We start from the raw sequence: 115,343 nt of genomic DNA, 5'->3' as shown, positions 1-115,343 counted from the left end.
GTGGAGAATCCCCCCGACGGTCGTGCTGATCGCCAACCCCTGAATGGGGTCCACCGTCCAACGGTGGATAAAAAGGATGTAGACGATGGTCGCCACCGACAGCATGGCGGGCGCCAGGGAGGGGATGAAGAAATAGCCCAGGGCGTTCAAGGCCGCCGAGGACAAGGCCGCCAAACAGACGAACAACAGGAACGGGAACAACTGGCGGGTGAGCCGGACGGTCAATTCGTATTTGGAGGGGTCCGCCGCCTTAAACCCTCCCGCCGCCAGGGACACGATCAAGGGCGATCCCAAAATCCCCAAGGCCACGATGCCCAGGAGCAGAACCGTCAGGAAGGTGAAGAGGGTGTAAAAGAAATTGTTGGCTTCGGCCCGCTCCTTCCGCGCCAGGTGGTCGGAAAAAACGGGAACGAAGGCCGTGGCGAGGGGCCCTTCCCCCAGAATGCGGCGGAACAGGTTCGACAAGCGGAAAGCGGCGTAAAAGGCGTCGGTCAAATGGCCGCCGCCGAAGGCGTTGGCCACCAGGGCGTCCCGGGCGTAGCCCAAAATTCGGGACATCAAGGTCGCGATGGAAACGGCGCCCGCGTGGCGAACCATTTTTTCGGACGAGGGGCGCGCGGCGTTGGACGGCGGGGTCATGGTCAAACAATCTCCTCGAAGGGGGGGCCCGGGTTGACGGTCAAAATCAAATTATCTAAAATCTCGCCCTATGGCAAAGCTAAAAACTGGACGTCACACTTCATCGTTGAAGGAAGTCCGCAAGGCCGTTAAACGCCGTTGGGCCAACGTGGCCGCCAAAACAACGGCGCGCGAACTGGCCAAGCAATTGACCGGCGCCATCGCCGCCAAGGACTCCGCCAAGGTGAAGGAACTCCTCCCCAAAACGATGTCCGCCTGGAAAAAGCTCGGCAACGCCCACACCGTTCATCCGACGAACGCGGCGCGCAAAATCGCCAAGCTCTCCCGGGCGGCCCACAAAGCCCTCAGCGCCGCTTAAGCGGCGCGTTTTCTTCCGTCAAGGCGATCGTTAAGCGCGTTAATTCGGCGTCGGCACTTGTGCGCCCGGATTTAATCGCCACGTCGGCCTGAAGAAGGCGCTCCAAGGCGTTTCGGACGTCGCCCCAACTCCACCGCGCCTGGGCGGCTTCCAAATCGGCCTGAACGTCCCGAAGCCGAATCCACAGCTTTTCAAATACTTCCAACCGGGGCCGCTTTTCCGCGAAGAGCGCCTTGGCCAGGGCCAAGCGCTGCACGGCCTTGATGAACTGCGGCAGGAGCGCCTCGTCCGCTTCCCCCTGCCCCCGCTTTTCCTCCAGCACGCCCAGGGCCCGGGTCCGGTCCCGGCTCCAGAGAACCCGCTCCCATTCCATAAAGTGAAACCCGGCGCGTCCGCCGGTCGACACCGCGGCCACGTCCTCCGCCGTGAGGTCGGCCCGGTCCTTGGCGTAGAGCGCCAGTTTGCCGACTTCCTGGGCCAAATCCGGCAGGGAGGGCCCCACGGTTTCCAACAGGGCCCGGGCCGCGGGCAACCCCATCTTTTTTCCCTGGGCCGCGGCGCGCTCCACGATCCACCCCGGCAGTTGATTTTCAAAGGGCGGCCAAAACACCGCCACGGCCCCGGCGCTCCGCACGGCTTGAACCAACACGGTGCGGTTGTCGGCCTTGTCGTCCCACAGAAGGACCAGGCAATTGGAGTCGGGAAGGCCGGCGATGCCGTCGGCCAGGCGGTTGGTTTCGGCGGTGGAAAGTTCCTGGGCGCGGCGAACGACGATCAAGCGGCGGCCGCCGAAAAAGGGCAGGGTCCCCGCGGCCGCCAAAATCGCGCCGGCGGAGGCGTCGGCCCCGTCGAACCCGTCGGTGTTCATCCCGCCGGGGTCGTCGCCGATGAACTTGGCTTTCAGCCGTTGAAAGGTTTCTTCCTTGGTGAGCGCGTCGGGGCCCGCCAGCATGTAGACGCGGTGGAAGGTCCCTTTGGACCATCCCGCGACCAGCGCCTGCGGGTCGTCGGCGGCGGGCATGGGCTCAGTAGGGGGCCGGCGGGGCCACCCGGGGACGCGACGGCGTCGCGGCGTCCTTGGCGGGCAGCGTTTCGGTGGGCACTTTCCGCGCGCTGGCGCCGGTGACCGAACCGAATCCTTCGATGGTCCGTTTCACGATGTCCCGGGCGAACAGGTCCCACAGGGCTTCGCGGGCTTCTTCCTCGGTGCGGCCGCCGGGGGCGGTTTCCACGAAGTAGCGGTATTCCTGCTCGACCCGGGGTTCTTCCCAAAGCGTGACGGCGTTTTTCCGGTCGATGAACCGGACGTTCATGATGACCCACAGCCGGTATTCCTCCGGCTGGTTGTTGGCGTCGTAGGTGGTCACTTGGCGGATGTAATTGACGATTTCCCCCTCGATCACCCCGTCGGCCTGGGATTCCTGGTTCACGAAGGGCAGGCGCCCGTCCCGGATGAATTCCTCCTCCACCCGCAGGCGCAGCTTGTCCTCCAAACCGAAGAATTGCGTCCGGTTCTGGAACGGCCGCACGCCGATTTTTTGAATGCTGGGCGGCAGCGTGACCGCCAGGGGCGTGTTGTACCCGCCCACTTCCGAGCAACCGGCCAAGAGCCCGGCGAAAAGAATGCCCCCCAACCCCCATGCCCAACGACGTCGGTTCATTCGGACCTCCCGTTTGCGGGCCGGGTGACGAAACTCACCATGCGCCCGGGGACGTGAATTTCCTTCAAGATCTGTTGATCGCGCAACGCTTCCTGGATTCGCGGAAGAGCCCGGGCCGTTTCCAGCACGAGGGTCGGCGCGGCGTTCGGCGCCACCCGTACCCGGTCCCGCACCTTGCCGTTGATTTGAACCGGAATCTCCACGCTGTCGTCCACCAGGAGCGCCGGGTCGGCCGTCGGCCATTTTTCCCGGAACGCCAGGTCCCGGTGGCCCAGCCGTTCCCACATTTCCTCCGCCAGGTGCGGGGCGAAGGGCGACAGCAAAAGCACCACGGCTTCCACGTCGGCCCGATCGGCGCCGGTGGACAGGACGTTGGTGTATTCCATCAAGGAGGCGATGGCCGTGTTGAACTTGAACCCGTCCACACGCTCGGTCACGGCCTGAATGGTTTTGTGACGGAGGCGCACGTGGGGATCGCCCGCCGCGGCCGGCGCCTCCAGCAGGCGCCACACCCGCTGCAAAAACCGGGTCACGCCCTCCACCCCGCGCATGTCCCAGGGTTTTGGCATTTCAAAATCGCCCATGAACATTTCGTACAGCCGCATGGCGTCCGCCCCGTATTTGCCGATGATGTCGTCGGGGCTCACCACGTTCTTTTTCGACTTGGACATTTTCTCGACCTGCTCGGCCAGGACTTCGCCGGTGCTCTTGAGTTTCGGCGGCCGGGAGGCGAAATCGATTTCATCGTAGGCGTGGTAAGCCCCCAGCTTGTCCCGGTAGCTGTAGGACAACACCATGCCCTGGTGGCGCAATTTATGGAAAGGCTCCTTGGAGGAGACCAACCCCAGATCGAACAACACTTTGTGCCAAAACCGGCTGTAGAGCAGATGGAGCACGGCGTGCTCCGCCCCGCCCACATACAAGTCCACGCCGGATTTCCCGGCCCAATAGGCCTCCGCCGCGGGGGCCCAGGCCCGGTCGGCGTTCCGGGCGTCCAAATAGCGCAGGTAATACCAGCAGGACCCCGCCCATTGGGGCATGGTGTTGGTTTCCCGACGGGCGGGGGCGCCGCAGACGGGGCAGGTGGTTTTGACCCAGGACTCCACCGCCGCCAAAGGGGATTCCCCCGTGCCCGTGGGCTCGTAGCGCTCCACCGCCGGCAACAACACCGGCAAATCTTTTTCGGGGATCGGAACGGGCCCCGCGCAGGCGCCCTGGCAGTGCACGATGGGAATGGGCTCGCCCCAATAGCGCTGGCGGGAAAACACCCAATCCCGCAGACGGTAGTTGACGGCCTTTTTCCCCTGGCCGCGTTTTTCCAGATCCGCCGTGATTTTTTTCTTGAAGGCGGCGGTCTCCAACCCGTCGTAGGACCCGCTGTTGACCGCGACGCCCTCGTCCTCGAAAGCCCGGGAAGAGTCCGGCGCGCCGCCGGAACGCGGGGCCACCACGGGCTTGATGGCGATCCCGAATTTCTTGGCGAATTCGAAATCCCGGGAATCGTGGGCCGGCACCGCCATGATGGCGCCCGTGCCGTAACTCACCAGGACGTAATCCGAAATCCAGACGGGAATTTTTTCGCCGTTGACCGGGTTGACGACGGATCCGCCGGTGAACACCCCGGTTTTATCCTTGGCCAAGTCCGTTCGTTCCAAGTCCGATTTGTTCCGGGCCAGCTTTTGGTAGGCCTCCACGTCGCCCCGGCGTTCCGCCGTCGCAAAAGCCGGCACCAGGGGGTGTTCGGGCGACAGCACCAAATAGGTCGCGCCGAAGAGCGTGTCGGGCCGCGTCGTGAAAACCGTGACGGATTTCCCCGCCGCGCCGTCCGCGCCCTGGAAAACCACCTCGGCCCCTTCGGAGCGGCCGATCCAGTTGCGTTGCATGGCCAACGTGGATTCGGGCCAGTCCAGGCCCTCCAAATCCTCCAGCAGGCGGTCCGCGTAGGCCGTGATCTTCAACAACCACTGGCGCATGTCCCGCCGTTCCACGGGGGTTCCACAACGCTCGCAGGCGCCCTGGTGGACTTCCTCGTTGGCCAGGCCCGTGCGGCAACTGGGGCAGAAATTAATCGGGCTGACGCCCTCGAAGGCCAGGCCTTTTTTGTAGAGCTGGAGGAAAATCCATTGGGTCCATTTGTAATAGGCCGGGTCGGTGGTGTCCACTTCCCGGGACCAGTCGTAGGAGAACCCCAGGGATTTGATCTGCCGCCGGAAATTGTTGATGTTGTTTTGGGTGACGACCCGGGGGGCCTGGCCGGTTTGAATGGCGTGGTTTTCCGCCGGCAGGCCGAAGGCGTCCCAGCCCATGGGGTGCAGGACGTTGAAGCCCTGCATGCGTTTCATTCGGGACAGAATGTCCGTGGCGGTGTAGCCTTCGGGATGCCCCACGTGCAGGCCCGCGCCCGAGGGGTACGGGAACATGTCCAGAATGTAGAGTTTGGGCTTCCGGGGGTCGGGGTCCGATTTGAAAACGCCGGCGTCCTCCCAGCGTTTTTGCCACTTGGGCTCGATGGAAGCGGGGTTGAAAGGTTCGGTCATGGTTTTTTGTAAAGGTGCAGCAAATATTCGATGTTGCCGTCCCGGCCCTTGAGCGGCGAGACCATGGATTTTTCAAACCGAAATCCCCAGCCGTCCGCCTGGGATTGAACGCGGGCCAACACCGCCTCCCGCACCGCGTCGTCCCGCACGATGCCCCCCGGAACGTCCTTGGGGCCCACCTCGAATTGCGGTTTCAACAGCACCACGAACTCTCCGCCCGGGGGCGTCGCCCCGGCCACCGTCGGCAGGACCTTGTCCAGGGAGATGAAAGACACGTCCACCACCGTGAGCAACCCGGGCCACAGCGCCGGGCCGGCGCTCGCCGCCACCCGTTCGGCGGTCAAGTCCCGGGCGTGGGTTTTTTCCAGATTCTCCACGCGCGGGTCGTTTCGCAATTTCCAGTGAAGCTGGCCGTGGCCCACGTCCACCGCCAGAACCCCGACCGCGCCCCGTTGCAACAGGCAGTCGGTGAACCCGCCCGTGGAGGCGCCCACGTCCAGGCAAAACCGCCCCGGGACCGCCACGCCGAATTCGTCCAGGGCCGCGGCCAATTTCTCCCCGCCCCGGGAAACGTAGGGCAGGTCGGCCACCAGCTCGATTTCCTGGTCGAGCCGAACTTTTTCGCCGGGCTTCACGTTCTTCAACCCCGGGGCCCGCACCTTGCCGGCCAGAATCAAGGCCTGGGCCTTGGCGCCGGTTTCGGCCAATCCCCGCTGAACCAGCAGGTGATCCAGTCGGACTTTTTCGATCAGATCAGGAGACCGTCTGGCTCTGCCGGCGAAATTCCAACACGCGGGCCGCGATCTTTTCGGCGGACAAGCCCGCCTTCTCGCGAATTTTGGATTGGGCCCCGTGCTCCACAAAGGCGTCGGGCAACGCGATGGTTCGGATCGCGATGTTTTCCCCCTCCAGCGCCTCCCGGACGGCGTCGCCGAAGCCGCCCACCAGCGTGTTCTCTTCCAAGGTCACCAGAAGGGGCGTTCGCCGCGCCACGCCCAGCAAAAATTCCCGGTCCAAGGGCTTGGCGAACCGCGCGTTCACCACCCGGACGGAGACGCCCTCGGCGGCCAGCTTTTCGGCCGCTTCCATGGCCGCCACGATGGGGTGGCCGATGGCCAAGAGCGTCACGTCCTCGCCTTCCCGAAGGACTTCGCCCTTGCCCAGGGGAATCAAGTGATAAGCGGTGTCCAGGGCCACGCCCTGCCCCGCGCCCCGGGGATAGCGGATCACCGACGGGCCCGGCAGGTTGAGCGCCGTTTTCAGCATGTGCTGCAATTCGTTCTCGTCCTTGGGCGCCATGACCGTCATGTTCGGGAACATGCGGGAGTACGACAGGTCGTACGCCCCGTGATGCGTCGGACCGTCTTCGCCCACCAGGCCCGCCCGGTCCAGGCAGAACACGACGGGCAGTTTTTGGAGCGCCACGTCGTGGAACATCTGGTCGAACCCGCGCTGCAGGAAGGTCGAGTAAATGGCCACCACGGGTTTCAACCCCCCGCAGGCCATGCCGGCCGCGAAGGTCACGGCGTGCTGCTCGCCCAGGCCCACGTCGTAAAAGCGGGAAGGGAGTTCTTTTCGGAAAAGGTCCAAGCCGGTGCCCTCGGGCATGGCCGCGGTGATGGCCACGATTTTGGAGTCTTCCTTGGCCAGTTTCACCAGGGCCTGGCCGAACACCGTCGTGTAGCTCGGGGGCCCGGCGGGGGCCTTGACCATTTCGCCGGTCTCGGGGTTGAAGCGGGTGACGCCGTGGTATTTGATCGGGTCGGCTTCGGCCGGCTCGTAGCCCCGGCCCTTTTTCGTCACCACGTGCAGGACGTGGGGGCCCTTGAGTTGCTTGATGGCCTGAAGGACTTCAATGAGTTGCGGCAGGTCGTGCCCGTCGATGGGCCCCAGGTAGCCGAACCCCATTTCCTCGAACAACACCCCGGGGAAGAGCATCACCTTGGCCCGCCGCGCCAGGCGCAACAGGTAGGCGCCGTAGAAACTCATGCGGGTGAGCAATTTTTCGATTTGCTTTTCCGCCCGGCGCACCATGCCCAGGGTGGCCAGTTTGGCCAGGAAGGCGCCCAGGGCGCCCACCCGGTGGGAGATGAACATTTGGTTGTCGTTCAAAACGACCAGGAGGTCCGTGCCCAGGTGGCCGGCGTTTTGCAGGGCCTCAAAAGCCATGCCGCCGGTCAGGGACCCGTCGTTGGCCACGGCGATCACGTGGTGGTCCTGCTTCAGCACGTCCCGGGCGGCGGCGAAACCCAGAGCCGCCGAAATGGAGGTCGAGGCGTGGCCCGCGCCGAACACGTCGTGCTCGGATTCGTTTCGGGAAAGAAATCCGGAAATCCCGCCGAACTGCCGCAGGGTGTGGAAGCGGTCCCGCCGCCCCGTGAGCAATTTGTGGGGGTACGCCTGGTGCCCCGTGTCCCAAATGATCTTGTCCTTGGGGGATTCGAACACGTAGTGCAGGGCGATGGCGAGCTCCACCGTGCCCAGCCCGGCGCCCAGGTGGCCGCCGACCTGGGAGGTCACGTCCAGAATTTTTTGCCGGATGTCCTTGGCCAGGATGGGAAGCAAATCCTTCCGGATGTTCCGCAGGTCCTGGGGTTTGTCGATCATGTCCAAAATATTCATGTCAGTTCTCTCGTGTGATGATGTAATCGGCCAGGGCCACCAACAGATCGGCCCGGCGGCCGAAGGGTTTCAAAAGGCGTTTGGCTTCGTCCACGGCCCGTCGGGCCCGGCGGCGGGATTCGTCCAGGCCGTAAACCGCGGGGTACGTCAGTTTCTGGTTCTCGGCGTCCGAGCCGCTTTTGCCCAGGAGCGCCTTGTTGCCCACGATGTCCAGCACGTCGTCGGCGATTTGGAAGGCCAAACCGATTTGATCGCCGTAGCGCTCCAGGGCCCGTTGGGCCGCGGGCGACGCGCCGGCGAGGAGCGCCCCCACCGACAGGCTCGCGGTGATGAGCGCGCCGGTTTTGTGCCGGTGGATGTAGTCCAACACCTTGGCGCGGTTGCCGTTCAAGGCCACGCCGCGCCCTTCCGATTCCAAATCCACCGCCTGGCCCCCCACCATTCCCTGGGACCCCACGGCCCGGGCGACCGTGCCAATGGCGGCCACCACGCGCTCGGCGCGGACGCCCGCCACCCGGGCGTTTTTGGCCATCAATTCAAAACCGTAGGTCAGCAAACCGTCCCCGGCCAAAATGGCCACGCCCTCGCCGAACACGCGGTGGTTGGTGGGCCGGCCGCGCCTCAAATCGTCGTCGTCCATGGCGGGCAGATCGTCGTGGACCAGGGAGTAGGTGTGGATCACTTCCAGGGCGCAGGCGGTGGGCAGCACCCGGGCGGGTTTCCCCCCCGTGATTTCCGCCGCGGCCAGGCACAACACCGGGCGCAGCCGTTTTCCCCCGGCGAACACCGAATACCGCATGGCCTTGTGCACCACGGGCGGCAGGGCCTCTTCCTTGGTCATGAGACGGTCCAGGGCCTTGTCCACCATTGCGGCCTTGGCCGCCAACGCTTTTTTCAATTCCTCGGGGGTCACGCCGTTCCGCCTTTCCGTTGCCACACTTTCGAAATCCGTTCGATCGACCGGGCCCGGCCCGACGCGTCGTCCACGTCCACGACCACGGCGCAAAACAGCGCGTCGCCCTCGGCCACTTCCAGTCGAACCCGCACGCCGGTCAAAAATCGTTTGAGCGCCCCCGCCCGGTCGCCGCCGATGATCCCGTCCCGGGGCCCGGCCATGCCGACGTCGCCGATGTAGGCCGTCCCGCCGGGGAGCACCCGCTCGTCGGCCGTTTGAACGTGGGTGTGGGTGCCGAGCACGGCGGAAGCCCGCCCGTCCAAATGCCAACCCATGGCCTGCTTTTCGCTGGTCGCCTCGGCGTGCATGTCCACGATCACCACCGGCGCGGGCCGTTCCTTGAGAAGCCGATCCGCCGCCTGGAACGGACAGTCGATCGAGGCCATGTTGTGCCGCCCCATCAACTGAAGCACCGCCACGGATCGCCCGCCGACCGTATAAAGACCCAGGCCCTTTCCGGCCAAGGGCGCCGGGTAATTGGCGGGGCGCAAAATTCGGGGATCGGCCAGCAGGGGCTCGGTTTCGGAGCGGTCCCAGGTGTGGTTCCCCAGGGTCAGGACGTCCAAGCCCGCGTCGAAAAGTTCCTTGGCCGTGGAGGCCGTCAAACCGCGCCCGCCGGCCGCGTTTTCAGCGTTCCCGATGGCGAAATCAATCCCGCCTTCGCGCCGAAGGGACGGCACGAATCCGCGCACCGCGTCCCGGCCCGGCCGGCCGAAAATGTCCCCCACAAAAAGAATCTTCACGGACGTCTCCCCGACGATAAATCAAAGGGGAAATATACCAAATTGAGGGGGGGTCCGGGGACGCAAAAGGCGCCGGGCCAAGGTGGAATTTCGGTTAAAAGACGCGACGAAACCGGGAAAAGCGGCGGAGTCCGCCCGGCGATCGGACGACTAGCGCGGCCGCTTGCCGTCGCGGAGGAGCTTGTATTCCACCGCGTCGCGCAGGGCCTGCCAGGAGGCTTCGATGATGTTGTCGGAGACCCCCACCGTGCCCCATTCCTCGGCGTGGTCGCGGCTGTTCACGAACACGCGGACTTTGGAGGCGGTGCCCACCGCGCCGTCGATGACGCGGACCTTGAAGTCCACGAGGCTCATCGTGCGGAGGTTGGGGTAAAATTTTTCCAGGGCGCGGCGGAGCGCCCGGTCCAGGGCGTCGATGGGGCCGTGGCCTTCCGCCACGGTGTGGACGCGCTCGTCCTTGACGGCGATTTTCAGGGAGGCTTCGGCCACCAACCCGCCGGTGTCCTTGTCCTCCTCCACGATCACCCGGAACCCTTTTTGATCAAAGAAGGGTTTGAAGGGACGAACCAACCGCGTCACCAACAAATAAAAAGACGCCTCGGCCCCTTCGAATTGATAGCCCTCTTTTTCCAGGGCCTTGACCTGCTGGATGATCTTGTCGATGGCTCCGGGGTGTTTTTCCAGATCGAGGTTGAATTCCCGGGCTTTCAAAATCATGTTGGACCGCCCGGCCAGTTCCGAGATCAGCACCCGCCGTTGGTTGCCCACGGTGCCCGGGTCCATGTGCTCGTAGGTCGAGGCGTGCCGCGCCATGGCGGACACGTGCACCCCGCCCTTGTGGGCGAAGGCCGAATTTCCGACGTAGGGTTGGTGGTCGTTGGGCACCTGGTTCGCCAGCTCGTCCACGTAGCGGGACACCTCGGTCAGGGACCGCAGTTGGTCCTTGGACACGCAGGGGAGGCCCAGCTTGGTCATGACGCCGGGAATCACGGAGATCAAATTCGCGTTGCCGCACCGCTCGCCCAGTCCGTTGGCGGTGCCTTGAACGAGGCGAACGCCCTGGCGCACGGCTTCCAGGGAGTTGGCGACGGCCGCGTCCGAATCGTTGTGGCAATGGATGCCCAATTCCACCGTCGGGAAACGGCGGCGGACCACCTGGACGATTTCGCCGATGTCGTGGGGGAGCGAGCCCCCGTTGGTGTCGCACAGGGTCAGGTTCGACGCGCCGCCTTTCCAAGCGGCGGTCAAACTCGACAGGGCGTACTCGGGGTTGGCGCGGAAACCGTCGAAGAAATGCTCGGCGTCGTAGACCACTTCCTTGCCCTTGGATTTGAGGAATTTGACGGACTCGCCGATCATCTTCAGGTTTTCGTCCAGGGTCGCCCGCAGGGCGTGGATCACGTGGAGGTCCCAGGACTTGCCGAAAATGCAGGCGACCGGGGTTTTGACCCGGACGATGGCGGCCAGATTGGGATCTTGGTGGGCGGCGGCGTCCCGGCGGCGGGTGCTGCCGAAGGCCGCCAGGCGGGCGTTCTTCAGGCGCAGGGAACGCGCGCGCTTGAAAAATTCCTCGTCCTTGGGGTTGGAGCCGGGCCACCCGCCTTCGATGTAGTCGACCCCCAGGCGGTCCAGCACCTGGGCGATCTTCAGCTTATCGTCGACGGTGAGCGAGACCCCTTCCCCCTGGGTGCCGTCCCGGAGGGTGGTGTCGTAGAGCCGCACCCGGGCGGCGTCGGACGCGCGGTTTTTTTTCACGCCTTCGCTTTGACCCGGGGTTTTTCCAGGCCGAAGGCCTTGTGCACGAGGCGGACGGCTTTCGGGCCGTCGCCTTCCCGCACCACGCAGGCGATTTTGATTTCGGAGGTGGAGATCATGTCGATGTTGATCCCGGCCTCGGCCAGGGATTTAAAGAGTTTCGCCGCCACGCCGGGGTGGCCTTTCATGCCGACGCCCACGATGGAGACTTTCGCCACCTTGTCGTCGCAGACCACTTCCTCGACCTTGAGGTCGGTGGACACGCGGTCCAAGACGGCCATGGCCTTCTTCACGTCCACCCGGCCGATGGTGAAGGAAATGTCGTTGCGTCCCTCGGTCGGGGCCGACTGGATGATCATGTCGACGTTGACGCCCTCGTCGGCCAGGGGGCCGAAGATTTTCGCCGCCACGCCGGGCCGGTCGGCCACGCCGCTCAAAGTGATTTTGGCCTGCTTGGGGTCGAAGGCGACCCCGCTGACAACGATCTGTTCCATACGCGGCACCTCCGCCGTGATCATAGTTCCTGCGTCTTCCGAAAACGTCGAACGGACGTGGATGTCCACGCCGTATTTCTTCCCCACTTCGATGGACCGGGCCTGCATCACCTGGGCGCCGGCCCCGGCCAGCTCCAGCATTTCGTCGTAGGAAATGCGGTCGATCTTCTGGGCTTCGGGCTCCACGCGCGGGTCCGTCGTGTAGACGCCTTTGACGTCGGTGTAGATTTCGCACACGTCGGCTTTGAGAGCCGCCGCCAGGGCCACGGCGGTCAAATCCGACCCCCCGCGGCCCAGGGTCGCGATGTCCTCGTTGGGGTTCAAGCCTTGGAACCCGGCCACGATGACGACCTTCCCTTTTTTCAATTGCTCAAAAATTTTCTTCGGCCGAATGGCCGTGATGCGCGCCCGGGTGTGGTCCTGGTCGGCGAAAATGCCGGCCTGGGGGCCGGTCAGGGAGACCGCCGCCACCCCGCGCTCGTTGATGGCCATGGACAGGAGCGCGATGGAGACCTGCTCCCCCGTCGACAACAGCATGTCCATTTCGCGCCCGCTCGGGCTGTCGGTGATTTTTTCGGCCATGGCGATCAGATCGTCCGTCATGTCGCCCGGCGCCGACACGACCACGACCACCCGGTGGCCCTGCTTGCGCTTGGCGGCCACGCGGCCGGCCACGTTTTTAATGCGGTCGGCGTCCGCCACGGAACTGCCGCCGAATTTCATAACGACGATGGAACTCATTTCGTTCTCTTTCGTGAGACGCCGAAAACGCGGGCGCCGGCTGTGTCGATCTTCAAAATTTCGCTGCGGGCCGCGGACCCCTTCCGTTGAAAGGCCGCGATCATCGCCCGGGACACCCGAGGGGCCGCGTCGGGGGCGCAGAGCGCCAGGACGCTCGGGCCCGCGCCGGACAAGGCCGCGCCGTGGGCGCCCACCCGCCGGGCGGCCGCGATCACCGCGGACAACCCGGGCACCAATTTTTCGCGGTACGGCTGGTGCAGCCGGTCCGCCATGGCTTCGCCCAGCAATTCCCACCGGCCGGATCGCACCGCGCCCAACAGCAGCGCCACGTGGGCGGCGTTGAACACCGCGTCGGCCCGGGGCACCCGGGCGGGGAGAGCCCGCCGGGCTTTCGCCGTCGGCACTTGGAAGGACGGCACGGCCACGACGGCCCGAAGGTTCTTAAAAAGCGAAGCGTCTTTCCAGGCCACCCAGCGAACGGCGTCCTTGGCCCGGACGGCCATGGTCAATCCCCCGGCCAGGGCCGGGGCCACGTTGTCGGGGTGGCCTTCCATGTCGGTGGCCAGGTCGATCAGCGCCGAAAGGTCCAAGGGCCGGCCCAGGGATTCGTTGGCCGCCACCAGTCCGCCCACGATCGCGGCCGAGGAGGAGCCCAGGCCGCCGGCCACGGGCAAGCGAACGCCCAGCTCGACGTCGACGGACGGAAGTTTTTTTCCGGCTTTCCGGTACAGGGCCCGAAGGGCCCGGACCACCAAATTGGTCGAGTCGACGGGGATGGCCTCGGCCCCGGGGCCCGTCGCCCGCACGCGCACCGCCGGGCCGTCGCCGCCGAAAGTCACGCGCACGGATTCGTGGATGGACAGGGCCAACCCCAGGACGTCGAACCCCGGGCCCAGATTGGCCGAGGTTCCGGGAACCCGGACCTGAACGGAAAAGAGCGAAGGCATTATTTTAGCACATCGCCGACGGCGGACGCGGGGACCGCCGCGGGGTCAGGCGCCGATGATTTCCGGCACGTCGGCCGGCCGATCGAGCTTCGGCGCCACGATGCCCGCCTTCACGTGGGCGTCGTGCTCCCGCACCAGCTTGTGGACGTCCTGGGTGATGCGCATGGAGCAGAACTTCGGCCCGCACATGGAGCAGAAGCGCGCGTCTTTGAACCCTTCCTCGGGGAGCGTCGAATCGTGCTTGGCCTGGGCCGCTTCGGGGTCGAGGGAAAGACGGAATTGGTCCTTCCAGCGGAATTCGAAACGGGCCTTGGACAGTTCGTCGTCCCGGTCCCGGGCGCCGGGGCGGCCCCGGGCGATGTCCGAGGCGTGGGCGGCGATTTTGTAGGCGATGCACCCCTGGCGCACGTCCTCGGCGTTCGGCAAGGACAGGTGTTCCGCCGGCGTGACGTAGCAGAGGAGCGACGCGCCGGACCAGCCCATGATCGCGGCGCCGATGGCCGAGGTGATGTGGTCGTAGGCCGGGGCGATGTCGGTGACCAGGGGCCCCAGGGTGTAAAAGGGCGCTTCGTGGCACCACTTCTGCTGAAGCTCCGCGTTCATTTTGATCAAATGCATGGGCACGTGACCGGGGCCTTCGATCATGACCTGGACGTCGTGCTTCCAGGACTGGAGGGTAAGCTCGCCCAACACTTTCAACTCCGCGAACTGGGCTTCGTCGTTGGCGTCGTGCAGACTGCCCGGCCGCAGGCCGTCGCCCAGGGAGAAGGACACGTCGTACTGCTTGAAAATTTCGCACAGCTCGCCGAAGTGGGTGTAGAGGAAGTTCTCGGCGTTGTGGGTGATCATCCACTGGGCCATGAGCGAGCCGCCCCGGGACACGATCCCCGTCAGGCGGTTCCGCGTCAAGCCCACGTGGTCTTTCAGGAGGCCGGCGTGGATGGTCATGTAGTCGACGCCCTGCTTCGCCTGCTTTTCCACTTCGTCCAGAAACAGTTTCGCCGTCAAGTCCTCCGGTTTTCCCACCCGCGCCAGGGCGCCGTAAATGGGCACCGTGCCGACGGGCACCGTGCTGTGGCGCACGATGGCTTCCCGGGTGGCGTCCAGGTCCTTCCCCGTGGACAAATCCATGATCGTGTCGGCGTGGTATTTCACCGCCATGTCGACTTTGTTCAGCTCGCATTGGATGTCCGAGGTCGTGGCGGAATTGCCGATGTTGGCGTTGATCTTGCAGTTGAAATTCGTGCCGACGATCATCGGGTCCAACCGGTGGGCCAAATGGTTGACGTTCGCCGGGATGATGGCGCGGCCCCGGGCCACTTCCTGGCGGACGTATTCGGCCTCGACGCGTTCCTTCTCGGCGATGCGCTTCATCTCCGGGGTCACTTCCCCCGCCTTCGCCCGGTGCATCTGCGTCACGTTTTTTGTATTCGAACTCATGGGTCGGCTCCTATCCCGCGACGGCGGATTGCCGCGCGGCCTTCGCCTTCAGAAATTGATCTTTGATCCTCCGGGCGGCGCCTTCGATGTCCTCCGCGCCGCACACGCCCCGAACCACCGCCACCCGATCCGCCCCCGCGGCCGCCGCGGCCGCGACGTTGCTTTCGTCGAGTCCGCCGATGGCCACAAAGGGGATCCGCAGGAGCGCGCGGTATTCCTTCACCAAATCGAGGCCCACGGGCACGTAATCCGGCTTGGTGGGCGTGGGGAAGACCGGGCCGCAGCTCACGTAGTCCGCCCCGTCGCCCGCCGCCTGGAGGGCCTGGGCGGTGGAATGGGTGGAACAGCCGATGAGCTTTTTGTGCCCCACCATCTGGCGCACAACCCGGACCGGCAAATCCTCCTGCCCGATGTGAACCCCGTCGACGTCCGCCGCCAGGGCCACGTCGACCCGGTCGTTCAGAATAAAAAGAGCGCCGGTATGGTCGCACACCGACTGGAGCGTTTTGGCCACCCGAAGCAATTCCCGGGCCGAGAGGCTCTTGTCCCGCAGTTGAATCGCGTCCGCGCCGCCCGCGCAGGCCTTGGACACCATGTCGAAATAGGACATCCCGGGGCGCGGGGCGGTCGTCAGGCAGTACAACTGGACGTCGCTTAAGTCAAAAAGACGTTTTCGTTTCACGGCCCCTCCCGCGCGTCGCCGCGCTCTTTTCCCAGCGATACAACTCGAATCGAAGACGTTTGAAGGACGCCGCCGCGGCGGGCGCCAGGACTTTGCCGTATTCCTCCAACACCCGGAGGGCTTCCTCGGCCCGCCGAAAATTGGAGGCCACCAACCCTTCGTCGGTGCGGCGCCGGGGCTCGGCCATCCGTCGGCCGGGGTCGGCGCCCGTGTCGCGGCTGGCCACCAGCGCCGGGTAATGGCGGCGGGTGATCCGGTCCAACCCGTGGCGGGCCCGGCGAAGTCCCTGAAACATCGGACGGTCGTCCCACCGAAAGCGCGCCGTGTCTTCCAACACCCGAAGGCCTTCCCGCGCCCGATTTAAATTGGCGTCCAACAGCCGGAGCACGCCGCCCGAAATTTTAGGCCCGGCCATACCGCCGGGCGATGGTCGCGATGATTCCCGAGGTGGAGCGCCCTTTAAGCAAGGGCACGCGCACCACTTTCTTGACGAACTCCCGCCCGACGATTTGATCGGCGGACCAATCCCCGCCTTTGACCAGCACGTCGGGTTTCAGTCGGCGGATTAAATTGTGGGGCGTGTCTTCGCCGAACCAGGTCACGTAATCGACGTCTTTGAGGGCCCCCAGCAGCGCGGCCCGGTCTTTGAGAGGCAGGATCGGCCGTTTCGGCCCTTTGAGCCGCCGAACCGAACGGTCGTCGTTCAAGCCCACGACCAGCAGATCGCCCGCGCGCTTGGCGAGGTTCAGCACTTTCAAGTGGCCCGCGTGAAAGAGATCGAAACAGCCGTTGGTGAACACGACGCGGCGCCCGCGTCGACGGGCCGACAGGCGGCGGAGGAGCGCCGCGGGGGAAAGAATATTATTTGTAGCCACGCGCCTTGGCGGTCGAAGGGAAGAGTTCGTCTTCCACGATGGCGCAGAGGGTGTGGAGGAGGGCGAGGTGGCCTTCCTGGATGCGGGCGGTGCGTTGGGAGGGGACGTCCAGGCACACGTCGGCCAGGGCTTTGAGTTTCCCCCCGCCCTTGCCCGTCCAGGCGATGACCGTGGCGCCGACCTTCTTGGCCTCCTTGGCCCCCGCCAACACGTTGGCGGAATTGCCGGAGGTGGAAATGGCCACCACGACGTCGCCCCGCTTCACCAGGCCTTCCATCTGCCGGGAGAAGATGTCGTCGTAGGAATAGTCGTTGGCGATGGCGGTCACGGCGGAAGGGTTCGTGGTGAGGGCCACCGCGGGCAGGCCGCGGCGGTCTTTTTCAAAACGGCCGGAAAGTTCCGCCGTCAAATGCTGGGCGTCGGCGGCGGACCCGCCGTTGCCGAAGGCCAACAGCTTGTGCCCGCCGCGCAGGGATTTGACGATGGCCCGGGCGGCCTTCTCGATGGCCGGCGCCTCGTTGGCCAATTCCCGCAGGGTGCGGCTGGAATCCCAGAGGTTTTCGATGATCTTTTGTTGCATCGCGTTTTGGGCCATGGGCCGGACCTTAAGCCGCCGTGGTGACGGCCAAATGCTTTTCGATGAAATCCGTCTGGACGTCCCCTTTGAGGAACGCCTCGTGGGCCATGACGTCCCGGTGGAAGGGGATCGTCGTCTTCACCCCTTCGACGATGAATTCGTCGAGCGCCCGCCGCATGCGGCGGATGGTGTGTTCCCGCCCGCCCCCCGCGCCGTAGCGCGTGGCGCAGATGAGCTTCGCCATCAGGCTGTCGTAGTAGGTGGGGATGGTGTAGCCCGTGTACATGTGGGTGTCCACCCGCACGCCGGGCCCCCCGGGCAAAATGAGGTTGGTGATCTTGCCGGGGGAGGGCATGAAATTCCGGGCCGGGTCCTCGGCGTTGATGCGGCATTCCATGGCGTGGTGGCGGATCTGGATGTCTTCCGACTCGAAGGGCAGTTTTTCGCCCGCGGCGGCGCGAATCTGTTCTTTGATCAGGTCGATGCCCGTCACCATCTCGGTGACCGGGTGCTCCACCTGGATCCGGGTGTTCATTTCGATGAAGAAAAAGTCGTCGGATTCCTCGTCGTAGAGGAACTCCACGGTCCCCACCGTCGAATACTTCACGGCCTTGGCGGCCAGGCGCGCGGCCTTGCCCATTTTTTTCCGCAGGCTGTCGCTCACCATGGGCGAGGGCGATTCCTCGATCAGTTTCTGGTGGCGCCGCTGCACCGAACAGTCCCGTTCGGGGAAACTCACCACGTTGCCGTGCTTGTCGCCCAGGATTTGAACTTCGATGTGCCGGGGGGCTTTCAGGTAGCGTTCCAAATAGACGTCCCCGTTGCCGAAGGCGGTTTTCGCCTCGTGGGTGGCGGCCAGGATGGCGTCCCGGAGAAAGCTGGCGTCTTGAACCACGCGCATGCCTTTGCCGCCGCCGCCGGCCTTGGCCTTGACCAGGATCGGGAAACCGATTTTTTTGGCGATCTTGAAAAGTTCCTTGTCGTCGGGGCCGATGCAGCCCTTGGTGCCGGGGATGATGGGCACGCCGTAATCGCCCATGATTTTACGGGCTTCGGCTTTGTCGCCCATGCGGCGGATGGCGTCCTTGGAGGGGCCGATGAAGGTGATGTTGCAGCTCTCGCAGACTTCGGCGAAATGGGTGTTTTCCGAGAGGAAGCCGTAGCCCGGGTGGATGGCGTCGGCGCCGGTGACGTCGGCCGCCGAGATGATCGCCGGGATGTTCAGGTAGCTTTCGGCCGCCGTGGCGGGCCCGATGCAGACCGATTCGTCCGCGTAACGCACGTGGAGCGAGCTTCGGTCGATGTCCGAATGGACGGCGACGGTGCGGATGCCGAGTTCCCGGCAGGCCCGGACGACGCGGACGGCGATTTCGCCCCGGTTGGCGATCAGGATTTTCTTGAACATTATTGGCCCTCGGGCGTGACTTCGACTTCAAACAACGGCTGGCCGTATTCCACCGGTTTGCCGTTTTCCACCAAAATCTTGACGATCCGTCCGTGCACGTCCGCCAGCACGTCCTTGGGGATGTTCATGGCTTCCACCACCCCCATTTTCTGTCCGGCGGAAATCTCGCTGCCTTCCAGCACCAGGGGCGGCCGGTCTTTGGCGGCCCGTTGAAAGGTGCCGACCATGGGGGATTTGACGACGTGAAGCTTGGGGCCCGCGGGCGCCGCCGGGGCGGCGGGCGCCGGCGCGGGGGCCGCGACGACGGGGGCGACGCCGCGCTTAAAAGCGACGCGGCGGTCGCCTTTTTCCCACACCACTTCGGCCAAACCGGCCTCGGCGGCGAAATCCAACAATTCGTGAAGCTGTTCTTCGGTGGAGTTGGGGGCGGCGGCCTTGGTCATACGCGCCCCACGTATTCGCTGGTGCGGGTGTCGACGCGGATGGCCTCGCCCTCTTTAATGAACAGCGGCACCATGATCTCGATGTTGTTCTCGAGCGTGGCCGGTTTGACCATGTTCGACACGGAGTCGCCCTTGATGCCGGGGACCGTGCTCACCACCTTCAATTCGATGCTGGCCGGAAGTTCGACGCCCAAAAATTCCTCTTCCAGGTAAAGGGCCTGCACGTCCATGTTTTCCACCAGGAACTTGGCGGAATCCCCGATTTTTTCCTTGGACACGGAAATCTGTTCGAAGGTTTCGGGGTGCATGAAGGTGAGGTTGTCCCCCTCGGCGTAGAGATACTGCATGGGGCGCCGGGACAAGGAGAGCTCCTGAAAACGTTCGCCGGATTTGAAGGTGCGCTCGACGCTGGCGCCGGTCCGCACGTTGCGGATTTTGACCCGCAGCATGGCCCCGCCCTTCCCGGGCTTGTGGTGCTGGAACCAAACGATTTGATAGACCTGGCCGTCGTATTCAAAGACGGTGCCGTTGCCCATTTCCGATGTATCGATCATGTCTTGCTCCGTTGAAAGGGATGAACTTAAGTGTGGGTTAACGTTTCCCGACCGTCCGCCGTCACGCGAAGGGTGTCCTCGATCCGAACCCCGAAGCGACCGGCCAGGTAAATGCCCGGTTCCACGGTGAGAATCATGTTCGGTTTTAGGAGGTCGGGACTTTTGGGGCGAACCCAGGGCGGTTCGTGAATGTCCACGCCCACCCCGTGCCCCGTGCTGTGGATGAAGGTACGCCCGTATCCCGCCCGGGCGATGACGCTCCGCGCGGCGGCGTCCACCTGGCCGCCCGTTGCGCCGGGCCGGATGGTGCCGATTCCGGCCTTTTGGGCGGCGTCCACAATGCCATAAACCCGTTTATAAGACGGTGTGATTTTACCGTAATAAAAAGAGCGGGTCAAGTCGGACCGGTAAGCCCCCACCCGGCACCCCACGTCGAACAAAACCGGGCTGTTTCGGACCAATCGGGATTCCCCCGGAATGTGGTGGGGGAGGGCGGTGTTGGAACCCACGGCCGCGATCAAGTCGAAACCGATCCCCGTGGCGCCCCGGCGGTAAAAATAGTTCTCGATGGCCACGGCCATCTGTTTTTCGGTCATCCCGGCTTTGACGCGTTTTTTGACGTGTTCCACGGCCTCGGCCGTGATTTGACCGGCCCGCCGCAGGCGCTCCAATTCGGCGTCGTCTTTGATGACGCGCAACTCTTCCAGGGGGTTGGGGGCCGCCGTGAGCCCTTTTTTTTGCAACAGGTCCCCCAGGCGGAAATTCAGTTGTTCGCCGTCAAACCCCACCCGGCGAAGGCCGTGCTTGGCGCGCAGGGCTTCCAGCGCCAGGGTCAAACGCTTGCCGACGATCAGGACGCACCCGGGGGCGTTTTCCCGCACCTGGCCCGCCAACAGGGCCGAGGAGAAGAGCCAGGTTTTTTTGGCCCCCACCAATCCGTAAAACCCCTCGGAATGGAACCCCGTCAGGTAATAGAGGTCCGAAATGCCGGAGAAAAAATAGGCGTCCAGCTTCCGCGCGGCCAGCACGTCGGCCAAACGGGCTCGCCGGGCGGAAAAAACCGACGGGGGAATCGAATCGGACGGAAGTCTCACAAACCCACCTCGCGAAGAACCCGGTCCACCTGGGCGGCCGGAACCCGATCCACCGCCCGCGCCCGGCCCTCGCGCGTCGGCACGACGAACCGAAATTGGCCGTCGATGTTCTTTTTGTCCCGGGCCATGGCCGCCATCAAACTTTTCCGGGCCGTTTTACGCCGGGCCCGAACGGGGAGCCCCCAGTGGGACAACGACGATTCGATCTCCGCCACGCCCGCCGCGTCCAACAGCCGCAACGACAGGGCCAGGCGGGCCGCGGCGGCCATGCCGACCGAAATAGCTTCCCCGTGGGTGTAGGTCCGGTAGCCGGTGGCCGTCTCCAGGGCGTGGCCGAAGGTGTGGCCCAAATTGAGCAATTCCCGCTCCCCGTTGGTTTCCCGCTCGTCCCGGGCCACGACGCCGGCTTTGGCGGCCACGGCCTTGACCACGGCGCTTTCCAAGAGGCCCGCGTCGTTCCGCAACCGTTTCAAATCCATGGTGACCGAATCCAACCCCACGTCCCAGCGCCGGTCGATCCAGCCGTATTTGAGCATCTCGGCCACGCCGGTGCGCCATTGGCGGTCGGGCAGGCTTTTGAGCGTGGCCAGGTCGGCCCACACGAGCCGGGGCTGCCAGAAGGCCCCCACCAAATTTTTTCCTTCGGGCAGGTCCACGCCGGTTTTGCCGCCGATGGAGGAATCCACCATGGCCAAAAGGGTCGTCGGGCAGTGGACGAGCGGCACGCCGCGCAAAAACGTCGCCGCCGCGAATCCCGCCACGTCCCCCACCACCCCGCCGCCCAGGGCGATCACCGGGCACCGGCGGTCGAGACCCGCCCGCAGGGCCTCCCGATAGAGGCGGGCGACCACCGCCAGGGTTTTGTGCCGTTCGCCGTCGGGCATCAAAGCCAAGCGGGCCGCGTAGCCGGCGGCTTTGAGCCCGTTCAACAAGGGTTTCGCGTACCGCCGGGCGACGGGGGCCGCGCTCACGACCAGGGCCCGACGCCCTTTGATCAGGGGGCCCAGGGACCGGCCCAAACTTTCCAAGGGCGACCCCACGACGATCTCGTAGGGGCGGCCGTTGTTCAAGGGAACCGCGACGGTTCTCACAACCCCGCCGCCCGCCGGACTTTTTCGGCCACCTGTTCCACCGTCAAGCCGTCGGTGGCCACCGCCGCGTGGCAACGGGCGTAGGCCGTTTTTCGTTCCGACAAGAGGGATTCGATCCGTTGAAGGGGTTCGGCGCCTTGAAGGAGGGGCCGGGTGCCCGCGTCGGAGCGAAGGCGCTCCAGGACCGTGGCGGGCGCGGCCGTGAGACAGACGACTTTTCCGTTTTTTTCCAGTTCGTCCATATTGGACGCGCGGAGCGGCACGCCGCCGCCCGTGGCGATCACCGCGTGGTCCAACACGGCCAGGAGGTGGATCGTGCGGGTTTCCAGTTCCCGGAAGGAGGCTTCCGTTCCCTTGGAGAAAATTTCCGCGATGGAGAGGCCGGTTTGCTTCTCGATCATGTCGTCGGTGTCGAAAAAGGCGTAGCCGAGGCGCTCCGACAGGAGCCGCCCCACCGACGATTTGCCGGTCGTCATGAAACCGGTGAGGACAATGTTCACGTCGCGCGGGGGGCCTTCAGTAGTCCCGAAGGTGGGCCGTGTAGCGGTCCCGGTTGTCCCGCATTTCCCGGATCGAGTCCGACCCGAACTTTTCCGAGGCGGCTTCGGCCAGGGCGATGGCCACGACGGTTTCGCCGACCACCGCCGCGCTGGCCACGGGACAGACGTCGGAGCGGACGATTTCGGCGGTCATTTCCTCTTTGGTTTGAAGGTTCACGGATTTGAGGGGACGGCGCAGGGACGCCAGGGGTTTGACGGCCGCCCGGACGACGATGGGCTCGCCGTTGGACATGCCGCCTTCGATGCCGCCGGCGTTGTTGGACTTTCGGTAAAAGCCCTGGCCGGCTTTGTAAAAAAGCTCGTCGTGGACGTCGGAACCCTTGGCCCGGGCCAGGCCGAAGCCGTGGCCGATCTCCACGCCCTTGTGGGCCTGAATGGAGAGGATCGCCTGGGCCAGCTTCCCGTCCAATTTCCGGTCCCAATGGGTGTGGCTGCCGAGCCCCACGGGGCACCCGGTGACGACCACGGTGTAGACGCCGCCCAGGGTGTCGCCGTTGGTTTTGGCTTCCTTGATCGCCTCCACCATTTTTTCCTCGGCCTGTTTGTCCGGGCAGCGCACCTGGGATTTTTCCGCCAAGGCGAAAGACTCTTCGATGGACAAACCGTCGGTTTTGGCGACGACGCCGCCGATTTCAACCACCCAGGAATAAATCTTGACGCCGAGCTCTTCCAACAGGCGCTTGCACACGGACCCCACGGCCGTGCGGGCCGCGGTTTCCCGGGCCGAGGCGCGCTCCAGGATGTCCCGGGTGTCCTGGCGGTCGTATTTGAGCACGCCCACCAAATCGGCGTGGCCGGGCCGGGGGCGGGTGAGACGGAATTTTTCCGCCTTGTCCGCCTCGTCGACGGACATGATCTTTTCCCAGTTTTCCCAATCGCGGTTTTCGATCCGGAAGGCGATGGGCGAGCCCAGGGTTTCCCCCCAGCGCACGCCGGAGAGGATCTTGACCGTGTCTTTTTCGATGTATTGGAGGCGTTCGCCGCGGCCGAAGCTGTACTGGCGGCGGTGAAGTTCTTGATTCAAATAGTCTTCGGTGATTTTCAGTCCGGCGGGGACGCCTTCCAAAACGGCGGTCAGGCAAGGCCCGTGGGACTCTCCGGCGGTCAGGTAACGGATCACGCTGTCTCCCTCTCCTTCAAGGCTTTTTCCGCGGCGTCGCGCATCGCCCGCCGCAATTCAAGAAATGAATAGTCTACCTTTTTTTTCAGATATCCCTCGAACCAGAACTCGAAGGCCCGGGCGCCCTGGTTCACCAACATGCCCAGCCCGCCGTGGACCGTGCCCCCGCCCCGGCGAACGGCTTCCATGAACGCCGTCGGCTTTCGATAAGTGAGGTCGTAGCCGACGACCGGCCGTTTCAACGGCGCGGACCCGATCAGGGGATCGCCCCCGGCGGACGTGGCGTTGATGAGGAGGTCCGCGTTGGAAACGGCCCGGGCGGCCTCGCCGGGAGGCGGGGCGTGGATCGACAATCGTCGAAGACCGACGGCGCCGTGGGCGGCCATGTCGTTCAACATGGAGGAAACGCGGGCCTCGGTCCGATTGAAAATGTCGATGCGGGCCGGCGCGGATTCCGGGTGAAGGGACAGGGCCCCCAGAACGGCGCGGGCCGCGCCGCCCGCGCCCCAGAGAACAACATTTTTTCCGCCGGTGGAAACGCCCAGGGCGCGCAAATCCTCGTAAAATCCCTCGACGTCGGTGTTGGCCACGAGCCAGCCGTCCCCGGACCGTCGAACGGTGTTCACCGCCCCCACAAAATCCCACGCCGCGCCGGAGGTTCCCTCCGCGAGAGAACGGGCGCGTTCCTTGTGGGGCACCGTCACGTTGAACCCCGACAACAGGGATCCCGCTTGGCGGACAAAATCCGTCCATTCGTCGGGGGACACATCGATCGTTCGGTAAACCGCGGGGATTCCAAATCGGGCCATGGCCGCCGTGTGCATGGCGGGCGACAGGGTGTAGGGGATGTTATGCCCGACGACGCCGTACCGGCCGACGTCCGGGCCGACGCCCTCAAATATTTTTTTCAGATCCGCCAATGGAGAGTCCCGTCACCCGAAACGTGGGGGAGCCGATGGCCCCCTGCCACGTCAAATCCTCGGCCACCGCGTCGATTTTGGCCATCAAATCCAGCAAATTGCCCGCCAGGGTCACGCCCTTGACCGCCCGGCGGACGCGCCCCTTTTCCCAAAGCACGCCGGCCGCCCCGACGGAAAACTCCCCGCTCACGGGGTCGGCCGTGTGCATGCCGATCAAGTCGCGGACGAGGAAAGCCCGGGGCGTCTCCGCCAACAATTGCCGGGCGGACCCCCGCCCGGGGGCCAAATAGAAATTCGTGGTTCCGGGGCCCGGCGGCGAAGCGAAGCCGGACCGCCCGGCGTTGCCGGTGCTCGCCGTCCCCGCCCGGGCCGCCGATTCGGTGTCGTGCAGAAACCCGCGCAGGACGCCGGCTTCGATCACGGGCGTGGTTTGGGTCGGAACCCCCTCGGCGTCGGTGGGGCCCGTGGCCAATCCGCCGGCCAGCCGTCCGTCGTCCCGAATGGTAACGCGGGTCGACCCCACGGTTTTTCCCGATTTCGTGGCCAAAAACGACCGGCCTTTTTGAACCGCGTCGCCGACCACCGCCTGGGACAAAAGCTCCCAGAGGTCCACCCCCACCCGGGGCTCGAAAATCACGGGCCATTGCCCGGTCGACAGGGGCTCGGCCCCGAAGGAGTCCAAAAGCCGCTGCCGGACGTCCGCGACGATTCCCGCCACGTCCAGCCGGTCCCACCGGGTTTTTTCGCAGGACCCCCAGGCCACCTGGGTGTCTTTCCCGGATTCCCCAAGCAACTCCAAGCCGAAGGACACCGAACCGAAAGGTTCCGCCACCCCGACGCCGCGCGTGGAAACCACGGCCCATTGCCCGCGGCTTTCGGAGAACGCAAGGCTCAGGGCGCGGCGCAACCGTCGATCGGATTTCAAAAGGGTTTTTTCCAGCCGGGACAACCGACGCTCGAGAACGGGCACGGACGCTTTGAACAGCGAACGGTCCAGGGGCTCTCCGCGAAAAGCGGATGTGGGGGCGGGGCCGGGCAACCGGCGCGAGGGGTCCCGGGGCGACAGATCGGCCGCGGCGCGCGCCCGTTCCCAAAGGCGGGCGATGCCGTCGGGGGAAACGTCGGTGCCGGAAGCGAAACCCCGGCGGCCCTCCCGCAGGACGCGCAGGGCGGCGCCGGCGGACCGGGCCACCCGGCAATCCTTGGGTTTCCCGTCGGCCCATCCGACGTCCCGGTCGTCCTGAGTCTCCAAAAAGAGCTCCGCGTCCCAGCCCGCGGGAAGGCGAAGGCGTTTGAGAAGGCTCCCGGCGTCGGCGAGTAAGGAATTAGGGGCGATGGGGCGTTCCCTTGGGATCGATCGGAGGGGCGTCCGCGTCCTCTTTGGCTTTGGACGCTTGGCGGAGCAGAAACCCCGCGTGGGGATCCTGGGGGTGCCGAAGAAGGATCCCGCGACACAATCGTTCCGCGTCGACATAACGTCGGGTATAGAAGGCCCGGTAGGCCTCGTCCATTTCCCCGTAGGAGGCGGCCTCCGGACTGTTCGTCTGAACCTTCAAATTGGCCAGGCCGGAATAGATGAACACGATCGACGCCACGAACAGGGGCATGCCCCAACGGCGCCGGTAATGAAGGACGTAGGAATCGTTGAACAAAACGCCCCGGGCCAACTCGTTGACTTTGAGGATGAACGCCGGCCGGTAAAGGTAGGAAAGACTCACCGCCAACATGACCAACCCCGCGAGCAGTTTAACGACGGCTTCCATGCGAAGGATCTCCCTTGAACGTGAACGATTCGACGATTTTGCCCCGCCCACCCCTCGGTGGCCGGGTGAAATTCGGGCCCGGGCGGATTCGAACCGCCGACCCCCTGCTTAGAAGGCAGGTGCTCTATCCACCTGAGCTACGGGCCCCAAATTGAATTCTAACCAATAAACCCAAGAGCGAGACCAGGGACGCTCTAAACTATTATACTATTGATAATTCGCCCAGCAAGGCTTCCCCGTTTCCGCCGACGATTTCAGCGCCCTTCCGGCAAAGCTTCGTCACCGCCAGGGGCGTCACATTTAAACCGTCCGCCACAACGTTTTTCCGCTCGCCAAGCATAGTCGCCGCCAGATAACTAATGACCGAACGGGCGTGGCTCCCTCGCGCCGTCGTCTTTCCCGGCGCCGTCACCTCTTCAAAAGGAACGTCTTCGTGCGCCGCCACCGCTTTCATCAAATCCTTAAGACTTCCCCGCCTCTTCAACGGCCGTTCGATGGGCCCCGCCGCTCTTTCAATTCTTTGAATAAACGCCCCGTCGCCCAATATTCGAGTGTTGTAGTCTTCCTTCCCCCCCTCCCCGGTCGCGAGAGACAACCCCACGCCGCCCCGGCTCCGCACCAGGCCCCCGCCCGAAAACGACCCCGCCTTTCCCCCCCGACGCTCCTCCAAAAAGGCCATGTACCTTCGGCGCGCCTCGCCGGGATTCCCTCCGAATTCCTTCAACACGCCGTCCACATCCTGCCAGGCCGCTTTTTCTTTTCCCAGAACCGCCCGATGCCCGCTCCACGCATACTTTTCAAGCCCTTTTAAAGATTCCACCATCTTCGCCCTCAGCGGATTGAGGTGCACGTAGGCCACCAGCTCCTTAAAATACACGTCCTCGTCGCACACGATCGATTTATATCGGTTTTGAAACAATTTCCCCGTTCGCCGGTGCCGCCGATTGAACGTCCCCGCGTAGGAGGTCTGCAGTCGGCTCATAAACACCGACAGCGGCGCTTTCCCCGTCTTCACCACCAAATGAAAATGGTTGGGCATCAACGCCCAACCATAGCACCGTATTCCGTCTTCAACGGTGAACCGTTCCAGGCAATCCCTGAAGTTCACATAGTCTTGTGCGTCCCGGAATATCTCCCGCCGCTCCATTCCGCGGTTAATGACGTGATGAAAGCATCCTTCAAAATCCAATCGCGCTTGACGCGGCATGTTCCGATCTTCTCAATCGGGGCCTCATTTGTCAATAGTATAATTGTTTAGAGCGTCCCCAAATCCCCACTTCTTTCCTATCTCTTACTGACGGACAAAAAGTAACCCACTGTTAAAACAAATGCAACTGCATACGTGATCAGGAAATTTCTGAACCTGGCACACTTGCGCTGCAACTCCTCATCGGCAATTGCCTTATACTCACTTTTGAGCAAGAATCTTAAAAACACGATATTGTTCATCGGCGTATTCTTCTTTACAAGATGCGGCTCCCCCAAGGAGCGCCACAGGTCGGGATGGCCCGCCTTGATGGATTTGAAAATTCCCTGTTGGTATAGAAGCCCTCCAACAACAGCAACGAAAAGAATCCCAGCTAAAACAGAAAGCACAATATTGGGATTAGTCATGTGTGATCACCACTTCCATATTTCTCTTGTGTAGCCTATCGTGACGGACCCACCGGCACCCATTCCCCATCCCGCACTTCCTGCAACGCTCTTACCGCCGTTACTGATAACGCCGGATGCCGATCCTCCAACCGCAGATCCACCAGATATTGAGAACGTGAGCCCAAGCGGCAGACTGTCCGATGTTTACTGATGGCCCAACGGAAATTCCGACTCCGATTCCCACCCCACCCATCCAAAACACCGGTACCCGTAACAGAGAGACTCCCATTAACCCTAATACACCGTTTCCAGCATTAAAATTAACGTCGACGCTTCCGTAATCACGAATACGTGCGGCAACTCGTGCCGCTGTCCTCTCTGCCGCAGAAATGTAATCACCCAACCCGGCTTCAGCAAGCGTTAACACCTCGCCCTTTCGACGAGCATCCTCCTCTGTTTCTCCACCGAAACTCAACTCGATTGAGAATTGCGGTGACCGTGCCGGAGCTGGTTGGGTGACAGTCGGGAAAGGCATCCCTGTGATAGAAATATCTCCAGTGTCTTTTCTATTCCAAGCAGCGCCGCCCCCGAATTGGGCCACCGGATAACCCGGCGCCGGGACATCGACGTTGGCTCCCGCCCTGGAATAGAAATACCCTCCTCCCAGGGCAGCGATTTCATAACCGATCCATGGGCTGCCACCCAACGACACCACCGCCCCCACGGCCACACAAACCGTCCCCATTGTGTAGTTAAACCACTTGGTGCGCACAACCTTGTGCGCCGGTTTCTCCATCTTTTCACGCCACCAGTGCCACTTGTGCCCAGTTGGATCAACCAAATTAACCGGATTGTCCCTGACATAGGTATACCGGTTCAGGGTCTGCGGGTCAAAGGCGTCCTGCACGATGGAGTCCGGCGTCAGGAACCGGCCCAGGCCCGGGTCGTAATACCGCGCCTTCATGTAAATCAACCCGTCCCCGTCCATCCGGTGGCCCGTGAACCCCACGTCCGTCACCGACCCGCTGCTTTCATACACGTTCCCGTAGGGCGTATACCGCGTCCTCTGCACCACCGACCCCGCCCCGTTCGTCCTCAGGCTCGTCGACCCCAGGTGGTCCCCGTGGCTGTACGTCACCACGCCCCCCGTCCGTTCCCCGATCCGCTGGCCCCCCGCGAACAGGTGCACCGTCCCCGTCGAGCCCGTTTTCTCATACACGTCCCCGATGTAGATCGTGCTCGTCGCGCTCCCCCCGGAGAGCGTCACCGTCTTCTTCACCCGCGTCCCCTCGTAATCATACCAATAGTCCGTCGCCGTCCCCTCCACCGTCACCACCCGCACCGGCCGGTTCTCGCTGTCGTATTTGATCCACCGCTGATGAATTCGATGATTTTCGGATTGAAAAGGTGGAAATTCAGCGGGTGGGGGAAAACGTTGCCGCGCTTAAGGGGCGGTTTGTGATTGCCTAGCGGAAATATCCCCGGGTTTTTGTGGACGAAAAGAAATTCGGCCAGCGTTCCGGTTACGCATGGCCCGTCAAAAACCCAGGTTGATCAGCGGCGTCGTTTTCAATATGGCTCGGTTTTTCACGTGATTGATCAGACCGACCTGGAGGCCCTTCAAGGTTCCGCACCAGTTGACCAGGCCGATCTGAATGCCAATCATCGGCCCATTGGACCGGTTAATAATCCCCACTTGGAGGCCCTTTGTCGAGTCCCTTGAAATGTTCAGCCCCCCCATCTGGGCGCCTTTAAGGGTTTTTACTGAATTAAATAGAAAGCCCAGTTGGATTCCAGAGAAATCCATTAATTTGGATTCCGGATTTTTTTGAACCCCGACCATCTTCCTTTCTGGTTCCTGAATTCCCACATTGACTAAGCCGGCTTGCAGGCCGCTAACACTCCCCCCCCCAAGATTCCAAAGTCCGCCTTGCAAAAAAGAACCTTTTCCACTCATCGCATTGTAAAACCCAAGCTGAGCACCAACCGACCTAACATTTGGTTTGCCGCCACCAGCCCCATTAGCAAGACCCAACTGGACCCCATACAAGGTGCCAGCGCCGTTGAACAGGCCCAATTGCCCGCCCCCTAAGGTATAAGCCATAGATCCAAAAGGGGCACATATCTGTAAACCTATGACCTTCTCGGTCACCACCCAAAACGATCCAATATCCACACCATAGACCCAACGCCTTCTAGGAAAAGAATAAAGGCTTTCAAAATCGGCGTGGCCGTATGAAAACCGTATTGGCGTCCATCCCGGATTTCCCAAAAACGGGACTTCCTTTTTTGCCTCTGTCGAGGTCTCAGCGAAAGCCAACGAGGAAAACACAAAAAACACTCCTAAAACACCATGGAGCTTCTTCGTCAATCTCATTAGCGTTCCTCCGATTGCCAGGCCGAGTAGGATATTTTAGGCCATAACTGACCACCGTAATATCCATAAATAGCGCTGGTGAAATACCCGAAACCCCGAGTCGTTGCCGATCCCATCCCCCATTTTAAGGAGATTAGGGACGCTCTAAACTATTATACTATTGATAATTCGCCCAGCAAGGCTTCCCCGTTTCCGCCGACGATTTCAGCGCCCTTCCGGCACAGCTTCGTCACCGCCAGGGGCGTCACGTTTAAACTGGCAGGTTATTCGACTTTCACGTTTTCTTCGCCGGACACTTCCGCCAGCTTCTTATGGAGGATTTTCTCCATGCGCCCAACCTCGGCATTGACCTCGGGGATGTCGCTCCGTTCAAAATTCAAAAGGGTGATGCTGAGGTCCCCGTAATAGTCCCGGGGCGCGTAGGTTTCTTGGAAAGATAATTTGATTCGAACGTGCCTCGTCTTTTCGGCGGCAGGGATGTCCTTGGCGTACTCCGTCACAATGTTGTGATCCTCGTAAAGGACGTTTTCATCGCCGGTCCTTTGATACCCCTCCCCCAGGATCGCACCCTTGACGACCGGCATCTGGTCTCGGGGAATCCATTCAGTGGTCAACCCCCTTTTCACCTTGGGCAGCTTCCAGACGACGACTTTCGGCACCTCTTTGCCTTTCTTCTGGTAAGCTTCCAAGATCGAACCACGGCCATAGATTTCCTTCTTCCCCCGCTTCACATTCTCTTTTCCGGAAACTTCGACGAGCTTTTCATAGAGCAACAACTCCATTCGGTTTATCTCAGTATCGATTTCCGGTGTGCTCTTGTATTCCGCTCCATGGACTAAAAGGCCGAAATTCCTGTAGTAAGAGTTGGGGGCGTCTGCCCTGAAATTAAGATATATCCTGGTTTCAAATTCCCCTTTTCCCGTATAATTTTTCTTGGAGTATTGGGTGACAAAAGCGCCTTTATAGGGATAATCTTCTCTCGTTACTCTTTCATATCCTTCGCTTAATATTATGCTTTTCACAACATCCACCTGATCTCTAGGAATCCACCAAGAAACAATCTTCTTCTCTACTTGTTGACGGAAAACCGAGCATCCAGAAAGGCAATAAAGCCCAATGGGAAAAACAAAACGAGAAATATTTTTCATAAAGGTCACCTATCTCCCAGTGCGGCGCGACGCGCCGGTTCCCCGCCAAGACCAACGGCCATATAGTAGACCGGGCTGAGCGCCAGCCCAACGGCGGTATTGAAGAAGCCGTTCGGGTACGGCATGGCGGAAATAGATCCCGTCGCCATATTCGTCATCAATCCGAAATCAGCTTTTCCTTTAGTGACACTTGGGTTTCCATACTGTGAATCATGCACATCGGCCGCATTCCTGCCCGTCGTCACCGTCGCGATCCAATCCATCCCTTTGAAAAAACCACGCGCAAGGGGGTTCTCCATAATCGGCCCGTAACCATTGCCGCCGTTTTGCTCACTGCGCTTCTGTTCATTCCGATATTTTCCCTTCCAATCCTTGGTGTCGAGGGTGTAAAAGTAACTCCAACTCTTCGAACCCTCGTTGTAAGTGGCATTGAATTGAGCCCAGCCTCCGCCATAGCTCCAGCTGCCGTCGCCGAAGCTGGAATAACCGGCATTGGCGTTCATCCCAAACCATCCAGCACCTGCCCCCACCTGATACTCATCTTGCCTGAAGTAATAGGTCCCAGAGGCACCCCATCCGTGTGACGCTTGCCCATTACCACCCTGCACACCCTGGCCGTATTGGCCGGTGATATAAACGCTCTTCATCTTATTGTCATAGCCGACGTCAAGATAAGCGGCGTTGGAAGCCCCGACACCCCAATTGGCCTGCCCATAGCTGAAACTCGCGCCAATTCCAACCCCGACGCCACCCCTCAAATGGCCGCTCCGAGAATCGTAAGACAAATGGCCTCCGATACCGGCATGGAAGCTGATGCTGATCCGCCACAGCCCCAGAGGATCGACATAAGTGATGGGGTTGTTGCGGCAATAGGCATAACGATTCAGCGATTGCGGTTCGTACGGGTTCTCCACCAAGATATCGGGGGTCAACCACCTCCCCGTCGCAGGATCAAAGTAGCGGTTCTTGGCGAAGACCAGGCTGTCGCTCGCGTCGAGTCGATGGCCGGTGTAGCCGATGTCCGTCACCGACCCGCTGCTTTCATACACGTTCCCGTAGGGCGTATACCGCGTCCTCTGCACCACCGACCCCGCCCCGTTCGTCCTCAGGCTCGTCGACCCCAGGTGGTCCCCGTGGCTGTACGTCACCACGCCCCCCGTCCGTTCCCCGATCCGCTGGCCCCCCGCGAACAGGTGCACCGTCCCCGTCGAGCCCGTTTTCTCACACGTCCCCGATGTAGATCGTGCTCGTCGCGCTCCCCCCGGAGAGCGTCACCGTCTTCTTCACCCGCGTCCCCTCGTAATCATACCAATAGTCCGTCGCCGTCCCCTCCACCGTCACCACCCGCACCGGCCGGTTCTCGCTGTCGTATTTGATCCACCGCTGGTGAATTCGATGATTTTCGGATTGAAAAGGTGGAAATTCAGCGGGCGGGGGAAAATGGCGCCGGTCTTAAGGGGCGGTTTGTCATTGCGCTAGCGGAAATATCCCCGGGTTTTTGTGGACGAAAAGAAATTCGGCCAGCGTTCCCAAGTTACGCATGGCCCGTCAAAAACCCAGGTTGATCAGCGGCGTCGTTTTCAATATGGCTCGGTTTTTCACGTGATTGATCAGACCGACCTGGAGGCCCTTCAAGGTTCCGCACCAGTTGACCAGGCCGATCTGAATGCCAATCATGGTCCCGCTAGACCGGTTTGTGATCCCGATTTGGAACCCCAATGTGTCGCGGGAAAAGTTGAACGCTCCAATCTGGGTGCCCTTGATCGTCGTCGTGATATTTGTGACCGGCGCAATCTGAAATCCGACGATTTCGCTATAAAAATTCCCCTGGTCAATCCTGTTGTAATCAAAGTTGTTGGCTAGCAATGACAACTGCAGCCCCTCTAAACGGTTGAAGATATTTGCGACGGCTCCAATTTGTATGCCGCTGACTTTGGTCCCGGAATTTGCCCCACCCACCTGGATGCCAATCAGACGGTTTGCCTGGACAGCACCGCCAACCTGAAGACCAACGAAGTAATCCGTGGTGTCTGCTAATAGCCCAGCCTGGAGTCCGACGACCCTCTTCGCGAAAGTTGCTGGTAACCCCAAGTCCAATCCATAGACAATATCCCGACGAGGAATCGATTGTAGATCGTGCATGGATACTGGATAACAAACCCGAATCAATGTCCATCCGGTATCGTTTGCAGCGGCACCCAAACCAGAGAAAATCAGAATCGATAAGATGAAAATGGGTTTTAGAGAGGACATTAGAGTCAAAGGGGACGCTGCATATTAATCTACTTTAGATGGGACCCGGCTGTTTCCCAAGAGAAGGCATCATGTCGATTAAATGCAACCTCAAATACAATCGGCATACTGCCTCCGGATTCCCTCCCAGGCTAATGGGAAGCATTGCAAGTCCCTTTGTTCCTCATTGGAAGCATCACCTCTATTCAATTCAGACACACGGGGAATAAGGTTTGAATGGCGGGAAATCAAATGCCATCTTCAAGATGGGACACGCGAATGTTTTTTAGTAAACCATCTTTACTGAACAGCCACGATGCCTCCACCGTGTAACCCATTAAAAATAAGTGCTTTGCCCAACCATGGCGGGCCAGTATGACGTCAAGGTCGAAATCCCCAAGTTCGATGTTTCTTGCGGAAGGGTCAGGGTCATTCTTAATGAATTCCATTGCCTTTGGGTTATCGTAAACAACTTTTCTTTCTATTGAGCGACGAATTTTCCCCCGGATGATGTTTTTAACTTCAGCCTCTTTTGTGCCAATTGGCGTCAGAATAAGTAAAATGCCTCTAATTTCTTCGTTGGACATCCGAATATAATCACGCTTTGTTAACATCTCGCCACTAAAACAGAACGTCAGGGACAACAGTATCGCAATGAAAAAGGTCCCGACTCCTCTCCTCGATTTTCTCGTCATTTATTGACACCATTCGCCCACGTGTTGGAATTGTTCCCGAGGAAGAAATAGCCCCCATTATCCCCCAAAGGAATTTGATCGAAAGAAACGTCGAGGGGGTAGAAAGATGTGCTTGGATCGTAGCCGAAGTTCCTGTAAGAGTTGTGGCTGGCGTCGGCGAAAGAATGTTCAGCTGCAACTCCCCGGCCATCCCTCGGTAGCAGCTCCCTCGTCCGTCCCGTATCCACATCCACCGGTGCGTAGTGCCCGATCCCGCCAAAAAGCTTCGCCATTGTTCCCAAAGGCCCAATATTCAACCGTCGAGACATCAGATATTGCCCGCTTTTGGGTGGACCAGCGAATTTATTGTGTATGTAGTGCGCGGAATTCGTTAAACTGCCGGACCAGTAGCCGTTCCGCCACGCTCGACGGGCGGAACTTTCATCCTCCCCGAATGCCCGGGCCGACAAATAACCACCCCCGCCGTTGGCGATCGGATTTGTCATTGACGGGACATAGGCGTTGCCGGGCAAAGCAAATGGCGGCATTAACCCGATCCCATAAGAGAAGGCGCCAGCCGCTGCCCCTTGGGCCGACAGCGCCGGTGGGAAAGCCCCCCCGGGATCCGCGGGGGACCCCTCATGGAACGTTCAAGGGACGCCTCCACGGGACGTCCTAAGCTAATCCGACGCGACGGGACGCCTTTGCCGACGGCGGCGTTGACGCCTCTTCGGCAAAGCGTCGAATCAAAAATCCGGTGAATCTCTTAAATCGAGAAATCGTCGTCCTGGCGGACGGCGCGGTCGGGGGCGGTGAGGAGGGCCTGGTCTTTTTCGTTGGCCAGGCGCGATTCCAGGAGCGCCAGCTTGGCGGACAGGGAGCCGATGGCGTCGCTCAACACGTCCGGAAGGCGTCCGTGGTCCAAGTCCGGCCGGTGAAGGTGGGCGTGGGCCCCGCCGCGGACGATTTCGCCGGGAACGCCGACCACGATGGAATCGGGCGGAACGGGCTTGACCACCACGGCGTTGGCGCCGACCCGGCTTCGCTCCCCGATTTCAAAAGCGCCCAAAACTTTGGCGCCGGCCCCCACCACCACGCCGTCGCGCAGAGTGGGATGCCGCTTGCCCTTGTGCCAGCTGGTGCCGCCCAGGGTCACGCCCTGGTAGAGCGTCACGTTGGCGCCGATTTCCGCCGTCTCGCCGATGACGACCCCCATGCCGTGGTCGATGAACAGCCCCGGACCGATGATCGCGCCGGGGTGGATTTCAATGCCCGTCCAAGACCGGGCGACCTGGGACAATAGGCGCGCCAAGGTCTTTAACCCCATCCGCCAAAGGGCGTGGGTCCCCCGGTGGATCCAAACGGCGTGGAGCCCGGGGTAGCACAGCACCACTTCCAGCCGGCTCCGGGCCGCCGGGTCCCGGGTCATGACGGCGAACAAATCCCGGCGGAGGGTTTGAAGCATCAATTATCGGCCAAATGCGCGTAGAGGGCGGTGCTCAAATACCGCTCGCCGAAGGAGGGGATGATCACGACGATCAGTTTTCCCTGGCTCTCCGGCCGACGGCCCACCTGAAGGGCCGCCCACACCGCGGCGCCGGAGGAGATCCCCCCCAACACGCCCTCTTCCGTCGCCAACCTTCGGGCGATGTCGAAGGCGTCGTCGTTTTTGACCCGGACGACCTCGTCGTAAATTTTCGTGTTCAAAATCTTCGGGACGAACCCCGCCCCGATGCCCTGGATGGGGTGCGGCCCCTTGGCCCCGCCGGACAGCACGGGGGACGCGTCGGGCTCCACGGCCACGCAGCGAAAGGAAGGCTTGCGCGCCTTGATCACTTCCCCCACGCCGGTGATGGTCCCCCCGGTGCCGATGCCGGACACCAGGACGTCCGCCTTGCCGTCGGTGTCCCGCCAAATTTCCTCGGCGGTGGTTTTCCGGTGCACGGCGGGGTTGGCGGCGTTGTTGAATTGCTGGGGAATGAAATACCGCGGGTCCGAGGCGGCCAAATCTTCCGCGCGTTTGATGGCCCCGCCCATGCCTTCGGGCCCCGGGGTGAGGATGATCTGCGCCCCGAAGGCCTTCAACAGGGTCCGCCGTTCCTTGCTCATGGTTTCGGGCATGGTCAGGACGAGTTTGTAGCCCCGGGCCGCGCACACCATGGCCAGGGCGATTCCCGTGTTGCCGCTGGTGGGCTCGACAATGATCGTGTCCGGTTTGATTTTCCCGGCGGCCTCGGCCGCTTCGATCATGGCCAAGCCGATGCGGTCTTTCACGCTGTGGGCGGGGTTGAAAAACTCCAGCTTCAAGACGATGTCCGCGCCCACGCCCTGGGCCAGACGCCCCAATCGCACCAGGGGCGTGTTGCCGATCAATTCCGTCACGTTCTTCGCAATTTTCATTCGACTCTCCTCAAGGGGGAGGGAAACCGCCGAAGCGGCCGCCGCCCGGATTTTATCAACGATGTCCGCGCGGCCGAACCCAAAAAAAATCCGCGCGGCTTTGACGGCGGCGCGGAAAAAAAGAACAACGGCCGCTTTAGTCCCTGTTCGCCCCGAAGGGCCGGCCGGGGCAAGTTGGATCTTAAAGCCCGCCGTCATCATCCGTTACGTCTAAAAAAAAGAACCGCGCGGCTGGGAAAGCGGCGCGGATCGGGAAACGACCGTTGCACCGCTTTAGCGCCCTGTTTTTCCGCCTCCCCCCAAAACGCGAAGAGGAAACCACGTAACGACTTCGGGTCGAACGTCCCCTGGAGGGGTGGAACGGCCGGGGCAAGTTGGAGTTTAAGGCCTCGCCGTTGAAGCAAAAAGGATGTTAAAAAAAACGCCCCCCCCTGTCAAGGCGGTCGGCGCGAACGCCGCCGTTTAGCGCGGGGCGGGGTCCAGAGCCCGGGGGGCGGGGTTCGCCCCTTTCGCCTCGGCGCTTTGCAAGAGGGCGATGGCCTCCGCGTCGGACACGGGATCGAAATTTTCGTAGTGATCCCCCACGGCGTAAAAAGGCTCGGGGATCCACGGACACAGGAGGGCGCGCACCAACGGCCGGAGCTTTCGGAGGGTGTCCCGGGGTCCCACCGGAAGGGCCAAGACGACCGGCCGGGCCCCCTGGCTCTCCAGGAACGAAAGGGCCGCGCGGAGGGTGGCCCCGGTCGCCACGCCGTCGTCCACAAGGATGATTTGACGGTCGCGCAGGACGGGCCGCTCGTCGGGCGGGGCGAACCGCGCCACGGACTCGGCCAACCGCGCCCGTTGACGTTCGATTTCCTCCGCGACGTAGTCGGGCGTGACGCCCAGGCTTTGAAGCGCTTCGTTGTCCAGGGCGACCACGGGGGATTCGTACCCGGCCAGGGCGCCCACGGCGAATTCCGGCCGACCGGGGGCGCCCAGCTTGCGGGCCGGAAGGGCCGCCAAGGGGACGCCCAGCGCCCGGGCGACTTCGAAGCCCACCGGCACGCCGCCCCGCGGCAAGGCGAGCACCCGCGAACTCTCGTCGGTCCAGGGCCCCAGGGCCTCCGCCAACCGCCGTCCGGCGGCGGAGCGATCGGCGTATCTCACCGGGGCGGGTTCGCGTGGTTCAATTCCACCATCGCGCGCTGGTTGTCCGAACTCGAAAAGACGACCAGGCATTGGGCCGCGTCGGAGGGGGCGGAGGCGTAGAGATGATGCAGGTCGATGCGCGCGTCCCGCAGTTTCTCCGTCATCATTTTTAAGAGCCCCGGCTTGTGGGGCAGCTCGACGATCACGACCGACGATTCCCGGGGCGCGAAGTGTTTGGCGCGCAAAGCGTCCGCGGCCCGCAGCGTGTCGTCCACCAGGAGGCGGAAGATCCCCTCCGCGCCCTCCACCCAGCCCGACACGGCCAGAATCCCGATGCCCTTTTCGGCGACGGTTTTGGCGATGTCGGCCAGCGCCCCGATTTCGTTGGTTCGACGGACGACGATTTCTTTTCCCAAACTGGCTTTCAACACGGCGGGCCTCCTCCGGTTTTTTTGGAACCCGTCCGCGGGCGTCGGCGCGGATTTTCCCAGGTCCAGGCGTCGAAAAAATGGCCGTGAACCCGGTCAAACACCGCGCGCAAATCCCCCCGCTCCTCCAGAAATTCACCCATATTCACCGACGGGGCGAACACCCCTTTAAACATCGGATCCCCGCGCTTGGTTTTGGTCACGGTCCCCCCTTTTACGGAACGATCAACAAGGACGCCTCGGCGTGGGACAGCACCTGCTGCGAGACGCTTCCCAGAAAAAAACGGTCCAACCCGGAAAGCCCCCGGGCGCCCACGACCACCAGGTGCGCCCGAACCTTGCCGGCCGCGGCCAAAATTTCAACGGGGGCGTGTCCTTCGGCCAGCCGACCCCGGGCCCGGGGAAATTTTCCGCGAAGGTCCTTCACGGCTTTTTGCAGGGTCCGGAGCCCCCGCGCGCGCCGTTGTTCCCGGGACTCCGAAGGGAACGGCCCGCCGGGGTAGACGCCGCCGTAGCCCGCTTCCGGCGCCCAGAGGGCCAGGGGGTCGGCCACCGCGTGGACCGCCGTCACCGTCGAACCGGCGGGCAGCCCCAGACGCTTCAAAAAAGCGATCGCCCGACGCCCCACGGCCGAGCCGTCCACCGCGACCAACACCCGAAGGCCCCGGGGCGGCATCGCCCGCCGGACCACCAGAACCGGACGACGGGCTCCGCGGACCACGCGCTGGGAAACGCTCCCCAACCAAAAGGCCTTGAAGGGCGACAACCCCCGGGCGCCCACCGCCACCATCGAAGCGCGCGCCCGTTCCGCCTCCCGAAGCAACGCCTCCGCCGGACGGTCGGATTCCAGGAGCCGGACCTCCGCCTTCACGCCCCGGTCCGCAAAGCGTTCGGCCCATTCGGACAGCGCCGTCCGCGCCCGAAGGGTCAACGCCTCGACCACCGCGATTTCCCCGGCGCGGGGCGACCGCCGGAGGGGCGGCACCACCGACACGACGCAAACGGATCCGCCCCCGGCGGAAGCCCTTTCCAGGGCGAATTGGGCCGCGCGCCCGGCCGGCGCGGAGCCGTCGATCCCCGCCAGAATCTTCAGCGCGCCGCCCGGGGATCTCACGCGCTCCCCCTACCAATCCTCTCGCGACTTCCCGCCCGTCGCGTCCTGGGGCGCCAGGCTCCGCCATCCCCCCCAGGGCTGTTCCATGGTTTCACGCACCCACACCCGTCGATCGGCCTCCGTCCCGCGCAACGGGCACTGGCGGCAAAGGTCGCTGACGAAGAAATACTCTTTCAAAGACTCCGTCAAACACGCTTCGAGCGTGGCGCGAAGTTCCCGGCGACGGACGGCCGGCGCCCCCGGCGGGCGGTGGAACCGACGCGCGATGATCCCCGCGAGGATTTGGAGGAACCGAAGAATCGGCTGGCGGGTTTCCAATAGATAGATTTTCTGGCCGGCGGGCGCGGGGTGGGATTCTTCGCCGCAGAAAGCGCAGGGGGCCCGGCGGCAATGATCCCACTGGCCGCAACGGGGGTTGTAGGAGAGGCGGTTTTTAAAAGCGTCGCGGAGGGTTCGGAAAACGTTGGGCCACTGGTGGGGGTCCACGGCGCCCGGACCGGTGCGCTTTTCAAAGGCGCGCCAGACGGCGTGCGTCAGGTGGGTTAATATCTCGGCGGGATCTTCGCCCACCCCGGAACGGACTTGAAAAACGAACGACCGTCGATTGTCCTTCGTCGAAGAACGCGTCACGGGGCCCCCTTTGTCCAGCGCCGGGAGGACCGCGGTCGATGGGCGCCGTTGCCCTCGCCCTTATTGAATCACAACCGCTCCGGCGGGGCCATGACCGCCGTCATGCCCCGCGCGAACCTCGCGTCCGCGGGGATGGAACCGGTCGTAGCGATCGAGCCGGGCCGGAACGCGGTGCCGACCCGGGGGCCGATCAATACAATTCGGCGCCGCCCTGGTGGCACGCGCTGCATTGACCTTCCTGTTCCATGCCGCCGATGTCCTGGGGGTGGCGGAAGGGAAGGCCTTTGAGCGCGACGGTGTCGGCCCCGGGACCGGTCCCTTGGGCCATGATCGTGTGGCAGGTGGAGCAGTTTTTGGTGATCGTCCCGCCCGTCGACGTTTTGAGGCCCGTGCCGTGGCAGCGGAAGCACCCGGCCGCCAGGGAGTGGCCGATGTTTTCCGGGTAGGCGCGCCAGGTCACCCGCATTTCGGGGAAGAAGTTTTGCGCGTAGATCGTCTGGACGGCCCGGGCGGCCGCCTCCACGTCCGCCCGACGGGACGCCCACACCGCCGGGTATTCCTTTTCGTAGAATCCGCGAATTTTGTCCGCGATGGCGGCGCGCGCCGCCGCGCTGTCGGCGTATTCCGCGTCCAGGGCCTTCACCGCCTCCCGCTTGATGAAGGGCAGGTTCGTCGGGATGTCCCCGGCGGCCAGGGCCGCGTTGACTTCCTTTTGGGGAGGGCGGTAATTGTGGCTGGGACGGTTGTGGCAATCGATGCAATCCATCGTCCGAATTTCCGCCTTGGCTTTTTCCTCGGGGGTGAGGGCGTTGTCCGGGTCTTCGTAGACGCTCACGCGCCCGTCCCGGGAGGTGCTGCGCACCCAGGCGATTTCCTGCCGCGCCCGGTCGCGGGCGATGTATTCCAGTTTATTGGAAATCATCATGTGCCAATGAATGCCCGACCCCCCGTTGGATTGGGCCGATCCCCCGCCGATTTTGACCAGCAGGGTGATCGGGTAGGGCGTGTTCTTCTCGTCGGCTAAAAAGTGCGGGTTCACGTGCTTGCGCTCGCCGAAGAATTTTTCGGGCCAATGGCACTGCAGGCACGTGTCCCGGGCGGGGCGAAGGTTCTTGATGGGGGTTTCGATGGGCCGGGCGAATTTGTGAAACATCGTGGAATACACTTGATAGGCGCCCGTCAGTTTCGATTTGACGAACCAGTCCGCCCCGGGCCCGATGTGGCAGGCCACGCACGCCACCCGGGCGTGAGAGGACCGTTGGTAGGCGGTGTATTCGGGGGACATCACGGAGTGGCAAAGGGTGCCGCAAAACTTGGTCGATTCGGAAATGTGATAGGCCTTGTAGGTCCCCAGGCTGGAGGCCACCAGGAACACCGACGTCACCGCGACGCCGATCAGGATGGCCCGGCGGGTTTGCGGATTCCGCAGATCGATGTTGAACGATTTCTCCAGGCTCGCGGACAGGCCCCGGGCCCGTCGGCGGCGCTCCCAGAGGGCGCCCCCCAACACCATGGCCAGCCCCGCCACCAGAAAACCGGGCAAGATCATGTAGGTCAACATGCCCAGATACAACGTGGTTTCTTGGACGACGAAATCGATCAGGATTAAAAGGACGATGATGGAAAAAGCCCCCACGGCCAGGGCGGCCCCCGCCAGGGAAATCCAATTGTAGAAGTGCTCCGGGAATCGACGCTCGTTCATTCGGTCTCCTTCGTTCTCACAAGAAATCCGCTCCGCTTAACCCCGAACCGGAAGGATCGTCGCCGACGGCGAATCCGCGGCCGGATAGACGGGCAACGTCCGCACCGCGACGCCGAACACCACGGCCACCCCCGTCAAAAGCGCAAAGGACACCGACACCTCCATCCAATGCGGAAAATAGCCCGGGCCCGTGTAGGGGACCATCGCCAACCAGCTCACGGTCAAACGATTCAACACCACGCCCGCCAAGACGGGCAGGCACGCCGCCACCGTCCAGCGGGGCCGATCCCGAACGGCGCGGCGGGACAATAGGAACGCCGGCAGCAGGGCCCCGCCCCCCACTTCCAACAGGAAAACGCCTCCCAGCCACCCCGGATCGGTGAACCGGCCCCAGGCGTTCCGGGCCGACACGTCCACCAGTCGCAACGCGGCGTACAAAAACAGCACCATGCTGGCCGCCCGGGCCAGATCGGCCAACAACCACCGATCGAGCGTTTTGCCGAAAATCCGCGCCGCATAGAACGACGCGACCACGGTCACGCACAGCCCCACCGCCACCGACGAGACCAGGAAAAACACCGGCAGCAAGGTCGACGACCAGAGGGGGTGAATCTTCTGCGGAACGATCAGGAACATCGTCCCCATGGACGATTGGTGCAACGTGGACAAGATCACGCCCAAAATCACGATGGGAATCGCCGCCCGATGGAGCGCCTCCACCGCCCGCCCGTAGCCGAGTCGCTCCAGAACGGCGGGGCTAAACTCCACGGCCAGCACGGTCAAATAGAGGGTCACGCACCAGGCCACTTCAAACATGATGGAATGGTGCTGCCACATTGCCAAGGGGTGCCACAGATTGTACGGGCGCCCGACTTCGATGAACAAGGTGAGGGCGACAAAAACGTAGCCGAGGAACGCCAGAAGCACGACCGGGCGAAGGATCGGCTCGAACCGCTTGATGTGGAAGATGTGCACCGTGGCCGCCATGACGAACCCGCCCCCGGACAACGCCACCCCGGCCTGCAGGAACCCCACCCAGATCCCCCAGGGATTGACGTCGGTCATGTGGGTCATGACCCCCATGCCGCGGGTGAACCGGATCGCCAGCACCACCGCGGTCACGGCCCACAGGGCGCCGGTCGCCCCGGCGGCCCACGAAAGCCCGTGGCGGGGTGGACGCCCGAGTCCGTAGCTCACGGCCAGCCAGCCCAACACCCCGGCCACCGCGGTTAAAAAAAGCCAGCCGATCACGCTTCGTCCTTCGGCGCCGACGGCGAATGGGTTTTGCGGGAAAGGTTGAACGCCAGGAGCCCGAAGAGCGATCCGAGCACCGCGACGATCCCGGGGATCCAACTGACCACGTCCCAGGTCAAGGACGGCAGAGGCCGTTTGGGCAGGTTTTTTTTGAACCCCAGCTTCTCGAAGGGCACGTCGGAAATGTAGAGCCAGGAGGTGCCCCCGACTTCCTCCTCGCCGAAAACGTGGGGGACGTACACGTCGGGCCGGGCGTGAACTCGCGCCTTGGCTTCAAAAAGCATCTCGTCGCGTCGGCCGAACTTGAGGGCGCCGGTCGGGCAGGCCTCCACGCACCCGGGGGGCAGGCCCTTGAACAAACGCTGGGAGGCGCAGAATTGACATTTGCCGATCACCGGCGTCAGGCCGTTGTTCCATTCGAACCGCGGAACGTCGAAGGGGCAGGCGACCATGCAGTAACGGCAGCCGATGCACCGGCTCTCCCGGTAAAGGACCGGGCCCGCTTCCGTTTGATGGAGGGCGGCCACGGGGCACACCGACACGCAGGCCGGCTCCAAGCAATGCATGCATTGACGCTTGACGTGCCGGCGGGTTTCTACCCCTTCGCGGTTGACCACGGTCCAGAGGTTGTGGGTCGGCTCGAGGCGGGACTCGAGGTGCTCCATGTCCATGAGGTCCTGGGGCGCGTCCAGATCGTTGGCCCGTTGGCAGCCGCGCATGCACGCCCGGCAGCCGATGCAACGGGGGATGTCCACCAGCACGCTGAACACGTCGCTTTTGACCACCGGGCCTTCGGCCCGGGTCGAGTGGGGCAGCCCCGCGGCCGCCACCGCGCCCACCATCCCCTTCAACAGGGAACGGCGGGACACCTCAAAGGTCATTTCTTGGCCCCGGGCCGGAACGCGTACCACGCGGCCACCCAACCCAGGCCCAAGCCCGCCAACAGGCCCAGCAACGCGACCAACCAGGCGTTGGACCGGGCCCGCTCCAGCTTCCATTCCAAATCCTTGGCTTTCTCGTTCAGTTCAAAAACGCTCGTCACGCCGGCCACGGCCATGTGCTTTTCGGTCTGGCTCATGCGGGACCGCAAATCCGCCAACCGGCCGCTTTTGTGGACGGTTTCTTCGTGGCACCGATCGCAGACCTGCGGGCCCACGGACAAGTTGTGCCCCGGGGCGCCGGTCCCCATGATCGCGTCGGGACCCGCCGACGATTTCGGAAAATGGCAGGTGTTGCAGCTCAGGCCTTCCTGGTGGTGGGTGGCGTGGGCGAAATCCTTGAGCTTGGCGGCGTGGCAGGAGCCGCACAGCGCGTCGCCGCCGCCCAACCGAAGCCCCTGGCCGTGAACCTTGTGGCAGTCGAAACACCGGATGTTCTTTTGGCCGTGCTTGCTCAGCTTCCACTCCCCGTGGGACTTCTTGTGACACTCGCGGCACATGTCGGAACCGCCGGGAATCGGCATGCGGTCCGCCGGATGCCCCTCGGCCATCGCGCCGTGGCAGGATTCGCAGGTGACGCCTTCGTGGGCGTAGGCGGCGGTGCCGGGCTTCCAGCCGGTGGTGTGGCATTTCAGGCAGGCGACGTTGGAGCCGTTTTCTTTCCACGATTTTTGAAAAACCTCGGACACGTAGGCGCGGGCGTGCACCGACGGTTTCCAGTCCTGGAATTCCTGGGTGTGGCAATCGGCGCAGGCGTCCGGCCCCGCGTATTTGGCGCGGAGCGCGGCGGGCGCCCCCAGGAGAATCGCCAGCAGAAAAGCGGTTCTATTTCGGGCCATGGGATTTCTCCGGCGACGCCGTTTTTTTGCGACGCAGGCGGCCGATCAACCACGCCCAATTCATGGGGTAGACCGCGGGATCGAACACCGTCCAATAGGCGTGCCACACCAAAATGGCCAGGCACGCGAGAATGGCTTCGTAGTAGTGAATCAGGGTCGCCAAGTCCGGCACCCACAGGGGCGCGTGGCGGAGCATGAAGTTGTTGAAGACCAACGTGGCCCCCGTGGCCACCATGACCAACGACCCCCACAGGAGGGCCCAGTATTCGGCCCGTTCGATGTACGTGGGGTAACGAAGGGCGGGCCGGGTCTTCCGCAGGCCCAGGTTAAAGAGAACCAAATGCAGGGGTTCGGTGAGGTCCCGCAGGCGGGGGAAGAGACCCTCGCGCAACAGGAACCGGCCCCGGGCGGTGCCGACCATGTAACCGCCGTGCCAAACCCCCATCAAAACGAACCCGAGGGCCGTCCAACGGTGCAGGGCTTTGCGGGCCGCTTCTCCCCCCGCCCACTGGAACGGCGCGGCCCACCAGGCGCCGGGGAAAGCCAAGGCGAATCCGCTGACGGCCAACACGGTGAAGGCCACCGCCAGCAAGGCGTGTTGAACGCGCTCGTGGGCCGTCAGCCGCAACACCGACAACTCCCGCCCGTGGGGCGGGGGCGGCGGGTCGATCACTTTCCGGAGGAAGTCCAACCCGTTGTGCAGCAACATGCCCCCGATGGTCAGGGGAATGACGATCAAATAAAACCATCGAAAAAACAAAATCCATTGATGCGGCCGGTTCTCTTTGCCCGCGTGGATGCGCCCGGCGAGGAGCTTCACCTGGGCCCCCGCGTGGCAGCGGCCGCAGGTGTTGGCCAGGTTGGCCGGGTTCACGGCGGATTGGGGGTCGGCGGAGGGCAACACGTCGTGCCACCCGTGGCAGGAAGCGCAATTGGCCACCCGCAAATCCCCCCGCTGGGAGGCGAGGCCGTGGTAGGTGTCCATGAAACTTTTGAGCCGGCCGGCGGGGAGGCCGAATTTGGCCACGATGCGTTCGGACTCGTGGCACCCCGAACAGGTCTTGGTCACGGCGCCGCGAAACACGGAGGACGCGGGATTTTCCGGGGATTGAATGGTGTGCTCGCCGTGGCAGTCGGTGCACACGGGGGTTTCCTTGATCCCGTTGGCGCTGGCGCGGCCGTGGATGCTGACTTGGTAAACGGAAAAAACGTTTTGGTGGCACCGGCCGCAGGTCTCGGGGATGCGGGCCCGGTTCACCCGGCTGGCCGAATTGGCGGACCCGTGCAGATCGTGGGTGCCGTGGCAGTCGGAGCAGACGGCCGCGTTGATTTTGCCCGCGCGGAACGCCACCCCGTGGACCGTGTGATCGTAGCTGTCGACGGGTTTTCGCTCCGTCAAATTTTGGTTGGCGGGGGCGTCGTCTTTCCCGTGGCAGGCGGCGCAGGTGTCGTGAATGTTTTGGCGGTTGACCGGCGAAGCGGGGTTCCGGGAATTCAACAGGGTGTGGCTGTGCCCGTGGCAATCCTTGCAGGAGGCGGCCTCGACTTTGCCCCGGGCGACGGCGCGGCCGTGGTCCGAGTTCAGATAAATTTGCGTTTCCAATCGATGGCACCGGGCGCAGGAGACCGGCGCGAGTTTTTCGGCGTGGGGAATTTCCGTGGCGTCCGCGTGGCAGGAAACGCAGAGGTTGCGACCGTGAATGGATCGGGCGAAGGCCTTTTCATTGACGCTGGGGGCGCCGGAATCGGCGTTGCCGTGGCAGGCGAGGCAGTCTTCGTTGCCGTCGGCCCGGAGGCGGCCCACGCCCCCAAACAAAAGGAGCGCCCCGGCCAGCGCCGTCCTTTCCCAAAATCCGTTGGGGAAAAGGCGGTGCCGGCGCACGGGCGCTCCGCTCATGCTCTTGGGAAGATTACTGGGCCGACTTCGGCGCCAAACCGCGGACGTAGGCCACCAGGGCTTTGACGTCCTCGTCCTTGATTTTGCCCTTCTGAGCCGGCATTTTGCCTTGCCCGACGAGGGTCAACGTGACCAACTCTTCGTCTTTCTTCGCCAGGCTCGGCGCGTCCACCAGGCTCAAGGCCGCCAAATCCACCTTGAGCGCCTTGACCATGACCGCGCTGCCTTTGCCGTCTTTGCCGTGGCACCCGGCGCATTTGGCCCCGTAAAGCTTGACCACGTCTTCGGCCCCCGCCGCCGCCGCAAAGAGAACCAGGGCCCCCAACGCCAGAGACAATCGTTTCATAGAAACTCCTTGGACGCGATGGATCGAAAAAGCTATTTCGCGGGCGCGGGCTTAAGCGCGCGCACGTATTCGGTGACCGCCTGAACGTCCGCCTCGGCCAATTTGCCTTGATATTTCGGCATTTTTCCGACGCCGTCCAGAGTGATTTTCACCAATTCCGCGTCCGTTTTGGCGAGGCTTGCGTCGTCCACGAGGCTCAGCGCCGCGATGTCGGCCTTCAACACCTTCGTCATGGCCGGGTTGCCTTTGCCGTCCTTGCCGTGGCAGGATTGACACTTCGCCGCGTAAATCTTGCCCGCGTCCTCCGCCCGCACCGCCAGAGCGCCCGCGCCCAACCCCAAAGCCAACGCCCAAACAACCGCTTGTTTTTTCACGATGGTGGTCCCTCCTGAAAGATTGATTCGAAAACGTTAACGATCGCCCACGTACGGGGCGGATTCCCGGCCCTGGGATTTGCTTTTGGCCGCCGCCAACCGGTTCTTTTCGGCCACGACCTTCGCGAACAGATCGCTCAAACGCGCCCGTTCGGCCTCGAAGGCGATGTTGTTTTTGATTTTACGTTCCCGGCTGTCGTAGACGAGGAACGATATGATTTTTTTAGCTTCCACGGCGGCGAGAAAGGGTTTGCCGGATTTGTCTTCGGCGTTGGTTTCCATCCGCTCGACGTAACGCCGCCAATCGACCTCGGAACTCCAGGGCGAATTCAGGGGCCTGGCCAGGGTGTGGCAACCGGAACATTTTTGGGCGAACAACTCGAAATCGGCCTTTTTTTCGGGCGGGTAGCTGGAGACGTCCAGCGACGCCGAACCCAGATCCGCGGGGTAACGGGCCTCCAGGGCGGCCGCGTCGAAGGCCGCCGGGGACGCGGGCGTTTCGGCCCGACGACAGCCGCCGGCGAGAAGCACCGCCAACCCGACGAACCCGACCGCGCGGCGGTTCACGCCAAATCTCCTTGGTACCCGTCCGGAACGTAAACGCAATGGGGCTCCTCCGCCAGAGCGTCGCCGTGGGCGTAGTAGGCCCGGGCCCGGCAGCCGCCGCAGACGTATTTGAACGAACAGGCCCCGCATTTGCCTTCCAGCAAAGCGGGGTTTCGCAAATCCTGAAAAACGGGCGAGAGCTCCCAGATGTCCTTGAACCGGGTCGTTCGAACGCTGCCCACGGAAATCGGAAGATACCCGCAGGGGAACACTTCGCCCTTGTGGGAAATGAAGCAGACGCCCTGGCCCGCCAGGCAGCCTTTGGTCGTCTGATGAAGCGCTTGATGGGGGTGCGTCGCGCCCTTGGCTTCCTGACGGTGATGGCTGGGCGGCAACCCGCCGATTTCCTTGGAGCGCTGGCGCACGATGCGGAAATAATGGGGGGCGCAGGTGGCCTTCATTTCGAGGCGCTGTTCCCGCTCCCGTTCGTAAAACCAGTTGAGCCACTTTTCGTATTCCGCGGAGGGCAACATGTCCGAATCGGCGATCTGAACGCCGCACCCCACCGGCACCAGCATGAAGAGGTGCAAGGCGTCGGCGCCCAGGGACAAACAGAGGTCGTGGAGGCGGGGAAGTTCCTCGGCGTTGTACCGGGTCACGGTCATGTTGATTTGGAGGGACACGCCCTGGGCCTTGAGGTGCTTGAACCCGGCCAGGGCGCGTTCGAAATTTCCCGCCCCGCGAAAACGATCGTGGGTGGCGGCCACCGCGCCGTCCAGGGAGATGCTCACGCGGGCGACGCCCGCCTTATGGATGTCCCGGGCTTTTTCGGCGGTGACCAGGGTGCCGTTGGTGGCCAGCGCCACGCGGAGGCCTTCGCTTCGGGCGTGGTCGGCGATGGTCAGGATGTCCGGACGGAAAAGGGGTTCGCCGCCCGAGAGGACCAAAATGGGTTTGCAGTAGGACGCGATGTCCGAAATCATGTCCCGGGCGAAGGCCGTGGACAAATCGGTTTCGGACACCTGGTCCAACACGTCCAGGCGGCGGCAATGGACGCAGCGCAAATTGCATCCCGCCGTCGTTTCCCAGAAGATGAGCCGGGGCGGCGCCGGGCGCTCGCCGCTCAACGCGGGTCGGGACGCCGGGCTTGCGCCTAAGTCGGTGTGGGGGGTCACGGGATAAGTATAACCGTCCGGCGACGAGAATCCATGACGCCCGTCATGTTTCGAGACGATCCAAGATGTTACACTCCCCTTTCAGGAGCTTCCCGACCTGGGAAGCTTTTTTTCGTTATGGCCACCGCGACGACCCGTTCCGCTTCCGCCTCCTCCGTGACCCTCGGCTTCACCGCCGGGACGGCCACCCTGGCGCTGGGGTCCGCCCCGACGCTGACGTTCGACGCGGCGGGACGCCCCCGGGCTCTTTTCGAAAACGACCGCTACATCGCCCGGGGGTGGGACGGCCGTTGCCTGGAAAAGAAATGGACGGCGGGCCCGGACGGACGCTCCCGACGCGACGTGCGGCCCCTGAACGCCGGGGAGCGGGCGGCTCTTCGCCGGCGGTTTCTGGATCTCCTGGAAGGCTTTCGCCGGGATTTGCCCGCCCTTCGGCGGGCGAAACGATTCCGTTGCCTGGTCCGGGGGCGCCCGGTCCGCGCCAACGACGATCGAGCCGAGATTTTTGCGGCCAAGGCCCATGTCAAGCTCACGACCGCCTGGGAATCCGAGTCCGAAGATTTTCATCGGACCTATCGACCCATCGGCGTATTGCCGCCGGATCAATACCTCTCCCTGGTTCTGCAGGCCACCGAAGGGTGCGCTTGGAACCGGTGCTCTTTTTGCGATTTTTACGCGGGGCAAACCTTTCGGATCAAGTCGCCGGAAGAATTCGAACGGCACCTGGACGACGTGGAACGCCTCTTCGGTCCCGCCTTGGCGGGCCGATGCTCGCTTTTCCTCGGGGCGGCCAACGCGCTGGACGTCCCGCCCGCCCAGTTGATCCCGGCGGTGAAACGGGCGGCGGCCCGCTTTCCCGGTCTCGCCCGGCCCCAGGACGACGGCGTGGGCGGCGTCTACGCCTTCGGCGAAGCCACGCGGCTGGCGCGTTGGTCCCCGGAGGATCTTCGAACGCTTCAGCGGGCGGGCCTTCGACGGGTGTATCTGGGCGTTGAAACCGGCGACCCGACCCTTCGGCGAAAAATTCGGAAGCCGGGCGACCCGGAGGCCGTCGTGGCGGCGATTCGGAAATTAAAAAACGCGGGGATCCACGCGGGGCCCATCGTGCTTCTGGGAATCGGGGGCCGGGAACACCGCGACCGCCACGTGGCCGGCACCGCGGACCTCCTGGCGCGGGCGCCCCTCGGGCCCGGCGATATGATTTACTTTTCCCCTTACGAGGGCGGTCCGTCCCGCCCCGGCGAAACGCCCCTCACGGAAAACGAACGGTGGAACCAGCGGACGGCCATGGAAGCCCGATTGCCCGACACCGGGGCCCGGCGGGCCCACTACGACATCCGCGAGTTTCTTTACGCGTGATGGACCTCGCGCTCCACGCCCTGCACCTTTTGGCCGGGGCCCTTTGGGTGGGCGGCATGCTCTTTACCGGGGGCATTTTGGGGCCCGTGCTCCGGCGGGACGTGCCCCCCGCGGTTCGACTGCCCTTGGTTCAAACGGTGGGCCGGCGTTTTTCTCGCGCCGGGTGGGCCGCCTTGGCGATCCTGGCGCTCACCGGGCTCCACCGGGTTCGCTACCTTTTGTTTTGTTCCCCCCGGTATTTGACCGGAACGACCTACGGCCGTTTGTTGTCGATCAAGCTCGGGGCGTTCGCCGTCATGCTGGTCCTAAGCTTTTGGCACGACCTTTCCCTCGGCCCGGCGTTGATTCGCCTGGCCGACCGTCCGGCGGCGCCGGAATTCAAGGCGGCCGCCCGTCGGTTGGCTTTTTGGGCCCGCGTCAACGTTTTATTGGCGGTGACCATCGTGGTCCTCGCCGCGGCACTACGACTCACAAAGGATTAATCCCATGAACCTCTTCGCCACGCTGTTGGATCCCGAATCCGTCCCCCACGCCGTCCTGGTCATCACCGCCGTCGCGGCCCTGGGGCTGGCTTTGGGTCAACTGAAAGTCCGCGGTTTGGGCCTCGGCATCGCCGGGGTACTTTTCAGCGGGTTGTTGTTCGGCCACTTGGGCGTCACGCTGAACGAACACGTGCTGGAGTTCACCCGGGAATTCGGGCTCATCCTTTTCGTCTACGCCATCGGCCTTCAAGTCGGTCCGGGCTTCTTCTCCTCTCTTAAAAAAGAGGGCCTGCCCTTGAACCTCCTCGCCGCGGCCGTGGTTTTGGGCGGCGTGGCCATGGCGGGCATCGCCCACCACTGGGGCGGGCTGGACCTCCCGGCCACGGTCGGCGTTCTGGCCGGCGCCACCACCAACACCCCGAGCCTCGGCGCCGCGCAGCAGGCCCTGCGCGACATCGCCGGCCCCGAATCGGAATTGGTCAAGACCCCCGGCATGGGCTACGCCGTCGCCTACCCCTTCGGCGTCATCGGCATCATCCTGGTGATGGTTGTGCTTCGCACGGTCTTCCGCATCCGGCCCGAGAAGGAACTGGAGGCCTTCGCCCTTTCCAAAAAACAAAACGCTCCGTCCCTCCAGGCGGTCAATTTGGAAGTCACGAACGTCAATCTGGCGGGCATTCCCATCGGGCGGATGCCCGGCTCGCCCCAATCGACGGTGGTCATTTCCCGCGTTCGGCACGGGGGCCGCGTGTCCATCGCCCGGCCGGACATGACGCTCGACCTGGGCGACGTGATCCTGGCCGTGGGTCCCAAAGACAAACTGGAGGATTTGCGCCTGATCGTCGGCCGCGTGAGCGACGTGGACCTCCGGGACGTGCCGAGCGACATCGCCACGCGCCGCGTGCTGGTGACGCGCAAATCCGTCCTGGGCCAAACGATCGATTCGCTGGAATTTCCGCGCCGGTTCGGCGTGACGATCACCCGGCTCTCCCGCATGGAAATCGAATTCGCGGCGCACCCGGAACTCCGACTGAAGTTCGGCGACACGGTGCTGGTGGTCGGCGAAGCCGACGCGCTCCGCCAAGCCGCCCAGGAGTTGGGCAATTCGCCCAAACAGCTCAACGACCCCCAAATCGTTCCGCTCCTGGTCGGCATCGCCCTGGGCGTCGTTCTCGGCAGTTTGCCCCTGGCGGTCCCGGGCCTGCCGGCGCCGGTGCGGTTGGGATTGGCGGGGGGCCCCTTGGTCATGGCTATTTTGCTGGCGCGGCTGGGACGGATCGGCCGCTTGGTGTGGCACATGCCGATTTCCGCGAACTTCATGATCCGGGAACTGGGGATTTCGCTCTTCCTGGCCTGCGTGGGGGTCAAATCCGGCGGAAAATTCGTCGAGACGCTGCTCTCGGGTCCGGGGGTGGGGTGGGTGCTGTGGGGGGCGGCGATCACGCTGGTGCCGCTCTTGGTGGTGGGGGTCGTGGCGCGCCTGTTCTTGAAAACGAATTACACCGCGCTCTGCGGCCTGTTGGCCGGCGCCATGACGGATCCGCCCGCCCTGGCCTTCGCCAACGCCCACTTCGGATCCGAAGCGCCGGCCTTGTCCTACGCGACGGTGTACCCGCTCACCATGCTGCTCCGGGTCCTGTCGACCCAGGCCATGGTCCTGCTCCTGATGCGGTGACTCAGCGGGCCGCCGGGGCGACGACGGGCGATCCCGCCGTTTTGACGCCGAAGGGATCGGCGCCCAGGGCGCCCCGCAAGCCCTCGGCGTACTCGGGGGATTCGGTTTTCTTCAATTCCTGCCGCGCCCGGGCCAATTTTTCCCGAAGGGCCGTCCGGCCGATGGTTTCGGACCGGATGGGATCGGCGGCCGCTTCCTCCAGCGCCGCCACGTGCCGCGCCCACAGGGCGCGGTCCCGCTCGGCCTGGGTTTCCAGACGCCGGCGGTACCAATCGCTGGACAAAACGCTCTCCGCCGTGAAAAGGGCTCGAATCGACGGGTCCGTCGCGTTTTTCCCTTCGAAATGCCCGTGGGCCATGATGTGCAGCAGGGCCCGCAACGGCGGACAGGCCGCTTCCACGCTTCCGTCGGCGAAATATTCCTGGGCCACTCGCTGGTGGGCGGCGGCGATGGCCTCCACCCCTTCGACAAACACCGCGCGGTCCTGCAATTCCGGCTTCAGCATGTCCTCGGGAAAAACCACGTTGGGGTTGTTGAAAATCCGGCCCAAAAACGCCCGGGCGAACTTCTGCGTGATCCGGTAGCCGAGGCGGCTGGCCGGGATCCGCCGCCCCTCGTAATCGAAATCCTCCACTTTTTCCAATTGACCTTGCCGGATCATTTCCCGGGGGCTCCGCTCGTCGTTGGACAACCGGCACCAAATTTCCGGCACCAACAGGCTGATGTCGTGGTCCACTTTGTAGCGGGGCCCGACGTGCCCCGCCGAGGTCGTGAATCCCGCCTGTGCGGTCAAGACGAAGGACACGAGGGCGTTGTTCAAATCGATGATGGGCCACAGGGCGTTGAAGGGGCCCTTGGTCAAGGCGCCTTCGGAGCCGAACCCCGTGGTGGAGGGCGATTTGCCGGTCAGGCTTGAAATCAAATCCATGAAAAATTCCGGCAGTTCCTGGTAGTGAATCGGGTTGTACACCGCCAAGGGCGGCGCGCCGGCCTCGGGCGCCGGCGGGTTGTTGCGGCGCCCCGCCAGCACGGCGTTCACCGGCGACACGCAAGGTTGGTTCGGCGGAATTTTCCGGAACAGGCGGGCGCCCAATTCGGCCAAATAGGTGGACCGGTGGTCCACCAGGTCCGGCCGGTTTTGAAGGTACCGGGGGTTTTTGGAAGGGCGACCGTCGAACAACCGGGGCACCGAGGACGCCACGATGTAGTCCGGCCGCCGGGCTTTCAGGAAAGCGCGGAAAAGAGCCTGAATGGGTTCGGTGTACAGGTCGAACCCCATGGCGTCCTCCACCATCTCCCGCGCCCGGTCCCGGGACAGCGGTTCAAAATTGGACAGGAAGACGCCGGGGCCCGCGATGTCCGCCTCGGCTTGCTTGTCGTAGCCCGGGTGAATCGCGTCGTCGGGGCGCTGAAACAGGCGTCGCTCGCAATTTTGCACGAGCTTGACGCTTCCCTCGGCGATTCCGCCGGCCAGTCCCGTCAATTCCCCGACGGGGACCACCACCGACGCGGTGATGTCGTCCTCCACCTGCACCTTGCGGGCGGCGTTGAAATCCTGGCGAACGCGCAGAATGCGACGGGAGCCGTCGGGGTCGAACCCCACGCGCAGGTACTGGGCCGTGAGCCGCTTGCCGTCCAGCTTCAATTCGTGGCCCGGGGCGCCGTTGATGGCGTCGACGCTGAAGCGTTCCCGCCAGCGCGTCCCCCACTCCTCCCGGTAAAAACGTTTCACGATGAAAATCAAATCCAGGATGTGGGGCGGAATCGAACGCAGCCACTTGTTGAATTCGTCGATGTATTCCTCGGCGGGGGTCAGCAATTTGATGACGGACCCCAGGGACCGGCGGGGGCTTAAAATGGGGCGCGAGGGGCGCGTCATGACTTTGGGGTTCCGGAACCGGTGGCCGAACTCGCCGTTGATCACGGCCTCGACCTGGTCGAAGTCCGCTTTGAAATTGGCGACGAACACGGGGCCCTGGACCATGGCGTCCAGGATGGATTTGGAAATTTCGGATTTCCCCCCCCCGGACACCGTGCTGGGCTTGTGGCACAGGGTGCCTTCGGGGGTCGCGGTCACCAAATGCCACCCCTTGCCCCCCGGTTGCTTTTCCAGAAACACCTTGTAGCCGTTGGGATACACGTAGGCCGCGCCCGCCAACAGTTTTATTTTTTGCGTCTGCCCCTCGCCGGCCCACAGGACGGACTTGGCGACCAAATCGAACCGGGCGTCCGACGGCACGTAAAAGATGTCGGGGTAGATCTTGTCCACGCCGTAGCCTTCGGGGCGGACCTCCATCCGATCGCCGTAGAGGGCGGCCACGTCCCGAAAACTCTGGCCGTTTTGGGGCAGGATGCGTTCCTCCTGGTGGAAACTGTCCCCCTCGGCGTAGCTGGGAAAGGCCAGCGCCCCGCCCGAGTGTTCCTCCTCCACGCCGCCGTACAGGTTGGCCGCGTAGCTGATCTGGGTCTTCACTTCTTTTTTGCAGTAGCCGAAATAGTTGTCGGCGATGACCGTGACCATCACGCCCCGCTCGTCCCGCGCCGTGATCTTGAAGGCCTGGCCCTCGTTGTAGCGTTCGTCCGGCGACGCCCAGCACATCCCGTCCCGGCGCTGGCGCTCGGTGGCCTTGTCCAGCGGCGGAAGGCCCAGGGATTTCTTCGTGAGACCGACCAGGTGGGGGGCCAAAATGACGCACCCGGTGTGCCCGGTCCAGCCGTCCAAATCCATGGCCGCGTCGTTTTCGGGGAGGTACGGGTCCCCCCCGTTGTCGAAGATCGATTCCACGAAATCCAGATTGGACACGAGGTTGCCCGGCACGAAAAATCGAATTTCCATGCTCTGGGCCGATCGGCGTCCGGGGATCGCGGGCCGGACGAGCGGGCGCAGAAGGAGCGAAACGAACAGCCGGGCCTTGTCTTTTTGATCGGCCGTGAAGGGCAGCTCCATCAGGTCCTCGGGCGGGCGAAAGGCCTCGTTGAGCAAATTTCGGTACACGGCCTTGGGCACGGCCTTCTTGTCCTCGGGGATGGGCAAGCCCCCCTCCGCGATGTGGAACACCCCCGCGGTCGTGCGCCGGTCGCTTTTCGGATTGTGCAGGACGCCCTGGGCCACCCGGTAGCTGGTCACGATGTTGGAAACGAACCGATCGCCGGTCGGCGGCAGGGAGAGCGCCCGGGCCAACCCCGGACGGTCCAGCACGAAGGTCGTGGACGGCAAGGGCACGGGTTCCGTCAGGGGATCGGCCCGCAGGTAATCGTCCAGGAAATGCTGGATGCGCCAATCGGCGGGGCAGAGGTATTGGGAGAGCAGGCGGTCCTTCTCCCGGTAGTTGCGGAGGAGGGGCTGGGCCACCGACAGCAAATTGTCGCTGCGCACGGCGTCCACGGCGGGCTGCCCGAGGGCCGCCAGCTTCAGGTTAATATAAGAGTAAAGCTCACTCTCCGCGTTCGGAGCGGAATGGGGCACCGACGTCCTCCGTCGTAAGGGATGGGTCCATTGTACTTTATCGCCCGGAAAGGTGGAAAGTTGACGGGCGCCGGGGGGCGAGGCCCCGAAGGGCGGCCAGGGCGCGGTCCACGTGCGACGCCGTGGTCCAGGGGCCGAAGGAAAAACGGAAGGTCCCGATGGGCAACGTGCCGATAAATCGGTGGGCCCCGGGGGCGCAGTGGAGGCCGGCCCGAACCATCAGCCGGTGCCCGGCCCAGAGGCGGGCGGCCGAGCGGCGCGGGTCCTCCCCGTCGAAAAGAAAGGAAAAAACCGCCGCCTGGTGGTCGCCGTCGGCCGGAGCGAAAAGGCGCAGGCCCGGAATCGCCCGAACCCCTTTGCGGAATTGCTCGATGCGGGCCCGTTCCCCCCGCCGAATGGCCTCGACCCCCCGGGCGGCGACGTACCGAATCCCCTCCAAGAGACCCAGCAAGCCGGGGGCGTTGTGACTGCCGGATTCCAGCCGGTCGGGAAATTCCGACGGTTGAACTTCCTCCTCGGACCGACTGCCCGTGCCGCCCTGGCGGTGGGGCGCCGGGTCCATTCCCGGCGCCACGATCAGACCGCCCGTGCCCAGGGGACCCAGAAGGGCCTTGTGACCGGGAAAAGCGAGGAAGTCGATTTTCATCGCCCGGACATCAATAGGCACCGCGCCCGCGGATTGGGCGGCGTCGACCAGAAAAGGGATTCCCCGGCGCCGGGCGAAGGCCCCCAGGGCCCCCACGGGTTGGATCACGCCCGTCACGTTGGAAGCGTGGAGGCAGGCGATCAGGCGGGTTCGGGCTTTGAGGGCCCGCGGCAGGGCCTCGAGCCGCACGCGCCCGTCGCCGTCCGTCGGCATCACATCGACGGCGATTCCCCGCCGGGCCTTCAAGGCGTTCAGCGGGCGGAGAACCGAATTGTGTTCGAAGGGAGACACCAGGGCCCGGTCCCCGGTTTTCCAGGGCAGGCCGTGGATGGCCGCGTTCAGGGCGTCGGTGCAGTTGAGGGTGAAAACCACGCGGCGGGGATCGGGGGCGTTGAACAGGCGGGCGACGGCCGCCCGAAGGTCCGAAAGAATGCGGCCCGAGGCCCGGGCCCGGGGGTAGGCGCCGCGACCCGCGCTGGCGCCGACGGTGTGGTGATAGCGGGCGAAGCTCTCGAGGACGCGGGGGGGTTTCGGCCAGGAGGTGGCGGCGTTGTCGAAGTAAATCGGCGAAGGCACGACGGGGCCGCGCCGGGGTTTACAAATCCAGGTGGGCCCGGCCGGTGCCGTCGGTGCAGGACAGGACGCGGAACCCCAACCGCTGGGCCACCTTCAACATTTCGGCGTTGTCGGCGCGAATGTCGGCCCAGAGAACCGCGAGGCCTTCCGCCCGCCCCACGTCGATCAGGTGGGCCAGGAGTCCGGCGCCCAAGCCGATTTTTTGGTGGGGGTCGGACACGAGCATGGAGAACTGGGCTTCCCGCCCGCCCGGTCGGCGGCTCAGGCGTCCCACCGCCCAAATGTCTTCGCCGGCGGGTTTGGGCACCGCCGCCACAAACACCATCTCCCGGTCGTAGTCGGTGAAACAAACCCGGCGCAGGCGGTCGTGGGCGGTTCGTTCGGACAATTCAAAGGGGCGGAGGTAGCGGGACACGATGCTCCGCTCCGAAAGTTCTTCGTGAAATTTCACCAGGGCGGGTTCGTCCTCGGGACGAACGGGGCGGAACACCAACCCGGTCCCGTCTTTGGCCTTGAAGGAACGAACGTGCTCCGCCGGGTAGGACCGGATGGCCGGGCGAACCCGGGGCGGTTCCGAGGGCCCGTAGAGAACGACCCGGGCGTCCAAGGCCACGACGCCGTCGGGCGAAACGACCAGGGGGTTGATGTCGATTTCCTTGATGGCGTCCTGCTCCGCCACCAGCCAGCTAAAACGAACCAGGGCGTGCTCCAAGGCGGCGATGTCGGCGGCCCGGTCTCCCCGAACGCCCTGAAGGGCTTTCCACACTTTTGTTTTTTCCATCAATCGGCGGGCCAGGGTGGTGGTGAGGGGCGGAAGGCCCAGGGCCCGGTCCTTGTAGACTTCCACCATTTTGCCGCCGGTGCCGAACAAAAGCACCGGGCCGAACTGGGAATCGGGGCTGGCCCCCAAAATGACTTCGACGCCCTGGGCCCGCACCATGGGCTGGACGGTGACGCCCAGGAAATGGCCCGCCCCGTGGGCGGACTCGACCCCGCGCTGAATGGCGGCGTAGGCCCCCCGTACCGCGGCCGCGTCGGAAATGTTCAGGCGAACCCCGCCGACGTCGGATTTGTGGGTCACGGTGTGGGAATGGAGTTTCAACACCACCGGGTAACCGATGGCCTCGGCCGCTTTCACGGCGTCCTCCACCGTGGCCGCCACCCGGGTGTCCACGGTCGGGATTCCGTAGGCCGCCAGAAGCGCCTTGGATTCCGCTTCGGAGAGGAGGGTCCGCCCTTCGCCCCGAACCTGGGACAACAACCGTTCCACCCCGGTGCGGTCGCGTCCCGCCGCGTCGGCGCCGGCCGACAGAGTCGGGGTTTCGTAAAGGGCGCGCAGATTGGCGCTGTAGGACCACATGGTGCAGAAAATGCGCGCGGCGGTGTCGGGGTAATTGAAAACGGGAACGCCGGCGTTGGTCAAAATCTGCCGGCCGTCGGCCACGGTGTCGCCGCCCATCCAGCTGGCGAGGACCGGTTTTCCGGGCACGGCGCCCGCCTTGAGCGCCACGTGCTGGGCCGAACCCGTGGCGTCCGTCATGGCCTGGGGCGTCAGGATCACCAACAGCCCGTCGGAATTGGGGTCCTTGGCGGCGGATTCAAAAGCGCGGCCGAAGCGGCTGGCGTCCGCGTCCCCCAGGACGTCCACGGGGTTGCCGTGGCTCCAGGGGCCGGGCAGATAGCCGCTCATTTCCTTCACCGTTTTTTCCGACAACTCCGCCAGCTGGCCGCCGTGTTCGATCAACGCGTCGGCCGCGAGCACGCCGGGACCGCCGGCGTTGGTCACGATGGTCAGGCGGGGGCCCTTGGGACGGGGCTGTTTCGAGAGCGTCGCCGCCATTTGAAAGAGTTCCGAGATGGAATCCACGCGCACCACGCCGCACCGCTCGAAAGCGGCGTCCAACACGTCGTCCCGCCCGACCAGGGAGCCGGTGTGGCTCACGGCGGCCTTGGCGGCCGCGTCGGTGCGCCCGGCCTTGATCACGATGATGGGCTTGGTGAGGGACACTTCCCGGGCGGCGGACATGAAGGCCCGGGCGTCGCCCACGGACTCCATGTAGATCACGATGCTTTCGGTCTTGGGGTCGTTGCCCAGATAATCGATGAGGTCCCCCCAGCCGATGTCCAGCATGGAGCCCAGAGACGCGAAAACGGAAAAGCCGATGTTCTCCCGGAAACTCCAATCCAAAACGGCCGTGCACAGCGCGCCGGATTGGCTGAGAAAACCGACGCTCCCCGCCGCTGAAATGCCCTTGGCGAAAGTCGCGTTCAACCCCGACGGGGGGCACATGAGGCCCAGACAGTTCGGACCCAGCAGGCGCATTTTTCCCCGGGCCGCGTCGGCCAGTCGTTTTTCCAGCGAGGCGCCTTCGGCGCCGTATTCCTTAAAACCGGCGGAAATCACAATGCCCCCGGGGACGCCCAGGGACACGCATTCCGACACCACGTCCGGCACCGTGGGGGCCGGGGTGGCGATCACGGCCAAATCCACCGCTTCCGGAATGTCCGAGACCCGGGGATAGGCTTTAATGCCCAGGACGCTCGGGCGCTTGGGGTTGACGGGGTAGACGGTGCCGCCGAAGGAGGAGGAAATCAGGTTCCAAAGAAGCGTGCGGCCGACGGTGCCGGCGGTTTCGGTGGCGCCGACCACGGCCACCGACCGGGGACGGAAAAAAACATCGAGGGAGCCCCGGTCCCCATGGAAAACGTCGTGGGCCGGGTCTCCCGCGGCTTTGGGGAGGGACGGGCCGTCAGCGGGCATCGGAGTCGGGCGTTTCGGCGGGGGCCGGAGCGCCGGCCGCGGCCGCGGGGCGGATTTCCGTGTGGCGGATCTGCCCTCCGTGGTGGGCCGCGCGGCCCAGCAGCGCCGCGGCCGCGAGCGTGGCGGCGAACACCGCCCCGAGGTAGGCCGGGCGGGGACCGCCGGACCGGCGGAAAAAGACCAGGCCCCCCAGCGCCAGGGCGGCCGCTATTTCCAAAGCGATCAACGCGGCTTCCGCGGCCTCTTCGTGGGTGTGGATCCAGCCGCCGGCCACGGAGGCGACTTTTTCAACGGCCTCTTCGGCCCCTTCGCCGGTCCAATAGGCCGCCAACCCGGCGAGGCCCGTGAGCACGAGAAACCCCAACGCCACCCGGAGGACGTCCGTGTTTTTTCTTAAGAAGGCGTAGGCCAGCAACAGCAGGGCGAAAAAGACGCCCGCCACCGGAAAATGAATTAAAACCAAATGCAATTGAGCGCCGTTCATGAGGCCTCCAGGGGAATCATCGTCATTTTAGTCCTTCCCTGCACCGATAAAAATGACATGGATCAGCTATGGACGGGAGGGTCGGCGGGGCGAGGGGACTGATCGAACGCGACTTTAGGAGGGCGTTGACGAAACAGCAGGGACAAGACAATGGAGAAGGCGAGCACGGACAGGATCACGCCGAGGGAAAACGCCGTGGAAATATGAAAAAACGACGACCCCAACATTTTGACACCCACGAACGCCAAAATCAGCGCCACTCCGTATTTTAAAAAGGCGAACATTTGGACCAATCCGCTGACCAGGAAATAAAGGGCCCGAAGCCCCAAAATGGCGAACACATTCGAGGTATAAACGATGAACGTGTCCTGGGTAATGGAGAAAATGGCGGGGATCGAATCCAAGGCGAAAACCACATCGCTGAATTCCACGACCACCAGGGCGAGCAGCAACGGCGTGGCGTGAAGGACCCCGTTCAATCGGACGAAGAACCGTTGGCCGGCGAGCCCGGTCATGGGCATCAACCGACGCAGCCGCCGGAACAAGGCGTTGTCGTCGGGATTGAATTCCTTCTCCACGCCGAAAGCCATCTTGTAGGCGGAATACAGGAGAATCGCCCCGAACAAGTACAACACCCAGTGGAACCGGGCGACCAACGTCGCGCCGATGAAAATAAGAATAAACCGCAAAAGCAAAGCGCCCAAAATACCCCATTTCAACACCCGCGGCTGATGCTCGGCCTCGATGCCGAAAAAGGAGAAAATCATGATAAAAACGAACATGTTGTCCACGCTGAGAGATTTCTCGATGACGTAGCCGGTGAGGAACTGGAGGGCCTTCTCGGGGGAAAGATAAAAATGGATGCCCACGGCGAAAAGAAGGGACACGCACACCCAAACGAAGCTCCACAGGGCGGCTTCGCGCAGGCCCACGGCGTGGCTCTTTTTTTGAGCCACGGCCAAATCGACGTATAGCATGGCGAGAACCACGGCGTTAAAAACCAGCCACATGACCGCTTGGTGCGTCATTTTTTGGCGCCGGCCGCTTTGCGCGGGAAATTGCCCCGGCGGGCGTTCCGGCAGATGTCGATGAAGTCCATGGGGAAGTCGCCTTTGGCCACGATCCAATCGATGTAGTCCGGGTCCTCCCGGGTCACCTGCTCCAGGGAGCGGTAGCGGTGTTTGCCGAAATTGAAATAGGCCTCGGCGTCCCGCCACACCAGCTTTCCTTCCTTGTCCACCTGGCTGGGCTCGGAGGAGGTGCAAAAGGCGTTGATGCCCTCCACGTCCCGGGGCAAATTGGGGTACCGCTCCAACTGGGCCAGAAAGACTTCGTAGGCCGCGTCGTTGTCCGCCTCGGCGCCGTGGGCGCCGACCAGGGTTTTGCCGCAATAGAACCGGTAGGCCGACGTCAAATCCCGCCGTTCGCGCTCCCGGAAAATGACGCTCGCGTCCACGATGCGCCGCCCCTCCATGGAAAAATGAAAGCCGGCGCGGTCGAATTCCTTGGTCAAGATGGGGACGTCCAGCCGCATGAGGGCGTAGCCGCCCAGGTCCGTGTCGCGGAAGATGTCGAACAACTTGGGCGCCCATTCTTTGAAGGCCGGCTGGCCCGCCAAATCGGCGTTGGACATGCCGTGGATGGCCGAGGATTCCGCCGGAATTTTAATGCCCGGGTCGAAACGCTGGGAGAGGCGCTCGACGCGGTCGTCGGGGTAGCGTTTCAGCAAGGCGATTTCGATGATCCGATCCACGTCGGGCCAAAGGCCGGTGGTTTCCAGATCGAAGAAGACGATGGGGCGCGTCAAGGGTGCGAGGGGCATAAAACCTTTCCAACGAGGAGAATAAAAGGACAGTTTAGGAAATTTAGAGGTCCAGGGAGCGCCGAACGTAAATTCGGTCGGCCACGGATTCCTCCAGGGCCAGCTGGCTTTCGCCCAAATCCACGACGAAGGCGGGGTAGGTTTGGTGCAGGTGCACGGCCGCTCCGGGGATGAGGCCCAAGGACAAGAGCCGGTGAAGTTCCGGGTGCTCCCGGAGTTGCAGGTAGGCCACGGTTCCCCGGTCCCCGGGACGAAGGCGGCTCAAGGGGACGACGATGGGTTCCAAATGTTTTTCCACCCGGGCGCAACAGGGGCCGGGGGGAATGGCGTGGCCGTGGGGGCACTCCTTGGGGTGGCCCAGGAGCGTGCAGATGGATTCGCTGACCTCGGGGGAAATGATGTGTTCCAGCCGGCAGGCGTTGGGGTCCACCGCGCCGCGGTCCAGGCTGAGCACGTCGGTCAACAGGCGTTCCGCCAACCGGTGCCGCCGGGACACGTCGGCGCCCAGGGCCTCGCCCGTCGCCGTCAGTTCAAGGCGGGGGCCGCTTTCCCGGAGATACCCCCCCGTCAAGGCTTGGGCGCACGCGTCCCCCCCCACGCTCTCGGTCATGAGTTGACGGAGGACGGCGGCGTCGGTCACGCCCTCTTCGCGCTTTTGCCAAACGAGGCCCAGGGTCTCTTCCAAATCTTCCCGGGCGGCGGAGGGAATGGGGTATTTCTGAACGTCGGTCATAAAAAGATTTTAGCCCACCAGCGAAGGGAAGGCCAGCAAAAGACCGTTCAAGGCCCCGGAGACGCCCAGGGCCACGGCCATCACCGCCAGGGTCAGCCCGAGGGCCGCCCGCCACCCCCGCTCCTTAAACATCATCAGCCACTGGGCGATGCAGGGCATAAAGAGGGTGATGAGGACCAGGCTCACCGTCACCTGTCGGAGGTTCAACAAGCCCTCCTGTTGGAGGCGGTACAATCCGGCCGCGCCGTAGTCCCGGCGGAGAAACCCCACCAAAAAAGCCTCCGTGGCCCGGGCCGGCAGGCCCAGCCACCCTTGAACGACGGGGGCGAACAGCCGTTCCGCCGCCTTCAACCCGCCCCACCGGTCCAGAAAGAAAAGGCCCAGCGTCCCCCACACAAAGAGGGGCACGACTTCCTTTAAATACCACGCCAGCCGGGTTTTCATCTTCATCAAAATGTTGCGGAGGAGCGGCCGCCGGATGGGCGGGATCTCCATGAGAAAGGTCGATCGGGCGCCCGGGAGCACCCGGGAGGCGGCCCACCCCGAGGCCAGTGTCACGCCGATCAGGACGGTCAGCCAAAGAAATAACACCCGGGGCGACAGCCCCGCCGTCATGCCCAGGATGACCGCCAATTGCGCCGAGCAGGGAATCGAGAGGGCCAGGAGCATCGTCACGATGACGCGCTCCTTTTTGGTGTCGAGGATCCGGGTCGTCATGGTGGCCATGGTGTCGCACCCCAAACCCAGAATCACCGGCAGCACCGCCCGGCCGTTCAACCCCATCACCCGAAACACCCGGTCCAACAGCACCGAAAGCCGGGGGAGATACCCCGAATCTTCCAGCAACCCGAAGGCGATGAAAAAAGTGGTGACGATGGGGAGGATGAGCGCGAAGGCATAGGAAAAGGCCATGCTCACCACGCCGTAGGGCCCCACGAGAAGGTCCATCCCGAAGGCCGGCGTGTGAAGGGCCGCCAAGGCGCGGGTCGCGCCCGGGGTGATGATTTCCCCGAAGACGGTTTTTTCCAGGAAATTAACCGCCGTGCCCGCCCCGAAGACGCCGACGAAGAGATAAACGACGTACAAGATCGCGGCCCCGATCAAATACCCGGGCCACGGCCGAAGGCACCATTGGCCGATCCGCTGGGACCAACGGCGGCCCAGGCGGCCGCGCTGGGTGACCACGTCGGCCACCAGTTCGGAGAGGTACCCGGACCGGGCGTCGAAGAGGAGCGAACGCGGGGCCCCGGCAAAGCGCTCCCGGGCCGTTTTGGCCGCGGCGAAGAGGTCTTTTTCCGAGGAGGTCGGGGCCAGCAATTCCCCGGCCCAGGTCAGCACGGTGTCGTCCCCGGACAACAAGGACAGGCTCACGGCCCGCCGGGCTTTGGCTTTGGGCGAAAAATGCGGGGCCAGGGCGGCCAGGGCCCGGGCGATGTCGGGGTTTTCCGGCGGAGCCACGTTGGAACAGGTGGGGTGTTCCAGGGCGCGCTTCAGGTCCGGCAGGCCGTCCCCGGTCGTGGCCACGGTGCTGACCAGGGGAACGCCCAGGCGGCGGGAAAGACGGTCGACGTCAATGGCGATGCCCCGGTCCAGGGCTTCGTCCGCCAAATTGAGCGCCACCACCAGGGGCAATCCGTAATCCACCAGCTCCAGCGTGAGGGCGAGCCCCCGCCGGAGATTTTTGGAATCCACGACGTTCAACACGACGTCGGGCCGCTCCCGAAGCAGGAAATCCCGCGTCACCCGTTCGTCCTCGGAGGTCGGCATGAGGGAGTTGACCCCCGGCGTGTCCACCACGCGCCACTTTTCCCCCGCCAGCCAGGTCGTGCCGGTCGACACTTCCACCGTGGTGCCCGGGTAATTCGACACCGTGGCGTAGCGCCCCGTCAACCGGTGAAACAGCACCGATTTCCCGACGTTGGGGTTCCCCACCAGGACCAGCGTTTTGACCCGAGGCGGGGCGACGCGGGACGTCGGCCCCGCGGGACGGCCGCCGTCCACGGAGTCCCCGGAGAGGGGGGCCTGGACCGTCGTCACGGACGTCGCCCGGCGGAAGACCGTCTTGAAAAAATCAGAATTCCACCTCGAGAATGGATTTCAACTGGGCGTCGTCGGCCTTCTTCTCCAACCCGATCCCCACGCCCACGTTGAACCGGATGCCCGGCATGACATCGATATACACCCCGGGCGTCAGGCGGGTCTCGTTCTCCGCGATCAAAAGCTCCAGGCCCGGCGTCACGTCTTTCCAGGCGTGACGGTAACACGTGCCCAGGGCCAATCCGGATTCCAATTCCCAGCTTTTGTCCCCGTTGGCGTCGCGCGTTTCCTCCAGCGCCAGAATCGGGTTCGCGGTGACGTTCACGGCGCCCCAGGTTTTCCCCAGCAAGATTTTCCCTTCGATTTCGTTGTTCTCCTTGCGCCCGTTGGCTTTCTTCAACTCCAAATACAGGGCGGTGTCCAGCGGCCAGGAGGACGGCATCTCGGGCCGGTAACGGTTTTCCACCTTGAGGGCCGAAAACCCCTGACCGTCGATGAACACGCCGTAAAGGCCCAACGTGTAGCGCGGGGTCACCCCGTATTCCACTTCCGTTTGGTGAACCCAATAGGCGTCGCCCCGGTCCGGGTTCCGCAAATCCGTCCACAACTCCAGTTCCGCCGCGCCCTTTTCCAGGGTCGCGGGCGAATAGGTGTCCAGATAATCCCGCACGTGGGCCCGGGCGTTGATCCCGCCCAACAAAACGATCGCTCCCAGCATCCACTTCTTTTTCATGGTTGTTGCGCTCCTTTTTTTTCGTTTGCGACACTTCCGGCCGGCCCGGCCGGTTTCTTCTTAAACCACCGGCCCAGGCGTTGAAAAAGGGTGGGGCGGAAGGCCCGGTGGGCGTCCTTTTGAAGGCTCATCAGGTCCCCGAAGGCGGTTCGGGCGTCGGGCCACCGCCCGCCCAGCACGGCCTCCCGGGCGGAGAGGGCCAACACCCGGCTCCGGGAGCAGTCGTCGATCCACTCCCGGGGGTCGCCCCCGTAGCGGGGCGCGTGCAACTCCCGGAGCCTCTCAAAAAAGTCGGCCATCCCTTCAAAATCCCGGACGGCCGCGGGGCCGTTTTCGTCCTGGAGGGCTTTTTCGACGGATTCCGCCCGCCCGGAGAGGCCTTGCATCAATTCGTCCACGGGCGGCGACGCCGCCAGCGCCGGCGACGTCAAAAGCAAAAACGCCCAAAACCGCTTCACGACCGGCCTCCGGCGCAGGCCCGGCAACGGCCGAACAATTCGTGCCGGTGCCCGTGGATTTCGAACCCCCGCCGGCGGGCCTCCCGGGCCTGCAAACGCTCAATGGCGGGGCTTTCGAATTCGAAGGCCGTCCCGCATTTCACGCAGATCATGTGGTCGTGGTGGGCCCGCCCGTGGGCCCGCTCAAACTTCTGGGTGCCGTCGGGGAAGGTCACTTTGGTGGCCAGCCCGCATTCCTCCAGGAGTTTCAGGGTGCGGAACACCGTGGCCCGCCCGACGCGGGCCCGCCGGCCCCGAAGGCCTTGATACACCTCTTCGGAGCTCAGGTGGTCGGTCCGGGAGAACAGGAAGCGCAGCACCCCTTCCCGCTGGGCCGTGTCCCGCAGGCCCCGGGTTTTGATGTGGCGACGCAACAGCGCGAGTTCGTTTTCCATATTGATATCGGGTCTCATTATCATTCTACCGCGGGACGGCCGCCTTTGTCAAGGCGGATTTAAAGGACGGCGGAGGGGCGGGGCCGAAGGGCGAGGCGGAAGGATTTGCCGGCGCGGGCCACGCGGGCCGGGGCGTCGAACACCCGGGAAAGCACGGGCCCGGTCACCACGCGGCCCAGGGGCCCCCGGGCGGCGACGACCCCGCGGCGGAGCGCCAAGGCGTGGGTGAAAACGGGCCCGATTTCCTCCACGTGGTGGGTCACCAACACGAGGGACGGCGAAGGTCGGCGGCCCAGCCGTGCCAAAAAAGCGACGAAGGTTTCCCGGGCCAGGGGGTCCAGGCCCGCGCAGGGCTCGTCCAAAATCAGAAGCGCGGGCTTGCGAACCAACGCCCGGGCGATCAACACGCGCTGGCGCTCCCCCTGGGACAGAACGCTCCAGGGACGGTCCGCCACGGGAGCCGCTTCCACCCGCCCGAGCCAGCGCCGGGCGGTCCGGGCCTCCCCGGGGGTCGGCGCCGTCCACAAATTGATTTGGCCGCGGAGGCCGCCCGCCACGACCTCCAGGGCCGTTTCGTCCTCGTTAAACCGGGGGATTAAATTCCCGCTCACCAGGCCGATTTTCTCCCGAAGGATCCGCCAGTCGGAACGGCCGTAGGTTTTCCCCAACACGGTCATTTCGCCGTCGGACGGGGTCACGTACCCGGCCAGGGCGTTCACCAACGTTGATTTGCCCGAACCGTTGGCCCCCAAAATCACCCAATGCTCCCCCCGCCGCACGGTCCAATCCACCCCGGACAAAAGGGGGGCGGGGCGATACACGCTCAATTTTCGAAGGTCGATGACGGCGCGCGCCGGGGCGCCGCTCACGACGCCCAGGACCCATCGCCGGAGGGGTCCGCGGGGGGCGTCCAAAGGCGAAAGAACCGGGCCGCGGCGCCGGCGGCCAACCCGGCCGCGAATCCCCCCAGGTGGGCGCCGTAGCCCACGGTCGCTCCGCCGTAGGGGCGCGTGACCAGGCCGTAGACCACTTGTTGGAAGGCCCACAGCGGAACGAAAAACCAGAGCGGCGAGTGAAAGGTGCCGTAACGGACCGACAACACCGGCGCGGCCACGTAGACCACCCGCGTGCGGGCCGTCGGGACCGTCGCCAATCCAAACCCGAGAATCGCCGAAATCGCCCCGGAAGCCCCGACCATGATCTGATTTTCGGGAATGCCCCAGATCAACTGCCCCATCGCCGCCGCCACGCCGCCCAAAAGGTAGACGGCCACCAGGACGGCGGAACCGGCGGATTCCACCACGCCCCCCACCGCCCAGAGGAAAAGCATGTTGAAGAACAAATGCCAGAACCCGGCGTGCAGGAATTGATGGGTGAGGATTTCGGGGAAAAACCGGCCCCGCTTGAATCCCCATTTTTGGTAGACGCTCCCCCCCGTCGGATTTTTCCGGAGGGACACGCTGTAGGAGGCGTACACCGGGTAGGCGGAATCCCACTCGTAGCGGCCGCGGGCCGACAAAAGGTTGGCGTTTTCGGCCACCCGCCGGAACAATCGGTCCTGGCCCTCCGTGGGGAATCCCGGGGCGTCGGCGGTCGACAGCAAATCCCGATCGGCGGGGGCGAGGGCCGGTTCTTTTTCAAGGATTTGGCGGAGGTCCTTGGCCGCCTCGACCCGGTGGTCGGCGCTCACCACCGAGGTTTGGGCGCGCTCCAGGGGCCAGGCGACGGCAAAAACCAACACGTTGATCAGGAGCAAGGCCAGCGTGGCCGCCGGCACCGTTTGGCGGCGCGGCCAGAGGGGCAGGAGGATAAACACGAATCAGGGCTTGGCGAAGGCGGAGTCGGGGACCGGGGCGAAGGAAACCGATAGGCATTCTTCGGTGGTTTTATTCAGAAGGGAATCCACTTGTTTGGCGAACAACGAGACGTTTGAACGCAAAACAATGCCCGTTTTCGCGTCCACCCAGGCCTGCACGGTCACCTCCGCGTCCGGACGCCGCTCTTTGACTTGGTAAAGTTTTGTCTCCCGCCCGGCCACCGCGCCGCCCGGGCCGGCGTTCCCGGCGAAGGAACGGGCCCAGAACCGTTGCTCCCGAAGTTCCGCTTCGCTGGGTTTCCAGGAACGGGTCTGAGGGCCCGAATCCTCCGCGGACCGGGGAGCCTCCCCGGGACGGGGCTTGAACGTTTCCAGTTCGTGCATCGTCGTTCCATCAAACACCAGGACGACGTCGTATTCCATAGGGGCGCCCGTCGTTCCCAGCGATTTCACGGATTTGTCCAGGCGGAATTTTCCCCGGGAGGCCTTCACGTTGACCAGTTCCTCCGTGCTCGACCCCGACACCTCGCTCGACTCCGCGCGCTTCCATTGACCGGTGAAGGACGCGTCCTCCGCGCGGGACGGGGCGCAGGTTTTCATGAACCAGACGAATCCACCGATCACCGCCGCCGCCAGAAATAAATTTCGCATGGGTTGCCCCCCGTTTCGATGAATGAACCCTTTTCGACATTTTATTGAAATTCGACCTTCCGGTGAAAATAAAAAGCCCCGCCGGGGGTCCCACGGGGGACAAACGGCGGGGCGTAGACTAAATCCGACCCCAGTAGGATTTGAACCTACAACCTATTGCTCCGTAGGCAATCGCTCTATCCAATTGAGCTATGGGGTCAAAAGTGGGAAGAGGCGGTATTATAGCATGACGCGGGGATTTTTGGGATTCCCGGGCATCTACTCTTCGTCCTGTCGCAGCTTCGCGAGGACGGTAAAATCCTCCAGGGTGGTCGTGTCGCCGGTGGTTTCCCGGCCCACGGCCACGTCCCGAAGCAGGCGCCGCATGATTTTTCCCGAGCGGGTTTTCGGCAAGGCATCGGTGAAACGGACCTCGGCCGGGCGGGCGAGGGCGCCGATCTCCTTAACGACGTGGTCCCGCAGTTCCTGTTTCAAATGATCCGAGGGCGAACAGCCGCTTCGGAGCGTCACGAAGGACACGATGGCCTCTCCCGTCAATTCGTCGGGACGGCCCACCACCGCCGCCTCCGCCACCGTGGGATGCTTGACCAGGGCGCTCTCGACCTCGGCGGTGCCCAGCCGGTGGCCGGCCACCTTGATGACGTCGTCGATCCGGCCCATGACCCAGAAATACCCGTCTTTGTCCCGCCGGGCGCCGTCCCCGGCGAAATAGACCCCGGGCACTTCGGTCCAATATTGTTTCTTATACCGTTCGGGGTCGCCGAAGATGGTCCGCATCATCCCGGGCCAGGGACGTCGAACAATTAAATAACCCCCGGCGTTGGCCGCCACCTCCTTCCCGGATTTGTCCACCACCGCCGCGTCGATCCCGGGCAGGGGAAGCGTGGCCGATCCGGGTTTGAGCGGCGTGGCCCCGGGCAATGGCGAAATCAAAATGGCCCCCGTTTCCGTCTGCCACCAGGTGTCCACGATGGGGCACCGTCCCCCGCCGATCACCTTGTGGTACCACATCCAGGCCGCCGGGTTGATGGGTTCCCCCACGGACCCCAGGAGCCGAAGGCTGGAGAGGTCGTGCTTCTTGGGCCATTGGTCGCCCCACTTCATGAAGGCGCGAATGGCCGTGGGCGCGGTGTAAAAAATATTGACCCGGTGCTTGGCCACGATGCGCCAGAACCGGTCGGGCTCCGGGAAATTGGGCGCCCCTTCGTACATGACCACCGTGGCCCCGTTGGCCAGGGGGCCGTAGACCACGTAGGAATGGCCCGTCACCCAGCCGATGTCCGCCGTGCACCAATAGACGTCGTCGTCCCGCAAATCAAAAATGAGTTTGGTGGTCAGGGCCACCTGGGTCAAATACCCGCCCGTCGTGTGGAGGATGCCCTTGGGTTTCCCCGTGGAGCCCGATGTATAAAGGATGTAGAGCGGGTGTTCGGAATCCAAAGCTTCGGCGGGACAGACGTCGGACATCCCGGCCACCAACTCGTGCCACCAGTGGTCCCGGCCCGACTGCATATGGATCACCTGCCGGGTCCGTCGAAACACCACGACCTTCTTCACGGTGGGGGTTTCCTTGAGCGCTTCGTCCACGTTGGCTTTCAGGGGGATCACGGCGCCCCGTCGGTACCCGCCGTCGGCGGTCACGACCACCTTGCACCCGGCGTCGTTCACCCGGTCGCGGATCGCCTGGGAGGAGAACCCGCCGAAGACCACCGAGTGCGCCGCCCCGAGGCGCGCGCAGGAAAGCATGGCGATGGCCAGTTCGGGCACCAAGGGCATGTAAAGGCACACCCGGTCGCCTTTCACCACCCCCAAGGATTTAAGCGCGTTGGAAAACCGTCCCACCTCCCGGTGGAGGTCCTGGTAGGTCAGGACCCGCTCCTCCCCGTCCTCGCCTTCCCAGATGAACGCCGCCTTGTTCCGTCGCCAGTTCGACAAATGGCGGTCGATGCAGTTGAAGGAAACGTTGGTCTTCCCACCCACGAACCATTTGGCGAAGGGCAATTTCCAGTCGAGCACTTTCTTCCAGGGCTTGAACCAATGGAGCTCCTTCGCCGCCGCCGTCCAATAGGCCTCGGGGTTTTTCAGGCTTTGACGGTAAAGTTTTTCGTATTGGGCGAAGGAGGAAACGCGGGCTTTTTCGGAAAAGGATTTGGCGGGACGGAAAACATGTTTTTCTTTGAGTACGGAGGTAATGTCGTCCATGGCACCCCTGAACGTCGATTGGCGTTTCGGCGAGTCTACCAAAATGAACCCGTTTTTACGTCGAGCGCCGCTCCCCCGTCAAGGCGAACACGAGGCCCCCCAAATGGTGGAGGGTTTTGACCCCGGGAATCCAGCGGTTCTCTTTAAAATGGTCGGGCGAAGCCGCCGCGTGAAGGACGTCCCCCAACACCAAACGAACCCCGTCCACCTCCAGGGTTTGCCGAACTTTGCATTCGATAAAAGCGAGGGCCTCGGCCAAATGGGGCGTCGCGATCCGATGGCCGGCCAAAAGGGTCAGGCCCGCCGGAGCGATTTTGTCCCCGTCGCGGCCCGAGCGGGAGCCTAGGATTTTGACGGCGGGAAGGAGGGATTCGTCCGGCACGTTCAGGACGAATTCCCCGGTTTTTCGAATAAGTTCGGAGGTGAAGTTCTCCCCGTCCAACGCCACCGCCACCACCGGCGGGTCGTCGTTGATGGGCGTGTTCCACTGGGCCGGGGCCGCGTTGGCCCGGACCGAATCGCCGGAAGTCACGATCACGCAGGGACCGTGGTTGATCAACCGGGCGAATTTCCCCAGGGGCACTTCGGCAAAGGAATTCGACAAGGCGCACATAGGGCTTCTCGCTATATAACCATTTTCGCCCGTTGACTTCCAAACCTCGCGGGGCTTCGGAGGCCGCGATATCTAAACCCTTGTTTCCCCCGCCCGGAATTCATCGCGGAACGCCGCCGTATCCGCCCTTTTTCCTTCAGGCAGAGGGTTGATTTGGGCGGACCGCGGGGTTAAACTGGATTGACGCCCGGAGGTACCTGCCGTGGTCAAAACTCGTTTCCCCCGCGGGTTCACTCTCATCGAATTGATGCTGGTCGTGGCCATCATCGGCCTGCTGTCCGCCATCGCCCTGCCCAAATTTGCCGATTTGGTGGTGAAAGCCCGGGAAGCCTCCGTGAAAGGAGGCCTCGGCGCGCTTCGCAGCGCCCTGTCCATTTACTACGCCGACAACGAAGGGCAGAATCCCAATTACGTGGCGATCGACGTTTGTCTCACCGCCGGGGGCAAATACCTCAACGAAATTCCCCTCATGAGAAGTCCCCAAGGGTACCACGATTCCTCGCAAATTTTGAATCGAGCGGCCTCGCCGCCGCCCGCCGTCATGGACGGCAGCGGGGGGTGGTTTTATTTGGGATTTCCCAATTGGCATGCCGAGGGCCCCGAAAACCTCGTGGTCTCCTGCACCCACACCGACAGCAAAGGCACGACCTGGAGCCTTTACTAACAGGCCGACCGTCGAGACCGTTCCCGCGGCTATTCCATTTTCCAGAACCACGACTCCGGCATGGGAAATTCGGCCACGGCGGTCGCCAAGGCGTTGCGGGCGCCCGCGCCATCGGGCTCCATCGGGGTAATTTCGAGCCGCCAACGGGGCCAACGGGTTTTCCGCCCCGCGTTGATTTCCTCCACCGCGGCCGAAAAATGGCGCCTCAAATCCGCCAGAGGAATCCGAACGGCCAACGGTTTCTTTCCGGCCGGGAGATCCAAGGCCTCTTCCCGAAGGCGCTCCTCGGGGAACACGCGGCTTCCCAGCGTGACACGGAGGGATTGCCCCAAAAGAATCCGAACAGCGGTGGAACAACGAAGGACGAAACGCCACTCCAGGGATTCTCGGCCTTCTTCCAGAACAAGGTCCTCGATCCGCATTCGTTCCTCCCGTCGGCCCGGGAAATCGGTCCGCCCTATTGGCCGTATTGCTTTTGCATTTCCTCCGCCATTCGTTCCCGTTCGGCCGGAGAGGCGTTCATCATTTTCTTCATCATTTCCTGGGGGTTAAACCCGGGCGCGGCGGTTCCTTTCACCGGGGAAGGCTTTCCGGGGGCGCCCATTCCGGGCAATCCGCCCATCTCCATCACGTTGTAGCCCGGGGGAATCGCGAAGTCCGACGCCGGAAGGGTTTTGGGTTCCACCCGGGTGGCCAACAGGGTCGTGGTTTTGCCGTCTTTCAGGCTCTTGGTCATCACCCGAAGCGGGAAGAGGCCCTTTCCCATGATTTCCCGCTCCCAGCCGGACGTTTCCCGTTTCCCGCCGCCGAACCCGCTGAACATGAAATTCCCCAACCCTTCGGCGTTGCAGACCTCGCCTTCGGAATTGGTTTCCTTAAACGTGTAGACGGCGCATTCCCGCCCGGCGATGGTTTCCTTCCGGGAGGTTTTTTTGAACTCGACGCGGGGAGCGGAACCGGCTTTCGCTTCCGACGTTTGGGGTTCGCTCATCGTTTGTTTAATGGCCATGCGTTGTTCCGGCGACAAAATCCAAATGGTCCGGGAGGCCGAATCCATGATCATGGCGCCGGACCGGCCTTTTTCCGACTGAAATTCGGCCCGGATCTTGTCCCCTTTGACTTTGTAACTCATGGGCACGGGTTTTTTCTCCCCGGTCGACAATTGATAATCCACCAACCCCTCAAACGCCGAAACCGACAAGGGACCGAACAACACCGCCCAGAAAAACAACGACCGCGCTTTTATTGCCATGGAGACCTCCCGTTTGACGTTCCACACAACATTTTCCACCAAACCATCACAACCCCTTCGCCCTCGACAACAAAAGGAAAGCCCCGAAGACATTTTCGGGGCTTTCCCTTCAAATTCGCCGGACGACCGGGGTTCTTAGCTTTTCGCGCAGCACTTGCACATTCCGCCGGTGGCGATCTTCAAGCCCGCCAGCGTCAAAAAGGTCGGCCAAAGAATTCCCACGAGGCGGGCGCCCAGAACGCCGAGATTTCCCAACAGGAACGTTAAACCGATCAGAGCCAATAAAATTCCCAAGGCTTTGTGGCACGGGCATTTGCAGCCGGTGTCGCAGGACTTTTCGTCCATATCAACCTCCTAAGTTGGCTATAAAGCGACGGTTCGATTTTACTTAATCGGAAGGACGATGCGCCGTTGGTCGACAGGGCCGATGCCCCGATCCTTTAGGCCTCGGCGTCGCCGAGCTTGACCTTCCAGATGTTCTTGGCGTATTCCCGGATGGAGCGGTCGGAGGAAAAACGGCCGGCGCGGGCCACGTTGAGGATGGACCGGCGGGCCCAATCCTCGGCGTCCCGGCGGGTTTGGTCGATCCGGTCCTGGGCCGCCAGATAGGAGGAGAAATCCGCCAGGGTCAAATAGGGGTCTCCCCCCAGAAGGGAATCGACCAAGGGACGGAAGAGGCTCGGATCGCCCCGGGAGAAAAACCCCGAGGAAATGGAATCGATGACCTCTTTCACCCGGGGGTCCCGGTCGTAGACGTCCCGGCCCCGGTAGCCGTTCCGGAGAGCGGCGCCCACTTCCCCCACCGTCAGACCGAACAGGAAAAAATTCTCCTCCCCCACGGCTTCCCGGATTTCCACGTTGGCGCCGTCCAGCGTGCCCACGGTCAAGGCCCCGTTCAGGGTGAATTTCATGTTGCCCGTGCCCGAGGCTTCCTTCCCCGCGGTGGAAATCTGTTCCGACAAATCCGCCGCGGGGTAAATGGTTTCCCCGTTTTTGACGTTGAAATCGGGGAAGAAGGCCACCCGGTACACGCGGCTCGCGGCGGGGTCGCGGTTGACCGCCTCGCCCACGGCGTTGATGAACCGGATGATGAGCTTGGCCATGAAGTAGCCCGGGGCCGCCTTCCCCCCGAAGAGGAACGTCCGGGGCACCGGGGCGCTCTGGGGGTTGGCCTTGAGGTCCAAAAATCGGCGCACGATGTGGAGGACGCTCAAGTGTTGGCGTTTGTATTCGTGAATGCGCTTCACCTGCACGTCCAACAGGGCCGCGGGGTCGATGGCGACGCCCGCGGCGTTCTTCAACCGCGCCGCCAGGCGAATTTTGTTCTCGGCCTTGACCCGGTTCCAGGCGGCGCGGAAAGCGGCGTCGGCCGCGAACGGTTCCAGTTTGGGCAATTCCTCCTCCGCGCGCAAAATCCACTTGTCCCCGATGGCGTCGGTGATCGCTTTCGTCAATCCGGGGTTGCTCGACACCACCCACCGGCGGGGCGTCACGCCGTTGGTCACGTTCTGAATTTTTCCCGGAGCGAGGGCGTCAAAGTCCCGCAGGAGATCCTCGCGCAAAAGCCGCGTGTGCAGGGCGGCCACGCCGTTCACCGCGTGCCCCCCCACCACCGCCAGATGGGCCATGCGCACGTAATGTTCGCCCGATTCGTCGATCAGCGACACCCGGCGCAGGAGGTCCTCGTCGCCCGGTCGGGCCAGCCGCACTTCCGCCAGGAACCGGCGGTTGATCTCGTAAATGATTTCCAGGTGCCGGGGCAGGAGCGAGGCGAAAAGGGCCAGCGGCCAGCGCTCCAACGCCTCGGGCAGGAGCGTGTGGTTGGTGTAGGAGAAGGTTTGGCGGGTCATTTCCCAGGCGTCGTCCCAGCCGTAGCCGTGGACGTCCATCAGGAGGCGCATGAGCTCCGGCACGGCCACGGCGGGGTGGGTGTCGTTCAACTGCACGGCGAACTTCTTGGGAAAATCCTTGAGCGGGTGGCCCCAGAGGTGGTTGATGCGGATCAAATCCTGCAGGGTGCAGGACACGAAGAAATACTGTTGCTCCAGACGAAGGCGCTTCCCCTGGGAGGAGGAATCGTTGGGGTAGAGGACCTTGGAAATGTTTTCCGACGCCATCTTCTGTTCGACCGCCCGATAGTAGTCGCCGCTGTTGAACGCCGCGAAATCGAAGGACTCCACCGCTTCGGCCTTCCACAGGCGCAACAGGGCCGCGTGCTTGGCCCGGTACCCGCTGATGGGCGTGTCAAAAGCCACCCCCCGCACCACCCAATCGGGGTGCCAGCGGACTTTAAACCCCCCGTTCTCCTTCACCGTCTCGGTCCGTCCGCCGAAGCCGACCCGGAAGGCCACGTCGGGGTGCTGAACCTCCCAGGGGTTCCCGTTCTTCAACCACTTGTCGGTCACCTCGACCTGGGCGCCGTCCCGCAGAACCTGGCCGAAAATGCCGAACTCGTAGCGGATGCCGTAGCCCGCCGCCGGCACCCCCAGCGTCGCCAGGGAATCCAAAAAGCAGGCCGCCAAACGCCCCAACCCGCCGTTCCCCAAGCCGGGTTCGGTTTCCTGGGCCATGATGTCGTCAAAATCCTGATCCAGGGACTTGAGCGCTTCCTCGACCGGATTCCGGATGCCCAAATTGATGATGTGGTTGCGGAGGTGGGGCCCGAGGAGGAATTCCGCCGACAGATACGCCACCAGACGGGTGTCCTTCTTTTTGAACCGGGCCATGGCGACGTTTTCCGTGGCGTAGATCTGCTCGCGGACGGCCAGGGCCACGGCGTTGTACCAATCGTATTTGGAGGCGAATTCGGGGGTGCGTCCGCTGTGGGTGCGGATATTGCGGACGATCAAACCACGGAAATCTTCAGCGGACAATGGCGCCATCGATTCTCTCCTGACGGGGATTCCCTCCCCCCATTATCGACCCGCCGCCGGTTTCGCGCAGGGGCGAAACGCCTTCGTCAGCGTTGCAGAACGACTTTTTTGGTCCAGGACCCGCCGGGGGAGGCAATTCGAACCACATACACCCCGCTGCCCGCGGCCCGGCCATTTTCGTCCAATCCGTCCCATTGGGCCCGGCCCGCCGACACCGGCAATCGGCGCAGGCGTTGCCCGGTCAAATCGTAGATCGTCACCGCGGCCCCCTCCGGAACCGGCGCCAGGGTCATCGCCCCTCCCGCCGAGGGACGGTACGGCGTCGGGAAAGCCCGGGGGCCGTCCCCGGCCGCCGCCGGCTCCGCGTAAGTGAACTGGAGCGCCGTGACGGAGGCGGGAGGAAAGGCCGCCGCGAAGGATTGGGAGCCGTCCGCCGCCGGGGGGTGGGCGCGGAACTCGCCGGAGGAGAGGTCCCGACGGTAAACGGCCCGGGGGTCGGCCGCCGTGTTCCGGGCGTCCAGGGAAGCCGCCGTGACCGTGGCGGCCCCTTTCGCGCGCAACCAGCCGGGAAAACCCGCCAACCGCAGGGTCGTGGATTGAACGGCCGCGGTGCTTCGGTTGACGGCGAAGAGGGTCAGGGTTTTTTCGTCGGGATTTAAGGAGGCCACCGCGTCCAGGAGCGGCACGTTGGCCCGAGCGGACATCCACCCCACGGCCGGGGTCGAAAACGTCCCGGCGGTCGTGGCGGGGGCGATGCGGCCCCCCCGGGCCCCCTCCCCGTAAAGAGACAAAACCAATTCTGCGGCGCGGGCCACGGCGACCCGGGCGCCGGAGGCGTCGGTGGTGTGTTCCAGCATGGATTCGTACTCGTTCAACAAATCGTGCTGGGCGGCGAACCGAACCCCTTGCCGGAGAAAGGCGTTGTTCAGGCCGGCCAAATAAAGCCCCGCGCCCCAGGTCTGGCCCAGGGCCCGGTCCGTCGCGGTGGCGGTGCTGACCAGGGACACGCCGTATTCCGTGACGGTCCGCTCCACCGACGCCGGAACCAACGCCGCCAGGTTCGCCATTTCCTGTTCAAAATAATTCGGCGCGGCCAACAGGGATTGGTAAACGGCCGAGGCCGAGGGCGCCCCGCCGTCGCCTCCGGGGGCGTAGTAGTGGCTGGCGACGAAATCCAACGAGGCGCCCGCGCCCGCCACCAGATCGTTGTCCCAGTTGGGGTCCACCAGGTTCGTCAAAATCGAATCGGCGGGTTTTGCCCCGCCCACGGCGCCGACGCGAATCGTCGGGTCTTTGGCTTTCAGGGCGGCGGAAAAGAGCAAAAGCTGCGCGATGTAATTATTGGTGTTCGCCTGCGTGTGGAAGGGCCGGTTAAATATCGCTCCCGGTTCCGGAGCGTATTGATTCCAAAGTTCGTTCCCCACTTCCCAATAGGTCACGCCGTAGGGGGCGGGGTGCCCGTTGGCCGCGCGCTGGGCGCCCCAGGTCGTGCCGGTGTTCCCGTTGCAATATTCCACCCAATCGGCGGCGTGGGCCGCGCCCGAGGCCACGTTGACCGTGAGCACGGGCGTCCATCCCTTCCGCTCGCAGAGTTGCAGGAATTCGTCCACGCCGAAATCGTTGTAAAAGGGCGTCCGGTCCAGGTTCAGTCCGGCGTTGTCCGTGTAAAAAGCGTTGACGGAGGCGTTGGGGGCCCGTTGGTCCCGGGGGCCGACGGCCGTTTTCCAATTGTAGGCGTTGGCTTCGCTCCCGGCGGGAAAGCGCATGAAACGGAGCCGGGCGTCCGAGAGGGCCGCGTCGAGCGGCGGCCCGGGCGGCGTCGCGGCCGGGGGAAGGAGGCTCATTTGGTCGATCCACAGGGTCCCCGTGTCAAAAAACTCCAACAACAACAGAGCCGACGACGCGTTGACCGTGACGGGAAGACTCCCGTGGTGTTGGGTCCAGGAGGAACCGGCGAGATCGAACGTCAACGTCGACCCCAGGAGGCCGAAGGAATTTCCGTCGATCAGGGAGACCCCGAGGCGTCCGGTGTAGGCGCCGCCCTTGGCCCAAAAGGAAAAACGGTAGGTTTCTCCCGACTGAACCCAGGGCCCCGCCACGATCACGAGGACCCGCGCGGAGGCGGACACCGTCGTCACGACGGCCTTCAACGACGCCTTCCCGCCGTAAAACTGCGCGGTGTCCCGCGTGATCGAACCCGCGCCGCCGGCGATGAAGGTGGAGCTCCACACTTGGTTGGCCGACCATTCAAAGCCCCGGTCCAGCAGCCGCTCGCCGTCCAGGTGTTTTTCCGGATGGCGGTTGTCGTTGACGTCGAGGTTGGAACCGAAGCCCGTCGAGCCGTCCAGAACCCGGTCGCCGTAATCGACGTTGATCGACGCCGTGTCGGCCCGCAGGGCCGCGGGGAGCGCCAGGGCGGCGATCAACCAAAGAGGAGAGCGGAATTTGGGCATGGGCGGGCGGGGCGCGGGACTTTCGTCCGACGCGTCGCCTTGGAGCGATCATAAATTATTTAGAGAAATAACGGCGCCCCCGGTTCGCCCCCGGGGTTCGGCCGACGGAGGTCGAAACCCTTTCCCCGCCGTCGCCCGAAAATGCTAGAATTCGGGCGAAGCGATCATAGCCCGCCGCCACACAGCGACTGTGCGGCCCGCGCGGGAAAGACGATGGAGTCCTCTCGGAACGACGAGGGGGCTCTTTTTTTTTGTCGCCGAACGACGCCGCGCCCGGAGGGACGACCATGGATTTTCGACAGTACGCTCCCACGCTCTATTACGACGAGCTTTTCCGCTCGGACGGCACCCCGCGCCCTTTCGCCCTCCCGCTGGTCCACCAGGTCAACGCCCTGTCGGTCGGGGAATTGAACCGCCGGCAAAAAACGGCCGAGCTGGCCCTGCTCAACATGGGCGTGACGTTCAACACCGGCGGCCAGGCCGGCGCCGAACGCATTTTCCCCTTTGACATCATTCCCCGCCTGATCGAGGCGGCGGAGTGGGACGTTCTGGAAAAAGGCCTCAAACAGCGCATCCGCGCCTTGAACGCGTTCCTTCAAGACGTCTACAACGACCAGGACATTCTGGGCGACGGCGTGGTTCCCCGCCACGTGGTCGATTCCAGCCGGGGCTTCCTCCCCCCGTGCCGGGGGTTCACCCCGCCGGGCGGCGTCTGGATCCACGTGACCGGCACCGATTTGATCCGGGACCGGGACGGCACCTTCTACGTGTTGGAGGACAACCTCCGCTGCCCCTCGGGGGTCTCCTACGTGCTGGGGAACCGCCTGGTGATGAAGCGGACGTTTCCCGAACTCTTTGAAAACAACCGGGTCCGCCCCGTGGACGATTACGCCCAGCGCCTGTTGGGCAACCTGCGGGAGGTGGCGCCCAACGGCGCGTCGTCGCCCACCGTCGTGGTGTTGACCCCCGGGGTCCACAACGCGGCCTATTTCGAACATTCCTTCCTGGCCCAGCAGATGGGGGTGGATTTGGTCGAGGGCGGCGATCTCTTCGTGCGCGACGGCTGGGTGTGGATGCGCACCACCCGGGGCCTTCGGCGGGTGGACGTGATTTACCGCCGGGTGGACGACGTCTTTTTGGACCCCCGGGTTTTTAACCGGGACTCCCTGCTCGGCGTGCCCGGCCTCCTGGAGGTTTACCGCGCCGGCCGCGTGGCCCTGGCCAACGCCCCCGGCACGGGGATCGCCGACGACAAGGTGGTCTACGCCTACGTCCCCAAAATGATCCGCTACTACCTGGACGAGGCGCCGCTCCTGCCCAACGTCCCCACCCACCTCTGCTGGGAGGACGACGCCCGGGAAATGGTTTTGAAAAACCTGGAAACCCTGGTGGTCAAGGCGGCCAACGAATCCGGCGGGTACGGCATGTTGATCGGCCCGGCCTCGACGGAAGAGGAGCGGAAGGCCTTCGCCCAAAAGATCATCGACAACCCGCGCAATTACATCGCCCAACCCACCATCGGCCTCTCCCAGGTGCCCACCATGGTCAACGCCCATTTCGAGGGCCGGCACGTGGATTTGCGGCCCTACATCCTTTACGGCCGGGACGTCCACGTCCTGCCGGGGGGGCTCACCCGCGTGGCTCTTCGAAAAGGGTCCCTCGTGGTCAACTCCTCCCAGGGCGGCGGCAGCAAGGACACCTGGGTCATTCAGTATCCGCCGGCCGCCCCGTGCTGAGCCGCGCGGCGGAATCCATTTATTGGATGGAGCGCTACCGGGAGCGGGCCGAGAACACGGCCCGGGCGGTGGACTGCAGTCTTCAACTGTCCCTGGACGCCCCGGCGGAACGGGAAAGCCCCTGGGGCCCCGTCGTCCTGGCCAGCGGCGACGAGGAGCTGTACAAGGAACTCGGCGGGACGCTCTCCAAAAAAGCCGCCATGAATTTTCTCACCTTTGAAGAACGGAACCCCAACTCCATTTTGTCCTGCCTGAGCAAAGCCCGTGACAACGCCCGCTCGGTGCGCGAAATCATCGCCGCCGAGATGTGGCAGGAGCTGAACACCGCCTATTTGTACGTGCGGAACGCGGCCGCCGATCCCGCCGCGAGCCCCACTCCCCACGAGTTCTACACCCGCGTCAAACGCCACGGCCAGGTTTTCGCCGGCATCGCCGACGCCACCATGCTCCGGGGCGAGGCCTGGCACTTCGGGCGGATGGGCGCGATGCTGGAGCGGGCCGACAAGACCTCCCGGCTCCTGGACATGAAATACTTTCTCCTTCTGCCGTCCGTGGACGACGTGGGCGCGCCCTACGACGGCCTTCAATGGAGCGCCCTGCTGGACGCCGTGGGCGCCCTGGAGTTCTACCGGAAAAAGCACCGCCAGATTCTTCACGCCGACGTGGTGGACTTCTTGGTTTTAAACCCGGACTTTCCCCGTTCCATCCTCCACTGCCTGTTGGAATTGGAGAAGTCCCTGCGGGCGCTCACCGGCACGCCGCCGGGCCAGCCCGGCAACGACGCCGAACGCCTCCTGGGGCGTTTGCGGTCCGACCTGGGGTTCTGCCGGGTGGAGGACGTCATGCGCCGGGGACTCCACGAATTTTTGAACGACGTTCAAGTCCGCCTGGACGAGGTGAACGCCGCGCTGTCCACCATTTTCTTCACGCCGTCGGCGACGCTCGCCGACGGCCACTCGCACGACCAATAGGGGATCAGGGGAGGTTTTGTCATGTCGTTCTGCTTGGGGATTAAGGTCAAGGACGGTCTCATCGGCATCGCCGACACGCGGCTCATTTCGGGAACGGAGCGGATCACCGCCCGGAAGGTCACGGTCCACAAACACGGCAAGAATTCGCTGTTCCTCATGACCTCGGGCCTCCGCTCCGTGCGGGACAAGGCCCTGACCTATTTCGACGAGGTGATCGCCCGGGACCAGGGGGCGACGCGGCTGTACAAAGTCGTCAACGCCTTCGCCGACCAAATCCGGCGGGTGGCCGAGGAGGACAAAAAGCCGCTCGAAAACGCCGGCCTGCAATTCGACCTCCACGCCCTGGTGGGCGGGCAGTTCGAAGAAGACGCCGACCCCAAGCTCTACATGATCTACCCCCAGGGCAACTGGGTGGAGCTGGGGGACGCCACGCCCTTTTACATCATCGGCGAGTCGGGGTACGGCAAACCCGTCTTGGAGCGGACGATCCAATACAACTCCGAGCTGGCGTACGCGCTCAAAGTGGGCTTCCTCGCCTTCAACGCCACCATCGCCTGCGCGATCAACGTCGACTACCCCATCGACGTCGTCATGCTCCGGTCGGGAACCGACCGGATCATCGAGCAGCGGTTCGAAAAAGACGAACTCTACGACATTTCGAAAAAATGGCAGGCCCTCATCCGCGCCTCGGTGAACGAGCTTCCCTCCGACTGGATGGACAAAATCCTTTCGCGCCTTCCCGCCGCCACCGGGGAAAACCGTCCGTTGGCCGCCCATGTGGTTTGAGGCGGTCCACGCGATACGCTACGCCTACTCGGGGCCCGTGCGCCTGGGCCCCCACACCCTGCGCCTACTGCCCCGGCCCGACGGCGCCCAGCGGTTGATTTCCGCCGCCTGGGACATCCGGCCCGCCCCCGCCGGTTCCGCGCGGAATTTGGATTTAAACGGCAACGACGTCCTGGAAATCTGGTTTTCCGAGCCGACCACGGCCCTCTCCCTCCGGTTCCGCTCCCGGGTGGAAACCTTCCGGGCCAATCCCTTCGATTACGTGCCCCTCCGCCCCCAACTGCCGGTGGATTACGGCGACCGCGCCGGAATACTCGCGCCCTATCGCCACCCCGTCGGCCCGCAAACGGACATGGACGCCTTTGCCCGTCAAATCCGGGAAGAGTCGGGCGGCCGGGCGGACGCGTTCCTCCCCCTCCTTTGTCGGCGGATCAACGGCCTGTTCGCGCGGGAAGTCCGGGAGGAAGGGCCCGCCCGATCGCCGGGGGCGACCTGGGCGATCCGTCGGGGCGCGTGCCGGGACCTGGCGTGGTTTTTCGTGGACTGCTGCCGGCGGGAAGGCTTCGCGGCGCGGTTCGTGAGCGGCTACCACGAAGACGATTCCCAACGCTTCCGCCGGGACCTGCACGCCTGGGCGGAGGTCTACGTGGAAGGCGGCGGCTGGCGGGGGTTCGATCCCACGACCGGGATGGCCGTGGCCGACCGGCACATTCCCCTGGCCGCCGGTTCGACGCCCGCCGAAGCCGCCCCGGTGGAGGGCGCCTTCGGCGCCGACGGCGTCACCGCCGCCATGACCTACGAACTCTCCCTCGTCCGCGTCGGCGCGGCGGCCCCCACGGAAACGCCCGCCTAAATATTTCTCACCGCCGCCGGGGCGGGCGCCCCCCTTAAAGGCTATACTCGCCGAAGGAGGCCCAACGTGAAAACCATCGTGCGTTCCCCCGGGTCCCGGGCGGTCGGGAAGTTCCTTTTGAGCCGCGTCCTCCGCGCCGGAGCGGCGGGTTTCCTTTTGGCCCTCGGAGCCCTCTCCCTCCGGGGAGAAGAATCGTCCCGTTACGCCACCGGCAACGCCCCCCCGCCGGACGGTCTTTTCGCCCCCCTCCGGGCGGATCCCCGGGAACTGCATTTCGCGCTTCGGGCCGCCTTTCCCCACCAACGGGTCACCGCGGCCGAAGTGGCCATCGGTCATTACTACGGGATCTACCGTTGGGCCCTGCCCGGCGGCGCCGGCGCGGTTCAAGCCAACGTGGGGGGCGGCATCTTTCCCCGGTTCAATTTCTCCCACGACACCGACCTTCAGGTCATCGATTTTTACGGCAACATTCCCGTGGACGTCCGGGCGGGCCGCTGGTCGGGTCGCTTCATGGTTTACCACGTCAGTTCCCACCTGGGCGACGACTACATCCGGGCCACCGGCCACGCCTCGGTCCGCAATTCCTGGAACACCCTCCGGTCCATTCTTTCCTTCGACGCCGACCCCCGCCTCCGCCTTTACGGGGGGCACTCGTACCACCTGTTGGTGCGCCCCGCGGCCTTGAAGGGTCAGGCCTTTCAGGCGGGCGTGGAAATCTATTCCCCGGTGTTCGCCAACGGCCGGGCCCAGGCCTATTGGGCCAACGACGCCCAATGGTGGCAACGCACCCACTGGCGCACCATGTACAACGCGCAGGTCGGGATCAAATTGGGGCGGGACCGGGGCCAAGGGCGGGGCATCTCTTATTTCCTGGAGTTCACGACGGGTCCGGAACATTACGGCCAGTTCTTTGATCGGTCGGAAACCCGAGGAACCGTCGGGGCGAAGTTCGATTTCATTTAAGGAAGGCGGGCGCCGCCCGTAACCCGGCGAGCCCTTGGGGGTTCCAAGGAAGCAGGGTCCCCCGGCCGTTCTGGGCCCAGGAGCTTCCCATGCCGTCCCCAACGTCGTTTCTTCCCGGTCTGTTTTTTGTTTTATTTTTAACGAACGCGGCCCATTCGGCCGAAAGCGTCGAATCGGCCAAACCCCGAATCGACGACAGCCGCGTCTTGAGCCGGACCCCCCACCGATCCACCGGGACCTGGGTCGCCCCGCCGGTGGCCGCCCCCGGGCCCTTGAGCGGCGTCGTTCAAACTTTCTACCCCCACCTCCACAAGCTCACGATCATCGACGACAACGGGCAAACTCGGACGGTCATCGCCTCCGACCGGGCCTCTTTCACCGCCGGCGGTCGGCCGGGATCTTTTTCCGACATCCGCCGCGGAGATTTTGTGGTCGTCACTTACGGCCCCGGGGGCGAAGTGGCGGGCATCAACAAGATGGCGGGGACTCCCCCCCGCCGGTCCTTATCGCGGGGCACCCAATTGATTTCGTCGCCGGACGTTCAGGGCGGCGTGCCTTCCGGAACGGAAAGCGTCCAGCCCAGCCCCCCCCTGGGGGATGTTCCCAGCGGAAGGCCCCAGGGCGGCGTCGGGGTTTCCACGGAATCCCGCGGGGGCGTCATCGTCGCCACCCCACCGCGGGGGGGCCTGATTCTCGTGCCGGGAAATAAACGCTGATTTCGGAGTTCAGGGACGACGAAAGGGCTATAACGGACTTTCGAAAATTCCCCCCAACCCATCGACCGGGCGGAGGGAATTCGTTTTTCAAAACTCAATATTCATTCCACGTCGTTCCCCGGGAATCCGTGTGGGTGCAATGGACAAAGACCTCGCCCGTGTTGTGGGTGCCCGGACCGATGACGGATACCGTTCCGTCCTTGAAGGCCCACGGCAGGTAGCCGCCACCGCCCAACGGCCAATCCCATAAAAGCGCCAAGGCCGCGTTGGACGATCCTGTTCCCGAGGGATGACCGTGCATGGGCAGGGCGGCCTTCGGCAACGCGCCCGTATACTTCGGAACGAGGCACTGCTGCATATTCACGGTGGGACCGCGACCGTCGTTGTCGGCGTAATACAGGCTCAGGGCCGAGCGGACGGCGCCCAATTTCCCCAACGTTGACGCCTCGTGAGCTTTGTTGACGAGCTGGCCGAATTTAGGAAGGGCAATGGCCGCCAACAATCCGATGATGGCGACCACGAGCATGAGCTCAATAAGAGTGAATCCCGATCCTTTGGTCGGAGGAGGCGGGAGAATTTGTGCGCGGAACGGGGGGGTGCCCGCGCTCAAGCGACGGCAAAACCAGCCAAAAGAACTCCTATTTCTGGCCATGCCATAGCTTAACCCCGGAATCCGTTGATATCTATGTTTTTTTGGAGGGGGAGGGCGGGAGGGGAACGACGGGAAACCGCCCGAAACGGCGGTTAAATTCACCTCTATAAATCAATCGACTACTCGCACAACCCCTTGGCGTAGAGGGTGCCTTCGTACATCAGTTCCGACACCGAACCGTCGGACTGGCGCCTGTTCACGGTGGCGACTCCCGTGGACCCATCGGGAAGAGTCAATAGAACTTTGTTGCCCTGGACCCGGTAGCGGCCGCCGGGGCCCACGTTGGTCGAGGCGCCGCCGGCGGTGCCGCCGTCGTAGAGGGTCGTGTTGAAGGACGATTCTCCCCCGGTGGTGAATCGTCCGCGCCCGTCAAAAAAAGCCTTCCGCGAACTGGAGTGGCTTCCGCTATAGTTCGACGATCCCGAATAACTGCAAAAACTCCCCCGGACCAGGTATTCCTGGCCGCCGGCGGGCTTGGCGGCCGACGATTTGGCGGGGCGTCGAAAAACCACGACGCCCTCCCCGGGAAAAGAGATTTTCAAAAGGCCGCTCTCCAAAACATAAGGATAGGCCGCCACCCCCGTCTCCTCCTGGACCAAAAAACGCCCCCCCGACCGGGTGTAAGATCGGACTTCGGAATTAAATCGAAGCCGGGTGGGCGAATCGAAAATCAATACCGGTTCCCCGCCCTCGCCCCGCCACTCGCCGAGAAGCCCGGGGGACGAATTCTCGCCCGCGATCACCCCCGGAGAGATCCCCAGCATCAGGGGCAGAAGAAAGAAACGGATTCTCATTCGTCCCAAGCCGCCGAACCGATTTTCCAACTCAAATCAACCCGGGCGAAACCGGCGTTTTTAATCACCCACTTCTCCAACTCGGTGTTGCCCGAATGGATGAACCAACGGCGACGGGCCGCCACGCCGACGTTGGCCTCCACCGCAAAACCCCGGGCCAACCGCCAATGAACGGCCGGGCCCAGTTGCACCTGGGACATTTCCAAAGTGGTTTTTTGGTAAGGGCCCTCCCGGGTGAGGAAGTAAGACCCCCCGAGGGCCTTTATTTCGGCCCCGGCCCGCACCCGGTCCGAGAGAACATACCAATAGGTCGCGCTCACCGGGACGCGAAGGGAGACGACGTGGGTGCCCGGGGGCGCGGAATCCAGGCGCTCCTCCGAACGCAGGCCCAAGGTGAGAATGGGATAAAGTCCCGGTTTGCCGAATTCGTTCAAGAGACCGGCGCCCAGCCCCAGATCCAGGTTGGCTCCCAGGGCCCGGGACAAAACCACCCCGCCGCGCCATTGGGCCATCCGCCCCGAAAAGCGGCTCCAATCCCCTTGAAACCCGAGGGAGGTAAAAACGCCGGCGCGCCATCGATCCCGAAGACGCCAAACCAATCGCACCCGGTGCGTCAGGCCGGCCAGTCGGTCCAGGTCCGAAAGGGGGTGGGCGGCGGGCAGTCCGTTCCAGTCGATGTCAACGCTCTCCAAGGACGTCGAATTCACCAAGAGGACGGGGTTCGATCCCAACAGCGCGGGGGGATAATCCACGCCCACCCTCCAGCGGCGGGTGCGCACTTCGGTCTTCAGAGGGACGGAGGCGGCGGAGTCGCTGTCCAGGGATTTGAAAGCCTGGACCTGGTGATCCAGAGTGACCCGATAGGATCGAAAGGGTCGATTCGCCGAAAACACGGGCGTACCCAAAACCAAAACGCCGAACAAGAAGGAGAATTGACGATTCATGATTTCACCTCGAAACTTCAGGCCGCGGGGGATCGGATTCCCGGTTTAATCCACCGGCACCGGCGTGGCCCAGTGGCCGCCGCCCAGGGACCGGGCGTGCATGATCCGAATATGGGCCGTGGTGGTGTCGCCGGTGGCGAAGTAAAGGTCCTGGCCGTCGTCGGTGATGGAAGGCTCCGCCGCCACGGCCAAACCCAGATTCACCAGCGTCGGGGCCGTGTAACCGAGGCCCGAAAAGGACGAACGATAAATTTGATTGTCCCGTGTGAAGTAGACGTCGAAGTTCACGGGGCTGACCCAAAATTGGTCCTCGTCCGCGGCGGTGTTTAAGGTCGGGCCGGCGTTGACCGGCGTGTTCCACACCCCGGCCGTTTTGCTGGAAAACCAAATATCCTTCCCGCCCGCTCCCCCGCCCCGATCGGAGGTGAACCACATGGAATTGCCGTCGGGCCACAGGTGCGGATTGTCTTCGAGATTAACGGTGTTGATGTGGGGGCTGATGCCGACGGGGGCGCTCCAATGGCCGAAGGCGTCCCGGGTGGAGATATAAATGTCCGGGAGGCCCGAAGGCAGGGTGGGTTTGATCCACACAAAAAACGTCCCGGAGGAAAGCTCCATGCCGCTGGCGTCCCCCCCCGCGCTGTTGAACCCCATATTGACCGGAGTGTCCCAGGAACCGTCGCCCCGTTTGGTGGCCACGTAGAGGTCCGAGTCGTCGTAGGGATTCACGTCGTCCTTGTGATGGCCCGGACGGTCCGGCCCCCGAAGGACCGGCAGCCCGCCGGTCGACAAAAAGACGGGCCCGAAATCCCAACGGGAATACATGAAATACAGCCGCTGTCCGTCCCGGGAGATGAAGGGGGAATCCGCCCAGCCCGGTGTGTTGATCCGGGATTCCACCGAGGGCCCGGCGTTGATTTTATCTTCGAGATGTTTGGCCCGGGATTTTGCCGCCCCGGTCAGGCCCAAATTAAAACCCGCCTGAACGGCCAGGGCCGGGACCGATAGAAGGGCCACCCGCAAAAAGCGGGATTTTTTCATCGGTGAAGAGCTTTCCCAAAATAGAGGTTCACCCCGACGTTGATGACGAACTCCAAACCGCCGTCGGTAATGCTCGTGGCGTCGTCTTGAAGTCCGAGCCACCCCGCGCCCATGTCCAACTGGGCCGATAAACGCCGGGCGAAAAAGCATTCCCCCCCGGCGAAGGCGATCCCGGCCACTCCGGACCCCTTGGCGTTGTTTTCCTTAAACCCCACGTAATCGCCCTCGAGACCCGCAAAGGGATGAACGCGGCCCAGGGTCGAAAAATAACGGTACCCGCGAAAACCTCCGGCCCAAACGCCGGACTCGGCCTGAAACCGCCCTTCCAGGGCGTATCGCTCGTTCAGATGTAATCGGAGGGACGCGCCGGGATAGTTCAGGCCCAAAGCCCATTGCCGGGGCTCCTCCGCCCGGGAGGAGAGAGCGAAGGTCAGAAGAGGAATAAAGGCGAACAGGGCCGAGGGGCGGCGGCGGGCCAAAAGGCGAATACAACATCGTGGGATCTTTCGTCGGAGCGTCACGAACCGATTATACTTTTTCCCGTTTTGTCCCCGAGTCCCGGGACTCCAATGCTCGGAGGGCCGCCCAAGCCGCCGCCAGCCGCCGGGGCCCCCGGCCGCGAATTCGAATCACCGGGATTTTTCGACGATTCAATTCCTCCACCAACATTTTCTGCATCCTCCGTCGAAAGCTTTTCCCGTCCCGGGTGCCGTCCTGCACGAAGGGAAGATCGTCCTCCAGGAGCAGGGCCCCGTGGTAACGGCCCCGGCGGGCCTCCCGCTCGACTTCCGGCGACACGCGCCCCAAATAGCGTCGCTGCCACACCAACGTCACAAAAGCGTTGGTGTCGCAGACGAGCCACCGGTGGCAGGTCCGGGCCAGGGCTTCTTCCCATTGGTTTTGAGTCCGGGCGATGTGGATAAAATCCTCGTCGGACCAGCGGAGGGGCTTTCCGGCCAACGCCTTCCCTTCGAAATGATAGCGGCCGAATTCGGGCACCCAGTTGGTTTTTAATCGAGACGCCAGGGCCCGGGCCAGAGTCGTCTTGCCGGTGGATTCGGCCCCCAACACCACGACGCGTTTGGCGTAGTGGGCCTTGGCCCCGGGGGAAAGATAGGTCCAATATTTTCCGGGATCGGAGCGGATTTGGCGGGCGGAAATGGGAACGGCTGTTCGACCCCGGTCCACCATTCGGTGCCGGGCCCCGAGATAGCGGGCGAAGACGGGGCCGTATCCTTCGGAGGTGAACACCAGGTCCGGCCGGTAGCCCAGGAACCGCCGGGTGTGCAGCGCCCAGGCCTTGGAATCGTCGTCGGCGCCGATGTCCGGGATCACGCGCACCCGGGCGGCGGGCGCCATTTCGCGGATCCACCGGGCCCGAAGGGCGCCGGAAATCGTCTCCTCTTTTTTCTCACAGACCAAGACCGTCAACCGGTCCGAGTTCCGGAGGGCCGTGTCGATTAAATACCCGTGGCCCCGGTGGGGCGGGTAGAACTTGCCGATGACCAACCCTTCCGTCACGCCGTCCTCGTGCGATGCCAGGAGCGCCAACCGCTCAGGGCCAACCCCAGGAAAACAACGTAGAGGAAAGAAACGAAAACCACCCCTTTCACAAAATACAGCCCGATGCCGATGACGTCCACCAGAACCCAGAGGGGCCAACAGTCCAATTTCTTGTGGGCCATTAAAAGTTGGGCGGTGAAACTGACCACGGTGGTGAAGGCGTCCCAATAGGGGTAGGAGGCGGTTTCGGGGAACCAAAGGGGCCACCACAAATTCACCCGGGACATGACGAATCCCATAACGGCGGTTCCGAGCACAATCGCGCCCAGGGAAACAGCGCGCCACCGGGGCGTGGCAATCGTGACGCCCAATTCCCGCTCGGCGGAGGCCCCCCGCCGGGTCCAGACCCACCAACCGTAAAATCCGGTGGCGATGTAATAGATCTGCTCCACCAGGTCGGAATAAAGTCGGATCTGATAGAAGAGGAAGGCGAAGAGGAGTCCGCCCAAATTGCCGACGGGCCAGTTCCAAACGTTCCGGCGCGTCACCAGCCACACGGACCACAGCGTCAGCAGGGTGCCCAGAAATTCCACCGGGCTCAGGGCGTAGCCCGCCACCCGAAACAGCACGGTGCTCGTGCTGAAAAGCGCCGTCACCGGGACAGGAAGCGGGAAAAGCCGCCCTCGGCCAGCCGTTCCAGGAGGTCCCGGGTGTCGGGCCGGTCCACGCCCGCGGCCAGGGTTCGCAGGGAGAAGACCCGCAGGGCGTCGGTCACGGACAAGGTGCCCTCGGCGGAATCCTTCCGCCCGCCGAAGGGAAAGGTGTCCGGCCCCCGCCGGCATTGGGCGTTGAGGTTGACCCGGCAGACTTGGTTGACCAGGGCGTCGATCAACCCGCCCAGGGTTTTGGGGTCCCGGCCGAACACGCTGGCCTGTTGGCCCAGGTCGGACCCCGCCAGGTAGTCGATCACTTCGTCCAGGGATTCGTAGGCCGCCACGGGAACCACGGGGCCGAACTGCTCCTCCCGCCAAAGGGCCATGGAAGGCGCCACGGGGTAAATCACCGCCGGGGAAAAGAACGTTTGATCTTTTTCCCCTCCCCCCGGGTTGACCACCCGGGCGCCCTTGGACCGGGCGTCTTCCACGTAGCGGCCCATTTTTTCCACCATGGCGACGTCGGGGAGGGGCGTGACTTGAACGCCGTCCTCGAAGGGCAGGCCCCGGCGAAGGGCCGCCACGGCCTCGGCCATTTTGGCCACGAAGCGATCCGCGATGGATTTGTGGACGAAAAAGATTTTAAGCGCCGTGCAACGCTGGCCGTTGAAGGTGAGGGCCCCGGCCACGCCTTCCTTGACCGCCAGGTCGAGGTCGGCGTCGGGCAGGACGATGGCGGCGTTTTTGGCCCCCAGGCCCAGGACGGAGCGGAGCCGGTTGGGTTTCGGGTGGGCGTGCTTCAGTTGCCCCGCCGTCTTGGCCGAGCCGATGAAGGCCAGCAAATCCACCCGGCCCGACGCCACGATGGGCGTCACCACCGTCGCCCCTTCCCCGGAAATAATGTTGACCACCCCCGGCGGAAAACTGGCGGCGAAATCTTCCAGCAAAGGCATGGTGCAAAGCATGCCCAGCCGGGGCAACTTGACCACGACCGGGTTTCCCATGACCAGGGCGGGCAAAAGCGTGGCGAAGGTTTCGTTCAGCGGATAATTGTACGGGCCCATGCAGAGACCCACGCCGATGGGCGAGCGCCGCACCCGGGCCCGAAACCCGTCGCTCACCAAATAGTCCCGGCCCTGTTTGTCCAATTCCTCCAGGGCGGCGGCGGTCTGCTCGCCGTAGATCACCGTCCGGTCCACCTCGGCCAGGGAATCGGCCCAGGGTTTCCCCACCTCCCAACAGATCAGGCGGGCGATTTCCAGCCGGCGCCCTTTCATCCGGCCCAGGAAATTCCGCAGGGCGGCCACGCGGGTGGCGACCGTGGCCGTGGGCCAGGCGCCCCGTCCCTTGTCGTAGGCCCGCACCGCCGCTTCCAGGGCGGACAAGCCCGTGGGGCCGTCCAAAAGCCCGCATCGACCCAGGGACCGGGGGGCCCAGCCGCCCGGCCCCTCTTCGAACACCGGGGATTTCACTTCGAAGGACGGTCCGTCCCAGGGCAGCGCCCGACCGTCCACCAAATAGCGGGGGCGGTTTTGGTCCCCGGCGGGAATCCGGTCTCCGGGCGAAGCCTTCCAGTTTATCAGGGTCATGGGATTTCCTTTGAGCTATCGGGGATGAAAATTCGTCACGAACTGTTCCTGCGCGGCGGACTCCACCGCCCGGGGGGACCGCACCCGGCGCACCTCCAAAATCGCTTCGTCGGTCGAGGCGCCCCGGGATTTCAAATAGCAGGCCGCCACGAGGCCCGAACGCCCCAGGCCCCCCACGCAATGGACCGCCACCCGGGCGCCCTCGGCCAGCCGTCCGCCGACGTCGGCCACGATTTTTTCCATTTCCGCGGTCGACGTCGTTTTTTGGTCGACCACCGGCCAATGATGCACGTGAAGCCCCGCCTTCCGGTATTCCGCCGTCAACCCCGGCACGCCGTAGCGCCGCAATTCGTCCTCGGGCACCAGGCACACCACGTCGGTCACCCCCTGGCTCTTCAGGGACGCCACGTCGTCGGGCAGGGAACGCCCCACGTCCCGACGGCCGGGCAGGATGGTGATGCCCAGGGCGCCGGCGGCCGTCCATCGGGGGTCGATCCAGTCGATCCGCAAGGGCCCCGTGCGGAGAAGCGACGTCTTGATCCGCTCCGCGCAGCGGGCCCCGGTGTAGAGAGCCCAGCGTTTTTGAAAGTCGTTGGACTCGTCGAAGCTCAGGGTGTGGGCCGCGTAGCGCAGTTGGGCGATGTGCAACTGCAGGGGGTCCCGGTGGGCCTGGATCAATTCGGGATAAAACGAACGAAGGACCCGGAGGGTCTCGAAGGTCCGGCGCAGGGCCGGGTGGGTGATGTCGGCGGGCAAATCCGCCGGGGGCCGGGCCAAATCCTCCACCGACATCAAATGGTCGGTCAGGCGCAGGGCCTGGTCGAATTCCGCCGGGGACTTCACCTCGGTGAAAATATAGAGCAGGTCGTTTTCGAATTTCGCCAGGTCCCGCAGGACGTGGCCCCGGTGGGTGTGGAAGAAATCGATGAGCCACACGTTGTCCTGCCCGTCGATCAGGATGTTGGCCCCGTTCAAATCCCCGTGGACGTAGGACCACCGGGCCGAGGCGTCGGCGAGGGGCAGGAGCGTGGGCAAATCGTCGTCGTAGAACCGGCAGGGGTTGTAAAAAGAAACCCCGTTGGAAAAACTTAGGGCGTCGCCCGTCGCCGGGGCGCCGTAGACCGCCTCCACCCGGGGGCGGAGGCGGGCGCCCAGGCCCGGAAGATCGAATTGATAGTAGGACAACAAATTGCATTTTTCCAATTCCGCGGCCCGGTAAAAACGGCCCAGCTGTTCCCGGAACACCTGGTTCAGGTAATAGCGGGTTTTCTCGGGCGGGAGGCCCGCGGCGTATTTCTTCTGGAACGTGGTGGAGAACCCGCCGCCCATGGCCGCGTAGCGGTATTTGATGGCGCCCCGGTCGCCGAAATCGGCGAACTCGTCGATGTGGGGCGCGTTGTTCCCCAGCACGGACTCGACTTTCTCAAAGGCCTCCCGCTCCTGGCCCATGGGAACCTGGGGGCCGATCTTGACCACGTGGGGGGCCTGGCGGTGCCCGTGCAGGTCCTCGCTTTCGGCCGCCAGGACGACGTTCCCCGAATAGCCGCCGTCCAGCACTTTGAAATCCGCCCGGCGGGAATCCCGAAAGAGATACTTCAGAAGATCCCGGTCCGTGGCCGACAGGTTGTCCACGCCCGTGAAGGACCCCGCGCCCCGGTCCGCCGGGGATTCCCAGGGCCAGTCCTCGTCCCGGCCGCCCAAAAAGCGCACAAAGGCCCCGACGGAGGAAAAGACCTCCACCCCCAACAGGCGTTGAAGCTGGTCCAGGGCCATGAAGTGGTGGGCCCGGGAGGAACTGGCCGTCAGGGCCGAGCAAACGCCGAGGCGAAAAGTCGGATAGCGCGTTTTAAGTTCGTAGGCCAGATAGGTGATCTTGGCCTCGGTCCAAACGCCCAGGAGTCCCACCCGGGCCGGTTGTCCCGCCCAGGGCGCCAGCCGGTCCTGGAGCGTCGTGCCGTTGAAATCGTTCAACGTGAGGGAATCCACCACCGCGATGTCGGGGCGGTTGGCCGGCGGCGCGGGGAACACAAAGCCCGCGCCGGGCGTGTTCCGCAGGCAATGGGCGCCGAACTGACGCAGATGGTCCTGTTGGGAGGGATCGTCGGGGTTGTGCCAGTCGCGGATGTGGAGGACGCCCAGGCGGTCGGGCCCCTGTTCCTGGGCCCAGCGGACCGTGCGGGCCAGGGGGCCGTCCTCGGGCCGGTCGCCCAGCAGGCGCCGGGCTTCGTCGGCGCCCACGTGCAGTTTGTTGGGCAGGGGTTCGTGCTTGCCGATGGGTTTGACGAAATCCACCTGGAGGCACTGGGTGATGAGCAAGGCCGGGACCGCCATGGTCGAGGATTTTACCACAGGGGGCCCCGGGGGTTTTTGATGTCGGAGCGATGGGGGATCACTTTGCCCCCCCGCCGGTCCGCCTCGGTCAGTTTTTCAAAGGACACCCGGACCTTCGACCCGAGTTTCATTTCGAGCAAAGCCCGCAGGGCCGAACGGTGCTCCGCCGGGCTCGGGCATTTAAAAAGGAAAGAGCCGTCGGCCCGCTGGTGCAAGACGTATTGGGAGAGCGCAAGGGCCCCCAGGGCCCGGGCGATGTCGATGGAGGGCACCCGCCGCCCGTCGGACCCGAGATACACCACCGGCGCCCGGCCTTCCAATCCCTTCAGGAACCGGCGCCCGCCCCGCCGAACCAGCGCGGCCCGGTCCCCGGTCCGGTAACGGATCAAGGGCAGAAAATCGTTCCGACCGCCGGTGATCGCCACTTCGCCCCGGCGGCCCTCCGGGACGGGGCGGCCCCGGTCGTCCAGAATTTCCACGAAAACGTCCGGGGGGATGATTTCAAAATCGCCGCCGGTGGAGGCCGCCAGGGGCCGGCACTCCGTCATGGAATAAACGTCCACCACCGGGCAATGAAAAGCCGATTCCAATTTTTTCCGAAGGCCCGCCGACAGCGCCATGGAGGTGCTCACCAGAGCTTTGGGACGGAGCCCCGTTTTCAAATCCAGCAGTTCCTGGAAGGCCACGGGGTCCCCGGTCACGACTTCCGGCGAACAAAACGAAAGATACGTTGCCCGGTCTTCGGGCCGCCGCCAGTCCGAGGGTTTCAAATTCACTTTGACGTAACCGGCTCCGTCCAGAACCGTGGAGCCGCTCACAAAGGTCAGGGCCTTCTCCTGGGCGCCGACCAGGAGCAGGGACACGCCGGGTCCGCCCCGGAGGTCCACCCCCGCCGCCCGGAGCGCCGCCCGCAGCAAGACCAGATACATGGAAGGCACCTCGGGGTGGTACATGACTCCCAGGGGCGCGCCGCTCGTGCCGGTGGTTTCGTAAACCATCAGGTCGTCCAGGGCCCTCCCGTCCGGCACGAAAGCCCAGGGCGTTGCCAGCAAATTCTCCCGGTCGACCGGCGGCAGGTTTTCAAAATCCTTCACCCGCCCGCCCCGTTCGCGGTAAAAGGGAACGCGCTTCAGCCATTCCTCGACTTTCTCCTCGATCCAGGGCGGCAGGCCCTCCGCCGTCGGCCGGCGTCTTTTGATTTGGGACTCGAAGGCCCGGACGCGCCGCAACCCCTCGGCGGTCAGGCGATCGCCGCAGGCGTAATTGAAGCGGGGGGCCGCCGGGTGTTCCCGGTAGGTTTTTAGGGTTTTCTCCAGGGCGGGCGTCAGGAGCGGAAATCGTTCGGCGTCGGTGAGGGCGGCCATCATTCCCGTCCGTATTGGGCCGCGGCTTCTTGGGCGGCTTTCTTTCGCATGGCTTCCAAAACGCTCTTGGCCCGTTCCTGGGCCTGGCGGGAAGCCTCCATCACCCGGCGCAGTTCCACGCTGTCCAGGGCGCCCAACCGGTCCTCGGCCTGGGCCGGGGTTTCCCCCTCGGGCCGGAGGTCCAGGGCCTTCAACAACCGTCGGGCCAGCTCCTCCCGGCGTTCGGGAACGGCCACCGCGTCCCGGGCGGTGAGGACCGACGGCAAATCCCCCCAACCGGATCGAAGGAATTCCGCGGCGGCCGGCGCCAAGTCCCGCCGGTCCCGGAAAAAGGAATCGTTCAGCAACCAGCAGGCCAGGGCCGTGAGACGCAGCCGATCCTGGGCGGTCGATGGTTTTTCCGTTTTCTCCGCCGGCCCCAGGAAGGGCGCCAGGACGGTGGACTCCGCGGGAGGAGCCCCCATGAAATCCAAGGTGTCGTAGACCAGCGCCGCCACGTTCAAGGAACCCGCTCCTCCCCACGGGGGGGGTTCTAGAAAATCCGGCGGGCAGGCGGCCAGCCGACGGGTCAATAGGGGCAGCGACGGAAAGCTCACGGTCGGCCCGCCTTCTCGTAATGGGTCCGGCCGAAGGCCTTGGCAAAGGCCACGAGATCGGCCCAATCCTTGACGGTAAAAATCTTCCACCCCATTTTTTTCGCTTGGTCGTAATGATCGCCGGAGGCGTTGTTCCCCCACAAATTCAAGCACCAGGTGCCGCCGCCCCGGGCCCGGGCCAGGGCTTCGGCCGCGATTTTCAGGCCCGACCGCCGCCACTCGTCGTTCTCGAACATGGTCGTCACCCCGTCGTCGGAAATGACAAGGAGGTGGGCGGGACGGTCCGTGGGTTTTCGATCCCGGTAGGTGCTCCCCAGGAGGGAAATGGGAAAGGCGGTGGACCCGCCCAAATACCCCGTCAAGATTCGAAGGATTCGGTTCTCGTCGCGGACGAACCCTTCGGTGGTTTCAAACTGTCCGGGGCCGCTCCAGAGCGTCGCCTGCACCCGGGCCCCGGCCCGCAGGGCCGAGAGCGCCACGATGGTCCCGGCCAGGGTCAAATAGGACAATTGGGTCTGGGGGTTCGGCATGGAGCCCGAGCAATCGACGTAGAGGTCCAGGTCCAGGGGCTCCGGCGCGGGCGGCGTGCCCTCCATGGTACCGTAGACCCGCTGGCGGGTGGTGACCCCGGGAATGACCCGGGGGCTCGTCATCAGCGTTTCCGACCAATCGATGGCGGAGAGGGACTCCCCCGTGTCCCAGGCGTCGGAGCCCTCGGGCAGGGGGTCTTTCCCCACGGGGGCCTTTCGGGAGGGGAAGGGAATCAGGTGCGGCAGGGCCCGCTCCTTGTAGTAAGCCACGGCGATGTCGTGGTCCGAAAGGGTCAGGCCCATGGACTTTAAAATCTGTCCGTATTCGAAAGGCTCCCGGTACTGGCCGTCTCCGCCGCCCTGGGCGGTGGAGGCCGTCCCCTTTTTCCGGGGAACGCCCCCCAGGGCCGGGTCCTCGGAAGGGTGGGCGGACTCCCCTTCCTCGTCGGGGTCCAGGTCGGAGAGTCCGGCGGGAACGCCGCTCCCGGCCGCGGCGTGGCGCGTGTCGTGGAATTGGGCCATTATTTTTTCCAACTCCCCGCTTTTGTCGCTCAACAGATAGGGAAAACAGAGAGCGCCGAAACGCCCGCTCCCCCGCACCCAATCCTGGGCGTAGGCCCGAAAGAGGCGCGCGCCCCATTGGGCATCGCCTTCCAAAGCGGAGCTTATTTTCCCCCGGGCCAATTCTCCCCGGTTCAACCCCCAGAGCAGTTCGTAGATCCGCATGTACAGGGTCCACAGAGGGCCGGGTTTGCTGGAGGGGTCGGAGAGGACGCGGTAGACGTCGGCCATGCGGAGGCCCGCCTCCCGTTGGAGTCGGTTGTTGATCAGGAGATCGGCGTAGATGTTCGCCAGGTCCCCGGCGTGTTTTTCCAGGGTGGGCAGGGCGGCCCGCAGGCGGGCGATGATGCGGGCCTGGTCCGACAGGTCGCCGGGGCAATAGATGTGGTGCCCCACTTCGTGGCCCATGACTTCCAGGGCGTAATCGTCCAACCCCAGGGCCGCGACGGTTTTTAAATTGACGACGACGCCGTGATCGTCCAACCGGATCATGGCGAAACTTCCCGTGAGTCCCTCCTCCGCCGCTTCCTTTTCGGAAAAGCACCACCGGGGTTCCCTGAGCCGGGCGTAGGGGCTCCAGAGGGCCAGGGCCCTGGGCCAGGCCGCGGCCCAGGCTTCCCGCAGGTTTTCCAGTTTAGTCGACATGGGAATCCCCCGCCCGGGCGAAGACGAACCCCTTGTGGGAATAGGCGCTGGCGACCAACAGCGTTCCCCCCCGGGCCGACTGGGAAAGGGGCGGAATCCCGAGCGGCCAGGGCGCCGATCCATCGGCGTCCGTGATTTTTCCGAATTTCGTTTGAAAGTCCCCGCTCCCCACCGATCGAAATTCCTCGCCGGGAACCGATCGCAGGGTCAAGCCGAAGAGGTCCGCGTCCACCCGCCACACCCGTTTGTCGTCCCGCAACAAAAGCCCGTCGTCGTTTCGCCCCGCCTCGGGCGGCGCCTGGAAGGGCCCGTCCAGGCCCATGAATCCCCCCACCGACCCCACGAGCCGCAGTCGCCGGGGTTCCCCCGGCAGCGGGGCCCAGGGGTCCCGGGCGAAAATAGACCAATCCACGGGCCCGTTGAAATCGCCCATGATCGAACGCTTCAAGTCCTCCGGAAATTCCGTCAGGGCTTTCACCGCCGCTTCCCGGGCCGACGCCACGCCGGACCGCCAGGCGGCCGCCAGGCCCGCCCGGCGAAAAAGGTCCAGGGTCGAACAGTGGGGCCCCGCCCGGCCCAGGCGGTCGATCCAGGGGTCCACCCGGGCGCCGGCGATCCGCGACAGGCTGTGAACGCCGTTGGTCAACGCCGCGGCAGTGCCTCGGGGATCGTCATTGAGGCAGGCGGCCTTCGGCAGAGCTTCCCGCCAGGCTCGGGGCACGGGACCTTCCCCGCTCCCGTCCAAAACACCCCGGGCCAACAATTCCAGGGACAGTGTGATCAGGGGTTCGAGTATTTTTTCGGAAAACAACGTTTGGGCGGCCAGGGCCTCGGCCAGGGGAGAGAGAAAAAGGTGGAAATGGGAATGGAGGACTTCGTCCGTCAACCGGGGACGCCCGCGTCGGAGGACCGCGATGCGGTTGTTGAGGTTGTTCCGTTGGGCGGCCAATACCCCGGCCAGGGGCTCCGCTAACCGCCCTTCCAACGCAGCCATCTTAAATAGTTGGTGTAGCGCTGGTGAAGATATTTCAACTGAAGCACGTCGTCATACATGTGCCCGTAAAATTTGCGGCCCCGGGACCATTCTTCCAGGAGCGATACGATGCGCGCCAGGCGGGCCTGGACTTCCTTATCCTTCAAGCCCTCGAGGCCGGACTCGAACTGGGCGGCCAGGTCCCCCACGGGGTCCTGGCGGTCCAGGTCCAGCCGTTCGTACTCGGCGCAGGCCAGGTCGAAGAGGCGGCGGATCCACCCCACCTTATCGCTTCGAAACACGCCGTGGCCCGGCTGTTCAAAGAAGGGCGCGTCGGGGTTCTGGGTCATTTTGTCGTGGAGCACGAAGGGCATGATCTGGCGCACGTCCTCCAGGGACACCTCGCCGTTCCCCCGGAAAAAAGCCATGGCCTTGGCGAAGACCAGCGCCGTCATGAGGGACCGCACCGACAACCCGTTTTGGGTTTGAAGGCCCAGGTCCTTCAGCCGGTCCTTGCCGGACTCCGTGGCCGCCGCCTGGCGGAAATCCACGCCCGCCAGTTTGAGCGTGTCTTTGGTTTTGTATTCCAACTGTTGCCCGGCGGATTCCATGAATTCAAACCAGCTGACGAAGAACTCCAGCCGCCGGCGCACCGCCGCGGGCACCCCCACGGCCAAAATGCGCCGGTGGGCCTCGTCCAGTTCCTTTTCGGTGAAGATGATCTCCGGCGGCACCACTTCCTCGGGCCGGATGTTGAGCTCGATGCGCTCCAGCAGTTCCTTCAAAAACCGGCTGTTGAAATGGAGCGCCTTGACCACCACGTCGATCCGGTCCTTGAGCGCCTCGATCACCTGATAGGTTCCCCCCCCGGCGTCGTCGTTGGCCGTCAGGTACCAGGCGGCCTCGGGACACTCGAAGGTCTGGTCGAACATCTCGGCGTAGTTCTCCGCCATGACGGTCAAAAGCGCCGACTGGGTCCGGGTGGGGATGCGGTTGTATTCGTCGATGATCTTGATCCGCATGCTCAGCCATTTCCGCCAGGAAATTTGGATTTGGTCCGCGCTCTTGGCCTCGACCAAAGCCGAGGGCAAAGGGTTGCCCAGAAGGTCCGCGATGGTCATTTGGGGCTGGCCGTGCAGGATGGCCCGGCGAAGTTCTTTCAGCGGATAGCCCGCCAGAACGCCCATCAAAACCGCGCTGGCGGTTTTGCCCCGGCCCGGCCCGCCCACGAGCAGACAGCGCTTGCGAACGGCGAAGTTCAACAGGGGCAGGAGGACGAAGCTGGAGTAGCTCTGGTCCGTCGGCAGGGACACGGGGGATTTGCCGTCCCCCATCGTGATCACCGCCGGGGGGGCGTCGTTGTATTCGATGTCGTAGAAGGGGTTGATGATGGCGTGGTTGGCCACCCAAAAGTAGGCCTGGCGCAGTTTCTCGTCCAGGGCCATGCCGGCGGATGGAGCGGGGCCGCCCTCGGCGGCGGGCCCTTGGTAGAGGTCCCCCACGTCAAAGCCCTTGGCCGCGCCTTTTCCCCGGGGGTTGGTGGGCGCTTCGGAAATCTGTCGGTATTGGCTTTCGTCGGAGCTCATGAGGGCCTCGGGGCCGCGGATATCCCCCCGGCACCGCCGGGGTCCTTCGGGCGTTCCATGAAGCATAGACGATAAAAAGGTCTTTTGCGAGGGGGCCAAACCTTTAACGCGAAAGGAAAAAGAGAGGCCCGCTCCGTTGGGAGCGGGCCTCTCTTGGTGCCAAAGAGAAGCGAGGATTTCGGTCGGGATCAACCGCCTTGCGTCACCTCGACCCGGAGCTCCTATTTTTTGGTTTCGGCCAACGCCTGGGCCACGCCCCGGTTGAAGGCCTGAATGCCTTTCAAGACTTCGGCCTTGTACTTGGCCGGGTCGGCTTTGTAGTAGTACGAGCCTTTGACGCTCTTCCAATATTTGCCGAAACCCAGATCCATGTCGCTGTGTTTTTCGTCGGACTTCACGATCTCGCCCACCGCGGAGTCCAGCTGAATCCCCGTCTTGAGAAGCGCCGGGGACGACTGGCCGAGCCGGGCCACCTTCGCCCACCATTGGTAAACGCCGCTCGTCATTTGAACGGCCATCCAAGGCTCCACGCCCACTTCCGCGTAGCGCGAATAATTGGATTTGCCGGTCGTCGACACCTGCGCGAAGCGGATCATCACGTTCGGCACGATGACCACGGCCTTGTTGTCCGCGGAGAGCTTGTACATCGCCTTGGTGGATTTTTGATTGAAGCCCGAGGCCCCGCCGAAAACGTCGAAGTGGTGGACCCACAGGGGGGCGGCCTTGGGCGAGAAGATCAGGAACCCCAGCCCCTTGCCGGGCTTGGCCCCGTCGTACTGGGGGTTGTCCAGGGGCGTCACGTTCTTCCAGGCTTCCGACTGTTGGACTTCCTCCGGGCCGATGATGGTTCGCCCCGTTTTATTCAGTTGGTCCATGAAGTCCGCGAAAGCCGCGTCGGCGATCTCCGCCATCAGAGCCTCGTCCACCCCGCTCAGGGAAACGCTGAGTTTGGCCTTGGCGCCGCCGCCGCCCCCCGAGGAAGCCGCCGCCCCGTCCTGAACCGTGAACCAAACCCGGTAACCCGGCACCACGATGGCCGGGGCTTTGCCCGCCAACTTCATGGGTTCAATGTCCTTGGCCGAAAAACTCTCCGGCGTGGCGGGTTCAATTTTCTTGGCGAAAGACGGCGGAACCACGGTCAAAGCGACCAACAACGCGATCATTATTTTTCTCAAAGGACGCTCCTTCAACACGCGAATGGCCCCCCGTTCCATTCGGGACGGCGGGGATTGCAGAAGCATAATAGATGAACGGGATATTTGCGAGACCCAAGAAGAATCGATCCAACAAAAAGGCCCGCCCCTTTGGGAGGCGGGCCTTTTCATTAAAAGGGCGGCGGTTGCTTGGGAGGAACGGTGACTTTTTTAAGGCAGGGCTTGTCCCCGCCCCCGTGGGGGGAGATAATGAGCGCCGCCGGATGGGCGAAGAAGCCGAGGAGGACCGGAAACCCGCCGAAGAATTCCAGAATTCCCGCCACGCCGAACAGGGAAAAGAGCTTGGGGTGGCCGCCGAATTCTGGCGGGATACCACCGAACCTGTCACAGACCTTCATGCCGCCGAATTGGAGGAAAAACAGGCCGGCGACGACGCGTAAAAGAAAAAACCTCAATTCTTTGGGCGGTGAGAGTTCAGGCGGGTACGCCGATGATGTGGTGAAATGAAAAGCCGACGAAATCTGTCGGGTAAGATTCGGAATATTGCAATTTCGTTACAAGCACTTAAAGGCCATTGCTTGGTTCTTGGTATATAAACTAACCATGCAATTCTTTCAGGTCCAAAGGACAATTTCCGGCGGGATGGCGATGGTGTTTCTGGCCACCAATGGCCTGCTCGCCTATGCGCCGGAGACGAACCTCTGGGCCGAACGCCGCAAGGCTTCCCCGCGACAGGCGCCGGCCCTCCTGGCATCGCGTTCACTGGGCCCCCCATCGGATCTCTCCCTGGCGAGTCAATTCCCGGTCCCCCAAACCTTGGCCCCCTCGCTGTCCCAAAACGTCGCCCGGTCGATCCCGAAAAGATTTCTCCTGGATCGGGCGAAGCTCTTGTCCGCCCTGTCCCCGGCCCACGGCACGATCCGCAAGGTCTCCTTCGGCCCCCGGCCCTCGCCGCGCGGTCCCGTCATCGTCCACATTCAGGACGTGCACAGGAACCCGGAGGCCCAGCGGAACATCCGGGAGGCCGTGCGTTCGTTGATTCAATCGGGCCAGGTGAATCTCGTGGCCCTGGAAGGGGCGGCGGCGGAAATCCGGCTCCAACCCTTCGTGGACTTTCCGAACCGCCAGGCGGTGGAGGCGACGGCCGACCATCTGTTGAAAGAGAACGAGATCTCCGGCCCCATCCACGCGGCGTTGACGGCCCAGGGAAAACTGCCCCGAATCCTGGGGATCGACGACCCCCTTCACTACCAAGCGAACGTCCAGGCCTACCGGGATTCCGCCCCGAAACTGGACGGTGCCCGGGCCTGGGTGAAGGAGCTGAAGTCCGGCATCGAAGCGGAAAAGAAACGGGTTTTTTCGCCGGCCTTGCTGGCTTTCGACGAAAAGGTCAAATCCTACCGCGAAGGGAAAACGTCGCTGGGCGATTACGTCCTCTTATTTTCCTCCCCCCCGCGCGGGCCGACGACTGAACAGATTTCGCTCTTTCAAAAGGCCCTCGCTCTGGAACGATCGCTGGATTTTCGCCAAGTGGAGGCGGAGCGAACGCGGCTGATCGAGGCGCTGACCCCGACGCTCACCAAAGCGGAAACGGACGCTCTCCTGGCTCGTTGCCTGGCCTACCGGTCGGGCCAATGGCGCTACGCCGACTTCTACGCCGGGCTGAAGGACCTGTGCCGAAGGAAAGGCGTCGACCTGACGGCCTATCCCGCCATGGACGAATACGTGAAGTACCTTCTCCTCGCGGACGGGATCGACGCCGAGAAGCTCATGGAGGACCTGGCGGCCGGGGAAAAAGCGGCCTACGCGGCCCTGGCCCGGACCGAGGCGGAAAAGCGCCTCCTCGCGAATTCCCGGCGGGCCTGGCTGACGGGGAAGCTCGTGGATTTCTCCCTGACGCCCGTGGAATGGCGGGAATACAAGGCCGACGCCGTCCCCGGGCCGGCCGCGGCCCGCTCCCTCCCGCCTCTCCCCCCCGCGCTCGCTTCCTTCGAGTCTTTCTATCGGGAGGCCGACGCCCGGGACGAAGCGATGGCGAACAACGTGGGGAAAGCGGCTTCTCCCGGCCCCGAACCGATGGCGGCCGTTCTCGTCACCGGCGGCTACCACGCCGAGGGCATCGCCAAGGCGCTGACGGCGAAAGGGTTCACGGTCCTTTCCTACGTCCCCAAGATCGAAAAAATCGACACCGCCCAGGGCTCCGCCTACCTCTCCGTTTTCACCCAGGAGAAAACCCCCCTGGACAGGCTTTTCGAGGGACAACAACTGTTCCTGGCCAACGAACCCGTCAAGGCCTGCGATGTTCAATTGACCGCGCCCGGCCTCATCGCCGTGGCCGATCGGGCCAAGACGTTCGGCTCGGTTGAGAAATCCTTTCTTTCTCTCCTCCCCCCCGCCCTGGCCGCGCGAATCAAGAAAATCGTCGTAAAAACCTCCGGGGAAGCCACCCGGCTGAACGTCCTTTTTAAAGACGGGTGGGCCTACACCGTGGGATCGACCCCCGGCGATTCTTCGACGGGGCCCCGGTTCGTCACGGAAATCGAAAAACAATCCGCCTTTTCCATCTCCGATGGGATTCGCCGCGCGTTGGCCTTGGTCTTTCCGCTCCGCGGGCCCGGTCCGACGCGCGCCTTTCGCGGTCCCCCGGGCGAAAACGCCGGAGCGGGGGCCGGCTCGGCGATGGAAAGCCCCGGGCCGGAAGGGGTCAACGGGGCCCCGGTTTTGGTCTCCGCGGATTACGTCCCGGGAATCTACCGGGAGAATGAGCTCGGAAATGAATTCTCGGAGGAATTAAACGACAACCGGCAATTCAGCCGGGAATCCATCATCGACCGGCAGTTGACCCTTTTGGTTTTGAACGGGGAGTTGGAGGCGAGCGAAAAAGAGGAAATGAAGAGAAAAGCGGTTGATTTGCTGAGCGCGGCGGAAGGGGCGCCGGGATTCAACCCGACGACGATGGAAAGGGATGTGCTCACCTGCGGCATCGTGAGGGACGTCGTCAAAGGCAACGACGGGTTCAACCCTTTCTCCGTCCGGAACTTGAAAACGAACAACGTCGCCGCGGCCCTTCAAGAAGACGGGATCGCTCTCCGCCAGAGGTTGTTGCGTTTGCTCTATTGCTTTGAGGCTTTAAAGCACCTCCCCAACGAAGAGCTCTACCACGGCGAGGAACGTTCAATCGCGGACAGGCTTCGGGAGAAAGTTCGCTCGTTCGACGACCGGGCGCTCGCCATCGATGCGTTCGAGAGTTATGTCCAACGGGTCGTCCGATCGCCGAAGCCGATCACGGTCCCGGTTTTTCTGGACGACAACGGCGAGGTCGTTTTTGTTTTGAGGTTCATTCTCGACCAGATGGCGATGAACAAGAACCTCCGTTTTGTCCTGGTGCCTCGAAACGGGCAATACCGGGAGGACGCCTCGGTTGACGACGTAAAAAGGATTCTGAATTCGCCTCTTTTCAAAAAGGAAGTTCACTCGGTCGGCGACCGCCTGCGGGTCGTGCCGGGCTGCGCGGGGGACGGCGTCGACGTGCGGAAGTTCTCCCGGGAGCTTGTCGACGTGCTCTTGTCGGCGGACGTCGTCTTGTCCATCGGCCAGATGAACTTCGAAGGGTTGAACACGTTCAAAAAAGACCTCTATTTCTTTTTTGTTTCCATGCACTTGGGACCCAGCGTGGTTTCGGGCGTCCCCACCGGGAAAGGGGTTTTCGCCTACCTGCCGGCCGGAACGAAGGCGTTTTCAACCTACGCCGACCGGCTTTTCCGGCGGTTGCGGTTCGGATCGGGCGTGACGATCCCGGTCGCCGGGCACACCCTCCTTGAAGCCGCCGCCATATCCCCCGAAAACAAAATCAACGAACCCTTTGAGGTTCTTAACGATTCCCCAAAGGGACAAGGCCCAGGGGGCGCTCCAAAACCAGGCCGGGCCACCAGCCGTTGGATGGCGCAGGTTTTCCTGTGGCTCGGGGCCCAATGGGGCGGACCGGACGCGGCCAAGCGCTGGGGCGCCCATTACATGGCCCACGCGCCCGTTTACGAGTGGTCCCTGGGTTTCGGGGCGGCCGCCGCCAACCTTGGGGCGGCCTTCTTCCTGACCGGGTCCGCCTGGGCCGTGGTCCCCCTCCTCCTGACCGCCCTTTTCCTCCCGTCCCACGCCCTCCCCGCCCGGTGGCTCAACGCCGAGGTCGAGGTCGATTGGGTCAAGGCCGGGGTCATGGCCGCCTTCTATTTCGCCCTCGTCGCCGCCGCCCCCCTCTTGGCGTTGGACGCCGGCTGGACCCAGACCGTCCTCCAGGCCGCCGGCTGGGGGCTGGCCCTCTTCCTCCACCGTTGTTTCGATCCGATCGTGGACAAGCTTCCTCAAACCTGGGAATGGATCCAAGGCGTTTCGGGGGCCCTCCTCTCGTGGACTCTCCCGGAGAGGACCAACGCTCCGACAACCCCATCGTTGGCCGAAAGCGAAAAATCCTTGTCCGTTAACGACGGGGCCGGGCCCTCATCCCCTCTGGCCGCCTTTTTACGTCGGATCAAGAACCTTCGACCATCGGCGGGGCTCCCGTTTAACAATCCCATAACCATCGTCCGGGGCCCCGATGGCATTTACCGAGTAACGAACGAGGTTTCGCCTTCCCGGGCGCCCGGTTCGGCGCGGACCGCCCGCGGTCCCCCGGCTGAAAAGGCGGAACCGGAAGCGGTCGACGGAACCTCGGTTTTGGTCTCCAGGGATTACGTCCCGGGAATCTACCGGGAAAATGAACTCGGGAAGACCTTTTGGCAGGAAACCGTCGACAACCGGCAATTCAGCCGGGAATCCATCATCGACCGGCAGTTGACCCTTTTGGTTTTGAACGGGGAGTTGGAGGCGAGCGAAAAAGAGGAAATGAAGAGAAAAGCGGTTGATTTGCTGAGCGCGGCGGAAGGGGCGCCGGGATTCAACCCGACGACGATGGAAAGGGATGTGCTCACCTGCGGCATCGTGAGGACGTCGTCAAAGGCAACGACGGGTTCAACCTTTCTCCGTCCGGAACTTGAAAACGAACAACGTCGCCGCGGCCCTTCAAGAAGACGGGATCGCTCTCCGCCAGAGGTTGTTGCGTTTGCTCTATTGCTTTGAGGCTTTAAAGCACCTCCCCAACGAAGAGCTCTACCACGGCGAGGAACGTTCAATCGCGGACAGGCTTCGGGAGAAAGTTCGCTCGTTCGACGACCGGGCGCTCGCCATCGATGCGTTCGAGAGTTATGTCCAACGGGTCGTCCGATCGCCGAAGCCGATCACGGTCCCGGTTTTTCTGGACGACAACGGCGAGGTCGTTTTTGTTTTGAGGTTCATTCTCGACCAGATGGCGATGAACAAGAACCTCCGTTTTGTCCTGGTGCCTCGAAACGGGCAATACCGGGAGGACGCCTCGGTTGACGACGTAAAAAGGATTCTGAATTCGCCTCTTTTCAAAAAGGAAGTTCAATCGCTCGGCGACCGCCTGCGGGTCGTGCCGGGCTGCGCGGGGGACGGCGTCGACGTGCGGAAGTTCTCCCGGGAGCTTGTCGACGTGCTCTTGTCGGCGGACGTCGTCTTGTCCATCGGCCAGATGAACTTCGAAGGGTTGAACACGTTCAAAAAAGACCTCTATTTCTTTTTTGTTTCCACCCATCCGGGAAACAGCGTGGTCACGGGCGTCCCCACCGGGAGAGGGATTTTCGCCTACCTGCCGGCCGGAACGAAGGCGTTTTCAACCTACGCCGACCGGCTTTTCCGGCGGTTGCGGTTCGGATCGGGCGTGACGATCCCGGTCGCCGGGCACACCCTCCTTGAAGCCGCCGCCATATCCCCCGAAAACAAAATCAACGAACCCTTTGAGGTTCTTAACGATTCCCCAAAGGGACAAGGCCCAGGGGGCGCGCCAAAACCAGGCCGGGCGACCAGCCGTTGGATGACCGCGTTTTTCGAATCCGTCGGCGGCTGGCGGGGCGGCGTGGAGGGGTCCCGCCAAACCGGAGCCCACTACAAGGCCCACGCGCCCGTTTACGAATGGGGTTTAGGACTGGGAACGGCGCTGGCGAACATCGGCGCGGCCGTGTTCTTCGCCGGCACCGCCTGGGCCGTGGTCCCCCTCCTCCTGACCGCCCTTTTCCTCCCGTCCCACGCCCTCCCCGCCCGGTGGCTCCACACCGAAGTCCAGGTCGATTGGGCCAAAGCCGGGATCATGGCCCTCTTCTATTTCGCCCTCGTCGCCGCCGCCCCCCTCTTGGCGTTGGACGCCGGCTGGCCCCAGACCGTCCTCCAGGCCGCCGGTTGGGGACTGACCCTCCTCCTCCACCGCCGGCTTGATTCGAAAGTGGACAAGGGGCCTCCGTCCCCTATTTCCGAAGTGGCCATGGAACAAACCCTGACGGCGGAACAGCGGCGCTTTGCCGCGCGGGTCACGGAGATCGTGGGAGCGAAGCCCGCCCGTTTGGGGGTGGAGGATTATATGTACGGGGCCGCCCGGGCCGCGGTGCGCACGGCGGCGGTGAGCGGCCGCCCGGCGCCCTCGTTGGAGGACCTAAAGGGCACCCCCGTCCTTTTCGTGGACGCCCGGAGCGTGGCCACCGAGAAACAACGGACCGCCTTGGAGGCGTTCCTGAAGGGGAAGCCCAACGCGGTCATTTTCACCGACGCCGACGATTTGTTGATCGCGGGGGCGGACATCCGGGTTCGGCGCGGGGTTTTTTCTTCCCTCCGGACACCCGAAGGGGATCTCCCCTCCGGGGTTGTGGAAGTGGCGCTCGCCGGGCTCGGGACAGAACTGGGAAGCCTGGCCCGCGGCGGAGGCCTTCAATTGTTCCAGACCGCCGCCCTCAAGCTGAACGCCCGTGGAGCCGATGAACCCGTTGCCGAAGCGGCGAATCGGGCCTGGATCCTGTCCGACCTGTTCACCCTCCTGTCTCCGGCTCTCGCCCCGGAAAAATGGGACGACGTCCTTAAAGTCCTCACCGCCATCGCCCGAAGCGCCTGATTTTCGGGTGGAGCCCACGCGCGTCAAAGGGGATGAAGCGAATTAACCTGAATCTCCCGGTGGGGCGCGAGGAACGAGAAGGATAAGGCGGGCGAATTTACGGGCCAAAAGTGCGGGCCCTAGCAGGGACTTCGGAAACATTATTTTGTGAAGAATAAATAACCACGTTTTTCGGCAAATCCCCCAGGCCACTGAAAAAATCCAAGTTAACGGCTGTTGAAAAACCCCCTCGCCCGTCATTCCGGCATGCCGCTGGCCGGAATCCAGGGCTACGGGGGGAAGGCATTCCCTTTCCGACAACCCCCCGGGGGGGGGGGGAGGAGGGGGTTTTTAGAGGCCCCCCAGAAGGGCGGGGGGTCTGGGGTTCAAAACCCCGCCCGCCCGCTGCGCTGGCCGGAATCCAGGGGGTCTTATCCATGGAAGAAAGCATTCAAATCCCGGATAAAACCATTCCGGGAGGACGAACGAAAAGGTTTTTAAGGGGCCTGCAAGAAGAGCGGCGGGTTACTTGGGAGGAACGGTGACTTTTTTACGGCAGAGCCTGGCGTCCAAGCTCCAGTCCCCGCCGCCGTGGGCGGCAAAAAGAAGGAAGATGAAGCACAGCAGGACCGCCGGTTCCCCGTGGTTCTGGATGGGCCAAAAACCCTTGGGCTGGTGGAACATGAAATAGGCCACCGCCATCTGGCCCGAGATGATGAAAGCGGCAGGGCGGGTGAAAAGGCCCAACAGAACCAGAAGCCCGCCGAAGAATTCCAATGCCCCGCCGATGCCGATCAGGGAGAAGAGTTTGGGATGGCCGCCGAATTCGGCGGGGACCCCGCCGAACCAGTCAAAGAGCTTCATGCCGCCGGCTTGTAAAAACAGTAGGCCGGCGACGATGCGCAACAGCAAAAGCGTTAGGTCTTTGGGGCGGTAGGGGTTCATGGGGGGCTCCGTTAGATTATTATTTTACTATCGAAAAAAAGAAAACACGATTTTAATCGATCTAAGCAAACTTTGCCTGTTGCGTCGTTCAATTCAAACTCTTTAAAAATAATCGTTCCAGAGCCGAGTTTCAACAAGCCCATCAATATCTGCCCAACCGATGACAGCATCCTTTTTCGTATCCACGAAAACAAAAAGAGCTTCAACGTTAATTGAATTGGCAAATCAGTGCTCTTCTTTGATCAAATACGAATACGCAGTTACGCTTTCGTCAAAAGGCAAGCGCACTTCAATGAGATCTTCTGGGGAAACATATTTATAAATTTTATTGTTGCGTATAGCGGCACGCGTGTGAATCTCATTACTCCCGGGACGAACCTTCACCACTTGCTCCCTAATAAAACGCTCCGCTTTCATCACTTGATCTAATTCAGCTTTGCTCATCCCAATTCGCAATTGGGCTGTTACAGCCCCGACATTCATGCAATGCCGACAAGCAGTCCCCATTAATGCGAAATAAATAACAAATCCAACATTTCTTGCTCTTACAACCATTCAACCAATCGCCTCTGCAATTTCCCTCGCAAATTCTTCATGCCGAATCTTCGGTTTTAAAAATTGTCGTTCCACGTTTCTGGTTTCCCTATCTCATGGAAAAATCCCCAGCCGACAACCTTGTCATTCTTTTGGTCATAGAACACGGCCAAATAATCAAAAAACCATCCATTTGCAAACACATATTTTTTATGGATCAAATAGGAGAAAACTTTTTCGTTCCCATCGAAACGCAACTGATCGCCAAGAGTTTCAGGATAACACCACTCAGAGGGATCATGGGGACCAATAATGCCTTTCATTTCTTTTACCGATCGATTTGGATAAACCGCTACAAGCTGCTCTCGAAGAAACGATTCTTCTTTCAAGGCGCTGTTCAATTCCGCCTTGGTCATACCAATTTTTAAATGGGACGAAATCACTTTTGGATCTTTGGCTTGGCAACCCGACATCGAAATAAAAGCCAAGAAGGCAAAAATCGGGATTCGAAGTTTATTCATTGATCTCTCCTCAATTGCTCTATCATCATCCTGATGGTCTCTCGTTCGTATATATCGCTGTGACTATCAATTCTAATTCCGTATTGATTTCGGGATGCCTTCGTAGCATCAATCGCCTTAAAATCAGGGTGATTTACTGGCCCAGATGGGCCGACATCCCCCATAGCACGATCAAATTGAGACAAGCGATAGATACCGAAAACTGCTTCCTGGTTCTTTGAATAAACCACGACCAGGTGATCAATGTTTTGAATTGCCTTTTCGTAAAAACCGCCACGCGAAAAAACTTCGTTATCCAACGCGGGAACCAACATGATAACCATATGAAATTTCATCCCACTAGCCGCTGCCTCTAAAATCAAGCGCGCACCCAAACTGTGGGTCATCGCATTCATTTTTATTTCCGGATTGTAACTCTTAACGAACTGTCCAATGCGCCGGACTCCCTGCCACGACAAATCCGCCGACCGAACCGCGCGACTATAATAAACCGCCTTGGAAATATAATTCCCGCCAACGTCGCCCGACCAAGAAATCAGTGCATTCAGATTCTTGTATCCCGCATAGTTCATTCCGCGAGTCATTTTTTCCCTGAACGCTAGAGATTCAGCGGAGGTGACATTGAATCCATGAACAAACAAATTAATCGATTTCGAGGATTTCACGTCCGTTATGTAATCCGCTGGTGCCTCGTTAAAACACACCCTGATATTCTTTGACTGATCACCCTTGTCTAATTTGATCCATGGAGAATGTGGCATCACGTTCACTAAAGGCGGGGTTCGATAAAAGTGTCGAATGTCAAATATTACGGCCTCAGAATTACCTGCGCGTCTGGTCGACGGAGCGCCGAATAATTCGATTCCCTTTTCATCAGGGATGCCCAAAATATTTTCTTGCCTTATGGCTTTGTACCCCGGCATAGGATCCCGATTAATTTCCGAACCGGTCAAGGGAGAAACAACCAGGTCTCCGGCTGCAAAGGCCAGGGCAGCAGTCTGCTGAATGCCATTCACACCTTTCCGCTTTACGGCGATCACACCAGCACCAACCCGTTCTTCGATGAAAGCACTAACTGTTCGTGTTGCCGAAGGGAGGCGTAACAAGTGATTTGCGGTATTTTTTTCTGCCCTTTCGGTAATGCTCTCGATCCAGCCAATCGCTTTTTTAGATGAATCAGAAATATTTTCTTTCGTAGATAGTGCTACACCCGCTGTCTTAGCCGCCGCGCTTTGGGTCACCGTCATTGTCCAGGCGGCGGTTTCATTGGCGGTGTCCGTGACCAGCGCTTTTGCGGCGGTGGCCGCTACGCCGGCTTTGGCGGCTGTTTCTTGGCAACGGTTGGCGACGGCTGTTTTTAGATCGCTGGCTTTCTGCAGCATCCGGCCAAAGAAGCCCTGCTTCTCGTGGGCCGCTGTCTCCTCGGGCTTTATCGTGGCGGACGGTGCGACGCCTCTCACTTGGTTTCGCAGGGTTGTTATTTGGGTTCCCAATTGGGCGCCTTGCTCGGGGGTTATCGCGCCTTGGCCCACCAACACCTTGGCGGCCGCAATGGCGATCTGGGCGGAGGCTTCAATGTTTTCGCTCTCCTGGGCAGCCACTTGGCCTTCGGCTTTTTGGGACAACGCCTTGGCCCCAAGCTCCATCCCTCTAAAACCCTTTTGCAAATCCTTAATCGCCGCGGCCTGGCCGGCCAGGTCCTCGGTCTTTTTCGCCAGGGCATCCTGGCGCTGGGCCAGGTTTTTGGTTGCTGTGTCCAGCCCGGCGTAGTCGCCGGCCTTTAGGGCCTGGCCGATTCGGTTGGCTTCCCCCCGCACCGCCAGGGCTTCACGTTGCAAATCGGTTAAGCGGTCACTCATGTCGATCGTGACCGCGCCGCCTTGCCCCGTCCTCTCCGCCAGGGCTTTGGCGGACGCCCCCAGGGCCTCCGTCCGGTGGGCCATGTCCTGCTTTGTGGTTTCAATGGCGCGCAGGCTGGCTTCGCTCCCCTTGTCCAACTCCCCGGCGGTTTTTTCGAGGCGGCCGATGTCCACGGGGCTTTCCTCTTGGCTCACAAAATATCTGCCCGCGCCTTTCTCCACCACCGCGCTGTTTAGCCGCATCAGCTCCGCCTGCAGGGCAAAGGTGGCTTGGCGGAGCGCCACGGGGTTGTTCATGTCTATCCCGTGGGCCAGGTCTTTGTTTAGGTCCAGGAGCGTATTTTCAAATTTGAATCGCCCCCCCGTGGTTTGCCCGTCCAGGGATTTCCATGCCCCCTGGTAGGTCATCTCCCCCGCCTTCAGCTCCCCAAACCCCTCAATGGTCATGGGCGACTTGATCGTCAGGCCGTGTTGGGGGCCAGGCGGTCAAAGTCCAGGCCCGTTGGTTGAATGACACCGTTCACTTCCGCCATCTTGAGCGGCATCAGCCCGCCGTCTTTCCGCTCCATCCCGCCAAAGGTCTTTTCAAAGCTCGTGCCCTGGATCAACCGCAGTTGATCCCCCTCCACCTTAAAAGTCGCCCCCTCCTCCCAGGTTCGACCAAAAGCCACGGTTTGCCCCGCCGCCTTAAAGGTCCCATCCCCCGCGGGCTGTATGTTGCGATAGGCGCTCAAGGTCGCCCGTTGGCTGTCGGTCAGGGTCGTCGCCCGGTTGCCCGATCCAAAGGCCCGCTGTATCAAGCCCGCAATCCCCTGCCCAATCTTTTGGAAGGGGTAGGCCATGGCGTGCCCCACCGCCTTTAAGGCATTGCCGATGGTGCCCAGCAGACCCGGCTTGATAGGCGCCGTCAGGGCCTCCGGCTGGGGCGTCGCCCGCAGGGCGTTGGGAACTTTGGGGGCGTTGTTCCCCAGGAAGTCGAATTTTATCGTGGGGGTTTGAAACGTGGGCATTGGCGCATCCATCCGCCCCAGGGACGTCGCCGTCGGCGCCTGGAACCGCAATGCCAGGGCCGTGTTCTGCATTCTGATTTGCCGGTCCAGTTGGGAGGAGGCGGAGTAGTTCTTCTCCGGCTTGTATTGGTTTTGGTAATCCTGGTAGCGGTTGTTGGCGAGGTAGGAGGTGCGATCATCCTCCCGACCAAAGGCCGTGGCCATGGGAAAAACCCCGAGCGCAACGCTCAGGGACAGGGAGAGGCTTTTTCGGACGAGGTGCGCGGACAAGGTGTCAAAACCACAAACCCGGCGCATAGAGGCCTTTTGGTGCGGAATTAACTAAAGAAGTATCAATATTTTAACAGGTTTCCGAGGGAAGTCAATTGCGGCGGGGCTTCAGGGGAGGCGTTAAATTTTTCTATCGGTTAGTTTTATGGTTTAGAGAGGCCCGATTTTCCACAGTTTTCAGTCTTTATTTTTCGTCCCGACTGATCGTTTAGCGGAAGAAATCCGATTGCGCTACCAATCAAAAAAAAGCGGGCGACGTGAGTGAACCCACGATCGCCCGCTTAGGAAAACCTCAAAAGAATCAACACCATAATTATCAACCGGGTGCGTTCTGGGGGAATTCGGTTGCTCTGCAACCGCCCCAGGTCCTTAATCTCTGATTAAGGGCCCCGCCCACACCAGCAAGGGCTGCCCGCAATGTTTATCCGGCCGACTGAATCAGCCTTCCTATTGCTTATCAACCGCGTGCGTCTTGGGGGAATTCGGTTGCTCTGCAACCGCCCCAGGTCCTTGATCTCTGATCAAGGGCCCTGCCCAGATCAGCAAGGGCTGCCCGACTGTTTATCCGGCCGACTCCGTCGGCCATTCTTAGCTCATAAACCGCGTGCGCCCTTGCCCAATTCAGCAAGGGCTGCCCGCAATGTTTATCCGGCCGAGTGAATCAGCCTTCCTATTGCTTATCAACCGCGTGCGTCCCTGCCCAAACCAGCAGGGACAGCCCGCACAGTTAAATGGCCGACGAAGTCGGCCATTCTTAAAGTGGAGCGGGCGATCGGGTTCGAACCGACGACCTTCTCGTTGGCAACGAGACGTTCTACCAACTGAACTACGCCCGCATCCTTACCAAGTGTTGAAAGTGCGGGCAGCCCTTGCTGAATTGGGCAAGGGCGCCCTTCATCTTTTATCCACTCGGAAAACAAATTTTAAAGTGCTGAAAGACTCCGGGGCCGATGAAGCTGAATGGCGCCCGTGGCCTTTCACCTTCTTGGTCACTAAATCGGAAAAAGATCTGTAAATCTTAATCGGCGTACCTTTGTTCATTATACCAATTCCCGCCATTCTTCAAAGCCCCCCTACCGCTGAACCACCACCTTGGTCGTCTTGGTTTCCCCCCCGCCGTCGGCGTTCACGTAGTAGACGCCGCTGGGGACGGGCTTTTGGTTTCGGTCGGTGGCGTCCCAGGCGGTGAAGCCCAGGGGGTTGGCTTCCAGTTCCTTCACCAATTCGCCGTTGACCGTGTAGATCCGCAGGCGGGCGTTGGGCGGGACCTCCGTCAGGTTCACGGCGGCGTCGCCCCGGCTGGCCCGGAAGGGGTTGGGGTAGGCC

At 63.1% G+C, this 115,343-nt stretch carries 105 protein-coding genes, 3 tRNA genes and 1 pseudogene (2 of these 109 only partly in view); 14 read left to right on the top strand and 95 right to left on the bottom strand.

Annotation, left to right across the window (positions count from 1 at the left end):
- A protein-coding gene (gene murJ / locus IPP68_11700) for a murein biosynthesis integral membrane protein MurJ (GenBank protein MBL0351018.1) crosses the window boundary here: on the bottom strand, positions 1-639 show its 5' portion. Its footprint begins 951 nt before the window's first position; 639 of the gene's 1,590 nt are visible here — the first part of the coding sequence; its start codon is at positions 637-639; the stop codon falls past the left edge of the window.
- A 70-nt stretch (positions 640-709) separates the two neighbouring features.
- On the opposite strand from murJ, the gene IPP68_11695 reads away from it, so the two are divergent.
- Positions 710-997 (top strand): 30S ribosomal protein S20, encoded by a 288-nt coding sequence (locus tag IPP68_11695; GenBank protein MBL0351017.1) that lies wholly within the window; start codon positions 710-712, stop codon positions 995-997.
- Here IPP68_11695 and holA read toward each other — a convergent pair.
- From holA to IPP68_11445, 50 genes are all read right to left on the bottom strand, one after another.
- Positions 984-2,018, bottom strand: coding sequence for a DNA polymerase III subunit delta (holA, locus tag IPP68_11690; protein ID MBL0351016.1), 1,035 nt, complete (start codon positions 2,016-2,018; stop codon positions 984-986). The two genes, IPP68_11695 and holA, sit on opposite strands and share 14 nt — an antisense overlap.
- A gap of 4 nt (positions 2,019-2,022) precedes the next feature.
- The gene (locus IPP68_11685) at positions 2,023-2,658 is read right to left on the bottom strand and encodes an LptE family protein (GenBank protein MBL0351015.1); all 636 of its coding nucleotides are present in this window, start codon (positions 2,656-2,658) and stop codon (positions 2,023-2,025) included.
- Complete coding sequence (locus IPP68_11680; protein MBL0351014.1) at positions 2,655-5,195, bottom strand: leucine--tRNA ligase; 2,541 nt, start codon at positions 5,193-5,195, stop codon at positions 2,655-2,657. Before IPP68_11680 ends, IPP68_11685 begins: the two co-directional genes overlap by 4 nt.
- Positions 5,192-5,947 (bottom strand): TlyA family RNA methyltransferase, encoded by a 756-nt coding sequence (locus IPP68_11675; GenBank protein MBL0351013.1) that lies wholly within the window; start codon positions 5,945-5,947, stop codon positions 5,192-5,194. Before IPP68_11675 ends, IPP68_11680 begins: the two co-directional genes overlap by 4 nt.
- 1 nt (position 5,948) lies before the next feature.
- Positions 5,949-7,817, bottom strand: coding sequence for a 1-deoxy-D-xylulose-5-phosphate synthase (locus tag IPP68_11670; protein ID MBL0351012.1), 1,869 nt, complete (start codon positions 7,815-7,817; stop codon positions 5,949-5,951).
- 1 nt (position 7,818) lies between these two features.
- Positions 7,819-8,685, bottom strand: coding sequence for a polyprenyl synthetase family protein (locus tag IPP68_11665; protein ID MBL0351011.1), 867 nt, complete (start codon positions 8,683-8,685; stop codon positions 7,819-7,821).
- A gap of 41 nt (positions 8,686-8,726) precedes the next feature.
- On the bottom strand, positions 8,727-9,515 hold the full coding sequence (locus tag IPP68_11660) for a TIGR00282 family metallophosphoesterase (GenBank protein MBL0351010.1): 789 nt from the start codon (positions 9,513-9,515) through the stop codon (positions 8,727-8,729).
- A 150-nt stretch (positions 9,516-9,665) separates the two neighbouring features.
- On the bottom strand, positions 9,666-11,270 hold the full coding sequence (locus tag IPP68_11655; protein MBL0351009.1) for a citramalate synthase: 1,605 nt from the start codon (positions 11,268-11,270) through the stop codon (positions 9,666-9,668).
- On the bottom strand, positions 11,267-12,505 hold the full coding sequence (locus IPP68_11650; protein ID MBL0351008.1) for an aspartate kinase: 1,239 nt from the start codon (positions 12,503-12,505) through the stop codon (positions 11,267-11,269). The genes IPP68_11655 and IPP68_11650 overlap by 4 nt, the downstream gene beginning before the upstream one ends.
- Positions 12,502-13,452 carry a homoserine kinase gene (locus tag IPP68_11645; GenBank protein MBL0351007.1) on the bottom strand — a complete coding sequence of 317 codons (951 nt, stop codon included), beginning with the start codon at positions 13,450-13,452 and terminating at the stop codon, positions 12,502-12,504. The genes IPP68_11650 and IPP68_11645 overlap by 4 nt, the downstream gene beginning before the upstream one ends.
- Positions 13,453-13,497: 45 nt before the next feature.
- Positions 13,498-14,892: a phosphomethylpyrimidine synthase ThiC gene (gene thiC / locus IPP68_11640; GenBank protein ID MBL0351006.1), complete on the bottom strand. Its 1,395-nt coding sequence runs from the start codon at positions 14,890-14,892 to the stop codon at positions 13,498-13,500.
- Positions 14,893-14,902: 10 nt separating this feature from the next.
- On the bottom strand, positions 14,903-15,502 hold the full coding sequence (thiE, locus tag IPP68_11635; GenBank protein ID MBL0351005.1) for a thiamine phosphate synthase: 600 nt from the start codon (positions 15,500-15,502) through the stop codon (positions 14,903-14,905).
- A gap of 49 nt (positions 15,503-15,551) precedes the next feature.
- Entirely contained in the window at positions 15,552-15,989 is a 438-nt protein-coding gene (locus IPP68_11630; GenBank protein ID MBL0351004.1) for a hypothetical protein, read from the bottom strand.
- Positions 15,976-16,449, bottom strand: coding sequence for an adenylyltransferase/cytidyltransferase family protein (locus IPP68_11625; GenBank protein ID MBL0351003.1), 474 nt, complete (start codon positions 16,447-16,449; stop codon positions 15,976-15,978). Before IPP68_11625 ends, IPP68_11630 begins: the two co-directional genes overlap by 14 nt.
- Positions 16,436-17,044: a D-sedoheptulose 7-phosphate isomerase gene (locus IPP68_11620; protein MBL0351002.1), complete on the bottom strand. Its 609-nt coding sequence runs from the start codon at positions 17,042-17,044 to the stop codon at positions 16,436-16,438. Before IPP68_11620 ends, IPP68_11625 begins: the two co-directional genes overlap by 14 nt.
- A 10-nt stretch (positions 17,045-17,054) precedes the next feature.
- Positions 17,055-18,431 carry an acetyl-CoA carboxylase biotin carboxylase subunit gene (gene accC, locus IPP68_11615; GenBank protein MBL0351001.1) on the bottom strand — a complete coding sequence of 459 codons (1,377 nt, stop codon included), beginning with the start codon at positions 18,429-18,431 and terminating at the stop codon, positions 17,055-17,057.
- On the bottom strand, positions 18,431-18,874 hold the full coding sequence (locus IPP68_11610; protein ID MBL0351000.1) for an acetyl-CoA carboxylase biotin carboxyl carrier protein: 444 nt from the start codon (positions 18,872-18,874) through the stop codon (positions 18,431-18,433). The genes accC and IPP68_11610 overlap by 1 nt, the downstream gene beginning before the upstream one ends.
- A complete protein-coding gene (gene efp / locus IPP68_11605; protein ID MBL0350999.1) occupies positions 18,871-19,428 on the bottom strand; it encodes an elongation factor P in 558 nt (185 codons plus the stop codon). Before efp ends, IPP68_11610 begins: the two co-directional genes overlap by 4 nt.
- A 26-nt stretch (positions 19,429-19,454) precedes the next feature.
- The gene (locus IPP68_11600) at positions 19,455-20,522 is read right to left on the bottom strand and encodes an aminopeptidase P family protein (GenBank protein MBL0350998.1); all 1,068 of its coding nucleotides are present in this window, start codon (positions 20,520-20,522) and stop codon (positions 19,455-19,457) included.
- Positions 20,519-21,613, bottom strand: coding sequence for a 3-dehydroquinate synthase (gene aroB, locus IPP68_11595; protein MBL0350997.1), 1,095 nt, complete (start codon positions 21,611-21,613; stop codon positions 20,519-20,521). Before aroB ends, IPP68_11600 begins: the two co-directional genes overlap by 4 nt.
- Positions 21,610-22,113 (bottom strand): shikimate kinase, encoded by a 504-nt coding sequence (locus IPP68_11590; GenBank protein ID MBL0350996.1) that lies wholly within the window; start codon positions 22,111-22,113, stop codon positions 21,610-21,612. The genes aroB and IPP68_11590 overlap by 4 nt, the downstream gene beginning before the upstream one ends.
- A 16-nt stretch (positions 22,114-22,129) precedes the next feature.
- Entirely contained in the window at positions 22,130-23,293 is a 1,164-nt protein-coding gene (gene aroC / locus IPP68_11585; protein ID MBL0350995.1) for a chorismate synthase, read from the bottom strand.
- Positions 23,290-24,213: a shikimate dehydrogenase gene (locus tag IPP68_11580; protein ID MBL0350994.1), complete on the bottom strand. Its 924-nt coding sequence runs from the start codon at positions 24,211-24,213 to the stop codon at positions 23,290-23,292. Before IPP68_11580 ends, aroC begins: the two co-directional genes overlap by 4 nt.
- On the bottom strand, positions 24,188-25,465 hold the full coding sequence (locus IPP68_11575; protein MBL0350993.1) for a TldD/PmbA family protein: 1,278 nt from the start codon (positions 25,463-25,465) through the stop codon (positions 24,188-24,190). The genes IPP68_11580 and IPP68_11575 overlap by 26 nt, the downstream gene beginning before the upstream one ends.
- A gap of 73 nt (positions 25,466-25,538) precedes the next feature.
- A complete protein-coding gene (locus IPP68_11570; GenBank protein ID MBL0350992.1) occupies positions 25,539-25,976 on the bottom strand; it encodes a hypothetical protein in 438 nt (145 codons plus the stop codon).
- 73 nt (positions 25,977-26,049) lie between these two features.
- Positions 26,050-26,123, bottom strand: a tRNA-Arg gene (locus IPP68_11565).
- Between the two features lie 55 nt (positions 26,124-26,178).
- On the bottom strand, positions 26,179-27,183 hold the full coding sequence (locus tag IPP68_11560; protein MBL0350991.1) for a transposase: 1,005 nt from the start codon (positions 27,181-27,183) through the stop codon (positions 26,179-26,181).
- A 77-nt stretch (positions 27,184-27,260) separates the two neighbouring features.
- Positions 27,261-27,590: a hypothetical protein gene (locus IPP68_11555; GenBank protein MBL0350990.1), complete on the bottom strand. Its 330-nt coding sequence runs from the start codon at positions 27,588-27,590 to the stop codon at positions 27,261-27,263.
- Between the two features lie 100 nt (positions 27,591-27,690).
- Positions 27,691-28,590, bottom strand: a complete 900-nt coding sequence (locus tag IPP68_11550) for an RHS repeat-associated core domain-containing protein (GenBank protein MBL0350989.1) — start codon at positions 28,588-28,590, stop codon at positions 27,691-27,693.
- 519 nt (positions 28,591-29,109) lie between these two features.
- Positions 29,110-29,949: a hypothetical protein gene (locus IPP68_11545; protein MBL0350988.1), complete on the bottom strand. Its 840-nt coding sequence runs from the start codon at positions 29,947-29,949 to the stop codon at positions 29,110-29,112.
- 263 nt (positions 29,950-30,212) lie between these two features.
- Entirely contained in the window at positions 30,213-30,971 is a 759-nt protein-coding gene (locus tag IPP68_11540) for a hypothetical protein (GenBank protein MBL0350987.1), read from the bottom strand.
- Positions 30,972-31,102: 131 nt separating this feature from the next.
- Positions 31,103-32,125: an RHS repeat-associated core domain-containing protein gene (locus IPP68_11535; GenBank protein MBL0350986.1), complete on the bottom strand. Its 1,023-nt coding sequence runs from the start codon at positions 32,123-32,125 to the stop codon at positions 31,103-31,105.
- A gap of 520 nt (positions 32,126-32,645) precedes the next feature.
- Positions 32,646-33,350 (bottom strand): hypothetical protein, encoded by a 705-nt coding sequence (locus IPP68_11530; GenBank protein ID MBL0350985.1) that lies wholly within the window; start codon positions 33,348-33,350, stop codon positions 32,646-32,648.
- A gap of 227 nt (positions 33,351-33,577) precedes the next feature.
- The gene (locus tag IPP68_11525) at positions 33,578-34,024 is read right to left on the bottom strand and encodes a hypothetical protein (GenBank protein MBL0350984.1); all 447 of its coding nucleotides are present in this window, start codon (positions 34,022-34,024) and stop codon (positions 33,578-33,580) included.
- Complete coding sequence (locus IPP68_11520) at positions 34,021-34,551, bottom strand: hypothetical protein (GenBank protein ID MBL0350983.1); 531 nt, start codon at positions 34,549-34,551, stop codon at positions 34,021-34,023. The genes IPP68_11525 and IPP68_11520 overlap by 4 nt, the downstream gene beginning before the upstream one ends.
- Positions 34,552-34,769: 218 nt before the next feature.
- Positions 34,770-35,468, bottom strand: a complete 699-nt coding sequence (gene cysE / locus IPP68_11515; GenBank protein MBL0350982.1) for a serine O-acetyltransferase — start codon at positions 35,466-35,468, stop codon at positions 34,770-34,772.
- Positions 35,468-36,403: a cysteine synthase A gene (gene cysK, locus IPP68_11510; GenBank protein ID MBL0350981.1), complete on the bottom strand. Its 936-nt coding sequence runs from the start codon at positions 36,401-36,403 to the stop codon at positions 35,468-35,470. Before cysK ends, cysE begins: the two co-directional genes overlap by 1 nt.
- Positions 36,404-36,865: 462 nt before the next feature.
- Positions 36,866-37,624: a phosphoribosyltransferase gene (locus tag IPP68_11505; protein ID MBL0350980.1), complete on the bottom strand. Its 759-nt coding sequence runs from the start codon at positions 37,622-37,624 to the stop codon at positions 36,866-36,868.
- Entirely contained in the window at positions 37,549-37,965 is a 417-nt protein-coding gene (locus IPP68_11500; GenBank protein ID MBL0350979.1) for a hypothetical protein, read from the bottom strand. Before IPP68_11500 ends, IPP68_11505 begins: the two co-directional genes overlap by 76 nt.
- A 211-nt stretch (positions 37,966-38,176) precedes the next feature.
- Positions 38,177-39,076: a universal stress protein gene (locus tag IPP68_11495; protein ID MBL0350978.1), complete on the bottom strand. Its 900-nt coding sequence runs from the start codon at positions 39,074-39,076 to the stop codon at positions 38,177-38,179.
- Positions 39,077-39,085: 9 nt separating this feature from the next.
- Complete coding sequence (locus IPP68_11490) at positions 39,086-39,706, bottom strand: hypothetical protein (GenBank protein MBL0350977.1); 621 nt, start codon at positions 39,704-39,706, stop codon at positions 39,086-39,088.
- A gap of 190 nt (positions 39,707-39,896) precedes the next feature.
- Positions 39,897-41,408: a NapC/NirT family cytochrome c gene (locus IPP68_11485; protein ID MBL0350976.1), complete on the bottom strand. Its 1,512-nt coding sequence runs from the start codon at positions 41,406-41,408 to the stop codon at positions 39,897-39,899.
- Between the two features lie 36 nt (positions 41,409-41,444).
- Complete coding sequence (gene nrfD, locus IPP68_11480; GenBank protein MBL0350975.1) at positions 41,445-42,659, bottom strand: polysulfide reductase NrfD; 1,215 nt, start codon at positions 42,657-42,659, stop codon at positions 41,445-41,447.
- Entirely contained in the window at positions 42,656-43,573 is a 918-nt protein-coding gene (locus tag IPP68_11475; protein MBL0350974.1) for a 4Fe-4S dicluster domain-containing protein, read from the bottom strand. The genes nrfD and IPP68_11475 overlap by 4 nt, the downstream gene beginning before the upstream one ends.
- A complete protein-coding gene (locus IPP68_11470) occupies positions 43,540-44,439 on the bottom strand; it encodes a hypothetical protein (GenBank protein ID MBL0350973.1) in 900 nt (299 codons plus the stop codon). Before IPP68_11470 ends, IPP68_11475 begins: the two co-directional genes overlap by 34 nt.
- Positions 44,426-46,321 (bottom strand): hypothetical protein, encoded by a 1,896-nt coding sequence (locus IPP68_11465; GenBank protein ID MBL0350972.1) that lies wholly within the window; start codon positions 46,319-46,321, stop codon positions 44,426-44,428. The genes IPP68_11470 and IPP68_11465 overlap by 14 nt, the downstream gene beginning before the upstream one ends.
- Before the next feature lie 28 nt (positions 46,322-46,349).
- A complete protein-coding gene (locus IPP68_11460; GenBank protein MBL0350971.1) occupies positions 46,350-46,682 on the bottom strand; it encodes a cytochrome c in 333 nt (110 codons plus the stop codon).
- Positions 46,683-46,714: 32 nt separating this feature from the next.
- The gene (locus tag IPP68_11455; GenBank protein ID MBL0350970.1) at positions 46,715-47,056 is read right to left on the bottom strand and encodes a cytochrome c; all 342 of its coding nucleotides are present in this window, start codon (positions 47,054-47,056) and stop codon (positions 46,715-46,717) included.
- Between the two features lie 36 nt (positions 47,057-47,092).
- Positions 47,093-47,623: a hypothetical protein gene (locus IPP68_11450; GenBank protein ID MBL0350969.1), complete on the bottom strand. Its 531-nt coding sequence runs from the start codon at positions 47,621-47,623 to the stop codon at positions 47,093-47,095.
- Complete coding sequence (locus IPP68_11445) at positions 47,620-48,729, bottom strand: radical SAM protein (protein ID MBL0350968.1); 1,110 nt, start codon at positions 48,727-48,729, stop codon at positions 47,620-47,622. The genes IPP68_11450 and IPP68_11445 overlap by 4 nt, the downstream gene beginning before the upstream one ends.
- Positions 48,730-48,894: 165 nt before the next feature.
- Between IPP68_11445 and IPP68_11440 the strand changes: the two genes are divergently transcribed.
- The 3 genes from IPP68_11440 to IPP68_11430 are packed head-to-tail and all read left to right on the top strand — an operon-like array spanning position 48,895 to position 52,293.
- On the top strand, positions 48,895-50,136 hold the full coding sequence (locus IPP68_11440; GenBank protein MBL0350967.1) for a radical SAM protein: 1,242 nt from the start codon (positions 48,895-48,897) through the stop codon (positions 50,134-50,136).
- Positions 50,133-50,618, top strand: a complete 486-nt coding sequence (locus IPP68_11435; GenBank protein ID MBL0350966.1) for a DUF4149 domain-containing protein — start codon at positions 50,133-50,135, stop codon at positions 50,616-50,618. Before IPP68_11440 ends, IPP68_11435 begins: the two co-directional genes overlap by 4 nt.
- Positions 50,619-50,622: 4 nt before the next feature.
- Positions 50,623-52,293: a putative transporter gene (locus tag IPP68_11430; protein ID MBL0350965.1), complete on the top strand. Its 1,671-nt coding sequence runs from the start codon at positions 50,623-50,625 to the stop codon at positions 52,291-52,293.
- A 1-nt stretch (position 52,294) separates the two neighbouring features.
- On the opposite strand, the gene IPP68_11425 is transcribed toward IPP68_11430, so the two are convergent.
- The 17 genes from IPP68_11425 to IPP68_11345 all read right to left on the bottom strand — a co-directional run bounded on the left by IPP68_11425 (position 52,295) and on the right by IPP68_11345 (position 71,725).
- Positions 52,295-55,759 carry a hypothetical protein gene (locus IPP68_11425; GenBank protein MBL0350964.1) on the bottom strand — a complete coding sequence of 1,155 codons (3,465 nt, stop codon included), beginning with the start codon at positions 55,757-55,759 and terminating at the stop codon, positions 52,295-52,297.
- 37 nt (positions 55,760-55,796) lie between these two features.
- Complete coding sequence (locus IPP68_11420) at positions 55,797-56,981, bottom strand: aminotransferase class V-fold PLP-dependent enzyme (protein MBL0350963.1); 1,185 nt, start codon at positions 56,979-56,981, stop codon at positions 55,797-55,799.
- A gap of 19 nt (positions 56,982-57,000) precedes the next feature.
- A complete protein-coding gene (locus IPP68_11415) occupies positions 57,001-59,742 on the bottom strand; it encodes a bifunctional acetate--CoA ligase family protein/GNAT family N-acetyltransferase (protein ID MBL0350962.1) in 2,742 nt (913 codons plus the stop codon).
- Entirely contained in the window at positions 59,732-60,226 is a 495-nt protein-coding gene (locus IPP68_11410) for a hypothetical protein (GenBank protein ID MBL0350961.1), read from the bottom strand. The genes IPP68_11415 and IPP68_11410 overlap by 11 nt, the downstream gene beginning before the upstream one ends.
- Positions 60,227-60,288: 62 nt before the next feature.
- Positions 60,289-61,254 (bottom strand): TerC family protein, encoded by a 966-nt coding sequence (locus tag IPP68_11405; GenBank protein MBL0350960.1) that lies wholly within the window; start codon positions 61,252-61,254, stop codon positions 60,289-60,291.
- Positions 61,251-62,048: a 3'-5' exonuclease gene (locus IPP68_11400; protein ID MBL0350959.1), complete on the bottom strand. Its 798-nt coding sequence runs from the start codon at positions 62,046-62,048 to the stop codon at positions 61,251-61,253. The genes IPP68_11405 and IPP68_11400 overlap by 4 nt, the downstream gene beginning before the upstream one ends.
- A gap of 43 nt (positions 62,049-62,091) precedes the next feature.
- The gene (locus IPP68_11395; GenBank protein ID MBL0350958.1) at positions 62,092-62,781 is read right to left on the bottom strand and encodes a metal-dependent transcriptional regulator; all 690 of its coding nucleotides are present in this window, start codon (positions 62,779-62,781) and stop codon (positions 62,092-62,094) included.
- Between the two features lie 9 nt (positions 62,782-62,790).
- Positions 62,791-64,818: a ferrous iron transport protein B gene (feoB, locus tag IPP68_11390; GenBank protein MBL0350957.1), complete on the bottom strand. Its 2,028-nt coding sequence runs from the start codon at positions 64,816-64,818 to the stop codon at positions 62,791-62,793.
- A gap of 34 nt (positions 64,819-64,852) precedes the next feature.
- Entirely contained in the window at positions 64,853-65,551 is a 699-nt protein-coding gene (locus IPP68_11385) for a hypothetical protein (protein MBL0350956.1), read from the bottom strand.
- Positions 65,548-66,009, bottom strand: a complete 462-nt coding sequence (locus IPP68_11380; protein MBL0350955.1) for a hypothetical protein — start codon at positions 66,007-66,009, stop codon at positions 65,548-65,550. Before IPP68_11380 ends, IPP68_11385 begins: the two co-directional genes overlap by 4 nt.
- Positions 66,006-66,443: a transcriptional repressor gene (locus IPP68_11375; protein ID MBL0350954.1), complete on the bottom strand. Its 438-nt coding sequence runs from the start codon at positions 66,441-66,443 to the stop codon at positions 66,006-66,008. The genes IPP68_11380 and IPP68_11375 overlap by 4 nt, the downstream gene beginning before the upstream one ends.
- Before the next feature lie 59 nt (positions 66,444-66,502).
- Positions 66,503-67,312: an ATP-binding cassette domain-containing protein gene (locus IPP68_11370; protein MBL0350953.1), complete on the bottom strand. Its 810-nt coding sequence runs from the start codon at positions 67,310-67,312 to the stop codon at positions 66,503-66,505.
- On the bottom strand, positions 67,309-68,259 hold the full coding sequence (locus IPP68_11365; GenBank protein MBL0350952.1) for a rhomboid family intramembrane serine protease: 951 nt from the start codon (positions 68,257-68,259) through the stop codon (positions 67,309-67,311). Before IPP68_11365 ends, IPP68_11370 begins: the two co-directional genes overlap by 4 nt.
- Positions 68,260-68,262: 3 nt before the next feature.
- Complete coding sequence (locus IPP68_11360) at positions 68,263-68,910, bottom strand: hypothetical protein (GenBank protein ID MBL0350951.1); 648 nt, start codon at positions 68,908-68,910, stop codon at positions 68,263-68,265.
- A 125-nt stretch (positions 68,911-69,035) separates the two neighbouring features.
- Positions 69,036-69,109 (bottom strand) — tRNA-Arg (locus IPP68_11355).
- A gap of 59 nt (positions 69,110-69,168) precedes the next feature.
- The gene (acs, locus tag IPP68_11350; protein ID MBL0350950.1) at positions 69,169-71,112 is read right to left on the bottom strand and encodes an acetate--CoA ligase; all 1,944 of its coding nucleotides are present in this window, start codon (positions 71,110-71,112) and stop codon (positions 69,169-69,171) included.
- A 55-nt stretch (positions 71,113-71,167) separates the two neighbouring features.
- On the bottom strand, positions 71,168-71,725 hold the full coding sequence (locus IPP68_11345) for a flavin reductase family protein (GenBank protein ID MBL0350949.1): 558 nt from the start codon (positions 71,723-71,725) through the stop codon (positions 71,168-71,170).
- Positions 71,726-71,927: 202 nt separating this feature from the next.
- Between IPP68_11345 and IPP68_11340 the strand changes: the two genes are divergently transcribed.
- Entirely contained in the window at positions 71,928-72,389 is a 462-nt protein-coding gene (locus IPP68_11340; protein MBL0350948.1) for a prepilin-type N-terminal cleavage/methylation domain-containing protein, read from the top strand.
- 29 nt (positions 72,390-72,418) lie between these two features.
- On the opposite strand, the gene IPP68_11335 is transcribed toward IPP68_11340, so the two are convergent.
- From IPP68_11335 to IPP68_11315, 5 genes are all read right to left on the bottom strand, one after another.
- Positions 72,419-72,811 (bottom strand): hypothetical protein, encoded by a 393-nt coding sequence (locus IPP68_11335; GenBank protein MBL0350947.1) that lies wholly within the window; start codon positions 72,809-72,811, stop codon positions 72,419-72,421.
- Between the two features lie 35 nt (positions 72,812-72,846).
- Positions 72,847-73,641 (bottom strand): DUF4412 domain-containing protein, encoded by a 795-nt coding sequence (locus IPP68_11330; protein ID MBL0350946.1) that lies wholly within the window; start codon positions 73,639-73,641, stop codon positions 72,847-72,849.
- 135 nt (positions 73,642-73,776) lie between these two features.
- Positions 73,777-73,986: a hypothetical protein gene (locus IPP68_11325; protein ID MBL0350945.1), complete on the bottom strand. Its 210-nt coding sequence runs from the start codon at positions 73,984-73,986 to the stop codon at positions 73,777-73,779.
- A 95-nt stretch (positions 73,987-74,081) separates the two neighbouring features.
- Positions 74,082-76,523: a glycogen/starch/alpha-glucan phosphorylase gene (locus IPP68_11320; GenBank protein ID MBL0350944.1), complete on the bottom strand. Its 2,442-nt coding sequence runs from the start codon at positions 76,521-76,523 to the stop codon at positions 74,082-74,084.
- A 77-nt stretch (positions 76,524-76,600) separates the two neighbouring features.
- On the bottom strand, positions 76,601-78,967 hold the full coding sequence (locus IPP68_11315; protein MBL0350943.1) for a T9SS type A sorting domain-containing protein: 2,367 nt from the start codon (positions 78,965-78,967) through the stop codon (positions 76,601-76,603).
- Positions 78,968-79,254: 287 nt separating this feature from the next.
- Here IPP68_11315 and IPP68_11310 point away from each other — a divergent pair, with 287 nt between their 5' ends.
- The 6 genes from IPP68_11310 to IPP68_11285 all read left to right on the top strand — a co-directional run bounded on the left by IPP68_11310 (position 79,255) and on the right by IPP68_11285 (position 84,992).
- Positions 79,255-80,703: a circularly permuted type 2 ATP-grasp protein gene (locus tag IPP68_11310; protein ID MBL0350942.1), complete on the top strand. Its 1,449-nt coding sequence runs from the start codon at positions 79,255-79,257 to the stop codon at positions 80,701-80,703.
- Positions 80,697-81,674 carry an alpha-E domain-containing protein gene (locus IPP68_11305; protein ID MBL0350941.1) on the top strand — a complete coding sequence of 326 codons (978 nt, stop codon included), beginning with the start codon at positions 80,697-80,699 and terminating at the stop codon, positions 81,672-81,674. Before IPP68_11310 ends, IPP68_11305 begins: the two co-directional genes overlap by 7 nt.
- 21 nt (positions 81,675-81,695) lie before the next feature.
- Entirely contained in the window at positions 81,696-82,460 is a 765-nt protein-coding gene (locus tag IPP68_11300) for a peptidase (GenBank protein MBL0350940.1), read from the top strand.
- On the top strand, positions 82,450-83,313 hold the full coding sequence (locus IPP68_11295; GenBank protein MBL0350939.1) for a transglutaminase family protein: 864 nt from the start codon (positions 82,450-82,452) through the stop codon (positions 83,311-83,313). Before IPP68_11300 ends, IPP68_11295 begins: the two co-directional genes overlap by 11 nt.
- A gap of 66 nt (positions 83,314-83,379) precedes the next feature.
- Positions 83,380-84,276, top strand: coding sequence for a DUF1207 domain-containing protein (locus IPP68_11290; protein MBL0350938.1), 897 nt, complete (start codon positions 83,380-83,382; stop codon positions 84,274-84,276).
- Between the two features lie 89 nt (positions 84,277-84,365).
- Positions 84,366-84,992, top strand: coding sequence for a hypothetical protein (locus tag IPP68_11285; protein ID MBL0350937.1), 627 nt, complete (start codon positions 84,366-84,368; stop codon positions 84,990-84,992).
- 472 nt (positions 84,993-85,464) lie between these two features.
- Here IPP68_11285 and IPP68_11280 read toward each other — a convergent pair.
- The 15 genes and pseudogenes from IPP68_11280 to IPP68_11210 form a co-directional block, all read right to left on the bottom strand.
- Positions 85,465-85,644 (bottom strand): annotated as a pseudogene (locus IPP68_11280) (prepilin-type N-terminal cleavage/methylation domain-containing protein).
- Between the two features lie 119 nt (positions 85,645-85,763).
- Complete coding sequence (locus tag IPP68_11275) at positions 85,764-86,438, bottom strand: hypothetical protein (protein ID MBL0350936.1); 675 nt, start codon at positions 86,436-86,438, stop codon at positions 85,764-85,766.
- Positions 86,435-87,382 (bottom strand): hypothetical protein, encoded by a 948-nt coding sequence (locus tag IPP68_11270; protein MBL0350935.1) that lies wholly within the window; start codon positions 87,380-87,382, stop codon positions 86,435-86,437. Before IPP68_11270 ends, IPP68_11275 begins: the two co-directional genes overlap by 4 nt.
- A gap of 45 nt (positions 87,383-87,427) precedes the next feature.
- Positions 87,428-88,423 carry a PD40 domain-containing protein gene (locus IPP68_11265; GenBank protein ID MBL0350934.1) on the bottom strand — a complete coding sequence of 332 codons (996 nt, stop codon included), beginning with the start codon at positions 88,421-88,423 and terminating at the stop codon, positions 87,428-87,430.
- A complete protein-coding gene (locus tag IPP68_11260) occupies positions 88,420-88,902 on the bottom strand; it encodes a hypothetical protein (GenBank protein ID MBL0350933.1) in 483 nt (160 codons plus the stop codon). The genes IPP68_11265 and IPP68_11260 overlap by 4 nt, the downstream gene beginning before the upstream one ends.
- A 49-nt stretch (positions 88,903-88,951) precedes the next feature.
- Positions 88,952-89,944, bottom strand: coding sequence for an AAA family ATPase (locus IPP68_11255; protein ID MBL0350932.1), 993 nt, complete (start codon positions 89,942-89,944; stop codon positions 88,952-88,954).
- Positions 89,941-90,582, bottom strand: a complete 642-nt coding sequence (locus IPP68_11250) for a nicotinamide mononucleotide transporter (protein MBL0350931.1) — start codon at positions 90,580-90,582, stop codon at positions 89,941-89,943. The genes IPP68_11255 and IPP68_11250 overlap by 4 nt, the downstream gene beginning before the upstream one ends.
- Positions 90,579-92,168 (bottom strand): aldehyde dehydrogenase family protein, encoded by a 1,590-nt coding sequence (locus IPP68_11245; GenBank protein ID MBL0350930.1) that lies wholly within the window; start codon positions 92,166-92,168, stop codon positions 90,579-90,581. The genes IPP68_11250 and IPP68_11245 overlap by 4 nt, the downstream gene beginning before the upstream one ends.
- A gap of 15 nt (positions 92,169-92,183) precedes the next feature.
- Positions 92,184-94,499, bottom strand: coding sequence for a dual specificity protein phosphatase family protein (locus IPP68_11240; protein ID MBL0350929.1), 2,316 nt, complete (start codon positions 94,497-94,499; stop codon positions 92,184-92,186).
- Positions 94,500-94,510: 11 nt separating this feature from the next.
- Entirely contained in the window at positions 94,511-95,863 is a 1,353-nt protein-coding gene (locus IPP68_11235; GenBank protein MBL0350928.1) for a capsule biosynthesis protein CapK, read from the bottom strand.
- On the bottom strand, positions 95,863-96,459 hold the full coding sequence (locus IPP68_11230; protein ID MBL0350927.1) for a hypothetical protein: 597 nt from the start codon (positions 96,457-96,459) through the stop codon (positions 95,863-95,865). The genes IPP68_11235 and IPP68_11230 overlap by 1 nt, the downstream gene beginning before the upstream one ends.
- Positions 96,456-98,195 (bottom strand): VWA domain-containing protein, encoded by a 1,740-nt coding sequence (locus IPP68_11225; protein MBL0350926.1) that lies wholly within the window; start codon positions 98,193-98,195, stop codon positions 96,456-96,458. Before IPP68_11225 ends, IPP68_11230 begins: the two co-directional genes overlap by 4 nt.
- A complete protein-coding gene (locus tag IPP68_11220; GenBank protein MBL0350925.1) occupies positions 98,185-99,180 on the bottom strand; it encodes a hypothetical protein in 996 nt (331 codons plus the stop codon). The genes IPP68_11225 and IPP68_11220 overlap by 11 nt, the downstream gene beginning before the upstream one ends.
- Entirely contained in the window at positions 99,165-100,754 is a 1,590-nt protein-coding gene (locus tag IPP68_11215; GenBank protein ID MBL0350924.1) for an AAA family ATPase, read from the bottom strand. Before IPP68_11215 ends, IPP68_11220 begins: the two co-directional genes overlap by 16 nt.
- A 221-nt stretch (positions 100,755-100,975) precedes the next feature.
- Positions 100,976-101,929, bottom strand: a complete 954-nt coding sequence (locus tag IPP68_11210; protein MBL0350923.1) for a hypothetical protein — start codon at positions 101,927-101,929, stop codon at positions 100,976-100,978.
- Positions 101,930-102,171: 242 nt separating this feature from the next.
- On the opposite strand from IPP68_11210, the gene IPP68_11205 reads away from it, so the two are divergent.
- From IPP68_11205 to IPP68_11195, 3 genes are all read left to right on the top strand, one after another.
- A complete protein-coding gene (locus IPP68_11205) occupies positions 102,172-102,348 on the top strand; it encodes a hypothetical protein (protein ID MBL0350922.1) in 177 nt (58 codons plus the stop codon).
- A gap of 202 nt (positions 102,349-102,550) precedes the next feature.
- On the top strand, positions 102,551-107,020 hold the full coding sequence (locus IPP68_11200) for a hypothetical protein (GenBank protein ID MBL0350921.1): 4,470 nt from the start codon (positions 102,551-102,553) through the stop codon (positions 107,018-107,020).
- Positions 106,935-108,899 (top strand): hypothetical protein, encoded by a 1,965-nt coding sequence (locus IPP68_11195; GenBank protein ID MBL0350920.1) that lies wholly within the window; start codon positions 106,935-106,937, stop codon positions 108,897-108,899. The genes IPP68_11200 and IPP68_11195 overlap by 86 nt, the downstream gene beginning before the upstream one ends.
- A gap of 504 nt (positions 108,900-109,403) precedes the next feature.
- Here the strand turns inward: IPP68_11195 and IPP68_11190 are convergent.
- The 7 genes from IPP68_11190 to IPP68_11160 all read right to left on the bottom strand — a co-directional run.
- On the bottom strand, positions 109,404-109,823 hold the full coding sequence (locus IPP68_11190) for a DoxX family protein (protein MBL0350919.1): 420 nt from the start codon (positions 109,821-109,823) through the stop codon (positions 109,404-109,406).
- 225 nt (positions 109,824-110,048) lie between these two features.
- A complete protein-coding gene (locus tag IPP68_11185; GenBank protein MBL0350918.1) occupies positions 110,049-110,378 on the bottom strand; it encodes a hypothetical protein in 330 nt (109 codons plus the stop codon).
- A 56-nt stretch (positions 110,379-110,434) separates the two neighbouring features.
- On the bottom strand, positions 110,435-110,878 hold the full coding sequence (locus IPP68_11180) for a hypothetical protein (GenBank protein ID MBL0350917.1): 444 nt from the start codon (positions 110,876-110,878) through the stop codon (positions 110,435-110,437).
- Positions 110,875-113,184: an alpha/beta hydrolase gene (locus IPP68_11175; GenBank protein MBL0350916.1), complete on the bottom strand. Its 2,310-nt coding sequence runs from the start codon at positions 113,182-113,184 to the stop codon at positions 110,875-110,877. The genes IPP68_11180 and IPP68_11175 overlap by 4 nt, the downstream gene beginning before the upstream one ends.
- 14 nt (positions 113,185-113,198) lie before the next feature.
- Positions 113,199-114,044, bottom strand: a complete 846-nt coding sequence (locus IPP68_11170) for a hypothetical protein (GenBank protein ID MBL0350915.1) — start codon at positions 114,042-114,044, stop codon at positions 113,199-113,201.
- Positions 114,045-114,777: 733 nt separating this feature from the next.
- A tRNA-Gly gene (locus IPP68_11165) sits at positions 114,778-114,853 on the bottom strand.
- 237 nt (positions 114,854-115,090) lie between these two features.
- Positions 115,091-115,343 carry the 3' end of a T9SS type A sorting domain-containing protein gene (locus tag IPP68_11160; protein MBL0350914.1) on the bottom strand. It continues 1,319 nt past the right edge of the window, so only the last 253 of its 1,572 coding nucleotides appear in the window; the start codon falls outside the window, past its right edge — the gene reads right to left on this strand; its stop codon occupies positions 115,091-115,093.

The organism is Elusimicrobiota bacterium (genome assembly GCA_016722575.1).
In the GTDB taxonomy this organism is placed as follows: Bacteria; Elusimicrobiota; Elusimicrobia; order FEN-1173; family FEN-1173; genus JADKIY01.
The sequence above is the reverse complement of the archived record's forward strand: the minus strand, read 5'-3'. Positions and strand labels throughout refer to the sequence as shown.

Coding starts and splice junctions, on each gene's coding strand:
- IPP68_11695 (MBL0351017.1), top strand. CDS start 710: ATGGCAAAGCTAAAAACTGGACGTCACACTTCATCGTTGAAGGAAGTC.
- holA (MBL0351016.1), bottom strand. CDS start 2,018: ATGCCCGCCGCCGACGACCCGCAGGCGCTGGTCGCGGGATGGTCCAAA.
- IPP68_11685 (MBL0351015.1), bottom strand. CDS start 2,658: ATGAACCGACGTCGTTGGGCATGGGGGTTGGGGGGCATTCTTTTCGCC.
- IPP68_11680 (MBL0351014.1), bottom strand. CDS start 5,195: ATGACCGAACCTTTCAACCCCGCTTCCATCGAGCCCAAGTGGCAAAAA.
- IPP68_11670 (MBL0351012.1), bottom strand. CDS start 7,817: ATGAATATTTTGGACATGATCGACAAACCCCAGGACCTGCGGAACATC.
- IPP68_11665 (MBL0351011.1), bottom strand. CDS start 8,685: ATGGTGGACAAGGCCCTGGACCGTCTCATGACCAAGGAAGAGGCCCTG.
- IPP68_11650 (MBL0351008.1), bottom strand. CDS start 12,505: ATGAGTTCCATCGTCGTTATGAAATTCGGCGGCAGTTCCGTGGCGGAC.
- IPP68_11645 (MBL0351007.1), bottom strand. CDS start 13,452: ATGCCTTCGCTCTTTTCCGTTCAGGTCCGGGTTCCCGGAACCTCGGCC.
- thiC (MBL0351006.1), bottom strand. CDS start 14,892: ATGAGTTCGAATACAAAAAACGTGACGCAGATGCACCGGGCGAAGGCG.
- thiE (MBL0351005.1), bottom strand. CDS start 15,502: ATGTCCTATTTCGACATGGTGTCCAAGGCCTGCGCGGGCGGCGCGGAC.
- IPP68_11630 (MBL0351004.1), bottom strand. CDS start 15,989: ATGGCCGGGCCTAAAATTTCGGGCGGCGTGCTCCGGCTGTTGGACGCC.
- IPP68_11620 (MBL0351002.1), bottom strand. CDS start 17,044: ATGGCCCAAAACGCGATGCAACAAAAGATCATCGAAAACCTCTGGGAT.
- accC (MBL0351001.1), bottom strand. CDS start 18,431: ATGTTCAAGAAAATCCTGATCGCCAACCGGGGCGAAATCGCCGTCCGC.
- IPP68_11610 (MBL0351000.1), bottom strand. CDS start 18,874: ATGACCAAGGCCGCCGCCCCCAACTCCACCGAAGAACAGCTTCACGAA.
- efp (MBL0350999.1), bottom strand. CDS start 19,428: ATGATCGATACATCGGAAATGGGCAACGGCACCGTCTTTGAATACGAC.
- IPP68_11570 (MBL0350992.1), bottom strand. CDS start 25,976: ATGGAAGCCGTCGTTAAACTGCTCGCGGGGTTGGTCATGTTGGCGGTG.
- IPP68_11560 (MBL0350991.1), bottom strand. CDS start 27,183: ATGCCGCGTCAAGCGCGATTGGATTTTGAAGGATGCTTTCATCACGTC.
- IPP68_11555 (MBL0350990.1), bottom strand. CDS start 27,590: ATGACTAATCCCAATATTGTGCTTTCTGTTTTAGCTGGGATTCTTTTC.
- IPP68_11545 (MBL0350988.1), bottom strand. CDS start 29,949: ATGAGATTGACGAAGAAGCTCCATGGTGTTTTAGGAGTGTTTTTTGTG.
- IPP68_11530 (MBL0350985.1), bottom strand. CDS start 33,350: ATGTCCTCTCTAAAACCCATTTTCATCTTATCGATTCTGATTTTCTCT.
- IPP68_11525 (MBL0350984.1), bottom strand. CDS start 34,024: ATGACGAGAAAATCGAGGAGAGGAGTCGGGACCTTTTTCATTGCGATA.
- IPP68_11520 (MBL0350983.1), bottom strand. CDS start 34,551: ATGCCGCCATTTGCTTTGCCCGGCAACGCCTATGTCCCGTCAATGACA.
- cysE (MBL0350982.1), bottom strand. CDS start 35,468: ATGCTTCAAACCCTCCGCCGGGATTTGTTCGCCGTCATGACCCGGGAC.
- cysK (MBL0350981.1), bottom strand. CDS start 36,403: ATGAAAATTGCGAAGAACGTGACGGAATTGATCGGCAACACGCCCCTG.
- IPP68_11505 (MBL0350980.1), bottom strand. CDS start 37,624: ATGCCTGGTCGTCTTTTCGAGTTCGGACAACCAGCGCGCGATGGTGGA.
- IPP68_11485 (MBL0350976.1), bottom strand. CDS start 41,408: ATGAACGAGCGTCGATTCCCGGAGCACTTCTACAATTGGATTTCCCTG.
- IPP68_11470 (MBL0350973.1), bottom strand. CDS start 44,439: ATGGCCCGAAATAGAACCGCTTTTCTGCTGGCGATTCTCCTGGGGGCG.
- IPP68_11460 (MBL0350971.1), bottom strand. CDS start 46,682: ATGAAACGATTGTCTCTGGCGTTGGGGGCCCTGGTTCTCTTTGCGGCG.
- IPP68_11440 (MBL0350967.1), top strand. CDS start 48,895: ATGGCCACCGCGACGACCCGTTCCGCTTCCGCCTCCTCCGTGACCCTC.
- IPP68_11430 (MBL0350965.1), top strand. CDS start 50,623: ATGAACCTCTTCGCCACGCTGTTGGATCCCGAATCCGTCCCCCACGCC.
- IPP68_11415 (MBL0350962.1), bottom strand. CDS start 59,742: ATGCCCGCTGACGGCCCGTCCCTCCCCAAAGCCGCGGGAGACCCGGCC.
- IPP68_11410 (MBL0350961.1), bottom strand. CDS start 60,226: ATGAACGGCGCTCAATTGCATTTGGTTTTAATTCATTTTCCGGTGGCG.
- IPP68_11405 (MBL0350960.1), bottom strand. CDS start 61,254: ATGACGCACCAAGCGGTCATGTGGCTGGTTTTTAACGCCGTGGTTCTC.
- IPP68_11400 (MBL0350959.1), bottom strand. CDS start 62,048: ATGCCCCTCGCACCCTTGACGCGCCCCATCGTCTTCTTCGATCTGGAA.
- IPP68_11395 (MBL0350958.1), bottom strand. CDS start 62,781: ATGACCGACGTTCAGAAATACCCCATTCCCTCCGCCGCCCGGGAAGAT.
- IPP68_11385 (MBL0350956.1), bottom strand. CDS start 65,551: ATGAAAAAGAAGTGGATGCTGGGAGCGATCGTTTTGTTGGGCGGGATC.
- IPP68_11375 (MBL0350954.1), bottom strand. CDS start 66,443: ATGGAAAACGAACTCGCGCTGTTGCGTCGCCACATCAAAACCCGGGGC.
- IPP68_11360 (MBL0350951.1), bottom strand. CDS start 68,910: ATGCGAAATTTATTTCTGGCGGCGGCGGTGATCGGTGGATTCGTCTGG.
- acs (MBL0350950.1), bottom strand. CDS start 71,112: ATGGACGACATTACCTCCGTACTCAAAGAAAAACATGTTTTCCGTCCC.
- IPP68_11345 (MBL0350949.1), bottom strand. CDS start 71,725: ATGTGCGCCTTGTCGAATTCCTTTGCCGAAGTGCCCCTGGGGAAATTC.
- IPP68_11335 (MBL0350947.1), bottom strand. CDS start 72,811: ATGCGGATCGAGGACCTTGTTCTGGAAGAAGGCCGAGAATCCCTGGAG.
- IPP68_11330 (MBL0350946.1), bottom strand. CDS start 73,641: ATGGCAATAAAAGCGCGGTCGTTGTTTTTCTGGGCGGTGTTGTTCGGT.
- IPP68_11325 (MBL0350945.1), bottom strand. CDS start 73,986: ATGGACGAAAAGTCCTGCGACACCGGCTGCAAATGCCCGTGCCACAAA.
- IPP68_11320 (MBL0350944.1), bottom strand. CDS start 76,523: ATGGCGCCATTGTCCGCTGAAGATTTCCGTGGTTTGATCGTCCGCAAT.
- IPP68_11315 (MBL0350943.1), bottom strand. CDS start 78,967: ATGCCCAAATTCCGCTCTCCTCTTTGGTTGATCGCCGCCCTGGCGCTC.
- IPP68_11310 (MBL0350942.1), top strand. CDS start 79,255: ATGGATTTTCGACAGTACGCTCCCACGCTCTATTACGACGAGCTTTTC.
- IPP68_11300 (MBL0350940.1), top strand. CDS start 81,696: ATGTCGTTCTGCTTGGGGATTAAGGTCAAGGACGGTCTCATCGGCATC.
- IPP68_11295 (MBL0350939.1), top strand. CDS start 82,450: ATGTGGTTTGAGGCGGTCCACGCGATACGCTACGCCTACTCGGGGCCC.
- IPP68_11285 (MBL0350937.1), top strand. CDS start 84,366: ATGCCGTCCCCAACGTCGTTTCTTCCCGGTCTGTTTTTTGTTTTATTT.
- IPP68_11275 (MBL0350936.1), bottom strand. CDS start 86,438: ATGAGAATCCGTTTCTTTCTTCTGCCCCTGATGCTGGGGATCTCTCCG.
- IPP68_11270 (MBL0350935.1), bottom strand. CDS start 87,382: ATGAATCGTCAATTCTCCTTCTTGTTCGGCGTTTTGGTTTTGGGTACG.
- IPP68_11265 (MBL0350934.1), bottom strand. CDS start 88,423: ATGAAAAAATCCCGCTTTTTGCGGGTGGCCCTTCTATCGGTCCCGGCC.
- IPP68_11245 (MBL0350930.1), bottom strand. CDS start 92,168: ATGACCCTGATAAACTGGAAGGCTTCGCCCGGAGACCGGATTCCCGCC.
- IPP68_11240 (MBL0350929.1), bottom strand. CDS start 94,499: ATGGCGGTCCCGGCCTTGCTCATCACCCAGTGCCTCCAGGTGGATTTC.
- IPP68_11235 (MBL0350928.1), bottom strand. CDS start 95,863: ATGGCCGCCCTCACCGACGCCGAACGATTTCCGCTCCTGACGCCCGCC.
- IPP68_11225 (MBL0350926.1), bottom strand. CDS start 98,195: ATGTCGACTAAACTGGAAAACCTGCGGGAAGCCTGGGCCGCGGCCTGG.
- IPP68_11215 (MBL0350924.1), bottom strand. CDS start 100,754: ATGAGCTCCGACGAAAGCCAATACCGACAGATTTCCGAAGCGCCCACC.
- IPP68_11205 (MBL0350922.1), top strand. CDS start 102,172: ATGGGCGAAGAAGCCGAGGAGGACCGGAAACCCGCCGAAGAATTCCAG.
- IPP68_11200 (MBL0350921.1), top strand. CDS start 102,551: ATGGCGATGGTGTTTCTGGCCACCAATGGCCTGCTCGCCTATGCGCCG.
- IPP68_11190 (MBL0350919.1), bottom strand. CDS start 109,823: ATGAACCCCTACCGCCCCAAAGACCTAACGCTTTTGCTGTTGCGCATC.
- IPP68_11185 (MBL0350918.1), bottom strand. CDS start 110,378: ATGGTTGTAAGAGCAAGAAATGTTGGATTTGTTATTTATTTCGCATTA.
- IPP68_11180 (MBL0350917.1), bottom strand. CDS start 110,878: ATGAATAAACTTCGAATCCCGATTTTTGCCTTCTTGGCTTTTATTTCG.
- IPP68_11175 (MBL0350916.1), bottom strand. CDS start 113,184: ATGACCATTGAGGGGTTTGGGGAGCTGAAGGCGGGGGAGATGACCTAC.
- IPP68_11170 (MBL0350915.1), bottom strand. CDS start 114,044: ATGCGCCGGGTTTGTGGTTTTGACACCTTGTCCGCGCACCTCGTCCGA.